This is a genomic window from Exiguobacterium sp. TNDT2 (assembly GCF_003331145.1).
Classification (GTDB): Bacteria; Bacillota; Bacilli; order Exiguobacteriales; family Exiguobacteriaceae; genus Exiguobacterium.
Genome location: NZ_QLVE01000022.1, coordinates 1 through 115,343 on the forward strand (window position 1 = coordinate 1; position 115,343 = coordinate 115,343).

General features: G+C 53.4%; 113 protein-coding genes, 1 tRNA gene, 1 other RNA gene and 1 riboswitch (1 of these 116 running past the window's edge). Of the genes, 90 read left to right on the forward strand and 25 right to left on the reverse strand.

The genetic code is table 11. The features are described 5' to 3' along the window. The 3 genes from DPV68_RS10405 to DPV68_RS10415 all read left to right on the forward strand — a co-directional run. The coding region (locus tag DPV68_RS10405; RefSeq protein WP_114166759.1) for a zinc-ribbon domain containing protein at window positions 1-1,987 on the forward strand (1,987 nt) is incomplete at its 5' end. A gap of 18 nt (window positions 1,988-2,005) precedes the next feature. Continuing rightward, window positions 2,006-2,701, forward strand: a complete 696-nt coding sequence (locus tag DPV68_RS10410) for a vWA domain-containing protein (RefSeq protein ID WP_114166760.1) — start codon at window positions 2,006-2,008, stop codon at window positions 2,699-2,701. Further along, entirely contained in the window at window positions 2,698-3,687 is a 990-nt protein-coding gene (locus tag DPV68_RS10415; protein WP_114166761.1) for a PP2C family serine/threonine-protein phosphatase, read from the forward strand. The genes DPV68_RS10410 and DPV68_RS10415 overlap by 4 nt, the downstream gene beginning before the upstream one ends. 402 nt (window positions 3,688-4,089) lie before the next feature. Here the strand turns inward: DPV68_RS10415 and DPV68_RS10420 are convergent, their stop codons facing one another. From DPV68_RS10420 to DPV68_RS10460, 9 genes are all read right to left on the reverse strand, one after another. After that, window positions 4,090-4,716, reverse strand: a complete 627-nt coding sequence (locus DPV68_RS10420) for a DUF998 domain-containing protein (protein WP_157964167.1) — start codon at window positions 4,714-4,716, stop codon at window positions 4,090-4,092. Then, on the reverse strand, window positions 4,677-5,174 hold the full coding sequence (locus DPV68_RS10425) for a DUF1572 family protein (protein ID WP_114166763.1): 498 nt from the start codon (window positions 5,172-5,174) through the stop codon (window positions 4,677-4,679). Before DPV68_RS10425 ends, DPV68_RS10420 begins: the two co-directional genes overlap by 40 nt. A gap of 75 nt (window positions 5,175-5,249) precedes the next feature. After that, window positions 5,250-5,912 carry a DUF2225 domain-containing protein gene (locus DPV68_RS10430; protein ID WP_114166764.1) on the reverse strand — a complete coding sequence of 221 codons (663 nt, stop codon included), beginning with the start codon at window positions 5,910-5,912 and terminating at the stop codon, window positions 5,250-5,252. An 8-nt stretch (window positions 5,913-5,920) separates the two neighbouring features. Beyond that, window positions 5,921-6,364 (reverse strand): YaaR family protein, encoded by a 444-nt coding sequence (locus DPV68_RS10435; RefSeq protein ID WP_114166765.1) that lies wholly within the window; start codon window positions 6,362-6,364, stop codon window positions 5,921-5,923. 20 nt (window positions 6,365-6,384) lie between these two features. Next, window positions 6,385-7,209 carry a flagellin N-terminal helical domain-containing protein gene (locus DPV68_RS10440; protein WP_114166766.1) on the reverse strand — a complete coding sequence of 275 codons (825 nt, stop codon included), beginning with the start codon at window positions 7,207-7,209 and terminating at the stop codon, window positions 6,385-6,387. Continuing rightward, window positions 7,193-7,573, reverse strand: coding sequence for a flagellar protein FliS (locus DPV68_RS10445; protein ID WP_114166767.1), 381 nt, complete (start codon window positions 7,571-7,573; stop codon window positions 7,193-7,195). Before DPV68_RS10445 ends, DPV68_RS10440 begins: the two co-directional genes overlap by 17 nt. Continuing rightward, window positions 7,570-7,860, reverse strand: coding sequence for an EscU/YscU/HrcU family type III secretion system export apparatus switch protein (locus DPV68_RS10450; protein ID WP_114166768.1), 291 nt, complete (start codon window positions 7,858-7,860; stop codon window positions 7,570-7,572). Before DPV68_RS10450 ends, DPV68_RS10445 begins: the two co-directional genes overlap by 4 nt. Before the next feature lie 9 nt (window positions 7,861-7,869). After that, window positions 7,870-9,582, reverse strand: a complete 1,713-nt coding sequence (locus DPV68_RS10455) for a hypothetical protein (protein WP_114166769.1) — start codon at window positions 9,580-9,582, stop codon at window positions 7,870-7,872. Between the two features lie 90 nt (window positions 9,583-9,672). Continuing rightward, window positions 9,673-10,179: a competence protein ComK gene (locus tag DPV68_RS10460; RefSeq protein WP_232819601.1), complete on the reverse strand. Its 507-nt coding sequence runs from the start codon at window positions 10,177-10,179 to the stop codon at window positions 9,673-9,675. 259 nt (window positions 10,180-10,438) lie between these two features. Between DPV68_RS10460 and cspD the strand changes: the two genes are divergently transcribed. The 11 genes from cspD to DPV68_RS10515 all read left to right on the forward strand — a co-directional run bounded on the left by cspD (window position 10,439) and on the right by DPV68_RS10515 (window position 22,704). Next, window positions 10,439-10,636, forward strand: a complete 198-nt coding sequence (cspD, locus tag DPV68_RS10465) for a cold-shock protein CspD (RefSeq protein ID WP_024370455.1) — start codon at window positions 10,439-10,441, stop codon at window positions 10,634-10,636. 313 nt (window positions 10,637-10,949) lie between these two features. Then, window positions 10,950-11,510: a ribosome hibernation-promoting factor, HPF/YfiA family gene (hpf, locus tag DPV68_RS10470; RefSeq protein WP_114166771.1), complete on the forward strand. Its 561-nt coding sequence runs from the start codon at window positions 10,950-10,952 to the stop codon at window positions 11,508-11,510. Between the two features lie 141 nt (window positions 11,511-11,651). After that, window positions 11,652-14,174: a preprotein translocase subunit SecA gene (gene secA, locus DPV68_RS10475; RefSeq protein ID WP_114166772.1), complete on the forward strand. Its 2,523-nt coding sequence runs from the start codon at window positions 11,652-11,654 to the stop codon at window positions 14,172-14,174. A 54-nt stretch (window positions 14,175-14,228) separates the two neighbouring features. Next, a complete protein-coding gene (prfB, locus tag DPV68_RS10480) occupies window positions 14,229-15,329 on the forward strand; it encodes a peptide chain release factor 2 (protein WP_114166773.1) in 1,101 nt (366 codons plus the stop codon). A 61-nt stretch (window positions 15,330-15,390) separates the two neighbouring features. Next, complete coding sequence (locus DPV68_RS10485; protein ID WP_114166774.1) at window positions 15,391-16,248, forward strand: YitT family protein; 858 nt, start codon at window positions 15,391-15,393, stop codon at window positions 16,246-16,248. A gap of 107 nt (window positions 16,249-16,355) precedes the next feature. Then, window positions 16,356-16,688, forward strand: a complete 333-nt coding sequence (gene cccB / locus DPV68_RS10490; protein ID WP_114166775.1) for a cytochrome c551 — start codon at window positions 16,356-16,358, stop codon at window positions 16,686-16,688. A gap of 383 nt (window positions 16,689-17,071) precedes the next feature. Continuing rightward, window positions 17,072-17,758, forward strand: a complete 687-nt coding sequence (gene ftsE, locus DPV68_RS10495; RefSeq protein WP_114166776.1) for a cell division ATP-binding protein FtsE — start codon at window positions 17,072-17,074, stop codon at window positions 17,756-17,758. Then, window positions 17,748-18,650 (forward strand): permease-like cell division protein FtsX, encoded by a 903-nt coding sequence (gene ftsX / locus DPV68_RS10500; protein ID WP_114166777.1) that lies wholly within the window; start codon window positions 17,748-17,750, stop codon window positions 18,648-18,650. The genes ftsE and ftsX overlap by 11 nt, the downstream gene beginning before the upstream one ends. A 31-nt stretch (window positions 18,651-18,681) precedes the next feature. Then, window positions 18,682-20,025 carry a murein hydrolase activator EnvC family protein gene (locus tag DPV68_RS10505; RefSeq protein WP_114166778.1) on the forward strand — a complete coding sequence of 448 codons (1,344 nt, stop codon included), beginning with the start codon at window positions 18,682-18,684 and terminating at the stop codon, window positions 20,023-20,025. A 98-nt stretch (window positions 20,026-20,123) separates the two neighbouring features. After that, window positions 20,124-21,527: a S41 family peptidase gene (locus DPV68_RS10510; protein WP_114166779.1), complete on the forward strand. Its 1,404-nt coding sequence runs from the start codon at window positions 20,124-20,126 to the stop codon at window positions 21,525-21,527. Window positions 21,528-21,567: 40 nt separating this feature from the next. Continuing rightward, a complete protein-coding gene (locus DPV68_RS10515) occupies window positions 21,568-22,704 on the forward strand; it encodes a PDZ domain-containing protein (protein ID WP_114166882.1) in 1,137 nt (378 codons plus the stop codon). Window positions 22,705-22,745: 41 nt separating this feature from the next. On the opposite strand, the gene glpK is transcribed toward DPV68_RS10515, so the two are convergent. The 3 genes from glpK to DPV68_RS10530 all read right to left on the reverse strand — a co-directional run bounded on the left by glpK (window position 22,746) and on the right by DPV68_RS10530 (window position 25,986). Continuing rightward, the gene (gene glpK / locus DPV68_RS10520) at window positions 22,746-24,263 is read right to left on the reverse strand and encodes a glycerol kinase GlpK (protein WP_114166780.1); all 1,518 of its coding nucleotides are present in this window, start codon (window positions 24,261-24,263) and stop codon (window positions 22,746-22,748) included. 30 nt (window positions 24,264-24,293) lie between these two features. Continuing rightward, the gene (locus DPV68_RS10525; RefSeq protein ID WP_114166781.1) at window positions 24,294-25,001 is read right to left on the reverse strand and encodes an MIP/aquaporin family protein; all 708 of its coding nucleotides are present in this window, start codon (window positions 24,999-25,001) and stop codon (window positions 24,294-24,296) included. 100 nt (window positions 25,002-25,101) lie between these two features. Continuing rightward, on the reverse strand, window positions 25,102-25,986 hold the full coding sequence (locus DPV68_RS10530; RefSeq protein WP_198662293.1) for a sulfite exporter TauE/SafE family protein: 885 nt from the start codon (window positions 25,984-25,986) through the stop codon (window positions 25,102-25,104). Between the two features lie 114 nt (window positions 25,987-26,100). On the opposite strand from DPV68_RS10530, the gene uvrB reads away from it, so the two are divergent. The 4 genes from uvrB to DPV68_RS10550 all read left to right on the forward strand — a co-directional run bounded on the left by uvrB (window position 26,101) and on the right by DPV68_RS10550 (window position 32,619). After that, on the forward strand, window positions 26,101-28,077 hold the full coding sequence (gene uvrB / locus DPV68_RS10535; RefSeq protein WP_304529351.1) for an excinuclease ABC subunit UvrB: 1,977 nt from the start codon (window positions 26,101-26,103) through the stop codon (window positions 28,075-28,077). Next, window positions 28,078-30,951, forward strand: a complete 2,874-nt coding sequence (gene uvrA / locus DPV68_RS10540; RefSeq protein WP_114166783.1) for an excinuclease ABC subunit UvrA — start codon at window positions 28,078-28,080, stop codon at window positions 30,949-30,951. It begins immediately after the preceding gene. A gap of 66 nt (window positions 30,952-31,017) precedes the next feature. Further along, window positions 31,018-32,196: a DUF4097 family beta strand repeat-containing protein gene (locus DPV68_RS10545; RefSeq protein ID WP_114166784.1), complete on the forward strand. Its 1,179-nt coding sequence runs from the start codon at window positions 31,018-31,020 to the stop codon at window positions 32,194-32,196. Between the two features lie 63 nt (window positions 32,197-32,259). After that, window positions 32,260-32,619, forward strand: coding sequence for a hypothetical protein (locus tag DPV68_RS10550; protein WP_114166785.1), 360 nt, complete (start codon window positions 32,260-32,262; stop codon window positions 32,617-32,619). A 49-nt stretch (window positions 32,620-32,668) separates the two neighbouring features. Here the strand turns inward: DPV68_RS10550 and DPV68_RS10555 are convergent, their stop codons facing one another. Further along, window positions 32,669-33,025, reverse strand: coding sequence for a hypothetical protein (locus tag DPV68_RS10555; protein ID WP_114166786.1), 357 nt, complete (start codon window positions 33,023-33,025; stop codon window positions 32,669-32,671). Between the two features lie 152 nt (window positions 33,026-33,177). On the opposite strand from DPV68_RS10555, the gene hprK reads away from it, so the two are divergent. From hprK to DPV68_RS10620, 13 genes are all read left to right on the forward strand, one after another. After that, window positions 33,178-34,116 carry an HPr(Ser) kinase/phosphatase gene (hprK, locus tag DPV68_RS10560; RefSeq protein WP_114166787.1) on the forward strand — a complete coding sequence of 313 codons (939 nt, stop codon included), beginning with the start codon at window positions 33,178-33,180 and terminating at the stop codon, window positions 34,114-34,116. Beyond that, window positions 34,116-34,934, forward strand: coding sequence for a prolipoprotein diacylglyceryl transferase (gene lgt / locus DPV68_RS10565; protein WP_114166788.1), 819 nt, complete (start codon window positions 34,116-34,118; stop codon window positions 34,932-34,934). The genes hprK and lgt overlap by 1 nt, the downstream gene beginning before the upstream one ends. Further along, window positions 34,934-35,584, forward strand: coding sequence for a pyrophosphatase PpaX (gene ppaX, locus DPV68_RS10570; protein ID WP_114166789.1), 651 nt, complete (start codon window positions 34,934-34,936; stop codon window positions 35,582-35,584). Before lgt ends, ppaX begins: the two co-directional genes overlap by 1 nt. Next, entirely contained in the window at window positions 35,577-36,059 is a 483-nt protein-coding gene (locus tag DPV68_RS10575) for an acyltransferase (protein ID WP_114166790.1), read from the forward strand. The genes ppaX and DPV68_RS10575 overlap by 8 nt, the downstream gene beginning before the upstream one ends. 297 nt (window positions 36,060-36,356) lie before the next feature. Beyond that, window positions 36,357-37,829, forward strand: coding sequence for a tetratricopeptide repeat protein (locus DPV68_RS10580; RefSeq protein ID WP_232819602.1), 1,473 nt, complete (start codon window positions 36,357-36,359; stop codon window positions 37,827-37,829). A 68-nt stretch (window positions 37,830-37,897) separates the two neighbouring features. Continuing rightward, the gene (gene trxB, locus DPV68_RS10585) at window positions 37,898-38,851 is read left to right on the forward strand and encodes a thioredoxin-disulfide reductase (RefSeq protein WP_114166791.1); all 954 of its coding nucleotides are present in this window, start codon (window positions 37,898-37,900) and stop codon (window positions 38,849-38,851) included. Window positions 38,852-38,975: 124 nt separating this feature from the next. After that, window positions 38,976-39,848 carry an RNase adapter RapZ gene (gene rapZ / locus DPV68_RS10590; protein WP_114166792.1) on the forward strand — a complete coding sequence of 291 codons (873 nt, stop codon included), beginning with the start codon at window positions 38,976-38,978 and terminating at the stop codon, window positions 39,846-39,848. Between the two features lies 1 nt (window position 39,849). After that, window positions 39,850-40,845 (forward strand): gluconeogenesis factor YvcK family protein, encoded by a 996-nt coding sequence (locus DPV68_RS10595; protein WP_114166793.1) that lies wholly within the window; start codon window positions 39,850-39,852, stop codon window positions 40,843-40,845. A gap of 31 nt (window positions 40,846-40,876) precedes the next feature. Further along, window positions 40,877-41,830 (forward strand): DNA-binding protein WhiA, encoded by a 954-nt coding sequence (gene whiA / locus DPV68_RS10600; RefSeq protein ID WP_114166794.1) that lies wholly within the window; start codon window positions 40,877-40,879, stop codon window positions 41,828-41,830. A gap of 86 nt (window positions 41,831-41,916) precedes the next feature. Then, the gene (locus tag DPV68_RS10605) at window positions 41,917-42,153 is read left to right on the forward strand and encodes a hypothetical protein (RefSeq protein WP_021065439.1); all 237 of its coding nucleotides are present in this window, start codon (window positions 41,917-41,919) and stop codon (window positions 42,151-42,153) included. A gap of 95 nt (window positions 42,154-42,248) precedes the next feature. Continuing rightward, window positions 42,249-42,764: a DUF2179 domain-containing protein gene (locus DPV68_RS10610; protein WP_114166795.1), complete on the forward strand. Its 516-nt coding sequence runs from the start codon at window positions 42,249-42,251 to the stop codon at window positions 42,762-42,764. 62 nt (window positions 42,765-42,826) lie between these two features. Next, window positions 42,827-43,267 carry a hypothetical protein gene (locus DPV68_RS10615; RefSeq protein ID WP_114166796.1) on the forward strand — a complete coding sequence of 147 codons (441 nt, stop codon included), beginning with the start codon at window positions 42,827-42,829 and terminating at the stop codon, window positions 43,265-43,267. A gap of 57 nt (window positions 43,268-43,324) precedes the next feature. Then, complete coding sequence (locus DPV68_RS10620; protein ID WP_114166797.1) at window positions 43,325-44,020, forward strand: MerR family transcriptional regulator; 696 nt, start codon at window positions 43,325-43,327, stop codon at window positions 44,018-44,020. A 40-nt stretch (window positions 44,021-44,060) separates the two neighbouring features. Here DPV68_RS10620 and clpP read toward each other — a convergent pair whose 3' ends face one another. Then, window positions 44,061-44,636, reverse strand: a complete 576-nt coding sequence (gene clpP / locus DPV68_RS10625; protein WP_024370422.1) for an ATP-dependent Clp endopeptidase proteolytic subunit ClpP — start codon at window positions 44,634-44,636, stop codon at window positions 44,061-44,063. 151 nt (window positions 44,637-44,787) lie between these two features. Beyond that, window positions 44,788-44,860 (reverse strand) — tRNA-Arg (locus DPV68_RS10630). Between the two features lie 122 nt (window positions 44,861-44,982). Between DPV68_RS10630 and DPV68_RS10635 the strand changes: the two genes are divergently transcribed. The 25 genes from DPV68_RS10635 to DPV68_RS10750 all read left to right on the forward strand — a co-directional run bounded on the left by DPV68_RS10635 (window position 44,983) and on the right by DPV68_RS10750 (window position 70,492). Next, the gene (locus DPV68_RS10635) at window positions 44,983-46,128 is read left to right on the forward strand and encodes an RNA polymerase factor sigma-54 (RefSeq protein WP_114166798.1); all 1,146 of its coding nucleotides are present in this window, start codon (window positions 44,983-44,985) and stop codon (window positions 46,126-46,128) included. A gap of 1 nt (window position 46,129) precedes the next feature. Beyond that, window positions 46,130-46,387 carry a glutaredoxin family protein gene (locus DPV68_RS10640; protein ID WP_114166799.1) on the forward strand — a complete coding sequence of 86 codons (258 nt, stop codon included), beginning with the start codon at window positions 46,130-46,132 and terminating at the stop codon, window positions 46,385-46,387. A gap of 109 nt (window positions 46,388-46,496) precedes the next feature. Beyond that, the gene (locus tag DPV68_RS10645) at window positions 46,497-47,525 is read left to right on the forward strand and encodes a sugar-binding transcriptional regulator (protein ID WP_114166800.1); all 1,029 of its coding nucleotides are present in this window, start codon (window positions 46,497-46,499) and stop codon (window positions 47,523-47,525) included. Between the two features lie 59 nt (window positions 47,526-47,584). Beyond that, the gene (gap, locus tag DPV68_RS10650) at window positions 47,585-48,592 is read left to right on the forward strand and encodes a type I glyceraldehyde-3-phosphate dehydrogenase (protein WP_114166801.1); all 1,008 of its coding nucleotides are present in this window, start codon (window positions 47,585-47,587) and stop codon (window positions 48,590-48,592) included. Window positions 48,593-48,690: 98 nt separating this feature from the next. After that, window positions 48,691-49,875 carry a phosphoglycerate kinase gene (locus DPV68_RS10655; RefSeq protein WP_114166802.1) on the forward strand — a complete coding sequence of 395 codons (1,185 nt, stop codon included), beginning with the start codon at window positions 48,691-48,693 and terminating at the stop codon, window positions 49,873-49,875. 18 nt (window positions 49,876-49,893) lie between these two features. After that, a complete protein-coding gene (tpiA, locus tag DPV68_RS10660; RefSeq protein ID WP_114166803.1) occupies window positions 49,894-50,646 on the forward strand; it encodes a triose-phosphate isomerase in 753 nt (250 codons plus the stop codon). Beyond that, window positions 50,647-52,185: a 2,3-bisphosphoglycerate-independent phosphoglycerate mutase gene (gene gpmI, locus DPV68_RS10665; protein WP_114166804.1), complete on the forward strand. Its 1,539-nt coding sequence runs from the start codon at window positions 50,647-50,649 to the stop codon at window positions 52,183-52,185. Between the two features lie 37 nt (window positions 52,186-52,222). Next, window positions 52,223-53,515, forward strand: coding sequence for a phosphopyruvate hydratase (eno, locus tag DPV68_RS10670; protein ID WP_114166805.1), 1,293 nt, complete (start codon window positions 52,223-52,225; stop codon window positions 53,513-53,515). A 382-nt stretch (window positions 53,516-53,897) separates the two neighbouring features. After that, window positions 53,898-54,695, forward strand: coding sequence for a phosphotransferase (locus DPV68_RS10675; RefSeq protein ID WP_114166806.1), 798 nt, complete (start codon window positions 53,898-53,900; stop codon window positions 54,693-54,695). 253 nt (window positions 54,696-54,948) lie between these two features. Further along, on the forward strand, window positions 54,949-55,830 hold the full coding sequence (galU, locus tag DPV68_RS10680) for a UTP--glucose-1-phosphate uridylyltransferase GalU (RefSeq protein ID WP_114166807.1): 882 nt from the start codon (window positions 54,949-54,951) through the stop codon (window positions 55,828-55,830). Window positions 55,831-55,851: 21 nt separating this feature from the next. After that, the gene (locus tag DPV68_RS10685; RefSeq protein ID WP_232819610.1) at window positions 55,852-57,060 is read left to right on the forward strand and encodes a glycosyltransferase family 4 protein; all 1,209 of its coding nucleotides are present in this window, start codon (window positions 55,852-55,854) and stop codon (window positions 57,058-57,060) included. 11 nt (window positions 57,061-57,071) lie between these two features. Then, window positions 57,072-58,397 (forward strand): glycosyltransferase, encoded by a 1,326-nt coding sequence (locus DPV68_RS10690; protein ID WP_114166885.1) that lies wholly within the window; start codon window positions 57,072-57,074, stop codon window positions 58,395-58,397. Between the two features lie 55 nt (window positions 58,398-58,452). After that, window positions 58,453-59,340 (forward strand): YitT family protein, encoded by an 888-nt coding sequence (locus tag DPV68_RS10695; protein WP_114166809.1) that lies wholly within the window; start codon window positions 58,453-58,455, stop codon window positions 59,338-59,340. A 73-nt stretch (window positions 59,341-59,413) separates the two neighbouring features. Beyond that, complete coding sequence (gene secG, locus DPV68_RS10700) at window positions 59,414-59,638, forward strand: preprotein translocase subunit SecG (RefSeq protein ID WP_012726902.1); 225 nt, start codon at window positions 59,414-59,416, stop codon at window positions 59,636-59,638. A 102-nt stretch (window positions 59,639-59,740) separates the two neighbouring features. Then, the gene (locus DPV68_RS10705; RefSeq protein ID WP_114166810.1) at window positions 59,741-60,481 is read left to right on the forward strand and encodes an alpha/beta hydrolase; all 741 of its coding nucleotides are present in this window, start codon (window positions 59,741-59,743) and stop codon (window positions 60,479-60,481) included. 16 nt (window positions 60,482-60,497) lie between these two features. After that, on the forward strand, window positions 60,498-62,900 hold the full coding sequence (rnr, locus tag DPV68_RS10710; protein WP_114166811.1) for a ribonuclease R: 2,403 nt from the start codon (window positions 60,498-60,500) through the stop codon (window positions 62,898-62,900). A gap of 49 nt (window positions 62,901-62,949) precedes the next feature. Further along, entirely contained in the window at window positions 62,950-63,420 is a 471-nt protein-coding gene (gene smpB / locus DPV68_RS10715) for an SsrA-binding protein SmpB (protein WP_029595066.1), read from the forward strand. Between the two features lie 49 nt (window positions 63,421-63,469). Further along, window positions 63,470-63,825, forward strand: a transfer-messenger RNA (tmRNA) gene (ssrA, locus tag DPV68_RS10720). 127 nt (window positions 63,826-63,952) lie between these two features. Then, complete coding sequence (locus DPV68_RS10725) at window positions 63,953-64,108, forward strand: alcohol dehydrogenase (RefSeq protein ID WP_114166812.1); 156 nt, start codon at window positions 63,953-63,955, stop codon at window positions 64,106-64,108. Between the two features lie 186 nt (window positions 64,109-64,294). After that, window positions 64,295-64,903: a hypothetical protein gene (locus tag DPV68_RS10730; RefSeq protein WP_114166813.1), complete on the forward strand. Its 609-nt coding sequence runs from the start codon at window positions 64,295-64,297 to the stop codon at window positions 64,901-64,903. A gap of 71 nt (window positions 64,904-64,974) precedes the next feature. Beyond that, a complete protein-coding gene (locus DPV68_RS10735) occupies window positions 64,975-65,934 on the forward strand; it encodes an HNH endonuclease (RefSeq protein ID WP_114166814.1) in 960 nt (319 codons plus the stop codon). A gap of 432 nt (window positions 65,935-66,366) precedes the next feature. After that, window positions 66,367-66,537, forward strand: coding sequence for a hypothetical protein (locus tag DPV68_RS14855; protein ID WP_157964168.1), 171 nt, complete (start codon window positions 66,367-66,369; stop codon window positions 66,535-66,537). Next, complete coding sequence (locus DPV68_RS10740) at window positions 66,524-67,102, forward strand: Fic/DOC family protein (RefSeq protein WP_114166815.1); 579 nt, start codon at window positions 66,524-66,526, stop codon at window positions 67,100-67,102. Before DPV68_RS14855 ends, DPV68_RS10740 begins: the two co-directional genes overlap by 14 nt. A 288-nt stretch (window positions 67,103-67,390) precedes the next feature. Next, the gene (locus tag DPV68_RS10745) at window positions 67,391-68,803 is read left to right on the forward strand and encodes an NAD-dependent epimerase/dehydratase family protein (protein WP_114166816.1); all 1,413 of its coding nucleotides are present in this window, start codon (window positions 67,391-67,393) and stop codon (window positions 68,801-68,803) included. 144 nt (window positions 68,804-68,947) lie between these two features. After that, window positions 68,948-70,492, forward strand: coding sequence for a SulP family inorganic anion transporter (locus DPV68_RS10750; protein WP_232819603.1), 1,545 nt, complete (start codon window positions 68,948-68,950; stop codon window positions 70,490-70,492). Here DPV68_RS10750 and DPV68_RS10755 read toward each other — a convergent pair. Continuing rightward, entirely contained in the window at window positions 70,489-70,818 is a 330-nt protein-coding gene (locus DPV68_RS10755) for a YolD-like family protein (protein WP_114166818.1), read from the reverse strand. The genes DPV68_RS10750 and DPV68_RS10755 overlap by 4 nt on opposite strands. Continuing rightward, window positions 70,815-72,110 carry a Y-family DNA polymerase gene (locus DPV68_RS10760; protein ID WP_114166819.1) on the reverse strand — a complete coding sequence of 432 codons (1,296 nt, stop codon included), beginning with the start codon at window positions 72,108-72,110 and terminating at the stop codon, window positions 70,815-70,817. The genes DPV68_RS10755 and DPV68_RS10760 overlap by 4 nt, the downstream gene beginning before the upstream one ends. A 254-nt stretch (window positions 72,111-72,364) precedes the next feature. Here DPV68_RS10760 and secA2 point away from each other — a divergent pair, with 254 nt between their 5' ends. From secA2 to DPV68_RS10785, 5 genes are all read left to right on the forward strand, one after another. Beyond that, window positions 72,365-74,728 carry an accessory Sec system translocase SecA2 gene (gene secA2, locus DPV68_RS10765; RefSeq protein ID WP_114166820.1) on the forward strand — a complete coding sequence of 788 codons (2,364 nt, stop codon included), beginning with the start codon at window positions 72,365-72,367 and terminating at the stop codon, window positions 74,726-74,728. A gap of 2 nt (window positions 74,729-74,730) precedes the next feature. Then, window positions 74,731-75,540, forward strand: a complete 810-nt coding sequence (locus tag DPV68_RS10770) for an SLAP domain-containing protein (protein WP_114166821.1) — start codon at window positions 74,731-74,733, stop codon at window positions 75,538-75,540. 202 nt (window positions 75,541-75,742) lie between these two features. Next, on the forward strand, window positions 75,743-77,185 hold the full coding sequence (locus DPV68_RS10775) for a carbon starvation CstA family protein (protein ID WP_114166822.1): 1,443 nt from the start codon (window positions 75,743-75,745) through the stop codon (window positions 77,183-77,185). A 95-nt stretch (window positions 77,186-77,280) separates the two neighbouring features. Beyond that, window positions 77,281-77,952 (forward strand): PAQR family membrane homeostasis protein TrhA, encoded by a 672-nt coding sequence (trhA, locus tag DPV68_RS10780; protein WP_114166823.1) that lies wholly within the window; start codon window positions 77,281-77,283, stop codon window positions 77,950-77,952. Window positions 77,953-78,108: 156 nt separating this feature from the next. Beyond that, window positions 78,109-79,026 (forward strand): proline dehydrogenase family protein, encoded by a 918-nt coding sequence (locus DPV68_RS10785; RefSeq protein WP_114166824.1) that lies wholly within the window; start codon window positions 78,109-78,111, stop codon window positions 79,024-79,026. A gap of 277 nt (window positions 79,027-79,303) precedes the next feature. On the opposite strand, the gene DPV68_RS10790 is transcribed toward DPV68_RS10785, so the two are convergent. After that, window positions 79,304-80,206, reverse strand: coding sequence for an SDR family oxidoreductase (locus DPV68_RS10790; protein ID WP_114166825.1), 903 nt, complete (start codon window positions 80,204-80,206; stop codon window positions 79,304-79,306). A gap of 214 nt (window positions 80,207-80,420) precedes the next feature. On the opposite strand from DPV68_RS10790, the gene DPV68_RS10795 reads away from it, so the two are divergent. From DPV68_RS10795 to gcvH, 6 genes are all read left to right on the forward strand, one after another. Further along, window positions 80,421-82,832 (forward strand): 3-hydroxyacyl-CoA dehydrogenase/enoyl-CoA hydratase family protein, encoded by a 2,412-nt coding sequence (locus tag DPV68_RS10795; RefSeq protein WP_114166826.1) that lies wholly within the window; start codon window positions 80,421-80,423, stop codon window positions 82,830-82,832. Window positions 82,833-82,851: 19 nt separating this feature from the next. Further along, a complete protein-coding gene (locus DPV68_RS10800; protein ID WP_114166827.1) occupies window positions 82,852-84,024 on the forward strand; it encodes an acetyl-CoA C-acetyltransferase in 1,173 nt (390 codons plus the stop codon). Between the two features lie 13 nt (window positions 84,025-84,037). Then, window positions 84,038-85,822: an acyl-CoA dehydrogenase family protein gene (locus tag DPV68_RS10805; protein ID WP_114166828.1), complete on the forward strand. Its 1,785-nt coding sequence runs from the start codon at window positions 84,038-84,040 to the stop codon at window positions 85,820-85,822. A gap of 88 nt (window positions 85,823-85,910) precedes the next feature. Beyond that, on the forward strand, window positions 85,911-86,639 hold the full coding sequence (locus DPV68_RS10810; protein WP_232819604.1) for a hypothetical protein: 729 nt from the start codon (window positions 85,911-85,913) through the stop codon (window positions 86,637-86,639). Window positions 86,640-86,684: 45 nt separating this feature from the next. After that, on the forward strand, window positions 86,685-87,047 hold the full coding sequence (locus tag DPV68_RS10815; RefSeq protein ID WP_114166829.1) for an arsenate reductase family protein: 363 nt from the start codon (window positions 86,685-86,687) through the stop codon (window positions 87,045-87,047). A 39-nt stretch (window positions 87,048-87,086) separates the two neighbouring features. Continuing rightward, window positions 87,087-87,470: a glycine cleavage system protein GcvH gene (gene gcvH / locus DPV68_RS10820; RefSeq protein WP_021065488.1), complete on the forward strand. Its 384-nt coding sequence runs from the start codon at window positions 87,087-87,089 to the stop codon at window positions 87,468-87,470. Window positions 87,471-87,581: 111 nt separating this feature from the next. Here the strand turns inward: gcvH and DPV68_RS10825 are convergent, their stop codons facing one another. Both DPV68_RS10825 and DPV68_RS10830 read right to left on the reverse strand, forming a co-directional pair. Next, window positions 87,582-88,448, reverse strand: a complete 867-nt coding sequence (locus DPV68_RS10825) for a hypothetical protein (protein WP_114166830.1) — start codon at window positions 88,446-88,448, stop codon at window positions 87,582-87,584. 64 nt (window positions 88,449-88,512) lie between these two features. Beyond that, window positions 88,513-89,565: a PTS sugar transporter subunit IIC gene (locus DPV68_RS10830; protein ID WP_114166831.1), complete on the reverse strand. Its 1,053-nt coding sequence runs from the start codon at window positions 89,563-89,565 to the stop codon at window positions 88,513-88,515. A gap of 190 nt (window positions 89,566-89,755) precedes the next feature. On the opposite strand from DPV68_RS10830, the gene DPV68_RS10835 reads away from it, so the two are divergent. The 11 genes from DPV68_RS10835 to DPV68_RS10885 all read left to right on the forward strand — a co-directional run bounded on the left by DPV68_RS10835 (window position 89,756) and on the right by DPV68_RS10885 (window position 100,856). Next, window positions 89,756-90,010: a thioredoxin family protein gene (locus DPV68_RS10835; RefSeq protein ID WP_232819605.1), complete on the forward strand. Its 255-nt coding sequence runs from the start codon at window positions 89,756-89,758 to the stop codon at window positions 90,008-90,010. A gap of 453 nt (window positions 90,011-90,463) precedes the next feature. Further along, window positions 90,464-90,569, forward strand: a riboswitch (SAM riboswitch). A 77-nt stretch (window positions 90,570-90,646) separates the two neighbouring features. Beyond that, entirely contained in the window at window positions 90,647-91,675 is a 1,029-nt protein-coding gene (locus tag DPV68_RS10840; RefSeq protein WP_114166833.1) for a methionine ABC transporter ATP-binding protein, read from the forward strand. After that, window positions 91,665-92,327, forward strand: a complete 663-nt coding sequence (locus DPV68_RS10845) for a methionine ABC transporter permease (protein WP_114166834.1) — start codon at window positions 91,665-91,667, stop codon at window positions 92,325-92,327. Before DPV68_RS10840 ends, DPV68_RS10845 begins: the two co-directional genes overlap by 11 nt. 29 nt (window positions 92,328-92,356) lie before the next feature. Next, window positions 92,357-93,190, forward strand: a complete 834-nt coding sequence (locus tag DPV68_RS10850) for a MetQ/NlpA family ABC transporter substrate-binding protein (protein ID WP_114166835.1) — start codon at window positions 92,357-92,359, stop codon at window positions 93,188-93,190. Window positions 93,191-93,291: 101 nt separating this feature from the next. Beyond that, window positions 93,292-94,506: an MDR family MFS transporter gene (locus tag DPV68_RS10855; RefSeq protein ID WP_114166836.1), complete on the forward strand. Its 1,215-nt coding sequence runs from the start codon at window positions 93,292-93,294 to the stop codon at window positions 94,504-94,506. 172 nt (window positions 94,507-94,678) lie between these two features. Beyond that, on the forward strand, window positions 94,679-95,440 hold the full coding sequence (gene sufC / locus DPV68_RS10860) for a Fe-S cluster assembly ATPase SufC (protein WP_114166887.1): 762 nt from the start codon (window positions 94,679-94,681) through the stop codon (window positions 95,438-95,440). A gap of 12 nt (window positions 95,441-95,452) precedes the next feature. Continuing rightward, window positions 95,453-96,721, forward strand: a complete 1,269-nt coding sequence (sufD, locus tag DPV68_RS10865; RefSeq protein WP_114166837.1) for a Fe-S cluster assembly protein SufD — start codon at window positions 95,453-95,455, stop codon at window positions 96,719-96,721. Window position 96,722: 1 nt separating this feature from the next. Continuing rightward, the gene (locus DPV68_RS10870; RefSeq protein ID WP_114166838.1) at window positions 96,723-97,943 is read left to right on the forward strand and encodes a cysteine desulfurase; all 1,221 of its coding nucleotides are present in this window, start codon (window positions 96,723-96,725) and stop codon (window positions 97,941-97,943) included. After that, window positions 97,933-98,367, forward strand: coding sequence for a Fe-S cluster assembly sulfur transfer protein SufU (gene sufU / locus DPV68_RS10875; protein WP_034778441.1), 435 nt, complete (start codon window positions 97,933-97,935; stop codon window positions 98,365-98,367). The genes DPV68_RS10870 and sufU overlap by 11 nt, the downstream gene beginning before the upstream one ends. A gap of 19 nt (window positions 98,368-98,386) precedes the next feature. After that, window positions 98,387-99,784, forward strand: coding sequence for a Fe-S cluster assembly protein SufB (gene sufB / locus DPV68_RS10880; RefSeq protein WP_114166839.1), 1,398 nt, complete (start codon window positions 98,387-98,389; stop codon window positions 99,782-99,784). 106 nt (window positions 99,785-99,890) lie between these two features. After that, window positions 99,891-100,856: an L-lactate dehydrogenase gene (locus DPV68_RS10885; RefSeq protein WP_114166840.1), complete on the forward strand. Its 966-nt coding sequence runs from the start codon at window positions 99,891-99,893 to the stop codon at window positions 100,854-100,856. Window positions 100,857-100,891: 35 nt separating this feature from the next. Here DPV68_RS10885 and DPV68_RS10890 read toward each other — a convergent pair whose 3' ends face one another. Beyond that, window positions 100,892-102,274 carry an alanine/glycine:cation symporter family protein gene (locus tag DPV68_RS10890; protein ID WP_114166841.1) on the reverse strand — a complete coding sequence of 461 codons (1,383 nt, stop codon included), beginning with the start codon at window positions 102,272-102,274 and terminating at the stop codon, window positions 100,892-100,894. A 92-nt stretch (window positions 102,275-102,366) separates the two neighbouring features. Between DPV68_RS10890 and DPV68_RS10895 the strand changes: the two genes are divergently transcribed. The 8 genes from DPV68_RS10895 to DPV68_RS10930 all read left to right on the forward strand — a co-directional run bounded on the left by DPV68_RS10895 (window position 102,367) and on the right by DPV68_RS10930 (window position 109,381). Beyond that, window positions 102,367-102,639 (forward strand): acylphosphatase, encoded by a 273-nt coding sequence (locus DPV68_RS10895; RefSeq protein WP_114166842.1) that lies wholly within the window; start codon window positions 102,367-102,369, stop codon window positions 102,637-102,639. Between the two features lie 241 nt (window positions 102,640-102,880). Continuing rightward, window positions 102,881-104,200 (forward strand): branched-chain amino acid transport system II carrier protein, encoded by a 1,320-nt coding sequence (gene brnQ / locus DPV68_RS10900; RefSeq protein ID WP_114166843.1) that lies wholly within the window; start codon window positions 102,881-102,883, stop codon window positions 104,198-104,200. A 114-nt stretch (window positions 104,201-104,314) separates the two neighbouring features. Beyond that, entirely contained in the window at window positions 104,315-105,496 is a 1,182-nt protein-coding gene (locus DPV68_RS10905; RefSeq protein WP_114166844.1) for an MFS transporter, read from the forward strand. Window positions 105,497-105,513: 17 nt separating this feature from the next. After that, window positions 105,514-106,359 carry a DUF72 domain-containing protein gene (locus DPV68_RS10910; RefSeq protein ID WP_114166845.1) on the forward strand — a complete coding sequence of 282 codons (846 nt, stop codon included), beginning with the start codon at window positions 105,514-105,516 and terminating at the stop codon, window positions 106,357-106,359. 14 nt (window positions 106,360-106,373) lie between these two features. Further along, complete coding sequence (locus DPV68_RS10915) at window positions 106,374-107,714, forward strand: bifunctional metallophosphatase/5'-nucleotidase (RefSeq protein ID WP_232819606.1); 1,341 nt, start codon at window positions 106,374-106,376, stop codon at window positions 107,712-107,714. Between the two features lie 48 nt (window positions 107,715-107,762). Further along, on the forward strand, window positions 107,763-108,143 hold the full coding sequence (locus DPV68_RS10920) for a YutD family protein (protein ID WP_021065508.1): 381 nt from the start codon (window positions 107,763-107,765) through the stop codon (window positions 108,141-108,143). Window positions 108,144-108,299: 156 nt separating this feature from the next. Next, window positions 108,300-108,602 carry a hypothetical protein gene (locus DPV68_RS10925; RefSeq protein ID WP_114166846.1) on the forward strand — a complete coding sequence of 101 codons (303 nt, stop codon included), beginning with the start codon at window positions 108,300-108,302 and terminating at the stop codon, window positions 108,600-108,602. A 104-nt stretch (window positions 108,603-108,706) separates the two neighbouring features. Continuing rightward, window positions 108,707-109,381 carry a DUF975 family protein gene (locus tag DPV68_RS10930; RefSeq protein WP_114166847.1) on the forward strand — a complete coding sequence of 225 codons (675 nt, stop codon included), beginning with the start codon at window positions 108,707-108,709 and terminating at the stop codon, window positions 109,379-109,381. 36 nt (window positions 109,382-109,417) lie between these two features. Here DPV68_RS10930 and glpX read toward each other — a convergent pair whose 3' ends face one another. Then, window positions 109,418-110,398, reverse strand: coding sequence for a class II fructose-bisphosphatase (gene glpX / locus DPV68_RS10935; protein WP_114166848.1), 981 nt, complete (start codon window positions 110,396-110,398; stop codon window positions 109,418-109,420). A 158-nt stretch (window positions 110,399-110,556) separates the two neighbouring features. On the opposite strand from glpX, the gene DPV68_RS10940 reads away from it, so the two are divergent. After that, the gene (locus tag DPV68_RS10940) at window positions 110,557-111,000 is read left to right on the forward strand and encodes a DUF86 domain-containing protein (protein WP_114166849.1); all 444 of its coding nucleotides are present in this window, start codon (window positions 110,557-110,559) and stop codon (window positions 110,998-111,000) included. Window positions 111,001-111,004: 4 nt separating this feature from the next. Further along, complete coding sequence (locus DPV68_RS10945; protein ID WP_114166850.1) at window positions 111,005-111,775, forward strand: TIGR01457 family HAD-type hydrolase; 771 nt, start codon at window positions 111,005-111,007, stop codon at window positions 111,773-111,775. 32 nt (window positions 111,776-111,807) lie between these two features. Here the strand turns inward: DPV68_RS10945 and DPV68_RS10950 are convergent, their stop codons facing one another. Then, window positions 111,808-112,065: a NifU family protein gene (locus tag DPV68_RS10950; RefSeq protein WP_232819607.1), complete on the reverse strand. Its 258-nt coding sequence runs from the start codon at window positions 112,063-112,065 to the stop codon at window positions 111,808-111,810. Window positions 112,066-112,161: 96 nt separating this feature from the next. Here DPV68_RS10950 and DPV68_RS10955 point away from each other — a divergent pair, with 96 nt between their 5' ends. Then, window positions 112,162-112,455: a DUF1462 family protein gene (locus DPV68_RS10955; RefSeq protein ID WP_114166851.1), complete on the forward strand. Its 294-nt coding sequence runs from the start codon at window positions 112,162-112,164 to the stop codon at window positions 112,453-112,455. 39 nt (window positions 112,456-112,494) lie between these two features. Here DPV68_RS10955 and DPV68_RS10960 read toward each other — a convergent pair whose 3' ends face one another. Continuing rightward, window positions 112,495-113,925 carry a S8 family serine peptidase gene (locus DPV68_RS10960; protein WP_114166852.1) on the reverse strand — a complete coding sequence of 477 codons (1,431 nt, stop codon included), beginning with the start codon at window positions 113,923-113,925 and terminating at the stop codon, window positions 112,495-112,497. A 237-nt stretch (window positions 113,926-114,162) separates the two neighbouring features. Continuing rightward, on the reverse strand, window positions 114,163-115,218 hold the full coding sequence (locus DPV68_RS10965; RefSeq protein ID WP_114166853.1) for an NAD(P)/FAD-dependent oxidoreductase: 1,056 nt from the start codon (window positions 115,216-115,218) through the stop codon (window positions 114,163-114,165). Window positions 115,219-115,315: 97 nt separating this feature from the next. On the opposite strand from DPV68_RS10965, the gene DPV68_RS10970 reads away from it, so the two are divergent. Beyond that, on the forward strand, window positions 115,316-115,343 hold the beginning of the coding sequence (locus DPV68_RS10970; protein WP_021065517.1) for a YuzB family protein. Its footprint extends 209 nt past the window's final position; the window shows 28 of its 237 coding nt (coding positions 1-28); it begins with the start codon at window positions 115,316-115,318; the stop codon falls past the right edge of the window.

The window sequence follows — 115,343 nt, forward strand, 5'->3', positions numbered from 1 at the left end:
ATATAAAATATTTATAGATACGTGTAGTATCTTAGAAGATGGAAATTCACTGTTTTGGGAAAAAATGAGTCCTTATTTAAAAGATGCTAAAAGTCGAGTATTTATTGCACAACGAGTCATCGATGAGTTAGACAAACACGTAAATCAAAAAAAAGACCCTAGCTTAGCTGCTAAAGCGTCCGAAGCAAAGAAACTATTGGCGGTTTTACAACAAGCTGATTTAATCGATATACGTGGCGAAGCATCTGACGGATTTGCTGATAATGTTTTTCTAGTCGTGTTCACAAAATTCCGACTTCACCACAATTTGCTCCTAATTACGCAAGACCGCAAACTGACAGCGGATATTGAGGCACTCAATCAGTCTCAGTCCGTGAAGTCCTCAAAACGGATTGAAGTTCGAAAAATTGCTGTGGATGGATCACTTGTTCCGATTAGTGCCTTTCGATCAGAAGGTTCAAAGTCAAAACCAACAAGTGCATTGTCTGAAAAAACGGATGTGAATGCGTTTAAACTTTCCAGCCAAGTGACATCAATTCCTAAAACCCCACTGAAGTTGACACATAATCCGTTGTTTGAAGATACTTTTCAAGATGAGACGGGGAAACAGGTTTGGTTGAAAGAACAAATTGCTTCGGGTGGCGAAGGTATCATCTACCGTACGAACAGCGACTTGGTTGCAAAAATTTATAAGCCAGATCAACTCAACCAATGGCGATTTGAAAAAATTAAATTGATGTTGACACGCCAAATTGACGAGCCAGGTATAAGTTACCCACGACATTTACTATTCAATGCTTTAGGAGAGTTTGTCGGATATTTGATGCCTGAAGCGAGAGGAAAAGAGTTACAGCGTAGCTTGTTTATCAAACCTCTCTTGTATAAAAATTTTCCTAATTGGAAAAAAAATGATACTGTTCGTCTTTGTTTGACTATCTTAGAGAAAATTAACTATTTGCATAATCGAAACATCATACTTGGGGATATTAATCCAGCCAATATTTTGATTGTTTCACCAACTGAAGTATATTTTGTTGATACGGATAGTTATCAAATCGAAGGATTTCCTTGTCCAGTTGGAACGATTAATTTCACTGCACCTGAAATCCAACGTAAATCATTTGATTCATTTTTACGGACATTTGATCAAGAACGATTCGCCGTTGCAACATTATTATTTATGATTATGTTGCCAGGGAAGTCACCTTATGCTCAACAGGGTGGAGAAAACCCTATCGATAATATCATCAATATGGACTTTTCCTATCCGTTCGGCGACCGGTCGAATAAAAAAACCCCGGAAGGACCATGGCGATACATTTGGAGTCATTTGCCGTATGCGCTTAAAAAACTTTTCTATGAAACGTTCCGAAAAGGAGAATCGCTCGGTCCAGGCAATCGTTTGGCACTTAGCGCCTGGTACGATCAATTTTCTGAGTATGAGCGATTACTCGTCAGCGGAATACTGACGTCACAAGATGAAATGGCCATGGAATTGTTCCCAACACGGCTAAAGAAAATTGCCAAGCTTACATATAAGCCGTGTCGCCTTTGTCATGAAGAAAACGTAGAAGGTCAACTTGTCTCTGGAATATGTCGTGCTTGTTTGCCCAAAGGAGAATACTATAACTGTGATTCATGTGACGAGATGATTCTCTACACAAATGAGCAAAGATTAGTGAAGCAGCAAAAACGCTTCTCCATCTGCAGAAATTGTCACGATAAACGAAACGAAGTTTGGACGCACGTTGTATGTGGCGATTGTGGTGCCCGTTTTGGAATTACAAATAGTGAACATGATTACTTTGCCGCTAAAGGGCTGCATGTTCCTAAACGTTGTGAAAGTTGTCGGAGAGAGAGAAGAACTAATGGAAGATCGGTTCCGAAACCTCCACCAGTAACACCAGTGAGCAAGTCTTCCGAACAGAATGATTCATCCGCAATGGGTTCAATATTAAAAATATTAGCGAACTTTTTGTCTCGCTAGTACAAAGGAGAAGTTATCATGAATGAAAACCAATTAATGATTTTACGTCAGGAAGATTTAGTTAATAACCCAACCGCTCGGGTACCAGTATGTCTGTGTCTCGATGTAAGTGGTTCGATGGATGGCGCACCAATCCGTGAATTAAATGAAGGGATTCGCCACTTTTATGAAGCTATTCAAGCAGATGAAACAGCTCTATTTGCTGCTGAAATTAGCGTTGTTACGTTTGGAGGATACAATGAAGCTGTATGCATCGAAGACTTTGCCAATATTGATCGACAAAGTGTCCCCGTCGTTCGCGCGGGAGGGTTAACGCCGTTAGGAGAAGGCGTTGAACTTGCATTAAACTTGCTTGAACGCCGCAAACAAGAATATAAAGATAAAGGTGTCGATTATTATCAACCATGGCTCGTCCTTATGACGGATGGTGCTCCTAACGGTGATGCCGACGTTTTGCGTGATGCAATTCAGCAGACCATTAGTCTTGTCAAAGAAGAAAAACTAACGGTTTTCCCAATTGGTATTGGACCCGAAGCCGACATGTCTATGCTTGGAAAATTTTCTCCAACTCGACAACCACTTCGCCTTCAAGGTCTAAATTTCAAAGAATTTTTCGCGTGGTTGAGTAGTAGTGTGTCTCGTACATCGATGTCGACTCCCGGCGAAAAAGTGAAACTTGATGTTGATGGTATGCAGGGGTGGGCGGAACTTTGACAACATGGAAGGTTGCTTCTGCAGCAACGATTGGACGTTCTCATATGCGCTTGGGAATCCCCTGTCAAGATGCTGTATTCTCTATCATGGATGACTCTTGCTGTGTCTCCGTCTTATCGGATGGTGCTGGCTCGGCTTCTCAGTCCGAAGCAGGTGCTCATCTTGTCAGCGAGCGTCTTGCAAGATTCTTTCATCGTTCTTTTGACCGCTTATATCAGCTCGATAGTCAATTGTTTAAACAAGAAGTGGCAGCCCTAATCTCGGCCTGGATTGATGAAGAAGCGGAAAGTCTCAACTGTCAACGTAAAGAGCTAGCTGCTACAGCTCTCGTGGCAGCCATATCGAACGGTCGTTTTTTATTGCTCCATGTTGGTGATGGTGTTATTGGCTACTCAAAAGAAGGTATTACACAAGTTGCGTCGATGCCAAAAAATGGCGAATTTGCAAATGAAACCGTATTTGTGACATCTTCTAATCTTGAAACTCATATGACTATTTTTAAGGGAACGACAGAGTTAATTGATGGGTTTATTTTAATGTCTGATGGTACTGCCGAAAGTCTCTATGCAAAACGACAAAAACAACTTGCCCCGGGCGTTAGCCGGCTTCTCGCTCAAAATGTACTTTACACTTCATCGTTCATGAATGATTTGCTTAAACAGAATCTCAATCATGTCATACGTCAACAAACACACGATGACTGCTCTCTAGTGGTCATGAGTCGACCATCTAATGCATATCGCACCTACAGACAGTTATCTTTACGAGAGAAATGTGATGTTCTAGGTGTTTCGTATCTCCACCGTCGTTTGACGACGAAGCGACTCGAACGAACGTCCTATTTGCTAAGTTTTTTAGATACGCCGATGACTATCAAACAGTTGGCGATTCAAATGAGTACGAAACCCCGATTTGTCGAACGGCAACTTGGACAACTTGAAAGACGTGGGTTGGTTAGTCAAAATGCTGGAAGATATCAGGCGTAAGAAAAAATCAACATAGTATGGTTTACTATGCGTCCTCAATCCTTCCCAACAATCCCGGATTAACGTCCGAATGCGGTCTGTTTAGACCTCTTGTATCTCGATGGTCTTGTTGAGCGTTCCGCTCATCCATTCGTGTTTGGTCGCCTCATCGTAGCTCAGCTAGGCTGTCATGACGGCGAACTTATAGAGAGGGATAAGGTGTCCTGAAGTTCGCTCTCTGGCGAACATATAGTTAAGAAGGAAGGGAACGTCATCCTCTTTATCAAAGCACTGCCGGAAGAACTGACCGAAGTGAAACTCATCGGTAATGATCCGTGCTATGCGAACTATGAACAACTCGCTGAAGGCCGCTAAGAATATACCGTTAACGTGGAAAAATGATGAAAACGGCTCTTCTCCTCATCAACGCGGAAAAGAGTCGTTTTTCCTTGCCTGTAAGTCTTTAGGCGGTCTCATATAGAAGAATAACCACCAAAACGCGCTGAAAAACATGAATCGCTGCAACAGGCCCATGAAGTCCGGCGCCAGCCACATCCCGAGCGATACAACGATGGCGATCCCGGCAAGTGAAAAGCCAACGAGGCGCTGTCTACCACGGGTCATGAAACCGTGCCCTACCGCGAGGAACGTGAACATGAAGCCGGTCGTACTCGCGAAAACAGAATGTAACTGGTCATGGAACACGTCGACCGGGATACCGCCGAGGAGCGGTGCATGACGAAAGACACCCGTCAAAAGGAGACTGATCCCGAAACACACCCCGATGACTTGATGGTACAAAGATTGTGTCTTAGCCAAGACGATGCTAGCCGCGAGACCAAGGGCGATAAATGTTACGTTCATGACCCAGGCGTGAGGTGAACATTGGGCGCCCAGATGGCTCGTCGTATTCTCGACGATCGAATACCCTTCAAAGCTGAAAAAGGGCAAGACGAGCGAGACGAAGACGAACACGAGAAACGTCAAGCGAGCCATCGCGAGCACGGGATTCATCGCTGATGCGGCAACGGGATCGTCAATACGTTCCAATTGTCTCCGGCAAACAGCTTCGCGAGATAGACGATTTGCCCGACGTGATAGCTGTAGTGCGACACTTGTTTCTCAATCGCCCAGATGACGCTCTTCTCTTCGCCGCGGATGAAGACGGTCTTGCCGATGTCTTCTGGTGTGAGGCTCGCCAAGACGTCGTCTAACAACTGCCAGCGTTCGTCCCACGTCGCCATCAGTTCGGCTCGTGAAAACTGCTGGTCTTCGAACTCGGCATCGCGGTTCCGGTCCGGCTTCTCGCCGTCCGTCGTCAAGAAGTCGGTCCAACGTGACAACATATTGTTCGAGATGTGCTGCACGATGACGGCGAGCGAGAGCGTGTCTTTTGCGAGCACGCGGTGCAAATCGTCGTCGCTCACTTGGTGTAAAGCGTCCTCGGCGAGCTGTTTTTGTTCTTGAAAGATGTGGCGGACTTCCGTCACATAACGTTGTTCAAACATGTTGGTTCCTCCTTATGTAAGTATCTCTATCCCATACCCGAAATTAAGAAAAGACGAACAGGAGTCCCTGTCCGTCTAGGCGTGTTCGGCCCGAAAGTCTTCCCAATGCGACCGGGCCTGGGTGCGGATTCGCTCTGACACCTCTTTACTGCCGAGCAAGATTCCATACCAGCGCCGGGCTTCTTCGTAAAATCCGAGCGCGGCCGACAAGTCGGCGATGCGCAGCATCAATTGGTCGTACGGCAGGCCGGTCCGGACTTGGTCCGTATACCCTTCCTGCACCTCGTTATACTTGTCGAGCGTCCGCTTCATCCATTCCCGCTCGGCCGCCGCATTCCCCGTCAGACGATACATCCAGACGAGCCGCATCCCGAGCATGGCGACGACGGACGGCTTCTGTCCACTCAGTTGAGTCATGACGGCGAACTTATACAGCTGGATGGCGTGCTCCGGCGTCCGGTCGCCTTGAAGCGTCTCCGGGTTGACCCGCGACAGATAGTTCGTCTCGAGCGCCTCGCGGTTGTTCTTCCGGACCTTATCGAACGAGTCGTGGAAGACGAGATGACAGTGACTGCAGACGACCGGTTCGTACAAGTACGGGTTCTCGCCATCATACGTCGTATAACCGTCCTTCGCGACGTCCTGCGGCCGAATGTGGCGCGACAAGATGCGCGGCGTCTCGCTCTGCTTTAGACAATACGGACATTTCACTTTTTTCGAAAAGATATGTTCTGCCATGGTTCACCTCACACGTATACGTTGACGAGCAGGCCGCGAATCTCGCCGACCTGGTCGAGGAGGGACAAGCGTGACGCTTCCCCTGAGATGACCTGGTCCGTCAACGCGAGCAGTTTCTGGTCGACCTGCTCGACAATCTTATAGATTTTGGCACGGCCGCGGCGGTTGAACCCGCGTTTGTCCTCGAGGCGGAGCGCCGCGTCGACGGCGTCTTTCATAAAGTCTTTAATGAGCTGCTTATATTCGGCGAGCGACTCGACCGTCTGGCTCTCGGCGAGAAGCTCGCCTTTCTCGTGGATGGCCGCGATTTGGCGTTGGAAGCGCTCGTGCTCGCGGTCTTCACGTTTTTGACCGATGACGTTCTGGAACGAGACGCCGGGCTCGGCCTCGGGGCGTTTCGCCTTACCTGTGCCGTGAAGCGACTGCGTCTCCATGATGCGACGAATGTCCATCTAATCCGTCCTTCCTTAGCTTAGTTCAGTAATTGTAACACGCCTTGCGGCAATGCGTTCGATTGGGCGATCATCGCCATGCCGGACTGGTTCAAAATGTTTAGGCGGGCGAAGTCCATCATCTCACGGGCCATGTCGGCGTCGCGGATGCGTGACTCGGAGGCGGTCAAGTTTTCGGTCCCGATTGAGACGACGCCGATGTTCGCCTCGAGCCGGTTTTGGATGGCACCGAGTTTCGAGCGTTCGAGGGAGACGTCGTTGATCGCCTTATCGAACTTGGCGATTGCGTCGCTCGCACCTGCTTGTGTCGTGATGTCGAGCCCGTCGATTCCGAGGGCGCCCGCGCGCATATCGGCGACGTTCAACAGGACGCCCTCACCGCTGCCGGCACCGAGTTGGAAGAACAGCGTCTCGTACCTTTCAATATATTCGCCGTTCATGATTTTCTTCGAGTTGAACTCGGTCGTCTCGGCGATGCGGGTCACTTCTTCTGTCAACGCATTGATTTCTTCTTGGACGGCTTTAGTGTCGTCTTCACTGAGCGTGCCGTTCGCGGCTTGGACCGACAGCTCGCGCATGCGCTGAAGGAGGGAATGCGTCTCGTTCATGCCGCCTTCGAGTGTCTGCGTGAGCGAGATGCCGTCGAGCGTGTTGCGCTCGGCCATCGACAGCGAGTCGAGACGGATGCGCATCTTCTCGGAGATGGCGAGGCCGGCCGCGTCGTCAGACGCCTTGTTGATGCGGACACCGCTCGAGAGGCGGTCCATCGTCTTTTTCATCGTTGCCTGGTTGAGCGACAGGGACGTGTAGGCTTTGAGCGCTTGGACGTTATTCGTAATTTTCATAGCGGTTTCCTCCAATCGATACGGGTTGCAGCCGGGCGTTCTCAATCGCCTCGCCCCACGTCTTGTCGAGCTCGGACGCGAGGCCGTGGAGCTCTTCGATTTTATCCATGTCTTGTTCGATCAGCGCCTCGAGGCTCGATTTCGCCATGTAGAGGTAAAGCTCGTCGAGTTGCGCCGAGATGATGCCGCCGCCGTCGTGGAGCCCTTGATGGAGCTTCGCGAGCAGCTCGCGTGCTTGGCGCAAGTGGCGGTTCCGCTCGGCGATGGTCGCCGTGCCGGCTTGTTCATAGTGATAGACGAGCGCGTGGAGCATCGCCTGGGTCAGCTCTTGCGGGCTCATCTCGTATAGTCGGTTCGGGTTCATGATGGTTCTCCTTTGATGGTGTCAAGTTCTTCAATCAGCAATAGCACTTCGGCCATCACGTCATACAGCTCTGGCGGAATCGCGTCCCCGAGGTCGAGGTCGAGCAGGTGGCCAAGGAGCGAATGGTCATGCTCGATGGCGACGCCGCGTGATCTCGCCTCGTTCAAAATCTTATCGGCGACGGCGCCCGTCCCGCGGGCGACGATGACCGGGGCCCGGTCGGTCGTCTCGTCATAGCGGACGACGGCGGCCGTCTTTCGTTTCGTCAAATCCATACGTTGATACATAAGCGCCTCCTAAATGCGGAAATCATAGCCGGTCGTCTCGAGTGTCGGACGCTCGGTCTCCGGTTTGTCCGTCTTCGTGAGTGGACGGAACTGGGTCGTCACGCTGCGATAGCCGATCGCCTCGAGCGTCGTCTCAATGTTCGAGAGGAGTGGGCGCGCGATTCGTTCGACGGTCGGGTCATCATGTTCGAGCGTGAGCCGGAGATTCCGGTCGATCGCTTCGAGCTTGACGCCGATCTCGCCGAGGCGTGGCGTCTCGAGCCGGATGTAGAGCACGCTGTTCTCCCAGTCGACGACGTCCCCAGCCTCGCGGTTTTGGATGTGGACGTGGATGCCGGTGTCGATCTCTTGGACTTTCGCCGGCAAGGCGAGGATGAGCTGATGGAGCTGTCCGCCGTCGAGCCGGTTCAACGTCTGTTGGACGTGGAAGAACGAGGCGAGACGGGCCGCTTCTGGTGAGGCCGCGTCCGAGCGGAGCGACAAAGCCGATGCTTGAACGGTTTGCGCCGTCTGGGCTTGCGCGTGTTGCTGCGCGGCGGTCTGGACGCGCTGGGCCGTCTCTTGGATGACGCGGCCGGATAAGTTCGGCTCGACCTTGAACGGCGTGACGTGAGGCAGTTCGCCGGCCCGGGTCGCTTGATGCGGGATGTATTCGAGCCGGACGTGGTTCGGCACGTACCGGAACTCGTTCAAGTTGGCGCGCACTTCCTTGATGAGCGCGGCGCTCTCGGCGGGTTTCGTCGACAGCAGGCCGAGGGCGACGTTGAGCTTCGCCGTCATCGCGACGAGCGCCTTCTCTTGTCTGGCGTCGGTATGTAACAAGGCGTCCGTCTTTTGGATGAGCTGCGTCAGCCGGGTCGACACCGTCTCGAGCGCGGGACGCGCCTGATGCGGGTTCGTCTCGACGAGGGCGGCGACTTGGCCGAGCTGTTTCGTCACCGTCACTTGTTCGCCTCTAAACGAGTTCGTCACGGTCGCGAGATGCGTCGTCACTTCTTTGACGAGCACCGGGCGTCCGAGGACGGGCGGCAACGCCTCGCGCGGCTCGATTCGCATCGGGCGCGGATTCGGCAACTCGTTGATGAGCCGGTCGACCGTCTCCGGTGTCGGTGTCATACGCTCGCTGACCGGACGTGACAGGTTGACGTGCTCGATGAACCGTTCTTTTTGCGGATACGGGGCGTCGGGCGCCGGACGGGTCACCAGTTGTCTCGCTTCATCTAATGACGCGACGGCAATCTCTCGGGCGACGTCACGCGGGATAGTCGGAGCCTCGATCGTCTTCAGCCAAAGGACGGCGTCGCGCATGTCGCCTTTGAAGACGGTCTCGAGCAGACGGACCGTGTCCTCGTTCATCGGCAGCCGTCCTGATTGGAGCAGGCGGCTGACGGCGCTCCGCACTTCGGGCGGGAGTGACGCAAGGAGCGCCTGAATTTTCGCATCGGGTTTCACCGGTTGGCCGCTCGAAGTGTCCGGGGTGTCCGGCTCGGGCTTGGCGACGATCGTCGCGATGAGCTGTCCGTCTTGTTCGGCGAGCGTCAATTGGAACGGGTTCGTCTTCGGCAGCCCGTTCTCGAACGTGACCTCGACGTGTTCGCCGTTGATTTTGACGATGCCGGTGTCGGGGCCGGTCTGTTTGACGAGCTCGGCCTTGTAGACGCGGTTCGTCTGGATGCCGGCGGTGACCGCGATGGCCGCGGTCATGGGGGCTTGGATTTGCATAGTTGTCACCTCGACCCTTATATCGACCTCTTTTTCAAAAAGTGAAGTGAATTCGACAGAAAAAAACCTCCCGTCAAGGCGACGGAAGGATCAAGATTCGAGCAGGGCGCTCTGGTTCAATTGCTGGAACCGGGCGACGAGTTCGCCTGTAGCTTTCAATTGGTTTCTCAGGACGTACGCAGTGGCGTTCGATTGAATGGTCTGTCCGGTTTGGGTGACAACCAAGCCGTGCGGCACATCGTCGAGTATCGCGATGTCACGGACGTGGGACCAGGCGTACCACTCGCAGTCGTCGCGCTTCGGCGATTTCGTCGGGAAGAAGACGAGCCCCGTCATCGGGTCGATGACGACCGGTACTTTGCCCTTGACGCCGGCGACCCGCTTGGCGATAAAGATTCGTTCTTCGATCGAGCTGTTATACTGACGGCAAGAGAGTTGTAACAATTGATACGGCCTCAAAGGGGTCGAGATCTCGGTTCCGTCTTCGAGTATGATCCGCGACTGCTTCATGACATCGAAGCAAGGCAAAATCGCCACGGTTCGCTTTGTGATGCGATATTTTTCCTCAGAATAGTAGGGGCGCATACGCTGCACCATCCTCCTCATATTAAATTTTCAGGATCGAGCGAGACACAATAGCACAAACCTAAATCATCTCTTCCATGATATATCACAAAAAATGTAAATTCAACAAAGGGATATGCAAAGTAGGGAAATATAATTCCAATGTAAGCCAAAAAAGAATTCGTTTACAAAAAATTGAGAAAGTGTTTGTCACGCCTTCAAGAAGGTGGTAAGATAACCGATAGAGGGAAAGCCTCTGTATTCTTCAATGGTGAAAGGAATGGATTTACACATGGTAGGTAAAGTAAAATGGTTTAACTCAGAAAAAGGTTTTGGCTTCATCGAAGTAGAAGGCGGCAAAGACGTTTTCGTACACTTCTCTGCAATCCAAACTGACGGCTACAAATCACTTGACGAAGGTCAAGAAGTTGAGTTTGAAATCGTTGATGGCGAGCGTGGCCCACAAGCGGCTAACGTTGTAAAATTATAATTTCAAACCGTGAGTCGGCTCCTGATGGGGTCGGCTTTTTTGTTTTTCTCCCATAACGTATTCGAAAGCAAAATCGCGTTTAAGAACGGGCAGAACGGGTAGTTTGTTTTTATACCGCCGATTCGCACTGGAGACGGGATGTTCGGAACAAATTTGTCATTATTTTCTGATGATAACGTTTTCAAACGATTCGGATTCGGGGTATACTATACATGAGCCACCTGGTTCCACTTTCTTTATAGGAATGAAGCAGGAGATTCGGTCCAGTTCGACGAATCATTGGGTCAAGCGGTTATTTTAAGGAGGAGTTCAGATGATTTATAACATTCGCGGCGAAAACATTGAAGTCACACCAGCCATCCAAGACTATGTCGAGAAGAAGCTGGAAAAATTGACTCGGTATTTCACAACTCCTACGGATGCACAGACGGCCTACGTCAACTTGAAAGTGTACAACGAGAAACAAAAAGTGGAAGTGACGATCCCGATGCCGAACTTGTTGCTCCGTGCCGAGGAGACCAACCTCGATATGTATGCGGCAATCGACCTCGTCGTCGACAAATTGGAACGTCAAATCCGGAAACACAAAACGAAACTCAACCGTAAAGGGCGCGCCAAAGAAGGCGGGATCGGCGAGTACTTCAAGTCACTCGAAGGCCCCGAGGACGTGGTCGTCTACGACGAGGACGAGGCAGAACTCGAACTCGTGCGGACGAAGCGTTTCACGCTCAAACCGATGGACACGGAAGAAGCGATTCTTCAGATGGACATGCTCGGTCATAGCTTCTTCGTCTTCTCGGACGCAGAGACGGGCAACACGAACGTCGTCTACCGTCGAAAAGATGGCAAATACGGCTTGATCGAACCAGAATAACTCAACCTTGACATCACACGGCCCTCCGACGCGGAGGGCCGTTTCGTTTTGCCTTTCCTTGAAAGCAGGGGTCACTTCGGTTAAACTGTACATTAGGGAAAAAACATGCATTTTTCAATGAATGCAGAGGAGATAAAACGTATGGCGAACTTTTTGAAAGATCTATTTGCTCCACAGAAACGAGTATTGAAAAAAGCAGAAAAAGCGGCCGACCTCGTCGAGTCGTTCGCCGAACCGGTCAAGGCGTTGTCTGACGAAGCACTCCAGGCGAAGTCGATCGAGTTTCGTGAGCGCCTAGCCAAAGGTGAGACGCTTGACGATATCTTGCCGGAAGCGTTCGCGGTCTGCCGTGAGGCATCTGAACGCGTCCTCGGCATGCGCCACTATCGCGTCCAGCTCATCGGGGGCTATGTGCTCCATAACGGCGACATCGCCGAGATGAAGACCGGGGAAGGGAAGACGCTCGTCGCGACCCTCCCGGTGTATTTGAACGCGCTCACAGGCCGCGGTGTCCACGTCGTGACGGTCAACGAATACTTGGCCCGTCGTGACAAAGAACTCATGGAACCGCTCTACTTCGCGCTCGGCCTCTCGGTCGGCCTCAACGTGTCGAACATGGACCGTGTCGAGAAGCAGGCGGCGTACAACTGCGACATCACCTACTCGACGAACAACGAGCTCGGGTTCGACTATCTGCGTGACAACATGGTCCTTTATAAGGAAGACCGCGTCCAACGCGAGCTCTACTTCACAATCGTCGATGAAGTCGACTCGATCCTCGTCGATGAGGCGCGGACCCCGCTCATCATCTCAGGTTCGGCCCAGAAATCGACGGAGCTCTACACGCGGGCCGACGCCTTCGTGCGGACGCTCAAGATCGAGGACGATTACACGGTCGACGTGAAGACGAAATCGGTCCTACTCACGGACAAAGGGGTCGACCTTGCCGAGAAGTTCTTCGGCATCGATAACTTGTTCGCGATCGAGCACGTCTCGGTCAACCACCACGTCGGGCTCGCCCTTCGCGCCAACGCCGTCATGCACCACGACGTCGACTATATGGTCCGCGACGGCCAAGTCATGATCATCGACCAGTTCACGGGCCGGGTCATGGACGGGCGCCGCTACTCGGAAGGGTTGCACCAGGCGATCGAGGCGAAAGAAGGCGTCGAGATTCAACGCGAATCGATGACGCTCGCGACGATCACGTACCAGAACTACTTCCGCATGTATGAGAAGCTCGCCGGGATGACCGGGACGGCGAAGACGGAAGAAGAAGAGTTCCGGAACATCTACAACATGCAGGTCGTGACGATCCCGACGAACAAACCGATCCTGCGGGAAGACCGTTCCGACCTCATCTTCAAATCGATGGAAGGCAAGTTCAAAGCCGTCGTCGACGAGATCATGGCCGCCCACGCGACGGGACAACCGGTCCTCGTCGGGACGGTCGCCGTCGAGACGTCGGAGTATTTGAGCAAGCTCCTGTCGAAGAAGAAAATCAAACATGAAGTGTTGAACGCGAAGAACCACGCCCGTGAGGCCGAGATCGTCGAGAACGCCGGACAAAAAGGCTCGGTCACGATCGCGACGAACATGGCCGGACGCGGAACCGACATCAAGCTCGGCGAAGGCGTCATCGAGCTCGGCGGATTGTACATCGTCGGCACCGAGCGCCACGAGTCGCGCCGGATCGACAACCAGCTCCGCGGACGGGCCGGACGACAAGGGGACCCGGGTAAATCCCAGTTCTACTTGTCACTCGAAGACGAGCTCATGCGTCGCTTCGGGACGGACAGCCTCCAGAGCATGATGGAGCGTCTCGGCATGGACGACACGCAACCGATCGAGAGCCGCATGGTCTCAAAAGCGGTCGAGTCGGCCCAAAAACGTGTCGAAGGCAACAACTACGACGCGCGCAAACAGCTCCTCGGCTACGATAACGTCATGGCCGACCAACGGAAGGTTATGTACAAGGACCGGGCGAGCATCCTCGAGAACGAATCGGTCACGGACATCGTCCGTTCGATGATTCAAGAGACGGTCGAGACGGGCGTCTCGCAATACACGCCGCTCGAGCTCGTGCCGGAAGAATGGAACATCGAGGAACTCGCGCACTGGGCCAACCAGACGCTCGCCCTCGAACAGCCGGTCGAAGGCAAGGACTTCTTCGGCAAAGAGCGCGAAGAGATCATCGAGCTCCTCGCTGAACGCACGAACGCGCAGTACGAGGCGAAACGTCAACTTGCGCCGCCGGAACGATTCAACGAGTTCGAGAAAATCATCGTGCTCCGTGCCGTCGACTCGCACTGGATGGCGCACATCGACCATATGGACCAGCTCCGTCAAGGGATTCACTTGCGCGCTTACGGGCAGAACGACCCGCTCCGTGAGTATCAGGCGGAAGGGATCAACATGTTCGACGCGATGAACGCGGCCATCTCTGAAGAAGTGACCGGCTTCGTGCTCCGTGCCGAAGTCGGCGACAACCTCCGACGCGAGAAAGTCGTCGAGGAAGAAGTGGCGGTGTCCGGCAAGGACGATGCGCCGGTGAAGAAAAAACCGGTCCGTCGCTCGGAAGATCAACGGCTCGGGCGCAACGACCCGTGCTGGTGCGGTTCAGGCAAGAAGTTCAAGAACTGCCACGGCAAACAACAGGCTTAATTTTGAAAGAGGCGGGCCCGCTCGCCTCTTTCCTACGGAAAGGTGACCTACACTATGGAAATTTCAGATATTCGCAACGAACTCGAGGCGATGGCGAAACGCCTCGAGAATTATCGCCAATCGCTCAACCTGACAGAGAAGCAGGCCCGCATCGCCGAGCTCGAGAACGAGATGACGTACCCGGACTTCTGGGACAGCCAAGAGAAGGCGCAAAAAGTCATCGACGAGTCGAACGCGCTCAAAGCGATGGTCGACAAATACCAAGAGCTCGCCGATGGGCATGAAGACGGCGAAGTCACGCTCGAACTGATCAAGGAAGAGCCGGACGCCGAGATGCAAGCCGACTTGGCCGAGATGGTCACGGCGCTCAAGGCCGACTTCGACGCATTCGAGCTCGAGATCCTCTTGAACGGGCCGTATGACGCCAACAACGCCATCCTCGAGCTTCATCCGGGGGCGGGCGGTACCGAGTCGCAAGACTGGGCGTCGATGCTTCTCCGGATGTATCAACGTTTCGCGGACAAGCAGGGCTGGAAAGTCGAGACGGTCGACTATCTTCCGGGTGAAGAGGCCGGTGTCAAATCGGTCACGCTCCGCATCGTCGGACATAACGCCTACGGGTATTTGAAAGCGGAGAAAGGGATTCACCGGTTGGTCCGCATCTCGCCGTTCGACTCGTCGGGCCGCCGCCATACGTCGTTCGTCTCGTGCGACGTCATGCCGGAGTTCGACGACGACATCGAAGTCGACATCAAGACCGAGGACCTCCGCATCGACACGTACCGCGCGTCGGGCGCCGGCGGTCAGCACATCAACACGACCGACTCGGCCGTCCGGATCACGCACGTGCCGACGGGCGTCGTCGTCTCGTGTCAGACGGAACGTTCGCAAATCAAGAACCGCGAGTCGGCGATGAAGATGCTCAAGGCGAAACTGTATCAGCGCGAACTCGACGAGCAGCAACGCAAACTCGATGAGATTCGCGGCGAGAAGACGGACATCGGCTGGGGCAGTCAGATCCGTTCGTACGTCTTCCACCCGTACGCGATGGTTAAAGACCACCGCACGAGCTATGAGGTCGGGAACACGGGCGGCGTCATGGATGGGGACATCATGGGCTTCGTCGATGCTTACCTCCGCAAGACAAATATGTGATGCACGTGGCTCAGGGACTTTTGTCTTTGGGCCACGTTGTATGTAGAGGAGAAAACCTTTAATGAAGCAAATCGTCAAAGACTACATCTATTTACTGACCGGGTCCGTCTTCGTCGCCTCGGCGTTCAGCTTATTTTTATTGCCGAACAACCTCGCCTCGGGCGGCGTCAGCGGCATCTCAATCATCACGTACGAGCTGTTCGACATCTCGCCGGGGGCGTTCCAGCTCGTCTCGAACGTGTTGCTGCTCCTCGTCGGCTGGATGATTCTCGGGCTCGGCTTCGGCGTCAAGTCGCTCGTCGGGTCGATCTTCTTGCCGGGCGTGATCTTGTTCTATGAGGCGATTGACGCGGGAGCGGCCGTCAACGACACGCTGCTCGCGGCGATCTTCGGCGGGGCCGGCGTCGGCATCGGGCTCGGCCTCATCTTCCGAGGACGGGCCTCGACTGGCGGGATGGACCTATTGGCCCAAATCCTACATAAGTTCACCCATATCCCGCTCTATCTCTGTATCGCCATCCTCGACGGGGCGGTCGTCCTCGTCGCCGCCGTCACGTTCTCGTTCACGACGGGGCTATACGCGCTCATCGCCCTCTTCATCACAATCAAGATGATCGACTTCGTCCAGCTCGGCTTCACACAGGACAAGATGGCGTACGTCATCTCGGAGAAGCGGGACGTCATCACGCGCGCCGTCTTCGACGAGCTCGACCGCGGCGCGACGGAGATTCAAGCGATCGGGGCGTACTCGCGTCTCGAGCGCCCGATGCTCCTCGTCGTCGTCCGTCAGAACGAAGTGAGCCGTCTGAAAGAGATCATCCGCCGCATCGACCCCGATGCGTTCCTCATCTTCAGCGAGGCGCACGAGGTGATGGGGCAAGGGTTCACGTCGGACAAACGCTATATCAACGTCCCATGAGTTGTGGAATCTTTGTGTATTTTTCGTGAGATAGGTTAGAAAGCGGTTCATAACGGCTATAATGGTAAAAGTAGGTTATTTCTACAACTTAGGAGGGGAACCCTATTATGAAGAAATGGATGATGGCAATCGGACTCGGCGCCATGCTCACGCTCGGTGCGTGCGGCGGTGGCGATGAAGAAGAGACGACAAGCAATGGGGATGGCGCGACCACGGCGTCGGTCGACGCAGAGGCGGTGTACGCTCAAAACTGTGCGGCTTGCCACGGGGCGAACTTAGAAGGTATGAGCGGTCCGAAACTTTCGGACGTCGGTGCCCGTCTATCGGCGAGTGACATCGAAGAAATCATTCGTAACGGGAAAGGCGCCATGCCTGCGAACGTGATCGAGGACGACGAAGAGATCACGGCTGTCGCCGCTTGGCTCGCTGAGAAAAAATAAGCATGGAGAACCGCGAGACGACTCGTGATTCGACTAAGGGCACTCGCGACGCGGGTGCTTTTTTGAATGCCGGTTTCATCATCCATGGCGAAGGCGTGAAGTCCATCTTCACATCAACAATTTCCCACTAAACTCAATCCAACTGAAACAATCCTGTAATGGTTATTTAAAAGTTCGATTGTTATAATTGTAGGCGCTTGAACTACCGACTGATGATCTTTTTGGACAGGGGTGACCGGAGTAGGGTCCCTTGACAGGTCGTATCGTTATCGTGTAGAACAGAGGCTAGACGAAAATATTCAGTTAACGAAGCAATTCTGCGAATCCAGTTGAAGATCGTCATAGATGCATGAAAAATATATAAAAAGGGTAGGGAATACGTTATGATTTCGATGCAAAAAGTCAGCAAAGTGTATCCGAACGGCGTCGTCGCAGTCGATGACCTCGATTTAAGGATTGAAGACGGCGAATTTCTATACGTCGTCGGACCATCCGGTGCCGGGAAATCGACGTTCATGAAAATGATTTATCGGGAGGAGAGACCGTCGAGCGGACAGCTCATGATCGACGGGATTGACGTCGGCAAACTGAAAAACCGCCACGTCCCGAAATTGCGCCGTCAACTCGGCGTCATCTTCCAGGACTACAAGTTGTTGCCGTCACTCACGGTATATGAGAATGTCGCGTTCGCCCTCGAGGTCGTCCAAGCCGACACGGGCACGATGCGCAAACAGGTCATGGACGTGTTGAACCTCGTCGGCCTGAAGCACAAGGCGCGCAACTATCCCGATGAACTGTCGGGTGGGGAGCAACAACGTGTGTCGATCGCCCGTGCCATCGTCAATAAGCCGAAGCTCATCATCGCCGACGAGCCGACCGGTAACTTAGACCCGGACACGGCGTGGGGCATCATGGAAGTGTTTGAAGAGATTCACCGTCGCGGGGCGACGATCGTCATGGCGACGCATAACCGTGATATCGTCGATAAGATTCGCCATCGCGTCATCGCGATCGAGAACGGGAAAGTCGTCCGCGATGAAGAGAAAGGAGCTTATGGCTATGATATTTAAAAGTGGGATCCGTCATCTGCGCGAAGGGTTCAAGGGAACACTTCGCAACGGATGGATGACGTTCGCGGCTGTCAGTGCCGTCACCATCACCTTGTTGCTCGTCGGCGTGTTCGCCCTCGTCATGTTCAACGTCAATGAGATCTCAGAGAACGTCGAGAACGACGTCGAGATCCAAGTGTTCGTCACCCGGACCGCGGAGGAAGCGAACGTCGAACAGCTCGGTGCTAACTTAGAACAGATTCCGGGCGTCGCTTCGGTCACGTTCAGCTCGAAAGAAGAAGAACTTGAAAACTTCCGGAACCAGCTTGGGGAAGACGCCAACGCCTACGGGACGGTCGAGAAGGACAACCCGCTCCATGACCGCTATATCGTCAAGGCGTCAGACCCGCTCAACACGGAAACGGTCGCGGACGCGGTCCAGTCACTCGAAAACGTCGATAAGGTCACGTATGGACAGGACTATATCGACAAGATGTTCGCCTTCTTCAACGGGATTCGCATCGGTGGACTCGTGTTGATCGTCGGGCTTACGCTCATGGCGATGTTCCTCATCTCGAACACGATCAAGATGACGATTTTCTCGCGCCGTCGTGAGATTGAAATCATGCGTCTCGTCGGGGCGAAAAACAGCTTCATCCGTTGGCCGTTCTTCATCGAAGGACTTCTCCTCGGTGTCCTCGGCGCGCTCATCCCGATCGCCGTCATCTACTTCGGATACGACGTCGCATATAGTGCTTTACAACCATCGCTAGATCAACTGAATAGTGATATATTTAAATTGATTGATCCATCGGTACTGACGACACAAGTGTCGCTCGTCCTCTTGGCGCTCGGTGCCTTCATCGGGATCTGGGGCTCGACAACATCGCTCGGTCGGTTCTTGAAAGTCTAAATCAACTTTAAATATGAGGAGGAGTTGGCGGATGAAACGTTCGCTTGCGCTTGGATTGAGTTTGACACTACTTGCCTCGCCGGTCATGGCGACGGAGAAGGACACGCTGAAAGCACGACAAGATCGTCTTTCTGACCAATTAGAGAGATCCAAAAAAGCGCAAGACGAGACGGACGCCGAGCTCGACATCACCGAGGCGGAACGTGACGCGGTCGCGACAGAGATTCGCGCCGTCGATGAACGTCTCGAGGGTTTAAGTGAACAGATCGCCGTCCAGCAAGAAGAGGCGGACGCGGCGCGCACCGAGCTCGAGGCGACCCGTGGTCAACTCGCTGCCCAAGGGCAGACCCTCGAAAGCCAGAAGGCGCTCCTCAGTGAGCGTCTTCGTGTGCTTCAAGTACACGAGGACCGGTCCTATCTCCAAGTCGTCTTTGAGTCCCGATCGTTCGGTGACTTCGTGACGCGGCTCATGACCGCGCAGACGATCGCGGAGCAGGACCGGGACCTCATACATAGCTATATGAACGAAGTCGAGCGGCTTGAAACGCTCGAGACACGGCAACGCACCCAGTTGTCGTTCGTGAAACAAAAAGAACGTGAGCTCGTCGTGACGAAGCAGGCGCTTGACGCAGCCGCGGAACAGAAGCGGGACTTGCTGTCGGAGCTGAACGAGCAAGTCGAGCTGCTCGAACTCGAGAAGATGAGCCGCGCCGAAGAGCAGGCGCTCATGAACGAACAGAACCGCATCATCGCCGGACAGCTCGAAGCAATCGCCACGGCGGAACGCGAAGCCGCGGAAGCAGCGGCCCGTGCTGAAGCAGAAGCACGGGCGAGAGCAGAAGCCGAGGCGAAAGCACAGGCCGACGCCAAAGCCGCAGCGGAAGCGGAGGGACAAGTGGATGAGAAGCCGGCGGTCTCCCCACCGTCTGCGGAAGCCCTGACGGACGTGGCAGGACCGATGACCTCGTTCGTCCGTCCAGTGTCCGGTTACGTGTCGAGTCCGTTCGGACCGCGTCAAAACCCGCTCACGGGCGTGGCGGAGTCGCATCGCGGCATCGATCTCGTCAATGCGACCGGGACGCCGATCGTCGCGGCGGCACCAGGGATCGTCATCAAGGCGGCGCCGGCGACCGGCTATGGCAATGTCGTCTTCGTGTCCCACATCGTCGGCGGGGAAGTGTGGACGACCGTCTACGGCCACCTCGACGCCATCACCGTCACGTCAGGCCAAACGGTCGCTGCCGGTCAGACCGTCGGTACGCTGGGCAACACAGGCTGGTCGACGGGTCCGCATCTCCACTTCGAGTTACATCGCGGACAATGGGCGCCCGGACAACCGAATGCGGTCGACCCGGGTCCATATATCGGTTACTGATACGACGGACGTGTTCCAAATTTGTGGAACGCGTCCGTTTTTCTAAACTTTTTGCTATACTGAATGAAAGACTGACAAAGAGAAATGAGGGACTACCCGTGAAAAATACAACCGCAGGATTACTTGCCGGCGCCACGTTCGTCGCAGGGGCCGGTGCAGGGCTCGCGACGATGGCGTTCACCGATACGGCGCTGCCGATTCAACCGAAAGCCGAAGGCTGGGACAAGGTCGACCAAGTCCGGCAATTGATCGAGACGCATTCGCTCAAAGATATCTCGGAAGAGGACTTGTTGACGGGAGCGCTCGACGGGATGACGGGAGCGCTTGACGACCCGTATTCGGATTTTCTGGACGCCGAAGAGACGTCACAGTTCACCGACTCGATCGAGTCGAGTTTTGAAGGAATCGGCGCGACTTTGGAGAAGAAAGGAGAAGACATCCTAATCGTCGCTCCAATCAAAGGAGCACCGGCCGAAGAGGCAGGACTCCGTGCGGGAGACATCATCACGGCGGTCGACGGCGAGTCGATTGAAGGGATGGCCGTCGAAGAGGCCGTCCAGCTCATCCGGGGCGAGAAAGGGACCGTCGTCACGCTCACGATCCGCCGCGGCGGGCAAGAGGCCGACTACGAGATCACTCGGGATACGATTCCGATTGAGACGGTCTACTCGGAAGTGAAAGAACAGGACGGGAAGAAAATCGGGTATATCGAGGTGACCCAGTTCTCCGAGCCGACGGCCGACGAATTTTTAGAGCAGCTCGAGGCGCTCGAGTCGGAAGAAATCGATAGTCTGATTATCGACGTACGAGGTAATCCGGGTGGATTGCTCCCTGCCGTCATCGAGATGACCGAAGGGTTCGTCCCGTCGAACAAGCCGGTCGTCCAAATCGAGAACGCGGACGGGGACCGCGAGTCGCAGAGCGGCCGTGCCCGGGAAGCGAAACCGTACGATTTGTTCGTCTTGACGGACGAAGGGTCGGCGTCGGCGTCTGAAATTTTGGCCGGGGCCCTAAAAGAAGGTGCCGAGGCCACAATTATCGGCAACAAGACGTTCGGTAAAGGCGTCGTCCAGACGGCGTTCGATTTAGAGGACGGCAGCAATTTGAAGCTGACGACGAGCAAATGGCTCACGCCGGACGGCAACTGGATCAATGAGAAAGGGATTGAGCCAGATATCGAGGTCGACCAACCGGCTTACTTCGGCGTGACCCGTATCCTGGCCGATACCGATATGCTCGAGGTCGGGGATTATGGTGAAACGGTCTCGAACTTGCATACCGTGTTGACGGGCATCGGCTATGAGCCGGGCGGGCAACCGGGTTATTACGGTGACACGATGGCCCGTGCCGTCAGTGCCTTCCAAGCCGACAACAACTTGCCGGAAGACGGCGTCGTCAATGAGGCGACGGCGTCGGCGCTCGAGTCTCGCTTGCTCGAAGTGATTCAGGACGAGGCGAACGACGCCCAGTTGAACCGGGCGCTCGAAGAAGCTGCAAAATAAGGATTAGGGAAAGGATTGGACACGCGTGGACGTTCTACGAATGAGTTTTACAGCTTTGTTGACTTTGATCGGTAGTCCGCTGCTCTGGGCGACGCTCGTCGCCCTCGTTTACATATCCATGACGCGCATCAAACGGGAGCGGGGCATGTTCCGCTCCCGTCGGCGCTCGCCGAGATCAGACTGGCGTCATTTTATATGGCCGAGCCTGCTGCTCGCCATCATCGGTTCGGTGGCGCTGATCTTGCTCGAGACGACCGTCAACTGGGAGTGGGTCGTGACGTTCAGCGTGCTCTACGCGCTCATCGTCTTGACGATGCACCCGCGTTTCAGCAGTCCGGCGTTCCCGTTTCTGATCATGCTGACGGCCGTCGCGCTTCGTGACGTCGTCGAGTTTGGTGCTGTCTCGGGATGGGTCGACCGGGTGGCCGAGGTCGACTGGCCGGTGTATGCGCTCGTGTTCGGTGTCGTCACATTGGGGGAAGCGATCCTCTTACGGTGGAACGGGCCGGTCGAGACGTCGCCGACACTCATCTTGTCCAAGCGGGGCCAGTTCATCGGAGGACACGTCGTCAAACGGCTTTGGTTCTTCCCGCTCGTCGTCTTCTTGCCTCCGTCATTCGGTCTTGATATGCCGGTGCCGGTCATCTTGCCGATTCCGATCGGGGTGAGCCTGTTGTCGACGGGAGCGCTCCCGGGGACGCTGCTCGGTCGCTTGAGCCTGTATCGTGGCCTGCTCGCGCTCATCGCCATCGGTTTGTTCGGGGCTTCCTACGCCATCGACGTCCCGTACGCGGCCTACATCTTGCTCGGTCTGTTCGTGTTGTATGAGTTGGCGCTACAACTCATCAAGCGAGAGAATCGAGGGACGACGCCGGTGTTCATCAACGGCAACCGAGGAGCGGTCATCATCGACACGCTACCGGGCTCACCGGGTGAGACGATGCAGCTCATCCCGGGCGAATCGATCTACAAAGTGAACGGAACCGTCATCACGGGCGGGAGCAGCTTCTATGAGGCGCTCCAGTTGCATAAACCGTACATCAAGCTCGAGGTGCTCAACTTGAACGGGGACATCCGTTTCGTGCAACGGGCGATGTATGAGACCGACCCGCACGAGCTCGGCATCTTGTTCGTCGCCGAACCGGCGAGCCCACGTCTGCGGTTACGGAAACTATAAAAGGGAGCATCCTTGGCGGATGCTCCCTTTCGCGTGTGCACTTATACTTCAAGTTGTGATGGTTTGAAGCCCATTGTCGCTTCGACTGCGTGTTGCCAGCCTTTATACAGATTTTCGCGGTGTGCTTCGTCCATCTTCGGTTCGAACTGATGGTCGAGTTTCCACTGTTGTTTGATCTCTGCTTGGTCTTTCCAGAACCCGACGGCGAGACCGGCGAGATAGGCGGCACCGAGAGCCGTCGTCTCGCTCACTTCAGGCCGTTCGACCGGGACGTCTAAGATGTCCGCTTGGAACTGCATGAGGAAGTTGTTGTTGACCGCACCGCCGTCGACGCGGAGCGTCTTCAACTCGATGCCAGAATCTTGTTCCATTGCCGTCAAGACGTCGCGTGTCTGATAGGCGAGTGACTCGAGCGTCGCCCGGACGAAATGTTCTTTCTCCGTCCCGCGCGTGAGGCCGAAGATGGCACCACGGACGTCTGAGTTCCAATACGGGGCACCAAGTCCGACGAAGGCTGGGACGACGTACACGCCGTCCGTCGTCTCGACGCGGTTGGCGTACTGTTCCGTGTCTTTCGCCGACTTAAGCATACGGAGCCCGTCACGGAGCCATTGGATGGCCGAACCGGCGACGAAAATCGAACCTTCGAGTGCATATTCGACTTTACCGTCATAACCCCACGCGATTGTCGTGAGTAGACCATGGTCCGACTTGACGGCTTCCTCGCCCGTATTCATGAGCATGAAGCAACCTGTCCCGTACGTGTTCTTGCCTTCCCCAGACTCAAAGCAGGCTTGGCCGAACAGGGCCGCCTGTTGGTCACCGGCCGCGCCGGCGATTGGGACTTCGAAGCCGAAGAAGTGATAGGGGATCGTATTGGCGTATACTTCACTCGACGGTTTGACTTCTGGGAGCATCGATTTCGGCACCGTCAAGATGTCGAGGAGCTCATCGTCCCATTTCTGCTCATAGATGTTATACATGAGCGTCCGTGACGCGTTTGAGTAATCGGTGACGTGCGCGTGGCCGCCTGACAATTTCCAGATGAGCCATGTGTCGATCGTCCCGAACAAAAGGTCACCGGCTTCCGCTTTCTCGCGGGCGCCTTCGACGTTGTCGAGAATCCATTTGACTTTCGTGCCTGAGAAGTAGGCGTCAATCAAGAGGCCAGTCTTGTCGCGGAACAACTCGTTATGCCCGGCCTCTTTCAATTCCTCACAGATACCGGCCGTTTGACGTGATTGCCAGACGATGGCGTTATAAACCGGACGTCCCGTTGACTTCTCCCAGACGACGGCCGTTTCCCGTTGGTTCGTGATCCCGATGGCCGCGATCTCTTTCGGGTCAATGTCAGCCGAACCGAACGCCTCGGCCATGACGGCGAGGACAGAACCCCAAATCTCGTTGGCGTTATGCTCGACCCAGCCTGGTTTCGGGAAGTACTGCTTGAACTCACGCTGGGCGGTCGTGACGATTTTTCCGTCGTGGTCGAAGATGATGGCCCGAGAGCTTGTCGTTCCTTGGTCGAGTGCTAAGATGTAGCGTTTTTCTTTCTCCATATGAGAGAGCCTCCTTAGAAAGTAGAAAAATTATGGTACGAGAATGCCGTAAACGAGTGCGGCGATGACCGCCCCGATAATCGGACCGACGACCGGGATCCATGAATAGCCCCAGTCCGACGTGCCTTTACCTTTGATTGGAAGGATCGCATGCGCAATCCGTGGCCCGAGGTCACGCGCCGGGTTGATGGCATATCCCGTCGTACCACCGAGCGAGAGACCGATCGAGACAACGAGGAAACCGACGATGAGAGGATTCAAACCGTCCGTGAACGTGTTGGCCCCGAATGATAAAATCCCGAAGACGAGGACGAACGTACCGATGATTTCGCCGATCACGTTGAACGGTGTGCTGCGTATCCCAGGAGCAGTCGAGAATGTCGCCAATTTTGCGCCCGGGTCATCGGTCACGTCATAGTGCGGCTTGTAATGGACATAGACGAGGACGGCCCCGATGAACGCCCCGATGAATTGTGCCAAAATATACGCTGGCACATCTTCCCATGGGAACGTGCCTGCCGTCGCGAGCCCGACCGTGACGGCAGGGTTCAAGTGCGCCCCTCCATAAATCCCGGCCGCGTACACTCCAATCATAACGGCGAAGCCCCAACCAAACGTGATGACGACCCAGCCTGCGTTCTCCGCTTTCGAATGACGGAGGACGACACCTGCTACGACACCGTTACCGAGCAAGATGAGTAGCATTGTACCAATAATTTCGCTGACGAATGCTGACATGTGATCTTCCCTTCCTTCCATATTAAATTTGGCTTACCACTTCATTATATGCCCAATATGTAAGCGTTTTAAAACGGTTATGCAAAAAAAACCACTTTTCTCAGAAAAAGTGGTTTTGATTGGTAATACGACGTCTGAAATCGAGCGAGATTCCAACGAGAAAGACGAAGAGGATTGTCAAGCTCGCATAAGCCAACAAAGGAAAACTGGCAGCGCCAAGGTCAAGGAGAATCGAAGCGATGACGGCTAGATAAAGCCAGGCGAGGCGTCGTGAGATTTCTCGGTCTTTATAGCGGTCCGTCAAGGAGGCGCCGATCGGTGCACCGATGAAGGCGCCGATGACCAACGCGAGCGGCGTTATGTAATCGAGCGAGAGTGACGGTAAATAGCCGACGAGCCCACCGAGCGAGATGAACAGGACGGAAGCGAGGCTCGTCCCGACCCCGCGATGCGTCGAGAAGCCGAGCCAGCTGACGAGGAGCGGGACGATGATGAACCCGCCGCCGATGCCGAGGAGGGCGGACAACAGTCCGGCCATCGCTCCGATCATCATCCCCGCGAGAACGGTCGATTTTTTCGGCTTCTTCGGTTTCGATGTTTTCTTTAATAGCGTAACGGCAAAATAAGATAGGATAGCCAGGTAAAATAAGTTCAGTAACCAATCATACGTCCCCGAGATCGAGAGGACGAGGCGGCTCGACAGCTGTGCCGTGACGGCGCCGGTCAGTCCGACCGTGATGCCGGTCGACCAAGACACGTTGCCGAGCGACGTATGTTTCTTCGCGCCGGACAGGCTCGTCCCGACGACGAACAAGAGCGACGTGGCGACGGCCTCTGCTGCCGAATAACCACTAAAGAGCAGCACCGGGACGATGATGACCCCGCCGCCGATGCCGAAGAATCCGGACAAGGCACCGACGATGGCACCGAGCGGGATGAAGAGAAGTGACCACATGACGACCAACTCGTTTCTACTTAGATTCACTCTCCATGATAACGAAAAGCGGAACGATTTGGGAAGCGTGTCAGAAGCGAATATTTGTTCGTGTATGTGCTATAATCAAGTCAATATGCAAGGAACAGAAAGCGAGGAATATATATGGATAAGATTAGCGTTCCGTTCGACTTACAATCAGAATATAAGCCGGCCGGCGACCAACCGGAGGCGATTCGACAGCTCGTCGAGGGCGTCAATCGCGGCGACCGGTACCAGACGTTGCTCGGGGCGACCGGCACCGGGAAGACGTTCACCGTATCGAACGTCATCCAAGAAGTGAAGAAGCCGACGCTCGTCTTGGCCCACAACAAGACGCTCGCCGGACAGCTCTATTCGGAGTTCAAGGAATTCTTCCCGAACAACGCCGTCGAATATTTCGTCAGCTATTACGACTACTATCAGCCAGAGGCGTACGTCCCATCGACGGACACGTTCATCGAGAAAGACGCCTCGATCAACGACGAGATCGACAAGCTTCGTCACTCGGCGACATCGGCCTTGTTCGAGCGCGATGACGTCATCATCGTCGCCTCCGTGTCGTGCATCTACGGTCTCGGTAACCCGGAAGAATATAACAGCCTCGTCTTGAGTCTCCGGGTCGGTAAAGAGTTGGGCCGTGATCAGATGCTCCGCAAGTTGATCGACATCCAATATGAGCGGAACGATATCGACTTCCAACGTGGTCGGTTCCGTGTCCGCGGGGACGTCGTCGAGATCTTCCCGGCGTCACGCGACGAGCAGTGTTTGCGTGTCGAGTTCTTCGGAGACGAGATCGACCGGATTCGCGAGATGGACCCGCTCACCGGCGAAATCATCGCCGATCGCGAGCATGTCTCCATCTTCCCGGCATCCCACTTCGTCACCCGCGATGAGAAGCTGCAAAAAGCGATCGTCAACATCGAGGCTGAGCTCGAAGAACAGCTCGAGAAGTTCCGCGAGGAAGGCAAGCTGCTCGAGGCGCAGCGTCTCGAACAACGAACGAACTATGACCTCGAGATGATGCGTGAGATGGGCTACTGTTCAGGCATCGAGAACTATTCGCGCCATTTGAACTTGACCGAGGCAGGGGCGACCCCGTATACGCTCATCGATTACTTCCCGAAAGACTTTCTGCTCGTCGCCGACGAATCGCACGTGACGCTCCCGCAAGTACGTGGGATGTATAACGGTGACCAGGCCCGAAAACAAGTGCTCGTCGACCACGGCTTCCGCCTCCCGTCGGCGAAGGACAACCGGCCGCTCAAGTTTGAAGAGTTCGAGAAGAAGTTGTCACAGGCCATCTTCATATCGGCGACACCAGGCCCGTATGAACTTGAACATACGCCACATATGATCGAACAGATCATCCGGCCGACCGGTCTACTTGATCCGACGATCGAGATTCATCCGATTAAAGGACAGATCGATTACTTGATGGACCAAATCCGCGAGCGCATCAAACAGGACGAACGCGTCCTCGTGACGACGCTCACGAAGAAGATGGCCGAGGACTTATCGGACTATCTGCGTGAAGCGGGCATCAAGGTCAACTATATGCATTCGGAAATCAAAACGCTCGAGCGAATCGAGATTATCCGTGACCTCCGTCTCGGAAAATACGACGTCCTCGTCGGGATCAACTTGCTGCGGGAAGGACTAGACATTCCGGAAGTGAGTCTCGTCACGATTCTCGACGCCGATAAGGAAGGGTTCCTCCGTTCAGACCGTTCACTCATCCAGACGATTGGACGAGCGGCCCGGAACTCGAACGGCCACGTCATCTTGTTCGCCGATAAGATGACCGACTCGATGACACGGGCGATTGAAGAGACCGACCGCCGTCGCTCGATTCAACAGGCCTACAATGAAGAACACGGCATCACGCCGCAGACGATTCGCAAAGAAGTGCGCGGCGTCATCCGCGCGACGGTCGATGCCGAGGAAGACGTGCTCGAGTCGCTCAGCACGATGAAACCGGCCGAGCGTGAGGCGGCCATCGCCAAGCTAGAAGAAGAAATGAAACAAGCGGCCCGTGACCTCCAGTTCGAACGGGCGGCCGAATTGCGTGACTTAATCTTGGAGTTGAAGGTAGGGAATTAAATGGCTGAAAAGAAAAATGCGATCGTCATCAAAGGGGCGCGCGTCAACAACTTGAAAAATATCGATATCGATATCCCGCGTGACCAGCTCGTCGTCTTGACGGGCTTGTCGGGTTCCGGGAAATCGTCACTCGCGTTCGACACCATCTATGCCGAAGGGCAACGCCGTTATGTCGAGAGCTTATCCGCCTACGCCCGCCAGTTCCTCGGACAGATGGACAAGCCGGACGTCGATACGATCGAGGGCCTCAGCCCGGCCATCTCGATCGACCAGAAGACGACGAGCCGCAACCCGCGCTCGACTGTCGGGACGGTGACGGAAATCTATGATTACTTACGCCTGTTGTTCGCCCGCATCGGGAAACCGGTCTGTCCGCGTCACGGCATCGAAATCTCAAGCCAGACGATTTCCCAGATGGTCGACCAAGTGATGGAATTGCCGGAGAAGACGCGCCTGCAGATTTTGGCCCCCATCGTCTCAGGTCGTAAAGGGACGCACGTCAAAGTGTTCGACTCACTCAAGAAGGAAGGGTTCGTCCGCGTCCGTGTCAACGGGGAGACGATCGAATTGACGGACGAGATCGAACTCGATAAGAACAAGAAACATTTCATCGAAGTCGTCGTCGACCGCCTCGTCGTCCGTCCTGACGTCGAAGGGCGTCTCGCCGACTCGCTCGAGACGGCGCTTCGCCTCGCTGACGGCCGGGCCATCATCGATAAGATGGACGGGACCGAACTTTTGTTCAGCGAGCATCACGCTTGTCCGATTTGTGGCTTCTCCATTGGCGAGCTCGAGCCGCGCATGTTCTCGTTCAACTCGCCGTTCGGCGCGTGTCCAACGTGCGACGGGCTCGGCACGAAGCTCGACGTCGACCCGGAACTCGTCATCCCGGACCCGTCGAAGACGCTCAAAGAAGGCGCCGTCGTCGCCTGGCAGCCGACGAGTTCACAGTATTACCCGCAACTGCTCGCCTCGATGTGCAACCATTTCGACATCGATATGGACGTGCCGTTTGAACGTCTATCGAAGCGTGATCAAGACCTCGTCTTGCACGGGACGGACGAAGAGTCGTTCTTGTTCCGCTATGAGAACGATTTCGGCCAAGTCCGGACGAACACGATCTTCTTCGAAGGGGTGCTGCGTAACATCGAGCGCCGTTACAAAGAGACGACGTCCGATTACATCCGCGAACAGATGGAGTCGTACATGGCGACGCACGCTTGTCCGACATGCAGCGGCTACCGGTTGAAAGAAGAGACGCTCGCGGTCAAAATCACGGGCCATCATATCGGCCAAGTGACGAACTTGTCGGTCGTCAACGCCATCAAGCTGTTCGATTCGATCATGACGGAGCTGAGCGAGAAAGACATCGCCATTGCCCGTCTCATCTTGCAGGAGATCTGCGAACGGCTCAGCTTCCTCAACAACGTCGGGCTCGACTATTTGACGTTGTCGCGAGCGGCGGGGACGCTCTCCGGAGGAGAAGCGCAACGGATTCGCCTGGCGACCCAAATCGGCTCGCGGCTCACAGGCGTCCTGTACGTTCTCGACGAACCGTCAATCGGGCTCCATCAGCGGGATAACGACCGGTTGATCGCGACGCTCAAACAGATGCGCGACATCGGCAACACGCTCATCGTCGTCGAGCACGACGAGGACACGATGATGGAAGCCGACTACTTGATTGACATCGGACCGGGCGCCGGGGAGCACGGGGGGCAAGTCATCGCCGCCGGCACACCGAAACAACTCATGAAAAACAAGGACTCACTGACGGGCCAATACTTGTCCGGCAAGAAATTCATTCCGCTCCCGGCCGAGCGCAAAGTGCCGGATGAGCGTTTCTTGAAGATTTTCAAGGCCGAGGAGAACAACTTGAAAGGAGTCGACGTCTCAATCCCGCTCGGTATGTTCATCGCCGTCACCGGCGTCTCCGGCTCAGGGAAATCGACGCTCATCAACGAGATCCTCTACAAATCGCTCGCCCACCACATCAACCGGGCCAAGGCGAAGCCAGGGAAGCACAAGAAGATTGAAGGGCTCGATCAAATCGACAAAGTCATCGACATCGACCAGTCGCCGATCGGGCGGACGCCACGCTCGAACCCGGCGACCTACACCGGTGCATTTGATGATATCCGTGACGTGTTCGCCTCGACGAACGAAGCGAAGATGCGCGGCTATAAGAAAGGCCGTTTCAGTTTCAACGTCAAGGGCGGACGCTGCGAGGCGTGTCGCGGGGACGGGATCATCAAAATCGAGATGCACTTCTTGCCGGACGTCTACGTCCCGTGTGAGGTGTGTCACGGGAAACGCTATAACCGCGAGACGCTCGAAGTGAAATATAAAGGCAAGACGATCGCCGACGTGCTCGATATGACAATCGAAGAAGGCCTCGACTTCTTTGACAAGATTCCAAAAATCAAACGGAAGATTCAGACGATCTTTGACGTCGGTCTCGGCTATATGAAGATCGGCCAACCGGCGACAGAACTGTCGGGCGGGGAAGCGCAGCGCGTCAAGCTCGCTTCCGAGCTCCATAAACGTTCGACCGGAAAGACGATCTACATCTTGGACGAGCCGACGACCGGTCTTCACGTCGACGACATCGCCCGCCTGTTGAAAGTGCTCCAACGCCTCGTCGAGAACGGGGACACGGTGCTCGTCATCGAGCATAATCTCGACGTCATCAAGTCGGCCGATTACTTGATCGACCTTGGACCGGAAGGCGGGGACGGCGGCGGGACGATCGTCGCGACCGGGACACCGGAAGAAGTCGCCGAGGTGGCGGTATCCTATACTGGGAAGTATTTGAAGCCGGTGTTAGAACGGGATGCGGCCCGGGCCAAACCAAAAGCAGGAAAACGGAAGTAAGGTATAGAAATGATGAGAAACGGGAACATGATTGACGTGTAACCAAATCGAAGGGGGAAACGAACAGTGAAACAAGAAATGCGTGAACTGATTCTCCAGCAAGTGAAAGACGGGAAGTTGACGATTGAAGAAGGGATGACTCAGCTCGAACGGCTCGAACGTTTAGAACCGGAACAGGTCCGAGCGCTCGAAGAACGTCAAGAGACGGAGAAAGTCGATGCCTACTCGGTCGAGTCGCTCACGACGAAACTGACATCGGCCGTCGAAGGACTCGTGTCAAAACTTCGCGACAGTGACTTCTCGTTTAGTTCGAACTATGGACCCGAAGTGACGTATTCAAAATCGTTCCCGTTCACCGGGAAAGACATCTCGCTTGACTTGTTCAACGCATCGGCGACAATCGTCTCGTCGGATCACGAGGAGTGTGAACTGATCGTCACCGGCCGTCCGCTCCGTCAACAAGATGCGGACAAGGCGCTCGAACAGCTTCAGTCGGCGGTCAAGCATTCGGTCATCGGTGACCGTCTCGTCGTGTCGCTTCGTGACAAACTCGTCCGGGCCCATGTCGAACTGTATGTCCCGCATCACCATTTCGATCACCTGCATGTCCAGACGCTCAATGGAGAGGTGCGTGCCGACAGTGTTGACGTCGAGAACGTCCGCATCCAGACGGCGAACGGCCGGGTCGTGCTCCATAACGTGCACGCCTCGGAGCTGCTCCTCAACACGGGGAATGGGACGGTCGAAGTCGAAGGAGTCGAGTCTGAACTCGTCCACGTCCGGACCGGCAACGGCGCCGTCATCGTGAACGGAAAATATGACAAGGCATCGCTCAAGACCGGCAACGGGAACATCCGCGCCGAACTCGCGACGGCACGTCCGGCCAAGTTCGAGCTCATGTCACTCGCCGGAAACATTCGTCTCGTCTTGCCGCATGGGGTCGAGGTCGAAGGAGAGCTCGAGACGAACTTCGGTGGTCTCCACTGTAACTTAGACGAGCTCGAGATCATCCGCGACCGGAAAGACGTCGCCCAGCGCCGGCTCGAATTCTTGTCGGGCCGTGGTCAGACACCACGCATCGAAGTCGAGGCCGGGACACGTACCGGCACGATCGACCTCGAACACGGTTCGCTCCATACCCCGTCGACGTTCCTTGAAGAGGACAAGCACGAAACGACGGAACCGATCGATCCGGTCGACCCGGTCAATCCGGGTGACTTGAACAACCCGTTCCATCAGCAATGACCGACAACCCGAAGGCCTCTCGCCTTCGGGTTTCTTTTAACTTGAGAGATGAGGAGGGACGGGATGAAGCGATTTGTGTCAGCGTACGGATGGATGATGATTGCGGTGCTGGTGCTTGGCGGATGTGCCGACGAACAGCGCATCGTCAATGAGAACGAGCCGGCTGGCGACGAAGCGATTGCTGTCGCCTGGGCGTATGTGACCGCGCGGAACTGGCAGGAGCCCGCAATCGATGCGGGAGCAAGTGCCGAGGTACATCGTGTCACGGTCGATGATGGTTATGAACTGTTGGACGATGCGTATGCCGGGACCGAGGCGCTCGCCGTCTCGTTCGAAGTGGACCCGAACAGTAGCGTCGACGTACCGACGATCTTGGTCGCACCGGAGTCGAACACCGTGGTCGGCTATGTACCGGGCGAATGAGACATCCATGACAAAACCCGAAGGCGATTGCCTTCGGGCTTTGTCGTGATCACAGATTCATCTCGTACTCCATCTGTTCCCAATCCATCATTTGACCGTCATACAACGTGAATGAACCGATGATGAACAGGATGAATAGGACCGGTCCGGCGATGAGCAAGAAGATCCCAAGGTAACGCATCTTTTTCGACCGGTTCCAATAGAAGATGATGGCGACGATCATCGACAAGAGCGACCCGGACAAGAACAGACCGACGATGTTCAAGATGAACAACAGCAAGACCGTCTCGTTCTTTGTCGCCGCATATTCGCGCCACATGTCAAACAGTGATTTGACCAAGTAGACGAGCGCCGCGATCCCGACGATAAAAATAAAGACAATGGCAATCCAAAACAGTGAATCCATGCGATTTCACCTCCCTATTTCTCTATACCCGTTCTACAGAATCACCACAGATTCGTTTCATTTCTTTTTTTCGACACGTTTCGGCTCACTTTCGTTGACGCTTCTGAAGAAGAGCTATGATACAATAATGAGCGTGAAAGGGGCAGATACTCATGCAAAATATCGTACGCACGGCTCAACTCGTTGAGCGCTTCAAACTTCAAGTCATCGCCGGGGAAGAGGGACTCCACCGTCCCGTCGCCACACCGGACCTCAGTCGACCGGGACTCGTCCTTGCCGGCTACTATACCCACTATGCGAAAAATCGGCTGCAAGTGCTCGGGAAGACCGAGCTCACGTTCTATGCGAGCTTATCAGAAGAGAGCCGCCGCGAGCGGGCGAAGATTTTATGTACGGAATTGACACCGGGCATCCTCATCACACGTGGCTTCGATATCCCGAAAGAGATTGAAGAAGAGGCCGAAGCGGCGAACGTTCCGCTCATGCGCACGAACGCGATGACGACGTCGATCGAGTCACAGATCACAAACTTCCTTGAGATGGAACTCGCACCGATGACCGCGATGCACGGCGTGCTCGTCGACATCTACGGCGTCGGCGTGCTCATCAAAGGACAGAGCGGTGTCGGGAAATCTGAGACCGCACTCGAACTCGTCAAACGGGGCCATCGCCTCGTCGCCGATGACTCGGTCGAGATTCGTCAGACCGGGGACCAGTTGCTCGTCGGTTCGGCACCGAAATTGATTCGTCACTTGCTCGAGATTCGCGGGATCGGCATCATCGACGTCATGACGTTGTTCGGCGCCGGCGCTGTGCGCTCGCACAAGAAGATCAGCTTGATCATCAACCTTGAGAACTGGGACGCGGGCAAAGTGTATGACCGCGTCGGGCTCGACCACAACACGATGAAAATCATCGACAGCGAAGTGCCGCTGCTCACGATCCCGGTCCGCCCGGGACGCAACTTGGCCGTCATCGTCGAAGTCGCGGCGATGAACTATCGCCTGCAGAACATGGGCATCAACACGGCCGAAGAGTTCGCGGAACGGCTCGCGAACGCCATCCATGACAACGAAGGGGACGTGGAATAATGGTAGAGCCAACGTTTGACCGCGTCGCGTTTGAAATCGGGTCACTCCCGATCTATTGGTACGGCATGATCATCGCCTTCGGAGCGATGCTCGGGCTCGTTCTCGCCTTGTTCGAGGCGAAACGACTCAATTATGATTCGGAGCGGGTCGTCGATGTCATCATCTGGTCGATTCCGATCAGCATCGTCTTCGCCCGGATTTATTACGTCACGTTCCAATGGGACTACTACAGTGAGAACCTTGGACAGATCATCGACATCCGCCAAGGCGGGATTGCAATCCATGGTGCCATCTTTGGAGCGCTGCTCGTCGTCATCATCTATTGCATGCGCAAGTCGATGTCGTTCTGGAAGATCACCGATATCCTCGCTCCGTCGCTCCTGCTCGGGCAAGCGGTCGGACGTTGGGGGAACTTTATGAACCAAGAGGCGCACGGTGCCGAGACGACGAGCCGTTTCTTGAAAGAGACGCTCTTCCTCCCGGATTGGATCGTCAATCAGATGTATATCGACGGCGCGTATTACTTGCCGACGTTCTTGTTCGAGAGCGTCTGGAACATCCTCGGCGTCATCCTGCTTGTCGTTTGGCGTATGGTCGGTAACCCGCCGCGCGGCTACATCTTCTTATCGTACCTCGTCTGGTATTCGATTGGACGCTTCTATATCGAAGGGCTCCGTACAGATAGCCTCATGGCTGGTGACCTTCGGACGGCCCAGCTCGTCTCGATTGCGATGATCGTATTCGGTGTCGTCATGATGATCGTCCGCCGCAAAGCGAAACGATACGACGACCCTTCAGAGAAAGGACTGTTTGATTGATGGATACACTTCTATTTGATTTGGATGGTACGTTGCTGGATACAAACCCGCTCATCATCGCGAGTTTCCGTCATACACTTGGCTACTACTTCCCGGACGAGACCTACACAGATGAGGATCTCTTCCCGTTCATTGGACCGACACTCGAGAAGTCGTTCAAGGCGCTTAATGAACCGGAGTGGAAAGAGATGCAAGCATTTTATCGCAGTTTCAACATCGCGATGCATGACCAACTCGTCGCCGAGTATCCAGGTGTGATCGAAGGCTTGCGTCGCCTTCACGCCAAAGGGTATAAGATGGGCGTCGTCACATCGAAAGGCCGTCCGGTCGTCGAGCAAGGCTTACGTTTGTTCAACATTGACCACTTATTCGACGTCGTCATCACGGCCGATGATGTCGTACATGAGAAACCGCACGCCGAACCGATCGAACGGGCGCTTCGTGCGCTCGGCTCGACGGCGGACCGCGCCGTCATGGTCGGTGATAACGACACGGACATCTTCAGCGGCAAGAACGCCGGGACGAAGACGGTCGCTGTCGGCTGGGCGCTCAAAGGTCGTGCGTTCTTAGAGGCGCTCGAACCAGATGTCATCATCGACTCGATGGAACACTTTGAGGCGTGGCTCGATGAGGTTACCGTCCATGCGTAAGACGGAACGCTTTCGTCTAGACGGGCCAAACCCGCTTTGGCAGATGTACCGGACGATTCGCTTCCTGCGTGTCTTCAAAAATACGACGGTCGTCTTGATCGGGCGGTATTTCCCGTCCGTCAAGGCGAAGCGGTGGTTGTATCGAAACTTCCTCGGTATGAAAATCGGGGACTATAGTGCGCTCGCACTCATGGTGACGCCAGACGTCATGTTCCCGGAGCGGATTTCGATCGGCCGTAACACGGTCATCGGGTTCAACTCGACGATCCTCTGTCACGAGTATCTCGTCGACGAGTATCGGATTGGCGACGTCTACATCGGGGACGAGGTGTTAATCGGGGCAAACGTGACGATTCTTCCGGGTGTCACGATTGGCGACCGCGCCGTCATCGGTGCCGGTTCTGTCGTACATCGGGATGTCCTGCCCGGAGAGCGCGTCGTCGGGGCGAAGCTCCATAGGGTTGACACGAAATAGACACAATTTAGCGCAAAATCATTTTAAGGTCAAGATATATGAAAGTTTATAAAATTACTAGGGCGGTATCACTTTTTTTTAAAAGGGATATCGCTTTTTTGTGTCTATGGGCGTTAACGTGAACCATCCATATTTTTGTCAAAAAGTATTTGAGGGACCTGGTAAAATATATTCATTATAGAAGGAATGTAGTCCCGATTTTTTTTAAGTTTTTCAGTTGCCCTCCTTGTTTGAGTGCGGTATTCTTAACCCTGCAACTAAAAAATAGATTTAGAGATGATGTGGAGGATTTAGAATATGGAAGCGAACTATGAAGCAGTAATGACGCTACCCGAACCAGAATCTCCGCTCGCCGCGGAGCTCCACTACTATAGAGGTCGTCGTGCGTTACGGGAAGGTCGCCTAGATGAAGCGACTTTTTTCATGGCTGAAGCCACTGCCGCTGCAGCCCATCGTGTCGACTATCATAAACAGTACGCCGAACTGTTATTTGAAGTAGGGGAGATCTATCACGCCAATGACGTGTGGAAACGGGTGCTAGAACTTGATGAGACGTCAACCGAAGCCTTATATCACCTTGCGAGCAACTGCGCTTATATCTCTTTATATGAAGAAGCGGCGATGTATGCGAAACGGTACCTCGACGTCGAGGCACACGGACGCTACGCGGACTCGGTCCAATCGCTATTAGAATTGATCGAACTCGAGCAAGAGCTCGAGGATGAAGATGAAGACGAGTTGATCACGTGGCACACCGAGGCCCAACAACATATCGACAAAGGCCGCTTGTTCGCCGCCAAGTCGACACTCGAACGGTTGATCGACCGCTATCCGCGCTTTTGGCCGGCATTCAATAACTTGGCCGTCGTCAATTTCTATCTCGGCAACGATGAAGCGGCGTTCGATACGCTCGAGTACGTCCTCGATGAAAATCCAGGCAACTTGCATGCGATTTTGAATACGATCTTATTGTTGCATGAGGCCGGGCAATCGGAAGCGGCGCTCCAACTTTCGGTCCCGCTGACACGGGTCCGTCCGCTCCAGTTCGACTTACGCTATAAACTCGCCACGACGCTCGCGCTCGTCGGTCAATATGACCGCGCGTACGAAGAACTCCGTCTTTTGAAAGACCGTGGTTTCCGTGGAGATTCACTGTTCGGGCATTGGCTCAGCGTGTCCGCTTACAAGACCGGGCGTCTTGAAGAAGCGGCCACCTATTTGAACAGTGACGAGTTGAAACAATTTGAAGAAGCGAGCCCGTATGACATTCGCGACAACCTCGAGTTCCGTTCGGCGCTCGTTCAAGGGCTACGTCAAGAAGAAGACGCGGCCCGAATCGAAATCATCCGCATCATCTCGAAACTCGCCGACGATGAGGCGTTCGAGGCACTCGCGTTGACGAGTGGGATCACCGATAATGAGACGGTGCTCGCTTTCGCCGAGAAGTGCCGAGCCGAGATTTGCGGGGCTCCCTTCACGGGTGACGCCCGAATCGCTCGGGCGTATGACGCGCTCATCCTCGCCGAGACGGAAGTGACGGAAGCGGAACAGATGAGCCTCGACGGCGACTTCTATGAACGGTTCTCTCGTCTTCTCCTCGCCGGAGCATCGTTTGAGGACATCACGGCATCGGCCGCGGCCCTCGTCTGGATGTTTTATGCGAAACGGGACGCCCTCGTTCTCGACGACTGTGCCGATGCGTTCGGCATCGACGTCGCGACGCTCACGGAGACGATTCGTTCGTTCAAACGAACACTCGAACAAGCATAAAGATAGACGATACCTCCCTAGGTTTCTTATACTGAAGTCAATCAATTTCATGCAGAGGTGGAATCATTATGACAGAAGAAAAAATCTATGACGTCATTATCATCGGGGCCGGCCCAGCCGGAATGACGGCGGCACTTTACGCGTCGCGTGCCAACTTATCGACATTGATGATTGAACGCGGCATCCCGGGTGGACAGATGGCGAACACGGAAGATATCGAAAACTATCCGGGCTATGACAGCATCCTCGGTCCAGACCTGTCCCAAAAGATGTTCGACCACTCGAAAGCATTCGGTGCGGAATACGCGTACGGCGACGTCCAGAGCATTTCGGACAAAACAGAATATAAAATCGTCCACGCCCACAACCGTGACTATAAAGCACGGGCGATCATTCTCGCTTCAGGAGCACAGTACAAGAAAATCGGTGTCCCGGGCGAAGAAGAGCTCGGCGGCCGCGGTGTCTCGTACTGTGCGGTCTGTGACGGTGCGTTCTTCAAAGGGAAGAACTTGTTCGTCATCGGCGGCGGCGACTCGGCCGTCGAGGAAGGCGTGTTCTTGACGCGCTTCGCAGACAAAGTCACAATCGTCCATCGTCGCGACGAGCTGCGCGCGCAGAAGATTCTTCAGAAACGGGCGTTCGACAACCCGAAAGTCGACTTCATCTGGAACCACACGCTCAAAGAGATCGTGGAAGCGGACGGGAAAGTCGGCGGGGCACGTCTCGTCAGCACGGTCGACGGGACTGAGTCGGACCATGACATCGACGGGGTGTTCATCTATATCGGCATGAACCCGATCACTGGTTTCGTCAAAGACCTTGGCATCACGAACGAGCAAGGCTATATCGTCACGAACGAGGCGATGGAGACGAAGATTCCAGGGATCTTCGCAGCCGGCGACGTGCGCGACAAGACGCTCCGTCAAGTCGTCACCGCGACGAACGACGGATCGATCGCCGCTCAAAACGCGCAACACTTCATCGAGGGTCTCCTCGAGGGATTACAAGAGCAAAACGCGTGACCAAGGCAGAAGGGATTGCGGGCGACCGCAATCCCTTCTCTTTTTTTCAAGCGTTCGCTATACTAAGGAGAGAAGAGAGCTGAACACACGGCTCGGTTGTCAAATTTAAGGGGGCGTCAGCGACATGGAAGATTTTAAAGGATTAGAAGAGTTGATCATCATCAGCGGGATGAGCGGGGCCGGGAAATCGGTCGCGATGAACAGTTTTGAGGACCTCGGCTATTTTTGCGTCGATAACTTGCCGCCGGTCTTGCTGCCGCAATTGATTGATGTCATCAGTTCGGTCCGGCCGAAGATCGCCGTCGCCATCGACACACGGACGCGCGACTTCATTGACAGCCTGTTCATCGTCATCGACGACTTGGAACAGAAGAATGTGCACCCGCACTTACTGTATCTCGACACGCGGGACGAAGTGCTCGTGCGCCGTTATAAAGAGACGCGCCGGTCGCACCCGCTCGCCCCGGAAGACGCGCCGCTCGTCGGGATCGGGATGGAACGTTCGTTGCTCGAAGCGTTCCGGGACCGGGCCCACACCCTTTACGACACGAGCGATTTGAAGCCGCAGATGCTCAAAGACCGCATCTTGCTTCAGTTCAATGAAGAACGCATCCCGTTCACCGTCAACTTCATGTCGTTCGGATTCAAGCACGGCGTGCCGCTCGACATCGACTTGTTGTTCGACGTCCGCTTCATCACGAACCCGTTCTATATCCCGGAACTACGTCCGCTCACCGGGCAGACGGAAGAAGTCCAGACGTACGTCATGTCGCACCCCGAGGCGCGGGCGTTCTATAAGAAGCTGATTGACATGCTCGAATTTCTCTTGCCGCAGTATAAGCGCGAAGGGAAGACGCAAGTCGTTGTCGCCTTCGGCTGTACGGGCGGGAAGCACCGCTCGATCACATTCGCTGAGAAAGTGTCGGCCCACTTCGCCGAGCGCTATAACGTCAAGACCGTCCATCGCGACCTCGCGCATGCGACGAAGGAGAAATAAGATGAGACGCGACAGAAAAGTGGTGGCCATCGGTGGCGGTACGGGTCTCTCGACGCTCGTGCGGGGCTTGAAGCATTATCCGCTCGACATCACGGCCATCGTCACGGTCGGGGACGACGGGGGCAGCTCGGGGCGCCTCCGTGACGAGTTCCACATGTTGCCGCCGGGTGATATCCGGAACGTCATCCTCGCCTTGTCCGAGGTCGAGCCGCTCATGGACAAGATTTTGCAATACCGGTTCGACAGCGGCTATGGCCTTGAGGGCCACTCGCTCGGCAACCTCATGCTGACGGCGGCGACGCACATCTGTGAGGGCTCGTTCGTCAAGGCGGTCGATGTCTTGTCACAGCTGTTGAATGCGCAAGGCAAGGTGCTCCCGGTGACGGAGACGCTCATGACGCTCGCGGCCGAGTTCGAGGACGGGACGATCGTCAAAGGCGAATCGAAGATCCCGCTCGTCGAGAAACCGATCAAGCGCCTGTTCTTGCTCGAAGAAGGCATCAAGCCGGCGGCTGGTGTCGTCGAGGCGATCGAGGACGCCGATTTGATCGTGCTCGGTCCTGGGAGCCTATATACGAGCATCATCCCGAACTTGTTGATCGCGGAAGTGCGCGACGCCATCGTCCGGTCTAAAAAGCCGGTCGTCTACATCTGTAACGTCATGACGCAGCCGGGTGAGACGAAAGGGTATGACGCGATGAAACATTTAAAAATGGTCGAGGCGTACCTCGGCAAGTCGACGGTTGACACGATCGTCGTCAACAACGAGCCGATTGAGGACATCTATTTAGAGCGTTATCTGAAAGACGGCTCGGAAGAAGTCCGCTTCGACCGGAAGAAGCTCCGGAATTACGGCACGAACGTACTCGCGGGTGATATCGTCGACTATAACCGTGACTATATCCGCCACGACTCGGACGCCATCGCAGGACTCGTCATGCAACGTGTCCTGCGCATCAAGAAACCACGCTCATTCCAAGAGCTTGAGCTGAAATAAGTTGTGATTGAACAGAAAGGAGGGGACTGGCATGAGCTTTGCCTCTGACGTCAAAAAAGAATTGACGCAACTCGTCGTGACCGATGCCGAGGCGAAAGCGGAACTGTCCGCGCTCGTCCGAATGAACGGGGTCATCTCGCTCGCCTTAGGGCGAGGGATGACGCTCGACGTCTCGACGGAGAATGCCGCCATCGCACGCCGAATCTATTCCCTCATGAAACGGCTGTACGACCACCATCTCGATTTGTTCGTACGGAAGAAAATGCGGTTGAAGAAGAACAACGTCTACATCGTCCGGGTTGCCCAGCGTGCCGAGACGATGCTTCGGGACCTCGAGATTCTCGGGGAGAACTATGAGATGATTCGGACGCTCAACTCGGCAATGACACGGGACGAGAACCTCGCCCGGGCCTATTTACGTGGGTCGTTCCTCGCCGGCGGGTCGATCAACCATCCGAAGACGTCATCGTACCACCTCGAAGTGTACAGCCTGTATGAGAACCATAACCAGGCGCTCCGTGACCTCGCCAACCGCTTCGGCTTGAACGCAAAGACGCTCGAGCGGAAGAAAGGGCACATCCTCTACATCAAAGAGAGCGAGAAGATCTCGGATTTCCTGAAACTCATCGGGGCGACGCGCGGCATGCTCGACTTCGAGGACGCTCGCATCATCAAAGACATGCGTAACTCCGTCAACCGGCTCGTCAACTGTGAGACGGCCAACTTGAACAAGACGGTCGGGGCGGCACTGCGTCAAGTCGAGAACATCAAGTTCCTCGAGCGCACGGTCGGGCTTGAGATTTTGCCGGTCAAGCTCCGCGAAATCGCCGAACTCCGGGTCACCCATCAAGATGTCTCGCTCCAAGAACTCGGCGAGATGCTCGAGACGGGACCCATCTCGAAGTCGGGAATCAACCACCGGCTTCGTAAAATCGATCAAATCGCGGAGAAGGTACGCAACGGCGAAGAAGTCCGCTCATCGTGACGCCGGTTGCACCAAAACCATTCTTCCTATATAATTATCAATTGTGTATAGGAATTTGAAATGTAAATTAAAGGAGTTTCGTAATAATGTCGAATGCAAAGAAAAGAATCTCGCTCACGATCGATGCTGATTTAGACCAGGTCATCACGGAGCGCGCGAAACAAATCGGAATCCCGAAAAGTGCCCTCGTCACATTCGCGACAAGTCTCTTCCTCAACCAATTACGGGCCGAAGAAGTATTGTCAGGTGATACGAACGCCATCTATCAGGTCATCCGTAAAGATTATGAACTGCTCACGAGCGTTGATAACTTAGACAAGTAATCGAGAAAGGCTGGCCGCGGTCAGCCTTTTTTGGTTGCATCCGGTCTTGAAATTTGGAATAGTAGTTATATTGAATTCGAATGGAGGTCGATCCTATGGGGCAAATCTTGCTCATCCTAGTATTACAACTCGTCTACGTGCCGGTGCTGACGCTTCGGACCATCATGCTCGTCAAAGGGAAAACGATGATCGCGGGATTATTTGGGACGCTCGAGACGCTCATTTACATCTTTGCGCTCGGCATCGTGTTCCAAGATTTGACGACGCTTGGCATGATCGTCTATGCGGTCGGATTTGGGCTCGGGATTCTCGTCGGCGGTTATGTCGAACGCAAACTCGCCATCGGCTACAATATGATCCAAGTGCACACGCAAGAATTCCCAGCCGAGCTCATCCAGAAGATGCGTGACAACGGCTATGGCGTGACGCATTATCAAGGACAAGGGCGTGACGGCGTCCGCTATCGTCTCGATGTCTTGGCAGCGCGGACACGGATGAAAGATTTGCGTCAATTGGTCGAGGAATATGAACCGAAGGCGTTCCTCGTCGCATTTGATCCGATCGACTTCAAAGGCGGCTACATGATGAAAGGGCTCCGCCGCCCGAAATGAACGAGACGACTCACGGAAGTGGGTCGTTTTTTCGTGGAACGGGGAATACAAGAACAAAGGAGATGAGCGAATTGAGACGGAAAGGCTTATGGATCATCGTGGCTGGGTTGATGCTCGTCGGCGGCGTGCTGTTCGCCACTTCGCTTTGGAAGTCGGAGACCACGATCAAACCGCCGCTCCCGACGGTACGGGTCGGCGCGGTGACCGCGGAAGTGAGACAGTCGACGTACTGTTGGTCGGACGGGGGCGAGGCGGTTTGTGAAGACCATGCTCTGCCGACCGCGGACGATTTGCAACTCGTCCCGGTCGAGCCGGGCGCCGAGATTGATGTCGAGTTTCATGCCGAGCCAGCGAACGCCTCGTTCCATCAAATCATCGATGGGGAACTCGTGCGGGCTGATCTCGTCGTCCCCGACGAACCCGGTGTCTATTTGTTCGAGACGGGCGGGGAGTGGCCGCGTGGGGACAGCCGTTACGTGTTCGGGGTCGAGGTCAAGGAATAAAAGAGTTGACCTGCCCGCTACGGACGGCTTTACGATATAGGTGAAGGGGGGACGCCAATGATTCAAATCGGAAAAGTGGTCCATCTGACGGGGTTGTCCATGAAAGCAATCAAGTGGTATGAAGCGAAAGGACTCGTCCGACCGACTCGTTTAGACAATCAGTACCGATTATACGGGATGGAAGAGATAAGACGCCTGAACGAAATCAAGTTACTGCGGCAAATGGGCATCTCGCTCGAACAAATTCAAACGGTAGAAAGTGTGAGCGAGTTGCTCGACAGCAGACTTGATGAGGTGCAACGCGAAATCGAGGTGTTGCGACAAGTCGAGCAACAAATCAAATGGATGCAAACAGGGGGAGATTCAATGAAAGTACGTTATGAGATGTGGGACCGACCGAAAATTGTGAACGGCTATGTATCCGAACTCACCACAATCCCGTTCGTTTGGGAAAAACTGCAACCGGAGCTGACGACAGACGAATCATATGGCGTCTGTTTAGCGAAAGAAGAAGCCTATTTAGCTGGGATGACCGAACCGGTGAAGGGAAGGGATTCTCGCCAAGTCGAACTGTCGGCAGGACGTTATCTTGTCGCCACGGTCGAAGGGGGAATCCCGGCCATCCCCACGACGTATAACCAAATTCTGGCGTTGCCAGATGTGACGTTGCGGGATGCGCTCGATTTTGAACGCTACATTCACGGGCAAGACGGGGCCGACGATTTGATTGAGATTTGGTTACCCGTGCAATAAAAGAAGCGCCTTTCCCGAATTTGGGAAAGGCGCTTTTGGATTAGCGCGTCATGACTTTGTCGATGAGACCGTAGTCTTTCGCTTGGTCGGCTGACATGAAGTAGTCGCGCTCCGTGTCGCGCTCGATGACTTCAAGCGGCTGGCCAGTGTTGTCGGCCATGATTTGGTTCAATTTCTCACGCATCTTGATGATGCGTTCGGCATGGATTTTGATGTCCGATGCTTGACCTTGCGTACCGCCGAGCGGTTGGTGAATCATAATCTCAGCGTTCGGAAGCGCGAAGCGTTTGCCTTTTTCACCGGCTTGGAGCAAGAAGGCACCCATCGATGCGGCCATTCCGATACAAATCGTCGACACGTTCGGCTTGATGAAGTTCATCGTGTCATAAATCGCCATTCCGGAAGTGATCGAACCACCCGGGCTGTTGATGTAAAGCGAGATGTCCTTATCTGGATCCTCGGCTGCAAGGAAGAGAAGCTGGGCGACGATCGAGTTGGCGACGTTGTCGTCGATCGCACTTCCGAGCAAGATGATGCGGTCCTTGAGCAAGCGTGAGTAAATATCGTACGCGCGTTCCCCGCGACCTGTTTGTTCGATAACTGTTGGAATTAACATTGAATCTGCCTCCTTTATGTAGGTTGTAAACATATCATACCGCTATAGTCAATGTTGGTCAAACGATAGTCATCGTTTTTGACCTATTCCACGGTTTGACGATTCTAAAACGACAAAAGAGGCCAGGCATTTGCCTGACCTCTTTCTTTGATACACCCGGAGAGATTCGAACTCCCGACACCTGGCACCGGAAACCAGTGCTCTATCCCCTGAGCTACGGGTGCATGTTCTCTGACACGATTTATTATACATTTGTTTTTTTAAAAAAGCAATCCTGTTCGTCTCACTTTTTTTGAGCGCGATTTCCCACTGTTCGCTACAATAGGAAGCGAGAGGAGTGGGACCGATGCAACGGCAAGAACAGCAACAACTTCAAAAGCAACAGCTGACCCAGGACATGGTGCGGCGCATGCCGATTCTCGAGGCGGACCGGACGGCGATCGCGTTTCAGCTCGGCCGCTTGTCAAAGCGTAACCCATGCATCGCCACGGGGAGCGGTGCGGTCGAATGGGTGGCCGATTCGGCGAGCGGATTCGAGGACCGATTGTTCATGCAGATTGACGAAGGGAGCGGGACCGATGCCCAAAAACAACTTCAACGGCAACTCGTGCTCGCACTCGATCATCGCGGTTTACTACCGGAGAGCGATCTTGCACTCGCCGGCCGGCTCGGAGTTGATGTCGCGGACGTCGAGGCGGCGCGCCAGTCGCTCTTGTTTTTAGAGCCGACCGGAATCGGGGCGAAGAACGAACGCGATTGCCAATATCGGCACGCGATCGAACATGATGACCCGCTCGTCCTAGACGTGTTCGAGGCGCTCGACGCGAACGCTCATGACATCCCGAATCGACTCGGTATCTCAGTGGACGAGTTCGACCGGGTGACGCGCGTCGTGGCGACGCTCCCGAAAACACCGATATTATATGAAGGAACGGAGCACATCGCCCCGGAACTCGAAGTCGTCCGGCGTGACGGTGCGCTCGTGACGACATGGTTCAGCCCGACACTCGATGTGGTGCGCATCAAGGACGACCGCGAGGCGAGGTGGTGGCACGAGACGCTCGAGATGCGGAACGCGACGCTGCGTTCGGTATGGGCCGTCATCTCGGAACGCCAACGCGATTGGTTGGACGGCAAGCTCGTCTTACATCCGCTGACGCGAAAAGAAGTCGCCGAACAAATCGGCAAGCACGAATCGACCGTCGGCCGGGCCATCCAAGGGAAGTATGCGGCGACCGAGGGAGGGATTATGGCGTGGCGGCATTTTTTCGTCCGGTCGACGGTGCACGGGCAGTCACCGTTCATGGTGAAGAAAGCGCTCGCCGAACTGATTCAACACGAGGCGTCGCCTTTAAGTGACGCTGCGCTCACCCGTGAGCTGGCCCGGCTCGGTTATACGGTGACGAGACGGACGGTGGCGAACTATCGGGAGGCGCTCGGTTTTGGAAACTCGCGGGAGCGGGAAAGACAATTGTGGAAAGGGGGGGACTGACATGGTCCTGACGTTATACCGCCGCGCCAACTGTTCGCTCTGCGAGGAGGCGCTTATCATGCTCGAATGGCTCATGGAAGACTATCCGTTCGAGCTCGAACAGATCGACATCACTGGAAATGAGGAACTCGAGGCGAAGTACTTGTTTGAGATCCCCGTTGTCTTACACGAGGGGAGCGTCATTAGTCAAGGGCGATACGATGACAGTAAAGTTGAAGATTTTGTTAAGTATACGCTTACATCTAAAAAAAACGTTTGAAGGGGTTGCAAGACGGAAAAGTCATTGATAAGATGAAGTCGTAGCGGTGGGACGTAAATACAAAAGTGGGACAAAAAACGTCCACGCTTTAAGTCGAGGGGGAATGCGTATGATCCAGCAACTGATTCAAGTTCAGAAGCAAATCGTTCCCGACATGCTCGATACGCTCCGACATCGTTACGATATCTTACATTATGTCCGGTTGATGCAGCCGATTGGCCGCCGGACACTCGCCGTAAGCCTCGGGCTGACGGAACGAATCCTAAGACGAGAAGTCGACTTTTTGAAAGACCAAGGTCTATTGATGGTCGCGACTCAAGGAATTTCCCTTACGGAATCGGGCCGAAACGTTCTCCGGGACTTGCACGAGGTGATGGGAGAAATCCTAGGCATCTCAGAAGTCGCACGAGAACTCGAGCGCAAATTAGGCGTTCGCCAAGTCGTCATCGTACCGGGTGATTCCGACGAGACGTTCTGGGTCCAGCGAGATATCGGTCGGGCCGCCGTCACGCAACTGAAAGCGCGACTGGCACCGGACGACAATATCATCGCGGTCACAGGCGGGACGACGATGGCATCGGTTGCGGCCATGATGTCGCCCGATAAAAAAGAACGGCCGATGCATTTCGTGCCGGCACGCGGCGGACTCGGAGAGACGCTTGAGTTACAGGCGAACACTGTCTGTTCTCGGATGGCCGACCGGGCCCATGCCGACTATCATTTACTCCACATCCCGGACGAGGTTTCGCAAGAGACGTTCGAGCGGATGGTGGAAGAACCTAGCATAAAAAATGTCCTGGAAATGATTAGAGCGGCGCGAATAGTGGTACATGGAATTGGTGAGGCGGAAACGATGGCGAAACGCCGTCACGCGTCACCGGAGCATTTGCGGATGATCGAACGGCACGATGCCGTCGCCGAGGCGTTCGGCTATTACTTCAACGCTGAAGGTGAAATCGTGCACCGGGTCAAGACGGTCGGGATCCAATTGGAGGAGCTCGACGACATGGACACCGTCATCGCTGTCGCCGGAGGGAAATCAAAGGCACAGGCAATCGCCGCATATGCGAAACACACGCCGAACATCATCCTCGTCACAGACGAAGGTGCGGCGACAGAATTATTAACTCGTTATTAAAGAGTTGACCCCCGTTGGCTCTTCAATAAATAGCTTCTACCCTAAGGAGGAAATTAACTATGGCAGTAAAAGTTGGTATTAACGGATTTGGACGTATTGGTCGTTTGGCATTCCGCGAGATCATCAAAAACGAAGGAATCGAAGTTGTTGCAATCAACGACTTGACTGACACGAAGATGCTTGCTCACCTTCTCAAGTACGATACGACACAAGGTCGTTTCGACGGAGACGTTGAAGTACATGACGATCACTTCCTCGTAAACGGTGAAAAAGTCGTTACTCTTGCTAACCGCAACCCAGAAGAACTCCCATGGGGCGAGCTCGGTGTTGACATCGTTCTCGAATGTACTGGATTCTTCACAGCAAAAGAAAAAGCGGAGCTTCACTTGAAAGCTGGCGCGAAAAAAGTTGTGATCTCGGCTCCGGCTACAGGTGACATGAAAACTGTCGTTTATAACACAAACCACGACATCCTTGATGGTTCTGAAACAGTCATCTCTGGTGCTTCTTGTACGACAAACTGCTTGGCGCCAATGGCGAAAGTTCTCCAAGACCAGTTCGGAATCGTTGAAGGTCTCATGACGACGATCCACGCTTACACAGGCGACCAAAACACGCTCGACGCTCCACACCCGAAAGGCGACTTCCGTCGTGCACGTGCGGCAGCAGCGAACATCGTACCGAACACAACTGGTGCGGCTAAAGCGATCGGTCTCGTTATCCCAGAACTTCAAGGTAAACTTGACGGTGCGGCACAACGTGTACCAGTTGCTACAGGTTCACTCACAGAACTCGTAACAGTTCTTGAGAAGAATGTATCTGTTGACGAAATCAACGCAGCAATGAAAGCAGCAGCGAACGAGTCTTACGGTTACACGGAAGACGAAATCGTATCTTCTGACATCGTCGGAATCACGTACGGTTCACTCTTCGATGCGACGCAAACGAAAGTAATGACAGTTGGCGACAAGCAACTTGTTAAGACAGTGGCTTGGTATGACAACGAAATGTCTTACACTGCACAATTGGTTCGCACACTCAAGCACTTCGCTGAAATCGCGAAGTAAGTTCGTGAACTAAATAGAATCAAATAGGAGCGGAAACAAGAGATTGTTCTCCGCTCTATTTATGAAATTGACACGCACGACATATGGAGGCGAAGGTTATGAACAAACAGTCTATTCGTGACATCGGTGTAAAAGGAAAACGCGTCTTTTGCCGCGTCGACTTCAACGTTCCACTCAAAGATGGCGTCATTCAAGATGAAACGCGGATTCAAGCGGCACTCCCAACGATCAAGCATTTGATTGACGGCGGCGCGAAAGTCATTCTTGCGAGCCACCTCGGTCGTCCAAAAGGCGAGAAGAATCTCGATTACTCGCTCGCGCCGGTCGCTAAACGTCTCGCTGAACTTCTCGGCAAAGATGTACCGCTTGTCGAAGAAGCATATGGACCTGTCGCAGAAGAAGCCGTTTCAAAACTTGGCGAAGGTGACGTCGTCGTTCTCGAAAACGTCCGTTTCTACCCTGGTGAAACGAAAAACGATCCAGAACTCGCACAAGGGTTCGCGGCACTCGCTGATATTTTCGTCAATGATGCGTTCGGCGCGGCTCACCGTGCCCACGCTTCAACGGAAGGCATCGCGCATCACGTTGACCAAGCAGTTGCTGGTTTCTTGATGGAGAAAGAACTTGAAGTCCTCGGGAAGGCACTCTCGAACCCGGACCGTCCGTTCACGGCGATTATCGGCGGGTCGAAAGTTGCGGACAAGATTGGGGTCATCGACCACCTTCTTGACATCGTTGACACACTCATCATCGGTGGCGGTCTCTCGTACACGTTCTCGAAGGCGCTCGGGCACGAAGTCGGTACGTCACTCCTTGAAGAAGACAAGCTCGACCTCGCTCGTCAGTTCATGAAAAAAGCAGAAGACAAAGGCGTGAAGTTCTTGATGCCGGTCGACTGTGTCATTGCGAAAGAATTCGGCGAAGAGACATACGTCGGACCAGTCGATATCGACTCGATTCCGGCGGATCACATGGGTCTTGATATCGGACCGAAGACAGTCGAAATTTACGCGGAAGCGATTCGCGAATCGAAACTTGTCGTTTGGAACGGACCGATGGGCGTATTCGAACTTGATAAGTACGCCAACGGAACGAAAGGTGTCGCTCAAGCACTCGCAGACAGCGACGCTTACTCAATCATCGGCGGTGGTGACTCAGCAGCGGCAGCAGCCAAGTTCGGCCTTGCTGACCAAATGAGCCACATTTCGACTGGTGGCGGCGCTTCACTCGAATTCATGGAAGGCAAGAAACTTCCAGGCGTCGAGGCGCTCAACGACAAGTAAAACAGAGGAGGGTTATCGATGCGTAAACCGATTATTGCAGGTAACTGGAAAATGAACAAAACACTCTCGGAAGCCGTCGCTTTCGTAGAGGAAGTTAAAAACAATATCCCGTCAACAGACAAAGTTGACGCGGCGATCGGTGCACCAGCAGTGTTCTTGGCCCCAATGGTAGAAGCGGCTAAAGGATCGGACTTGAAGCTCAGTGCACAAAACATGTACGACAAAGATAGCGGGGCATATACAGGCGAAATCAGCCCAGCTATGATTGCTGACCTCGGCGTGACATACGTCATCCTCGGTCACTCGGAGCGTCGCGAATACTTCGGCGAATCCGATGCCTTCATCAACAGCAAAACGAAAAAAGCGTTCGAACACGGTCTTACGCCAATCGTTTGCGTCGGTGAGACATTGGAAGAGCGTGAAGGCGGCAAGTTCGAAGACGTCATCAAGACGCAAGTCGAAGGTGGCCTCGCGGACCTCTCGGCTGACCAAGTCAAACAACTCGTCATCGCATACGAGCCAGTTTGGGCAATCGGCACTGGTAAATCAGCGGACGAAGCAGACGCGCAAAGCTCATGCAAATATGTTCGTGACGTCGTAAAAGGTCTTTACGGTGAAGACGTGGCGGCTGCGGTTCGTATCCAATACGGCGGTTCTGTAAAACCTGAGAACATCAAGGAGTATATGGCGCAAGACGACATCGACGGCGCGCTCGTCGGCGGTGCTTCACTTGAAGCTGCTTCGTTCCTCAAGTTGTTGGAGGCGATTTAAATGGCAAGACCAGTCGCCCTCATTATTTTAGATGGTTTTGGCATGCGGGACGAGACGTTCGGTAATGCGGTCGCCGCGGCGAACAAACCGAATTTCGACCGCTATTGGGAGCAGTATCCACATACGCTCCTCAACGCGAAAGGCGAGTACGTCGGCCTTCCGGAAGGTCAGATGGGGAACTCGGAAGTCGGTCACTTGAACATCGGTGCCGGCCGGGTCGTCTATCAGTCACTTTCACGCGTCAACAACGCCATCAAAGACCGTTCACTCTTCGATCGCCAAGCGATGAATCACTTGGCAGGTCATGTGAGAAAGTATGATTCGAGTCTCCACATCATGGGCCTCGTCTCAGACGGTGGGATTCACTCGCACATCAACCACATGTACGCCATCGTCGAGTTCGCGAAACTCCAGGGGATTGAAAAAGTCTACATTCACGCTTTCACGGACGGCCGTGACTGTGATCCGAAATCAGGCGCTGGCTTCCTCGAACAGACGGAAGCGAAGCTCGCTGAACTTGGACTCGGTCAAGTCGCTAGCGTGTCTGGACGTTACTATGCCATGGACCGCGACAACCGCTGGGAACGCGTCGAGAAAGTATACGACGTGCTCGTCAACGGAAAAGGCGATGTCGGTACGAATGCGGTTGACGTTCTTAAACAGTCATATGCAGACGGCTTGACAGATGAATTCGTCTTACCGACGGTCATCGAGAAAGATGGACAACCGATTGCGACGATCAAAGATAACGACGCGATCATGTTCTTCAACTTCCGTCCGGACCGGGCGATCGAGCTCGCAAAAGTGTTCAAAGAGAAGACCGGCTTCAAAGGCTTCGAACTTTCGAGCACACATCCAGAGAACATCTTGCTCGTCTCGATGACGAAATTCTCGGATGAAATCGACACGGACATCGTCTTCCCACCGGAAGATTTGAAAAACACGCTCGGTGAGACGCTCGCCGCGCAAGGGTACCGACAGCTCCGCGCCGCGGAAACGGAGAAGTACCCGCACGTCACGTTCTTCTTGAACGGCCAACAAGAAACACCGTTCGAAGGTGAAGATCGTTTCCTCGTACCGTCACCGAAAGTGGCGACGTACGACTTGAAACCGGAAATGAGCGCATATGAGCTCACGGAAGGACTTCTTCAACGCATCGAATCGGACATGTATGACGCGTACATCATCAACTACGCGAACCCGGACATGGTCGGCCATTCCGGTATGCTCGAACCGACGAAAAAAGCGGTCGAAGTCGTCGACGAATGCCTCGGTAAAGTAGTGGACGCACTCATTGCCAAAGGTGGCGCGGCGATTATCACGGCGGACCACGGGAACGCTGACCTTGTCACGAACCCGGACGGTTCACCGATGACAGCTCACACGACGGAGCCTGTACCATGTATCGTCACGAAAGAAGGGGTAGAACTGAAGCCCGTTCTCGAAGGTGCCTTGTGCGACCTCGCCCCGACACTCCTTCACCTTCTCGGTGGAGAGCAACCGGCCGAAATGACCGGTACATCGATCGTCACGAAGTAACTCAAAAAATTTGCTAAAAAAAAAGGAGCGAATCAATATGTCAATGATTACAGAAATTTACGCACGCGAGATTTTGGATTCACGCGGTAACCCATCAGTAGAAGTAGAAGTTTTCACAGAAGACGGCGGTTTCGGCCGTGCCCTCGTCCCATCAGGCGCATCGACTGGTGAGCACGAAGCAGTCGAACTTCGCGATGGCGACAAGTCACGTTACCTTGGTAAAGGCGTACTCAAAGCCGTTGCCAACGTAAACGACACAATCGCACCTGAACTCATCGGCTACGATGTTTTCGACCAAAATGCAATCGACGCTAAAATGATCGAACTTGATGGCACACCAAACAAAGCGAAGCTCGGCGCAAACGCAATCCTTGGTGTCTCAATGGCAGCAGCTCACGCAGCAGCTGATGAGCTCGGTCTTCCACTTTACACGTATCTCGGTGGATTCAACGCGAAGACACTTCCAACACCAATGATGAACATCATCAACGGTGGCTCGCACGCGGACAACAACGTTGACTTCCAAGAGTTCATGATCATGCCTGTTGGTGCGCCAACGTTCCGTGAAGCGCTCCGTATGGGTGCTGAAGTATTCCACGCCCTCAAATCAGTTCTTTCTGGTATGGGTCTTAACACAGCAGTCGGTGACGAAGGTGGTTTCGCACCAAACCTTAAGTCAAACGAAGAAGCGATCACTGTTATCCTTGAAGCGATCGAAAAAGCTGGTTACAAACCAGGTGAAGACGTCTACCTCGCAATGGACGTTGCGTCTTCTGAGTTCTATGACAAGTCGACTGGCAAGTACGAACTCGCTGGCGAAGGCAAATCACTTACAACTGCAGAACTCGTAGACTTCTACGCAGAACTCGTTGACAAGTACCCAATCCTCTCAATCGAAGATGGTTGCGATGAAAACGACTGGGATGGCCACAAATTGCTTACTGAGAAAATCGGTAACAAAGTTCAACTCGTTGGGGATGACCTCTTCGTAACGAACACAGCGAAATTGGCTGAAGGCATCGAAAAAGGTATCGCGAACTCGATCCTCATCAAAGTTAACCAAATCGGTACGCTCACAGAAACATTTGACGCGATCGAAATGGCTAAAAAAGCTGGTTACACAGCAGTTGTCTCACACCGTTCTGGTGAAACAGAAGACGCAACAATCGCGGACATCGCGGTTGCAACAAACGCTGGTCAAATCAAAACAGGTTCGCTCTCGCGTACAGACCGTATCGCGAAGTACAACCAACTTCTCCGCATCGAAGACATGCTCGGCGATGTAGCGAAATACGACGGTATCAAGTCGTTCTACAACCTCAAAAAATAATTGATTGTTTCAGGTCCGCCTCGTGCGGGCCTGTTTTTTTGTTGGTGGATCAGACGTTCATCAGACGGTGGGACGCTTTCCTGGGGTGATGCGGATGCCTCCGCAGCGCATGCGCGCTTTACGGGGTCATCCTTGCATCACTCTCCCCAAGGAGTCGCCCATCGTCTGATTCAGTCGCGCGCCAATCTATCGTCTTGCAGGATTCGACAATGGGTGTATGTATATTCCGAGATTCGCCTGTCCGCGCGGCAGCGATGCTTTCTGCAGGGAATCTACAGTGCCGCTTGGACGGGGCGCGAACGCTCCGTGTCGAGGCTCATGGTCATCGGTACCCCTTGTTGCGGTATACTGAACGTGACGGATAAAGAGTAGGGGGGATTAGATGGACCGATCAAATGAGCAAGAGGAAAGATTGAGCGGCGGGAACGTGTCGACCGTCTATAAAAAAGGGAACCATGTTTATCGTACGTTGAAAGACGGCAGTGCGAACGTCCATTGGTTGTTGAAACATTTGGAGGCGAATGGGGTAGTAGGTGTTCCGCGATTTGTCGGGATGGATGATCAGGGCCGGGAGATTTTGACGTATCTCGAAGGGGAGACGGCCGATTATCCGTTGAAAGCGTACATGTGGTCAGATGAGGCGATTCAAGACGCCGCTCGATTGATGCGCCAGCTACACGACGCGACCTTGGATGTCGAGTGGCCGTCGGACTGGCAACCGCTCGACCATACGCCAGTACCGCTTGAAGTGATTTGCCACAACGACTTCGCTGTCTACAATACGATTTTCCATGACGGGAAAGTGGCAGGGGTCATCGACTTTGATTTGGCGGCGCCCGGACCACGAGCCTGGGATATCGTGTATGCGCTTTATACGTTCGTCCCGCTCAGCCGGCGTCATCAAGCCGAGTCGGGTGAAGTCGTTCACTATGAGGCGGAGCGCGATGATGGGACGTACAAACGACGAGTCGCGCTCTTCTTGAAAGCATACGGATGGGAAGGGTCGACAGCAGAGTTGCTGACGATGTTGCTGTTACGAATCGAGGCGCTCTGTCGATTGATGCAACGGAGAGCGGCAGGAGGGGATGCAGCGTTCCAACACATGATCGATGAAGGGCATTATGACCATTATCAAGAAGAGTACCGGTTCATCGAGGTGCATGGACGGAAGTGGTTCTAAGAAAGGTTTGAGACGGACGCTTGTCGGATGCTCATTCCGGGAATAGACTAGTGTAGGTGAAAGGAGGCGTTCGTCATGATGGTCAGCGGTTTTCTCCTTCTTCTCATTGCGCCCGGTGTCGGTGGTTACTTCCTGTACAAGTATATGGAAGACCGGAAATGGTCGTGACGTGCGTCACGGCCGTTTTTTTGAGTGCGTGAACGCTTGAAAATTGGGTATAATCAGATACAGACTACAAAAAGGAGAGACGTCCATGACACGCGTACGGAAAGCCATCATCCCGGCCGCCGGGCTCGGCACCCGCTTCTTGCCGGCAACAAAGGCGATGCCAAAAGAGATGCTCCCAATCGTCAACAAACCGACGATCCAATTCATCGTGGAAGAAGCCGTCGCTTCCGGCATCGAGGACATCATCATCGTGACCGGGAAGAACAAGCGCGCCATCGAGGACCATTTCGACCGGGCCATCGAGCTCGAACAGAACCTCGAGTCAAAAGGCAAGACGGAGCTCCTCGAGTCGGTCCGCCACTCGTCGAACCTCGCCAACATCCACTACATACGGCAACAGGAGCCGAAAGGACTCGGCCACGCGATTTGGTGTGCCCGCAAGTTCATCGGTGACGAACCGTTCGCCGTCCTGCTCGGGGACGATATCATCGAGGCGGACGTGCCGGCGACGAAGCAGTTGATTGACCAGTACGAGCAGCATGAACGCTCGATGATCGGGGTGCAACGCGTCCCGTATGAAATGACGAATCGATATGGTATAATTGACCCGCTCGCTGTCGAAGGGAAACTGATTCCGGTCCGGACGTTCGTTGAGAAACCGGCCGTCGGAGCAGCCCCATCGAACCTCGCCATCCTCGGCCGCTACATTTTGACGCCGGACGTCTTCGAGGCGTTGTCGGCGCAAGAAATCGGGACGGGAGGCGAAATCCAACTGACGGACGCCATCGCCCGCTTGAATGAGGTGGAGACCGTCTTCGCCTATGAATTTGACGGGCGTCGCTATGACGTCGGGGAACCGATCGGCTTCATCGAAGCGACGATCGCCCATGCGCTCTGCGACCCGGATTTAAAAACCAACGTCCACACGCTCTTGAAGCGCTTCGTGGACGAACTCGAACAACAGTAAGGTGTGTTATTTTTGAAAACAATGTTAATGGTCTGTCAAAACTATTATCCGGAAATCGGCAGCGCCGGTAACCGGATGCAAAATATTACGCATCTCATGAAAGAACGCGGCTACGAGGTGGAGGTCATCACGGCCGCCCCGTCGTATCCGAACTTCAACTTGTATAAAGACGACCGCTTCTGGAACGATCAGGCGCTCAACAACCAGCCGTTCATCAAGCGGCTCATCACGAAGAAACGCAAACATACGTCGAACATGATGAGCCGGCTCGCTTTGTTTTTGGAACAGATGATTAAAGGCGTCGTTGCCGTGCAGGCGCTCGATTCGAAACCGGATGTCGTCTTTGCGACGACCCCGTCTTTTTTTATGGCGTTCGTCGGCGTATATGCGAAACGGAAGTATGGCGTCCCGTTCATCTTGGACGTCCGTGACCTCTGGCCGGAGTCGGTGAAAGGCGTCGGCGTGTTCAAACACGACTGGATGCTCGCCCCGGCGTTCTGGTTTGAGAAGCGGCTCTATAAAGCGGCCGATGAAATCATCATCAACTCGGAAGGGTTCCGCAGCTATTTGCGCCAGCGTGGCGTCGACAACGACATGATTCACTACATGCCGAACTCGATTCGCGAGAGCGAGCGCAACCTCGAGCGGACCGTCCCCGAGGACGATCGGATGGAGATTCTGTACGCCGGGAACATGGGCCTCGCGCAAGACGTGTCGCTCTTGCTTGAACTTGCGGAGCGGTTCCGCGACGAGCCGCGTGTCCACTTCAAATTGATCGGCTACGGGTACCGGAAAAACGAGTTGAAAGAGATGATTAAAGCCCGTGGCTTCAAGAACTTCCTTTTCCTTGAGGCGATGCCTCGGACGGAGGCGTTCCAAGCCATCAAGAACGCGGACGTCGCGTTCGTCAGCTTGATCGAGCAAGAAGTGTTCGATACGGTCATCCCGGGCAAACTGATCGATTACATGGCGGTCGGCAAACCGATCGTCGCGGCGGTGTCAGGCCATGCGGCGAATGTCATCGAAGCGGCAGAGGTCGGTTACGTGTCACGGAAGCGTGACATCAGTGAAATCGAGCTCATGCTCCGAAAACTGCTCGAACGCCCCGACTTGCGTGAGAAGTACGGCGTGAACGGGGTTCGTTATGTGAAAGACAATCTGTGCTGGGAAAACAATATACACGTCCTCGAAGACGTGATTGAAAAAGTAATGACGGAGGAAACACGATGAAGTCAGTATGTATGTTTGTATGGAACCACTTTACGAATGATGCGCGCGTCTTGCGCGAATGCTCGGCGCTCGCCGAGGCGGGCTATGAAGTCGATTTGATTGCGCTCCAAGACCCGAAAAACCCGTCGCTCCCGAAAGAAGAGATGCGTCCGGAAGGATTCCGCGTCATCCGCGTCAAACGTCAGCCGTCGATTCTCGTCAACGGGATGAAGGCGCTCAAATCGATTCGGACATGGGTGTCTGAGAAGAAGACACGTCAACTTGGGGCTGGACTCGTCGGCGCGGGATTATTCATCCTCGCACCACTGACGATGCTCGGACTCGGTGCGGCAGCAGGTGCGATTCTTCTCCCGCCGGTGCGTAAACAAATCGTCAACGCGAGCGCGATGCTCGAGATGGTGTTCGCTTCGACGAAGAAGTCGTATGACTTCTATCACGCCAACGATTTGAACACGCTCCCGCAGGCGTTGATTGCCGGGAAAGTCGTCAACAAAGGCAAAATCGTCTACGATTCGCACGAAGTGCAGACGGACCGGACCGGTTACGGCTACATCCAAAGTAACCTCGAAGGCTGGCTCTTGCCGTACGTCGACTCGATGATGGTCGAGAACCACACGCGCGCGGCGCACAACGAGGAACTCTACGGCTTCTATCCATACGTGCTCCACAACTATCCGTTCTATCGTCCGCTCGACTTCACGCTCCGTAAAGACTTGCATGCGCTCCTCGGGCTTCCGAAAGATGAGAAAATCCTCTTGTATCAAGGCGGCATCCAAGCCGGTCGCGGACTCGAGCAGCTCATCCTCGCGGTCAAGGACTTCAACGAAGGCACGCTCGTCATGATCGGGGACGGGAAACTGAAGCCGGTGATCAAACAGATGATCGAGGACGAAGGCGTCAGTGACCGTGTCAAGATGATTGACAAAGTACCGGTCGAGGCGTTACCGTACTATACGATGAACGCGTATCTCGGTTTCCAAGTGTTGAACAACGTCTGCTTCAACCACTACTCGGCGTCATCGAACAAGCTGTTCGAATATTTGATGGCCGAAGTACCGGTCGTCTCATGTGACTTCCCGGAAATCGAACGTGTCGTCGCCGGCAACGATGTCGGTGTCGTCGTCGATTCGCACGACCCACAATCAATCGCCGAAGGCGTCAACCGCCTGCTCGACGATCAACAACTTTACGCCCGTGTCAAAGCGAACACGAAGACGGCGCGTGAGCAATATAACTGGGATTTGGAAAAAGAGGCACTCTTGAACGTCTACACGAACGTCGTGGACCGCAAGTTGCCGATTATGAAAGACGGTGCGCCAAAGCCAGTTCAACAGTAAGACCTAGACTGCGGCTTTGTGCCGCGGTCTTTTTTATATGGAAGGGGGAAAAGTTATGAAACGTCAGCAACAACATCTATTGCGTCAACAAGTCTGGAAGAAGCTCCAATCGATTTCCTTGAAGGATATCGCCTGGATCGTCGCCGGCTCATTCATTCTCGCGTTCGGAGTGAACTACTTCACCGTGCCGAACGATTTCTCGGAAGGTGGCCTGCTCGGGGTCACGATCATCCTGTACTACTTGTTCGGCTGGGACCTCGGGGTCACGTCGATTATCGGGAACGGTCTGTTATTCATCGTCGGCTATAAGCTGCTCGACCGCCGGACGATGGTCTATTCGGTCGTCGCCGTCATCGCGACGTCGTTCTTCCTCAGCTTGACCCATGACTGGGGCAGCCCGGCCGAGGACAAACTGCTCGCGGCCGTGTACGCTGGGATCATGATTGGTGTCGGCATCGGCATGGTGCTCCGTGTCGGCGGGACGACCGGAGGCGGGGTCATCATCGCCCGCCTCATGGAGCGCTATTTGCATATGAGCGTCGCCGTGTCGATGTTCATCATCGATGCCATCGTCGTCGGGGCGTCAGGCTTCATCCTCGGGGAGCAGGTCGTGCTCTATACGTTAATCGCCATCATCATCGGCTCGTGGGTCATCGACCTCGTTGCCGAAGGGCTCAACATCCGCAAGGCCGTCACGATCATCAGTGACAAACAAGAAGAGCTCGCCGTCGTGTTGACGGAGACGCTCGGCCGCTCGGCGACGATTATCCATGGCCACGGCTACTATACGAAGCAGGATAAGAACATGTTGTATATGATCGTCGACAAGCGCCAAGTCGGTCCGCTCAAGAAAATCGTCGAAGTGACAGACCCGCGCGCCTTCGTCGTCATCCACCAAGTGAAAGAGGTCATCGGGGAAGGGTTCAGCTACCCGTCCCGATAATTTGAACGCTGGTGTTTTGACGCCAACTTCTATATAATAAAAAGCGTGTAAAAAGAAGGAGGAACTGACTACTATGCAAACGATCGCTACAATCAGCCTACTCGTCGTGGCTGTCTTATTGATTGTCGTCGTACTGCTCATGTCAGGTCGGTCGCAAGGTCTTGGGGCGATTGCAGGTGGCGCGGAGCAGTTGTTCGGCCGCCAGAAAGCGCGCGGCTTTGACGCTGTTTTGAACCGAACTGCAGCTGTACTAGGCACGTTGTTTTTCATTTTAGGATTACTAGTCGCATCATTATGATGAAAGGCTGATCGTTCTCGATTTTTACGTGAGGCGGTCGGCTTTTGTTTTTGTAAAAATATTTTTGGGAATAATGGAGTGTATGAGGAGATGACGTTAGCAATGAAGATTACAGCACCGAAACCGTTCTTCTTTGAAGGTGGGCCACGTGCCGTGTTGATGTTACATGGCTTTACCGGATCGAGCGCGGATGTCCGCATGCTCGGTCGTTTCCTGCAAAAAGAAGGTTATACGTGCATGGGTCCCCAGTATCGGGGCCATGCCGTCCCGCCGGAAGAATTGCTCCAGTACGGACCGGCGGACTGGTGGGAGGACGTCTTGAACGCCTACCAGTCGTTGAAAGAGAAAGGCTATGAAGAGATTGCCGTCTGTGGTCTCTCGCTCGGTGGCGTCATGTCGCTCCGTCTCGCTTCGGAGGAAAACGTCAAAGGCGTCATCCCGATGTGTGCCCCGACCGGAATCGATGCCGAGGACCGATTATATAAAGGAGTCAAAGCCTACGCCCGAGAATATAAATCTCGAGAGGACAAATCGCCTGAACAGATCGAACAGGAGATGGCGGACTTCAAACCGATGCCGACCCTCAAGGACCTCCGTGCCTTCGTCCGTGACACGACGACGAGACTTGAAGATATTTTCGTCCCGGCACTCGTCGTCCAAGGGGCGAAAGATCAAATGGTCGACCCTGAATCTGCACACGACATCTACGAGGCGATCAACGCGTTCCAAAAAGAACTGCTCATGTACGAGGAGTCGGGACACGTGATCACGCTCGATAAAGAAAAAGAGAAACTGCACCAGGACGTGCTCGATTTTCTCGAAACGTTAGACTGGTCAGTTTGAAAAAGGAGGTGTCACGTTGAATTTACGTGACCAACTACTAGAAATTATCCAAGCCAGTGATAAAGCACTGACAGTGGACCAGTTGACCGAGCGTCTCGCGCTCGAGTCGACGGATGCCTTTAAAGAGCTCATCCGCACCTTGAACACCCTCGAAGAAGAGGGCTTAATCGGCCGCACACGGACGAACCGTTACGGGACGCTCGCCGTGCTCGGCCAAGCAGCGGGAATCATCTCGATTCACCAACGCGGCTTCGGCTTCTTGTCGGTCGAAGGGGAGACGGAGGACGTGTTCCTTCCGCCCGACCAATTGAAAGACGTCTACCACGGCGACACGATCCTCGTCAAAAAACGTGAGGACAACCGCGGCAAGACCGAGGGCGTGCTCCTCAAAGTCTTGAAGCGCGGCTTGTCGGAGTTCGTCGGGACGTATACGCTTCCGAGCGGACGCCTCGACCAGTTCGCCTTCATCGAGCCGGACGACAAGCGCATCAACTTCTGGCCGGTCGTCAACCCGGACAAATCGCTCGGTGCCGTCGATGGCCATAAAGTCGTCGTCCGCATCACGAAATATCCGGACGGACGTTTCGCCGGAGCGTGTGACGTCGTCCGCATCATCGGACACAAGAACGACCCAGGCGTCGACATCTTGTCGATCGTCTATAAGCACGGCATCCCGACGGAGTTCCCGGAAGATGTCATCGACCAGGCGAACGCCGTCCCGGACGAGGCCGACGAGAAGGACTTCATGGGCCGCGTCGACCTTCGCAACGAGACGATCTTCACGATCGATGGCGAAGACGCGAAGGACTTGGACGATGCCGTCCACGTCAAGAAACTCGACAACGGCAACTATGAGCTCGGTGTCCATATCGCCGACGTGTCACATTACGTGACGGAAGGGTCACCGCTCGACGTCGAGGCATTCGAACGGGGGACGAGTGTGTATCTCGTCGACCGCGTCATCCCGATGTTGCCGCACCGTCTCTCGAACGGGATCTGTTCACTCAACCCGCACGTCAACCGGTTGACGCTCAGCTGCGTCATGGAGATCTCCCCGCAAAACGGGAAGGTCGTCCACCATGAGCTGTTCCCGAGTGTCATCAAGACGACAGAACGGATGACGTATACGAACGTCCGTGAGATCATCGAACGCGATGATGAAGCGACGCTCGAACGGTACGAGCCGTATATCCCGTTGTTCGACCTGATGGCCGAACTCGCGGAAGTGCTCCGTAAGCGCCGTAACTCGCGCGGTGCCATCAACTTCGATTTTGCTGAGGCGAAAGTCGTCGTCGACGAAGAAGGCAAACCGGCCGACATCGTCTTGCGTCCACGCTCGGTTGCCGAGAAGTTGATCGAAGAGTTCATGCTCGCGGCCAACGAGACGGTCGCCGAACACTTCCACAAGATGGACGTGCCGTTCATCTATCGTGTCCACGATAATCCGAAACCGGACAAGCTCGATTTCTTCTTCGACTTCGTCGCGAACTTCGGCGTGCACATCGAGCGGTTCAAAGGCCAGAAGGTCGAACCGAAGACGCTTCAGAAGATTTTGAAGGCGATCTCAGGTGAACCGGAAGAGCCGGTCATCAGCACGATCATGCTCCGTTCGATGCAACAGGCGAAGTACGATGACGTGTCGCTCGGCCACTTCGGCCTCGCGACCGACTTTTATACGCACTTCACATCACCGATTCGTCGATACCCGGACTTGATCGTTCACCGTCTCATGCGCACTTACGTCTTTAACGGCGACGTGTCGGAGAAGACGATTGCCAAGTATGAGGACCGTCTCGACTCGATCGCCGAACAAGCATCGAAACGTGAGCGTCGTTCGGTCGATGCCGAACGCGAGACGCAAGCCTTGAAGAAAGCCGAGTACATGGAATCACGTCTCGGTGAAGAGTTCGACGGCGTCGTCAGCGGCGTCACGAACTTCGGGATGTTCATCGAGCTCCCGAACACGATCGAAGGGCTCGTCCGTCTCCAGTCGATGGATGACTACTATCACTTCGACGAGTCGCAACTCATGCTCCTTGGCGAGCGGACGAAACGTCAGTTCCGTATCGGTGACGCGGTGCGCGTCAAGGTCGACGCCGTCAACTTGGACGAGCGCACGATCGACTTCACCGTCGTCGGCATGCCGAAACGGGAACAGTCCCGCCGTCGCCAACCGACGACGATTAAAGCGACGGAAGGCCGTCCGAAGAAGGACGACAAAAAAGGCCGCGGTCGTGACGACAAACGTCCGAAACGCGGCAAGCCTGGCAAAGCAGGGAAACCGGGTCAAGCCGGGAAACCGTCGAAACCAGGCGAGAAACCGAAGACGTCGCAAGGACGTTCGGCACTCGACTTGAAAAAGAAAGACGGTCAAAAACGAAAAGGCGACGCCAAACGCGGAGCGAAGAAGCGTCGTTGACGGGAGGGGGCGACCCCTCCTCCATATTGAAGTAAAGGACTGAATGTGTATGGCCAAGAAGAAAGATTCGAACGCGCTCGCGCAAAACCGAAAAGCGTCCTTCGATTATGCGATCGAAGATACGATTGAAGCCGGTATGGTGTTGACGGGGACCGAGATTAAATCGGTACGCCAGTCAAAAATCAATATCGCCGATGCGTATGTCCGCTTTGACGGTGGCGAGGCGACGCTTCATAACTGTCATATCAGCCCGTTCGAGCAAGGGAACCGGTTCAACCACGAGCCGCTCCGTGTCCGAAAGCTATTGTTGCATAAGAAGCAAATCAATCAGCTCATCGGCGCACAAGGGCGTGACGGGTATACGATCATTCCGCTTAAAGTGTATCTGAAGAATGGCTTCGCCAAATGTCTCCTCGGCATCGGGCGCGGGAAGAAGAAGTATGATAAGCGCGACGACTTGAAGAAGAAAGATGCGAAGCGTGACGTCGACCGGGCACTTCGGGACCGGCAAAAATACTGACAGCGAGACCTGATTGTGGTATAGTTGTTGTAGTACCAATTACCACCTCGGGGACGTTATGGATTCGACGGGGGTAGGTCGGTCGTATGTGGCGTGTCGAGGGGTCGGCCTCGTTAAAACGCAAACGCCTATAACTGGCAAAACTAACACACAACTCGCAGCAGCCTAAGTGCCCTGCGGATCCTGACATCCATCGCTTGTGTGGATGATTATCAGGGTCTCAAACTAAGCAAGCTACGCTTCAACCTCGCCGTCTGAGGGCGCGAAGAAGAGATGAACCAGACTGGATGCGACAACGCCTGTTTATCGGCAGTGTCACATTGAGATTCAATAGATAAACTACACACGTAGAAGCATGCGTTACGATGCCTTCGGACGCGGGTTCGACTCCCGCCGTCTCCATTTTTAAACAGTCTACACGGACTGTGATCAATGATATTTCATGAAGACCTTCTAATTTCATTGAGATTAGAAGGTCTTTTGATTTTTATGGAGCAACTCAATCACAATGAAATGAAAGCAGGTGAATCGAATGGGGAAATATCAATTGGATACGAAAAGTAAAGTGGCGGCTGCCAAGTATCAAGATGGTAAAAAACCAGCTGTGTCGAATAAAAAAGAAAAGCTTAATCAGCTTCGAGAAGCATATTTGCAGAAGCAAAATGAGAAGAAGCAATCTGGGAAATAATCAGGAATTATTATAGAGAAAGGATTATTGAGTGTTTGCTCAATAATCCTTTCTTTGTGAATGAACGATTCCATTATTTGGTTTTTGAACGGTGTCAAAGGATTGAATATTACTTTGTTGAATATAAACTATGAGCTATTTTAAAAATTGTCACGAGAATATATAACCATCATAGGAGGAATCATCATGTCAAAAAAATCTACGGGATTAATTATAAATGGAGTCAAGAAGTATGGCCCGGCAGTAGGAAAGTTTGCACTTGAACATAAAAAAGAAATTGTTGGAGCAATTGGTGCACTCGGTGTAAAGGAACGACTTAGTAAGCGTACGAATAAAGAATCAAATCCTAAAAAACCAAAAGGCAAAATCATGAATCCTCGAAAGAAGAGATATCAATATTATTTAACTGAGGTTGTGCCCGCATTAAACACTCAAAACCGAGAGGAACTGTTCCAGTATAAGATGGAAGTGGAACAATGCATTCAACAAATCAAATTTGAGCAGGCGCAGGACATCGTCATCAAAAAACAGATTCATGAGAGTCGGATAAAAGAGTGGGATGCAATTCTCTCTCCAATCGTGAGCCAGATGACCGTGAAAGATTATATGGAATATCTAAAGCTCTTTAACAACCCGGAATATCAAAGCGATTACTTCAAAGGCTTTGAAGGAGATGTTGAGAAATTTAAAAAGCTAAATACTGTCGAACAGTATGATACGTTAGTCCATTATATCCATGAAAAAACAAATATCGATATAGAACAAATCAAAAAAGAATTTTCGGCTCCTGTTTGATTCACCTTGATCCGTTCTTGTTCCTCATTCGTTATAATCGATGATGTAACGAATGAGTGGGGGTGAGGTCATTGGGGTGGGATTTAGAAGTCGCTGAAGCAAAAAGCGAGTACTTAACAGAAACGGATTTGTGGCGCTTTACACAACAGTTTTTAATGAACGCGACACATACGACGACGTACAAGCATATGCTTATGAAGGCGTTGCTCGAATGCACGACCGAACTGAGTGATTCTGGTGTACTAACGTTCGAGCAAATTTCGAAACACGTGACGAAGATGTACTGGAATTTGATTGTGACGAACGGATTGCGACAAGTGAATCAGATTGGAAAAATGAGCTCAGTCGAGAAAACGATGCTCACGTTTCAAGCGACACATGAAATTCCGTCCACTTGGAACTTTGACCGTCTGCCGATTCAGAAGCAAAAACAATTGATTCGAAACGTGAATCAGTTCTATAAGAAGTATGTGTACGGCTCGTTCTATGCCTCGTTCGAGGGGACCGTCTATTCATTCAATCGGCAAGAAGAATGGGTTAAGCTTGTGCCGAGTTACGTCATCTTTTTTGAGAAATATAAACGAGTCTTGATGAATGTCACGAATTATCAACTCGCCGTCTTTTTAGAAAAATACAATACACGCGAGGCGATGGAGCGAATTTTGAACAAACTCGAGTTCGTCTCGGCTCGTCAATCGCTCGACGAGTTCAAACAAATTTTGCTGAGGCATGGTCATTCCGTCTGTTTTTATTGCATGAAGCCGCTCAAACAGATCCATGTCGACCATTTTATCCCATGGTCTTATATGCAGAATGATGTCTTATGGAATTTTGTCCTCGCTTGTCCGACTTGTAATACGAGCAAGAACAATCGAATGGCGAAGGTTGATTATCTTTACGCGCTCGTGGAACGAAACCATGAGTTGCGAGTGGCGGAACAGATGAAGACCTACAAAGAGACGAAATTGATTCATCTGTACGAGTATGCGGTGCAAAATGGGTTTGAGGCCAACTGGGTACCGAAGACATAAAATAAATGAACCTCATTCAATGAACAACGGTTCAAGTTTTGCTAGAAATTTAGAAATAATTGGTGAAATTGAAGCATTATCGTTTATTGAAACAGTTAAAATTTTCGGATTAACAAACTCCTGTGGCCGAGGAAGGTCGACGGCACGATCCTCTAATGATCGTTGTAACATCTTATTTTGTAGTAATGGACGTGCACAGACTGTAGCGTCCGTCATACCCCAGATGTCAACGTAGGACTCAATCTCAAACAAGAGGCCGAATATATTTTAGCTACTTCCAACGTCAAGACAATGGAGCTTTCGGTCGTCAGATTGGATGACCCAAAATCCCCTCATCTCCAATCATAGCGAAGTTAGAAGTAGTTCAATGTACGAGTACTTCATTTCGGATTATAATGAAATTAAGAGAAGCATAAAAGGGGTTGTTTACTGATGAAACTAAGCTTACAATCAGAGCGCTATAAACGAGTTGAAAAAAATTTAAGCCTTGAAAACATAGCTGTCGATAAGCAAGTAGCGTTACGCGCCATTGAGATTGTGAATGCAAAAAAGCCTCTAACAAAATCGATGATTCAAGAGGCTATAAAGCTTGGAAAAGTATAATTTTGGCGAAGACGAATATTATTTGTTATCGCATAATATTGTGGGCGCTACAAATATGAAACAGTTAGAGATTGCTGAACAATTTACTTTTACCGTGCGAGCGTTACAATTTGAAACAGGCGAATATCAATTGTCGGCATTTGACTATAATCAATTTTTGGCCTTGCATAAGCATTTGTTTCAAGACATTTATGACTTTGCCGGTATGCTTCGAGATGTTCAACTTGCAAAGGGTAATACTCGTTTTTGTCAAATGCAATTCATTCAATCAGAACTCCAGTCTATATGTGATGAGTTAGTGAATGAACCTGTTTGGATAGATTTGAAAATGGCTGCGGAGCGATTAGCCTATTTCAAAAGTGAACTCAATATCATCCACTCTTTTAGAGAAGGGAATGGACGGACGATTCGATTATTTATTCATAACTTAGCTAGGCACAAAGGATACGAATGGGACTATATTAATATATCGCAAGAAGATTATATGAAGGCGATGATTCACTCGGTAACAAATATAGAACTGCTTTACCAGTTGTTCCTCGATAATCTTATGATAAAAAAATAAAGTGTGCAGATTTTTTTCTAGTGTCTATTATAAGTCCGTCATTTCGTTAGAATCCAGATTCTCTTTCGCTAAAATCGGATAAAGGAGATGCTCATCCTGATTGTTGTAAAGAATAAGTGGAGACAGGATGACAAGGTCCAGTCGATGGCGACCTCAATAAGAGCATCCATCCATTGATATTCTCTGACTAAAAAATTCAGCGTAAACAATTTGGGCCAGTTGAGTAGTTCATCTCTAGTCAAATACGGGTACATTACCTCTATGTGAAAACGAAGAGGAGTGACCACTATGCGGAAAACCATCGTCATCGCGGGCGCGAGCGGCTATATCGGCTCGAACGTGATGAAGCATTTAAAAGAAGAATATGACATCATCGCCTTGTCCCGCTCGACGAAGAATAAAGAAGACGAGGACCACATCACGTGGCGGTCGTGCGATTTGTTCTCGTATGAACAGACACGCGAGGCGTGCGAGGGGGCGGACTACGCCATGTTCCTCGTCCATTCGATGATTCCGGACGGCGGGTTGACGCAGGCGACGTTCGAAGACATGGACGCGCTCATCGCCGACAATTTCGCCCGAGCGACAAAAGCGAACGACATCGAACAAATCGTCTACTTGAGCGGGATCATTCCGCAAGAGTCGAAGACGTTGTCACGTCACTTGAAGAGCCGGCTCGAAGTCGAACGGATTCTCGGCGGTCAAGGTGTGCCAGTGACGACGATTCGGGCCGGGCTCATCATCGGTCCAGAAGGTTCATCGTTCCCGATTTTAGCGAAACTCGTCAAACGATTGCCGGTCATGATTCTCCCGAACTGGACGAAGACGGAGACGCATCCGATCGATTTGCGCGAAGCCGTCCAAGCGCTCATCTCGGTCGTCGGGGCTGAAACGCTCTATGACCACCATATCGACATCGGCGGACCGGAAGTGATGACGTATCGCAAAATGATTGAAGATACGGCTGACGTCATGGGCAAACGTCGTGTCATGATCGACTTCCCGTTCCCGACGATTAAGATGTCCCGCCTTTGGGTCATGGCTGTGACGGGTGAACCGAAAGACACCGTCTATCCGCTCGTCGAGAGCATGGGCCACGCCATGGTCGCGAAAGACACGACCGGCGTCAAACAAGGGGAGATTCCGTTCAAGGAAGCGGTCGAGCACGCGCTCGAGAAAGAAGAGAAACAGAAGTCGGACAGCGGCAAGAAGAAGAAAGTGCCGCAACAGTATACCGTCCGCTCGATTCAACGGTTCGGTCTGCCCGAGAACAAGTCGGCGCTTTGGATGGCCGATACGTATTTTGAATGGCTCGGCCGGCTCGCCTATCCGCTCATCCAGACGACGAAAGAGGACGATGACTGGGAAATCGCGCTTCTGCGACCATCACTCGTCGCGCTCCACCTGTCGCTCGAAGACGAGGCGACGGACGATATGGCCTCATTCGCGATTGACGGCGGCCTGTTCACGAAGTTGAGTGAGGATGATAAGACGGGCCGACTCGAGTTCAGACGGCTCCCCGAGTCGGACGAAGGGCTCGTCGCCATCCATGAGTTCGTGCCGGCGTTGCCGTGGTGGTTTTACACGAAGACACAGGCGAAAGCCCATCTCGTCGTCATGTGGCTGTTCGGCCGTCACGTCCGTCTGCTTGGAGAAGACGCGGACGAGGGCGACCAAGTCGTCGAGACGCCGACGAGTTAATCCAGACGCATCCATCGCGATGCGTCTTTGTTTTGTCGATTATGTTAACGTTTCGCCAGAGTCGTTTACAAAGGACGGGGACAGGCGTACACTGAACTCGTTTTCGACATAATGGAAAGAAGGAATGCAAGAATGGACAACCTCATGACATCACGCCAAGGGTGGCAAAAAGACATCTCGGCCGGGATCACGGTCGGGGTCGTCGCCGTGCCGCTCGCGATGGCGTTCGCGATCGCCTCAGGCGTCGGACCGGTGTACGGCCTGTATACGGCCATCATCGCCGGGATTATCGTCAGCCTGTTCGGGGGCTCGACGTTCCAAATCGCCGGACCGACCGGCGCCTTTATCCCGATTGTCTCGGGCGTCATGCTCGCACACGGCTACGAAGGGTTACTCGTGACGACGTTTCTCGCCGGGATTCTGTTATTCCTCATGAGCGTGCTCCGCGTCGGACGACTCATCCGCTTCATGCCGCGCGCCGTCACCATCGGGTTCACGGCCGGGATCGCCGTCGTCATCTTCGTCGACCAGCTCGACGAACTGTTCGGCATCTCGTTTCAGAAAGCGCCGCACTTCCACGAGAATTTACTGAAGCTCGTGACGTCGTTACATGAAGCGAGCTTATGGCCTGTCTTCATTGCCGCCATCGGTTTCTTGACACTCTGGCTCGTGCCGAAACTGCCCGTGAAATTGCCGCTTCTCTTGATGGCGATGCTCGTGCCGACGTTCGTCAGTCTCGTCGTCCCAGGAGAAGTCGCGACGATCGGCAGTGCCTATGGCGGCATCCCGAGCGGACTGCCTGAGTTCAACTGGCTCGCGATCGACCTCGATTTGATTGCGACGCTCATGCCATCGGCGTTCGCCATCGCCTTCCTCGGGGCGCTCGAGTCGCTATTGTCGGGTGCGGTCGCGGACGGCATGGCCGGTACGAAGATGAACCCGGACAAGGAACTGTTCGGGCAAGGGCTCGCCAACGTCGTCGTCCCGTTCTTCGGTGGGATCCCGGCGACCGGCGCCATCGCCCGGACGGCGACGAACATTCAAGCAGGCGCCGTCAGCCGCCGCTCCGGCGTCATCCACGGGTTGACGGTGCTACTCGCCGTGCTCGTGTTGGCACCGCTCGCGAGCTACGTCCCACTGGCCGCCCTCGCCCCAATCTTGATGCGCGTCGCTTGGAATATGTCGGAGCGGCACCACGTCTTCGAGATGCTCAAGCATCGGTCGGCTGAGTCGCTCGTCCTGCTGATTACGCTCGGGCTGACCGTGTTCGTCGACCTCGTCGTCGCCGTCGAGGTCGGGGTCATCTGTGCACTCGCCTTGTTCGCGAAACGGATGGCCGATACGATCGACGTCCGCGAACAGACGGAACGGTACGTGACGCGCGACGGTCAAGTCGTCTTCAGCGTCGAGGGACCGCTCTTCTTCGGGGCGATCGAGATGTTCGAGCACGTGTTGCATCATATCCATGACGAGCCTGACGTGTTCATCTTCAACTTCCACCGCTGTCCGGTCATCGACGTGACGGCCGTCGAAGAGATTCGCCGCGTCGTCCGAGAGTTGAAAGCGGCCGACCATCGTGTCGTCTTCGCGCACTTGTCGACACCGGTGCGCCAGACGCTCACGCATTACGGCGTGCTCGACCACGTCGACACGTTCGAAACGACGCAGGAAGCGATTGACGCGTCTTAACGGACGGACAGAATCTGACCGAACGGGATGCGGCGCACGTCCGTGTCGAATAGCTCGACTTCACGCTCGGCATAATAGATGGCGTGGACATAACCGCGCATGACGTGGGTCATGCCGTTGTCGAACAGTGTCAACTCGACGGCGTCACCTTCACGGATGGCACGCTCGATTTCGGTCTGCCACAAGTAGAGGAGCTGTTCATCCAAGTCAGGCAATTCAATCTTTTGGACGTGGGCGTAATATTTCTTCAGGAGCGCCACGTGCTCGGGCATGAGGAACGGGATCCATTTCAATTCACCGCGGTCTTTGTAGCGGGTCTGGCTCATGACGATTCACCTCCTTGTTTATGTCCGCCGATGAGTCGTTGCCGCGTGCGGAGCGGACTGTCTTTCAGTAAACTCGACGCCGGCCGGATCGTGCCGCGCCCGAAGCGGACGTTCAAGCGATCGACGAGGTCGAGGAAATCGAACCGGCGCGCCCGGGCCCACTCGTCTTCAAAAAACGATAGTTGGACATGATCGCTCCGCGGTTCGAGCTTGCCGAGGGCGACCGAGACGTAACGGACCGCTTCCGTCTCGTCCCACGCGTCGAGAAAGAGCGTCAACACCACCGGCAAGAACTCACGTTCGTCCGCTGTGAAGCGGGCGAGCTTTTTTTGTTTGCTGAAGCCGCGCCGATCGCTCGTACGAGTGTAGCGGACACCGAGATGGACGCTGCCGCCGACGAGCCCGGCCTGTCGCGTCCGCATCCCGACCTCGACGGCGATGGCCTGCAAGACGAGCCGGATGGCCGCGTACGTCGTGTAGTCCTTCATAAGCGTGATGCCGTGGCCGATCGTCCGGGGCCGTTGCCGCTTCGCCCCGAACAAAGAGCTCGGAGGGAGAATCGTCGGCGATTCGTCGATGCCCCAGGCGTGATGCCACAGCTCGGCACCGATGACGCCGAACTTCTCATGGAGCGTCTCGAGCGGGTAGCGGGCGAGGTCGCCAATCGTGTCGATGCCGAGCCGCCGGAGATGGACTTCCATCTTCGCGCCGACGCCCCACATCTTGCCGATCGGGGCCGGGTGGATCAATCGTTCGACGTCGTGCAGAAAACAGCTGGCGACACCCGTCTTCTTCCCATGCAAGTCGAGGACGAGTTTGGCGAGGACGTTGTTCGGTCCGATGCCAATCGTGACCGGGATGCCGGTGTAACGAAACACGGTCGAGCGGATAAGGCGGGCGACATGTTCATCGTTCCCGAACAACCGCTCCGTCCCGGTCAAGTCGACGAGCGTCTCGTCGACCGAGTAGACGCGAATCGCCTCCGGGGGTGCGAACTGGTGTAAGATGTGGGTGATTTGCACGGACACGTTCAAATAGTGGCTCATCCGGGCTTCGGCGTAAATGACATGCCGTCGTTCATGCCACGGCAAGCGGTCGATGTGAAACCGCCTCGCCCCGGTCTTGATACCGAGCTGTTTCATCGGTGGTGTCGCGGCGAGGACGAGAGCACCGTGGTCTTGCATGTTCGACAGCACGACGAGCTTCGTTTTGTATGGATTCAGTTTTCGAGCGGCACACTCGCAACTGGCATAAAATGAGACGCTGTCGATACAAAAAATTCGACGCCGCATAGTCTCAGCTCCTCTTATACGAACATATGTTCTGTTTTTCTTATCGTATCATGGTCTCATGCCGTCTCAAATCATAAAATGAAAATAAATTTGTAAAGACTTTTTGAAATTTACCCATTTTTTATAGGAAAATCATAAATCGAAAACCATCTTTTAGGAAGTTTTCGTAAAAAAGTCTCCGAAAGGAGTAAAATTTCGCTATAATAGACGGGTATGAATTTGCTAATGACTGTGAACTAAATGGAGGCTACAACGTGATTCAGTTTGTAAAACAATTGACGAACGACCAAAGCCGACGCTTAAAAGGCTACCAACGCCGCGTCGACCGAATCAATCAATTAGAGGCAACGATGCAGGCGCTCTCGGACGACGAGATGCGCACATATACAGAAACATTGAAGATGAGAATCGCAGACGGTGCTCAAATCGACGAAATCGCTGAAGAAGCGTTCGCTTTAGTGCGCGAGGCTTCGGTTCGTGTGTTAGGCATGCGGCATTATGATGTCCAGCTCATCGGCGGCTTCGCGCTCCTTGAAGGAAACATCTCAGAGATGCCGACCGGGGAAGGGAAGACGCTCGTCGCCGCGCTCCCGAGTTACGTGAAAGCACTTGAAGGCAAAGGCGTCCACGTCATCACTGTCAATGAATACTTGGCGACGCGTGATGCGAACCAAATCGGAAAGATTCATGGTTTTCTCGGCCTTACGGTCGGGTTGAATGTGCCAGAGATGGAGCAGAGCGACAAACACGCTGCCTATCAGGCCGACATTACATATGGCGTCGGGACCGAGTTCGGGTTTGACTATTTGCGCGATCACTTGGTCGGTTCGCCGGAAGAGCGCGTCCAGCGCCCGTTCCACTTCGCGATCATTGACGAAGTCGATAGCATCTTGATCGACGAGGCGAAGACACCGCTCATCATCGCGCAAAAGGACCGTTCGCACATTCGCTTGAAAGAGCTCGCACAACGTGTCGTCACGGAACTTGACGAATCTGACTACGAGGTGGACCTTGAATCGAAATCGACGGCGCTCACCGATTCAGGCATTTTAAAGATCGAGGACATGTTCGCCATCGATAATTTATTCAGCGCCGAGCATCAAGTACTCTATCACTATCTTGTGCAGGCGCTCCGGGCGAACGTTTTGTTTGAACTCGACGTCGACTATATCGTCAAAGAAGACAAGATCGAGTTAATCGACTTGTTCACAGGACGGATCATGGAAGGACGCAGTCTATCAGAAGGGCTCCATCAGGCGCTTGAAGCAAAAGAAGGCGTCACCATCACCGAAGAGAATAAGACGACGGCTGAAATTACGATTCAACACTATTTCCGAATGTACCCGCTCATCAGCGGTATGACCGGGACGGCCCAGACGTCACGTCAAGAGTTCTTGAAGACGTACAACATGGACGTCGTCCAAGTCCCGACGAACCGGCCACGTTTGCGCGAAGACCATCCGGATCGCATCTTCGCAACCGTTGATCAAAAATATGCGGCCGTGACGACAAAAGTCGTCGAACTGCATGAGACAGGACGACCGGTGTTGATTGGAACGACGTCAATCGCCCAGTCGGAGGCGATCAGTAAGCATTTGTCGAACAAGCAGATTCCGCATGAAGTGTTGAACGCGAAGACGGTCACACAAGAAGCAGATATTATCGCTGACGCCGGACGTTTCGGCAATGTGACCATTGCGACGAACATGGCGGGTCGTGGGACTGATATTATGCTCGATACGAAGTCGAAACAAGCAGGCGGCCTGTTCGTCATCGGGACGGAACGTCATGAGTCGCAACGAGTCGATCATCAGCTCCGCGGCCGCTCCGGGCGTCAAGGCGATCCCGGTGCGACACAGTTCTTCGTCTCGCTCGAAGACGAAATCGTCAAACGCTACGCTACGAAAAAACTTGAGCGCATCGAGAAGAAGTTGAAGCCGGACGAATTTGGCGAAGTGTCGTCGAAAGAAGCGGCTGACGTAATCGAGTATGCTCAGACGACAATCGAAGGGCTTGGTGTTTCGATTCGCGATTACTTGTTCAAGCTCGACGACGTCTTGAACGAACAACGTAACATCATTTATACAATTCGTGATCAGGCGGTCAATGCCGATGCAACGGCCATCGCCAACAACGTGCTCGGTATGATGCGTCTCGCTTTGACGAACAGTATCGATATGCACGTGTCCGATGAACTCGTTCCAGAAGAATGGCCGCTTGACGAGTTGAAACGTGACCTCATTTATTTGACGACGCGCGAACCAGTCTGGTCAGACGAAATCGCCGACTCGACGGAGTTGAAGGCAGAACTTCAACCGTGGATCGACGACATCGTCGAAACAGCTGAGGCCCGCCTAAAGGCCGAGGAAGTCGTCACATTTGTCAAAGAATCCTTACTGCGTGCTTTGGACGGCAAATGGACAGACCACTTGACGACGATGAGCGGCTTAAAAGAAGGAATCGGATTGCGCAGTTATGCGCAGGAAGATCCGAGCCGTCAGTTCGGGAAAGAAGGGTTCGACATTTTTGAACAGACGTACGTCAATATTGCCCGTGAAGTGACGACAGAAGTCGCGCAGCTCGACCGCTATTTCGTCATGCAATTGGAGGAGGAGTAAGTATGTTAGGATTTCGCAAACGTAAACAGATCGACACAGGGAAGTCCGAAGCAGGCCGTCAATTGACGCTCGTGATTGACAGCGACATGGGCATCCCAAAAGAAGACGAGTATATGTTCCGCTATCACGCGAAACGGCTTCCGGCCTTGCTTGACAATCAATTGTCAATCGAACTCCTCCACGCCGAGCAACTGTCGGAAGGATTGTCACTTGTCGCCTTGTTCCGGAACACGCTCCCGAGCTCGTTTGAAGTGAACGAATTGCCAGTGTTGCTCTTGAATCGAGACAATATTCCGGTTGGCCGAAAAGTGTTGAACCGGGTCGACCTTCCGAGCTTTGAACCATGGACGAGCAAGCCGGTTTATCTAGACTTCTTTGATGACGAACTATTTGGCGCGCTAAAGACGGAAGACTTATCATCTATGCGTCTCGTCTTCCAAATGAACCCGATTGACCCGCTACAGATGATTCTTGAAGACGAGCTCTCTTCGTTCAGTGAAACGGCATGGCACCAGTTGCGACGAACGAATGTCTCGACACCGCCAGTCGGAGAGAACGAGTTTAACTTAATGCTCGTGTCGGTCGAGACTGGAGAGACGGACGTGACAGCAACACTCCTTCTTCGGAACGGCTATGACCGTGAGCTGAATGTCGAACAACTCCCGATTGAACTCATGAGCGGGGACGAGACGGTTGCTCAGGCGATCATTCGACTGGGCGAACCGGTTCTAGGGAAGCACGCCTATCCGGCTTCAGTCGTCTTCGAAGATGTTACCGCAGTAGGTCCGTTCACAGTCCGAATCAAACAATAAACAGTATGCTCAACGCCCCGGCTTTCAATCAAAAGTCGGGGTTAATTTTATGTCAAAAAAGTGAACGAAACCTCTTACGAAAACTTGGGGATTCCTGTATAATCAACAACGTAAGCGTTTACATCACATATGTAAAATAACGGGATTTATTTTTCAGGGCCGGTGGGAACCGGCTACATACGTTCAAAAGGGGACAGCACACATGATTACGTTCTTTATCGCCCTCGCGATTCTATTCGTCGGGTACAAAGTGTATGGCAGCTACGTCGAGAAGACGTTCGGCATCAAGGAAGAGCGGACGACGCCTGCCTATGCGTCACAGGACGGCATCGATTACGTGCCGATGGGGAAAAAACGGAACTCGATGATTCAACTATTGAACATCGCCGGGGTCGGCCCAATCTTCGGACCGATCATGGGGGCGCTCTATGGACCGGTCGCATTCCTATGGATTGTCTTCGGCTCGATTTTTGCGGGAGCGGTGCACGACTATTTGACGGGCATGATCTCGCTACGGAACAACGGGGCACACTTGCCGCAGCTCGCCGAGAAATTCCTCGGCCGCTCGCTCCGCCACGTCGTCAACGGATTCGCACTTCTTCTTTTGCTTCTTGTCGGGACGGTGTTCGTCACGTCACCGAGTAACATGATTAACAACTTGTTCGACGGCAATGCGACGACGCTCACGATTGTCATCTTCGCCGTGTTCGCCTATTACATTTTGGCGACGCTGCTTCCGGTCGACAAAATCATCGGACGCATCTACCCGTTCTTCGGGGCGCTCCTCATGATTAGCGCCGTCGGAATCGCCGTCAGCCTGTTCGCGCAAGGCTACAAGATTCCAGAGATGACACTCACGAACATGCACCCGGACGGCTTACCGATTTGGCCGCTTCTCTTCTTCACAATCTCGTGTGGGGCGCTCTCAGGCTTCCACGCCACGCAGTCGCCAATCATCTCGCGGACGACGATGAAAGAGAGCAACGGCCGTGAAATCTTCTACGGCATGATGATTGTCGAGGCGGTCATCGCCATGATTTGGGCGGGAGCTGCCATGGCCATCTTTGAGCCAGGTGAACTGCTCGGATTGATTCAAACGGGTACACCGGCGCTCGTCGTCCAGGAAGTGGCGACGCTCATGCTCGGAAGCATCGGCGGCACGCTCGCCATTCTCGGCGTCATCGTCTTGCCGATCACGTCTGGCGACACGGCGTTCCGTAGCGCCCGGATGATTATCGCCGACTATATGAAAGTCGCGCAGAAGAAGTTCTCGTCACGCCTGTGGATCGCGCTCCCGCTCTTCGCGATCTCATACGTCCTCACGAACATGGACTTCCAGATGCTCTGGCAATACTTCAACTGGGCCAACCAGACGACGGCGGTCATCGCCTTGTTCGTCGGGGCGATGTACCTCTACATCAAAGGGCGCAACCACTATATCGCGCTCATCCCAGGGACGTTCATGTTGTATGCCGTCTGGTTCTACATTTTGACGGCACCGATCGGCTTCAAGATGGATGGGGTCATTCCGTACGTCATCGCCACAATTGGTACGATCACATTGCTCGTCTTGTTCCATATGCGCGCACGTGCGATGCGGGCACAAAATATGGAATGTGACGTCCCGGTGAAGGAAGTCGCATAATTCACAGACATGGGTCGCTTCGGCCCATGTTTTTATTTGCGTTGAAACCGGGAAATGACCATACTAGAAGGATAGATTTGAAAGGTGGGACCTGAATGGATCAAGAGAAGCTAAAAGACATGCTCCATGCCGACACGCTCGGGGAAGAGATTGCGAGCGCCGTCACCCACGGGCTTGGGGTCATCTTCAGCATCGTTGCATTCGTTCTGCTTGTCATGACAGCAACCGAGACGGGAAGCACAGGTAATGTCATCGCGGTGAGCGTGTTCGGGGCATCGATGGTTTTACTGTACCTGTTCTCGACACTCATGCATGCGATTCCACATCCACGGGCGAAACGCGTGCTCCAAGTGTTCGATCATGTGGGAATCTACTTACTCATTGCGGGAAGTTATACGCCGTTCGCGCTCGTGTCGCTCAAAGGGACGCTCGGTTGGACGTTGTTCGGCATCGTCTGGAGCGTCGCGATTCTCGGTATCATTTGGAAGCTGTTCTCGACCGGGAAGTACATGTGGGTGTCGAACGTGACGTATCTCGGCCTCGGCTGGATTTGTCTCATCGCCATCCGTCCTCTATATGAGTCGCTCGGTCATAACGGCTTCATGTTGCTCCTTGCCGGAGGGATCGCCTATTCGGTCGGGATTATCTTCTATGTCTGGCAGAAGTTGCCGTTCAATCATGCGATTTGGCATCTGTTCGTTCTAGCGGGAAGCGTGTTCGTTTTCCTCAGCATCTTGTTGTATGTGGCACCGAATACAAGCCTTTGAAACGGACGTCCTGGGGGCGTCTGTTTTTTTTGAATAGAGGGAAATGAAATCCTGAAACCGATTACAAAATTACAGACGAATTGACGTTTGTATGTCATAATAATTTCAGACATCGTCATAGAGATAGATGGGTGGAAACGTGAGGGGGAAAATCAGATGGAAAAAGTGTTGCGCGATGGATTCATTTACATGTCTCAAAACAAAACACTCAACAGTTTGGCTAAAAAATACGGACTTCGCTTCGGGGCTTCGCGCTTTGTAGCGGGGGAAGATTTTAAGACGTCTGTGCCGACAATCCGTGAGTTGAATGCGAAAGGATTATCGGTCACGGTCGACCACTTAGGGGAATTCATCACGACGGTCAAGGAAGCGAACGAGAATCGGGATGAAATCATTCGTGCCATCGAAATCATGGCCGAAGAGCAGCTCGATGCCTATATGTCGCTCAAGCTGACGTCGCTCGGATTCGATATCTCGGACGAGTTGATCGAAGACAACATGCGTCAAATCTTGACGACGGCGAAAGAAGTCGGTGTGTTCGTCGCCATCGACATGGAAGACGAGGCGCGCTGTGAAAGAACACTCGACTTGTTCAAGAAGTTGAAAACGGATTTTGAAGGTCTGGGGACGGTCATCCAATCATATTTGTACCGCTCGGAAGATGACATCAATCATCTTGCGCCGCTCAAGCCGAACCTTCGCATCGTCAAAGGGGCCTACAAGGAACCGGCGACGGTCGCTTTCCCGGAAAAAGAAGACGTCGACCACAACTACGTGAAGCTCGTCAAACTCCATCTGGCGAACGGGAACTACGCCTCGATTGCGACGCATGACGACCACATGATCGACGCGGTCATCGAACATGTGAAACTGAACAATATTCCATTCGACCAGTTCGAGTTCCAAATGCTGTACGGCATCCGGGTCGAGCGTCAACTCGAGCTCGTCCGTCAAGGTTACAAAGTCCGTGTCTACGTGCCATACGGCCGAGACTGGTACGGCTACTTCATGCGCCGCCTCGCAGAACGTCCGGCGAACGTCGCGTTCGTTTTAAAAGGGATGGTCAAGAAATGAGAATAGCACGAACGTCCGTCGCGGGCGTTCGTGCTTTTTGATGTGCTCTCTACTAGTTGATGCCATCACCCTTCTCAACTTTTCTTACAGGAAGTTTAACCTCGAACGGACTGTGCAGTCGTTCCATCTCGTCATTCAAATTGGGCACACCCAGATTTGACCACTTTCCAAAATCAACGTCCCCCTTCAACATTTGTAAGAATGCAATCTGACGAAGACCACACAGTGCCAATACATAAAAAGAAGCCTCAGCTAATCACTGAGACCTCAGAAAGTCTTATCCGTTTACAACCGTACCACCGTTGACGTGGATGACTTGTCCGCTGACGTATGTCGAGTCGTCACTTGCGAGATAGACGTAAGCCGGGGCGAGTTCCGCCGGTTGACCCGGACGTTTCATCTCGGCCGAGTCACCGAACGAGGCGACTTTGTCCGCCGGGAACGTCGCCGGGATGAGCGGCGTCCAAATCGGACCTGGCGCGACGCCGTTGACGCGAATCTTTTTCTCGGCTAGGTTACTCGCGAGCGCACGTGTGAACGATGTGATCGCACCTTTCGTCGACGAGTAGTCGATGAGTTGGTCGTTTCCTTGATACGCTGTGATGGACGTCGTATTGATGATGCTCGCGCCTTCATTCAAGTATGGAAGGGCGGCTTTCGTCAAATAGAACATGCTGAAGATGTTCGTGCGGAACGTCTGCTCGAGTTGCTCATCCGAGATGTCGAGGAGTGACTCTTGCGGATGTTGCTCGGCGGCGTTATTGACGAGGATATCCAAGTGACCGAACGTCTCGAGCGTCTGTTTGACGACGTCTTGGCAGAAGGCAGAGTCGCCGATGTCCCCTTGTAGCAACAGACACGCCTGACCGAGTTCTTCGATGCGCTCTTTCGTCGCCTCGGCGTCCTCGAGCTCGTTTTGATCTTTATAGACGATGACCGTGTTCGCACCTTCATGGGCGAAGAAGATGGCGACCGATTTCCCGATGCCGGAGTCACCGCCCGTGATGATGGCGACTTTGTCTTTCAATTTGTCGCTTCCTTTATATCCTTCGCGCTCGTAAATTGGGAACGGCTCCATCTTCGAATCGATTCCCGGTTGATGGGCTTGTTCTTGACCGTCTTTCTTGAACGATTCAAAATCCCGTCGGTTCCCCACTGTGTTTAAACGATTGTCACTCATGAATACATTCCCCTTTCTAAAATTGACTCTTTGTGTTTATACCACAGTGGCTAAAAAATAAATCATCTTCGGCGAAATTGGAACGAATTTGAAAAATGAACGCTTGCGAATGAATTGTCATTCATTTATGATAGAAGAGTAAACACGATGGTGATTGCGATTTTTTTTACGCTTGAAATGAATCACTATTCATTCTCATTGAGGGGGGAACAATATGACGAGTCACATCGAACAATCAGCCGACCTCCGTTTGACGAGCAACATTCGTTTTGCGGTCGTCATCGGTTCAGGAGTAATGGGGGCGGGGATTGCGGCTCACTTGGCGAACGCGGGGATTCGTTCGCTCATGCTCGACATCGTACCACGTGAATTGACAGCGAAAGAAGAAGCGAAAGGGCTCACGCTCGAGTCACCAGAAGTACGGAACCGCATCGCGTATGAGAACCGGCAGAAGCTATTGAAACAAAACCCGGCACCGCTCGCGACAGCAGATCACTTGAACTTCATCGACGTGGGGAACTTAGAAGATGATCTCGAGCGCTTGAAGGAAGCGGACTGGGTCATCGAAGTCGTCGTCGAACGGCTCGACGTGAAACAGCAACTGTTCGAAAACATCGCACCTTACATCCGTGAAGACGCGATTCTCAGCTCGAATACGTCCGGTATCTCAATCGAGGCGATGGCGAGCGTGTTGCCGGAAGGCTTGAAAACACGTTTCCTCGGGACACACTTCTTCAACCCACCGCGCTATTTGAAGCTGCTCGAACTCATCCCGACGGAAAAAACGGCGCGCCCGGTCATCGATTTCATGGCTCGCTTCGCTGAGGACCGTCTCGGGAAAGGCGTCGTCGAGGCGAAAGACACGCCGAACTTCATCGGCAACCGCATCGGCACGTACGGTCTCCTTGTCACATTTGAAGAGATGCTCAAGCAGAACGCCTCGATCGGCGAGATGGACTCAATCACCGGACCGCTCATCGGCCGGCCAAAATCGGCGACATTCCGCACCCTCGACGTCGTCGGCATCGACACGTTCGTCCACGTCGCCGGAAACGTCTATGAGACACTCGACGCCGGTGACGAGAAGGACACGTTCGACGTCCCTGCTGAAATGAAGACGCTCGTCGAGAAGGGTTGGATCGGTCAAAAGGCCGGACAAGGCTTCTATAAGAAAGACGGAAAAGTCATCCAAGAACTGAATCTCGAGACGTTCGAATATGAACAATTGAAAGCGATTACAGGTCCGGAACTCGAACAAATCAAGTCGCTCCCGGGCTCGAAAGCGAAGTTGGAAGGTGCCATCTTGAACAAGGGACGTATCGGACAACTGCTCTGGCCGGTCACGGCGAAGACGCTCGTCTACTCGGCTCGCCTCACAGGCGAGATCAGCGATTCGATCGTCGCCATCGATGACGCGATGAAGTGGGGCTTCGGCTGGAAGTTCGGACCGTTCGAGACGTGGGACGCACTCGGCGTCGAGAAGTCAGTCGTTCGCATGAAAGCGGAAGGATATGACGTCCCGGCGTGGATCGATGAGATGCTCGCTGCCGGACACACAACCTTCTACAAGGGAGACCAGTATTACGACCAAGCGTCACAGACGTATGTTGAGAAGACCGTCAACCCGAAAGAAGTGAAACTCGCGCCTCTCGCCAAGTCGAACGGAATCGTGCTCGAGAACGGTGGGGCCCGCCTCATCGATATCGGCGACGACGTCGTCGCCCTCGAGTTCACGTCACCGAACAATGCGATCGGTGTCGATATCATGCAGATGATCGAACAGTCGATCGACCTCGTCGAGACCGACTTCAAAGGACTCGTCCTTGCCAACGACGGCAAGAACTTCTGTGTCGGTGCCAACCTCGCGATGATGCTCATGGAAGCAGAAGACGAGAACTGGTACGAGCTCGACTGGATCATCAACAAGTTCCAACAAGTCGTCCAAAAGATTCGCTACGCGGGTCGCCCGGTCGTCGTCGCGCCTTACGGCATGACGCTCGGCGGTGGGACGGAGATCAGCTTGCCGGCTGCACGCATGCAGACTGCGCTCGAGACGTATATGGGTCTCGTCGAAGTCGGTGTCGGCCTCATCCCAGGTGGGGGCGGGAACGTCAACACGTACCGTCGCCTCCTCGAGCAGACGCCGAAGTCGATGCAAAACATGGAGAAAGCGGCGCAACAGACGTTCGAGAACATCGCCATGGCGAAAGTATCGAAGTCGGCCTACGACGCGAAAACGCTCGGCTATCACCGTCCGGTCGACGGTATCTCGATGAACCGAGATCACTTGACGTTCGACGCGAAACAGACGGTGCTCGGTCTCGCTGACGGCTATACGGCACCGGTTCGTGAGAAGTTGCCGGTCGTCGGTCAAACGGGGAAAGCGACGCTCGAACTCGCGGCGTACGAGATGTTCTACGGTGGCTATATCTCTGAACACGATTTGAAGATCGCGAAAAAACTTGCCCACGTCATCAGTGGCGGCGATTTGGCATACGGCACGATGGTGGACGAGCAGTACTTCCTCGACATCGAGCGCGAGGCGTTCCTAAGCCTCATCGGGGAACCGAAATCGCAGCAACGGATGCAACATATGCTCGTCAAAGGCAAGCCACTTCGGAACTGACAAAAGGGGGACTTAACAGATGAGAGAAGCAGTCATCGTGGCCGGCGCACGAACGCCGGTCGGAAAAGCAAAACGCGGTTCGTTCCGAAACGTTCGCTCGGACGAACTCGCGGGTCACGCGATCAAAGCGACGCTCGAGCGGTCGGGCTATACGGGACCGATCGACGACGTCATCATGGGATGTGCCATGCCGGAAGCGGAGCAAGGGATGAATATCGCCCGCTATGCGGCCGTACGAGGCGGCTTGTCCCACGAAGTACCGGCTATCACGATCAACCGGTACTGCTCGTCCGGTCTTCAAGCGATCGCCGACGCGGCAGCGAAAATCATGATCGGCCAAGCGACGGCGGTCATCGCCGGCGGTATGGAATCGATGAGTCTCGTCCCAATGGGCGGACACGTCATCCGTCCGAACCCGACGATCATGGAGACAGCGCCGGAATACTATATGAGCATGGGCCATACGGCAGAACGTGTCGCGGCCGAATATAACATCTCGCGCGAGGACCAGGACCTGTTCGCCATCGACAGCCACCAGAAAGCAGCGGCAGCGATTGCCGGTGGCAAGTTCGAAGAAGAGATTGTCCCGATCACGGTCGTCGAGCACGTGCTCGGCGAAGACGGGAAAGTCGCGGAACGTGAACTCGTCGTCAAACACGATGAAGGCGTCCGGGCCGACTCGACGCTCGAAGCGCTCGGTAAACTGCGCCCGGCATTCAAAATCAAGGGATCGGTGACGGCGGGGAACGCGTCACAAGTGTCAGACGGTGCAGCGGCCGTGCTCGTCATGGAGCGCGAAGAGGCGGAACGTCAAGGCTTGAAACCGATGGCGAAATTCCTATCGTTCGCGGTCGGCGGTGTCCGTCCGGAAGTGATGGGAATCGGACCGGTCGTCGCCATCCCGAAAGCGCTCGAGATGGCCGGCGTGAAGCTCGAAGAAGTCGGATTGTTCGAATTGAACGAGGCGTTCGCGAGCCAATCGCTCGGCGTCATCCGTGAACTCGGCATCGACCCGTCGAAAGTGAACGTCAACGGCGGCGCGATCGCCCTCGGGCATCCACTCGGGTGCACGGGCGCGAAACTCACGGTCTCGATCTTGCATGAGATGAAACGACGCAATGAAAAGTATGGGGTTGTGACGATGTGCATCGGTGGCGGCATGGGCGCTGCTGGCGTCTTCGAATTACTATAAGGGGGAATTGACTATGGAACGTACAGAACATGAATTGATTAAAGGCGGTAGTTTCGTCATCGACGCACTCGACGCGGATCGTTTGTTCACACCGGAAGACTTCTCGGACGAGCACAAAATGATTGGAGACACGACGGCGAGCTTCGTCGACGACCGTGTCATGCCTGTCCTTGGACGCATCGAGAAACACGAGTTCGATCTCTCGGTCGAACTGTTGAAAGAAGCGGGCGAGCTCGGTCTCCTCGGCGCGGACGTGCCAGAAGAGTACGGCGGCTATCAGCTCGATAAAATCTCATCATCGATCATCACGGAGCGGTTCGCCAAGGCGCGTTCATTCGCCCTCAGCTACGGCGCCCACGTCGGAATCGGGACACTCCCAATCGTCTTCTTCGGAACGGAAGAGCAAAAGCATAAGTATTTGCCGAAGCTCGCGACCGGCGAATGGATTGCGGCGTACGCCCTCACAGAGCCAGGCTCAGGGTCGGACGCACTCGGTGCGAAAGCGACGGCCGTCTTGAACGAGGCCGGCACGCACTACGTGTTGAACGGGGAGAAGCAATGGATTACGAACGCCGGTTTCGCGAACGTGTTCGTCGTCTACGCGAAAATCGACGGTGACAAGTTCAGTGCCTTCATCGTCGAGCGTGACTTCAACGGTGTCTCGACAGGGGCCGAAGAACAGAAGATGGGGATCAAAGGCTCATCGACACGGACGCTCATCTTAGAAGACGTCGAAGTCCCGGTCGACAACCTCCTTGGAGAAATCGGCAAAGGCCACGTCATCGCCTTCAACATCTTGAACGTCGGTCGCTACAAACTCGCCGTCGGTGCGGTCGGTTCGTCGAAACGTGCGTTCGATCTCTCGGTCCAATACGCGAACGAGCGCAAACAGTTCAAGACACCGATCAGCCAGTTCCCGCTCATCCAAGAGAAACTCGCGACGATGGCTGCGAACATTTATGCGATGGAGAGCTCGGTCTACCGGACAGGCGGTCTGTTCCAAGACAGCCTTGACGCCCTTGGCGACGACAACATGCGTGACGGTTCGAAAGTCGCCCAAGCGATCGCCGAATACGCGATTGAATGTTCACTCAACAAAGTGTTCGCCTCGGAGACGTTCGACTACGTCGTCGATGAAGCGGTCCAAATCCACGGCGGCTACGGCTTCATGACCGAATATGAAGTCGAGAACTTGTACCGTGACTCACGCATCAACCGGATCTTCGAAGGGACGAACGAGATCAACCGCTTGATCGTACCGGGCACGCTCCTCAAAAAAGCGATGAAAGGCGATTTGCCGCTCCTCGCCGAAGCGCAGAAGCTCCAAAAAGAGCTCATGAGCTATATGCCGCAAGAGCTCGACGGCACGCCGCTCGCACGCGAGAAGATGCTTCTATCGAACATGAAGAAGATCAACTTGATGATCGCCGGAACGGCCGTCCAGAAGTATCAGCAAGACCTCCAGAACGAGCAAGAGATCCTCGCGAAGATTGCCGACATCATCAGCGCCATCTATGCGCTTGAAGCGGCCATCGCGCGGACAGAGAAAGCCATCGCCCGTACCGGCGCTGAGAAGAATGGACAGAAAGTCCGCTATACCGAAATCTTCGCCGAGCAAGTGTTCAAGCAAGTCGAACTTATGGCGAAAGAAGTCTTATATGCGGCCGCATCGGGTGACGAGCAGCGCATGCTCTTGTCGGCGATGAAGAAGTTCAGCCGCTATCAGCCGATCAACGTCATCGGGACGAAGCGCGAAGTCGCAGCGAGCCTGATCAAAGCGAACAAGTTTATCGTGTAAGCAAGCGAGAGAAAGGGTGGACCGGACGCGGTCGGCCCTTTCTTTTTGCCCTGCTGAACCCGTACAATGGAGAAAGGAGGGGATATTGTTGAAACGAGATGACTTGTTAGAACGGATGGATGCGATCGGCCGCTCGGTCGCCAAGCATGAGGGAACGCTCATGCTCCTCGCGCTCGGTTCGATCGGGCTCGAGACGGAACGGCTCGACGACTATTCGGACCTCGACTTCTTTTTAATCGTCGAGGATGGATATAAGGCACGCTTCATCGACAACTTGGACTGGCTCGCCGTCGAGCCCTTGCCATACCAGTTTCAAAATACGAAAGACGGGCATAAAGTCATGTACGAGGACGGCATTTACGCCGAGTTTGCCGTGTTCGAGATCGTGGAGATGCCAGGCATTGCCTATACGCCCGGTCGCGTCATCTGGCAGCGTGACGAGGCGCTCGATACGTTCGCGACGCCAAAGGTTCTGACACGTCCTTCAGACGCCGCCCACCGCTACGAGGAGGCGCTGACGAACCTATACGTCGGACTGCTCCGAGAACGGCGCGGCGAACGGCTCGCCGGCTTCGAACTGATTCAGGTTTCGGCCGTCAACAACGTGTTACTCGCATACGGGGAGACGAGCGACCCGTTCAATCCGACGCGACGGGTCGAAGTGACGCATCCGGAGCTCGTCGCACGTCTTGAGGAGTGGCTCCCCGGATACGGAAAATCGGTCGAGGCGGCGGCAGCCATCCTCGGCCACATCGAGGCGCACCATCCGGTCAATCCCACGCTCAAGCGAGAGATTGTGCGCTTGCTTGAAGCGTGAAGGGGTGAAGCGGAATATGCTACAGTGACAGAAGAGGTGATGAACATGGTGACACTATATGGCTATCCGCCATGCAGTACGTGTAAAAAAGCAGAGAAGTGGTTGAAAGAAAACGGCGTCGACTATACATATGTCCATATCGTCGAGGCGACACCGTCGAAAGATGAATTGGGTGAACTGTGGAAACAGTCGGGCCTGCCGCTCAAAAAGTTCTTCAATACGAGCGGGCAAGTGTATCGGAACGAAGGCATCAAAGATCAACTGCCAACTCTATCAGAAGACGAACAACTCGAGCTTCTCACGAGCAATGGTATGCTTTTAAAGCGTCCAATCGTGACAGATGGTCAAACAGCAACTGTCGGATTTTCAGAAAAGTCGTTTACAGACGTTTGGGGCGAAGTGCTATAATACTCGTGTGAGTCTAATTCAGTTGAGGGGGAAGTTAAGATGAGCAAAGTACCTGCCAATCTACGTTATTCAAAAGAGCACGAATGGGTCGAAGTGAACGGAAGCGTCGCCCGCATCGGCATCACGGATTTCGCACAAAGCGAGCTAGGGGATATCGTCTTTGTCGAACTTCCTGAAGTCGGCGGCACGATTTTGCTCGATGAGCCGTTCGGTTCGGTCGAGTCGGTCAAAACCGTGTCCGAGTTGTACGCTCCCATCTCTGGGAAAATCACAGCGGTGAACGAATCACTCGCCGATTCACCAGAACTCGTCAACGAAGCACCGTTCGAAGGCGCTTGGATGATTGAAGTCGAGTTGAACGACGCGTCGGACGTCGACAAGCTCATGTCAGCCGAAGAATACGAAGCGATGATTCAAGGCTAATATAAATAGCCCAGGATATAACTGCTTGATTTAGGTGAAAAGAGAGACTATCTGGCGAGAACTATTAGCGCCAGATGGTCTCTCTTTTCTATTATCCTTATTACCATAGAATTACTTCATAAATGGGAGTGACTCTACGATACCTTTAATTCCGGTGACGACTGTCATGAGGTTTGCAGAAACACTTAGACCATTTAAAGAATTTAGATACGAACGTATAATTCCTTTTCTGGGTTCACTTTTGGTAACTTCATCTCGAAGACCATCTATCACATGTTCCGCATCCTCTTTCTTTTCTTGCTCATCTTCTTTGAAATATTGATCTAAGTTGTTTTTCAAATCAGATAATAATCTGTTTAATTCTTCAGCTTTAGCTTGTCCAAGAGAATTCGTTAATTCCATGACAAATTCATTATTGTTTCCTAATGCAGTTTGAACTTGATTACCATCTCCGGTAATCGTAATTTGTTGATGTTGTTGACGTTCGTTACTCATGTAGTCCTTCAACCTTTCCGCTGCATTTGAAGCGTCCATTAAAGTTCCAAATAAATCTTTGCCTTCAGCATAAAGCCTTTCAATTTTTTGGAAATTTGGATTGCCATACTGTTCTCCAGACCAGTGTTCGAGTGCACTATGATAAATAGGTTTGTATTTCCTATTCTCTTCAATTGAAATTTTCCCAATGTTCTTTAATAGGTCTACTTCTCTTTTGGAAATTTTATCTGTAGAAATACTTTTGAGAATAATGTGGAAATCGCTAATGAAGGTAGCTAACTTTCTTTTTGTAGTTTGAAATAATGCATTCAAGTCAAATGGGATAGTCTCATAATACTTCTCTTCATCCAATCTTGTGATTATTTCATTAAAAAATGACAAGGTTTCTTCTGAATACACAATCCATCTCTTGATGTCTTCTAAAATGTCTTCCAAGGTTTGATCTTCATACGAAGTCGCTCCGGCAAAAGCTCCTTGAGCCAAAAGAATACCTCCCTTTTTTATATTAATTTTACACGACTAGAACTAAAAGTTTTAACTATTTTGCTTAGTCGAAATCGAGGCGGTAGTGATCAGGCTGGATGAGCGACGTCCGGTTGAACAACCGATAGAACAGAATCCCGAGTGCGATTGGGATGAGCCCGAATAAGACGACGACGAGCATGACGTTCCAGAGCGCGAATCCTCCCGGCATCAAATGCAAGGCGTTGACCGGACCGATTAGACCCGAGACGCCGAATCCGGCACTGATCGGTGTGCCTTCAATCCGAAGGATACCTGCGAGCGCTCCAAGGATGGCCGCATTGGCGAGTACCGGCAACATCATAATCGGACGACGGACGAAGTTCGCCATTTGAATCTTTGGTGAGCCGAGGAAGTGGGCAATCGACGTTCCGGTCGCGTTCATCTGCCAGCCAGCGATGGCGAGACCAAAGCCGGCGGCGACGACCCCTAAGTTGGCGGCCCCGGCAGCGACACCAGACAGGCTGATCGCTGTGGCGATGCCGACCGTCGAGATTGGCGAGACGATGATGAGCGAGAACGCCATCGCGATCAACATGCCCATCACAATCGGCTGTAGTTCCGTCATTGTCATAATGATTGTCCCGACGTATGTTGTGATTTGTGAGATGTAAGTGAGCAGGAACGCTCCGATCCCTCCGGCGACGACGATGACCGTCATCGGTAAGACGAGTACCGTGTATGTCTTCAAGCGTGGCGACAACTGCATGACGAGGAACGTCGCAAGAGCGGCCGTCACACCGGCCGTGATGACGTCACCGATTCCAGCCATGAGGAACGCCCCTTCTTCGATGCGGATGGCGCCGCTCCCGACTTGGGTCGCGATGCCGATCGTGCCGGCCTCGAGTGCCGAGCGTCCGAACTGCATGGCGACGGCGACACCGATGATGACTGGTAAGAGACGCATCGCGATTGTCGTCGCATCTAAGATGAACTGCAGTGACGGAATATAAGGTAAGATGGCTTTCGTTAATTCACCGAGCAAGGCGCTCGGGATGAGGGCGATGAGGATGGCAAGACTGAGGCCGTTCAAGACGTTCATCAAAAACTGTTTTCCGGTAAGCTTCTCTTCCGTCATTGGGGATTCACCTGTCCTTTTCTACTGGTATGCTGTTATGTACAAAAGCAATAAAGTTAATGAACATACTATGCCTCTTTCTAGCGAGCGTCAATACAAAATGTTGAAATATTCAGAATTTTCCATTTGAGCACAACTTTTGAACCGACCGGTCCGGATTCATATACTTAGAGGAGAGGTGAGAACAATGATGACAGACGGATTCTTATATATATACGCCCCGATGTGCGGTACATGCGCTGTGGCCGAGCGGATGCTCTCGGTCGTCGAGGCCGTCGACCCGGAACTCCAGATTGAAAAACGAGATGCCAACTTTATCCCGAACGAACTTGAGGCGTATCAGGTCATGAGCGTCCCGGCGCTGTTGAAGCTGGAGAATGGCCAAGTTCGCGATCGGTTGTACGCGTTTCAAAACGTCCAGCACGTCCTATCTTTCGTCAAATGAGATAGGATGATTAGAATAATCTGAAAATTTTAAATAATCAGTTGACACAGAAAGTTCACGAATGATATATTCATTACAACATCTTACTTGAACACAACATAGGACGAGATTTTCCCGTCATCAAGACGTTTTCGAACAACCGCTGCATGAGCTTACGCGATTTCAGGTGGACCTTCCCTTCGATTGTCCCCCAAAAAAATCAAGCGTCGGGGCACCGGTCGCGTAATTGCATGGTCCGTTCGAAGACCGAGTGATGGTCGGGTCAAAATCCCCCATATAAGGATGAATGCTCTGATCGGGCAAAAGAGGTTCATCTATGGGTTGTCCTTCAGTGACTCAAGGTGCTACGTTCTGTGCCATCCTCGGATGGCACCTTTTTTTATTTTTTTGCATAAAATAGTTTGACATGAAAATAATATGTCGCTATGATAAGGCTAATCGAATACGCAACCACTCTTATCAAGAGAGGCTGAGGGACTGGCCCTATGACGCCCAGCAACCGCGGAGCAATCCGAAATGGTGCTAATTCCAGCAAGGTGTACACCTTGGAAGATGAGAGCAATCGTTGTCCGTACGATAAAGTACGCACGTTTGCTCAAACGTGCGTACTTTTTTTGTTGTCAGGAGGGAAATGGATTGATTCAACTACGCAATGTGGCCAAATGGTTCGACACGAAAAACGGTCGGGTCCAGGCGGTCGATGATGTGTCGCTTACCATCGAAAGCGGCGAAATTTTTGGAATAATCGGATATTCAGGGGCGGGGAAGTCGACGCTCATCCGCTTGCTTAACCGACTCGAGGCACCGTCAAGCGGTGAAATCGTGGTCGCCGGCAGCGAGCTGACGAAACTTACGCCGAAGGAACTACGCGGGGTGCGTAAAAACGTCTCGATGGTGTTCCAACACTTCAACTTATTATGGTCGCGCACGGTCGCTGAGAATATTAGCTTCCCACTCGAGCTAATCGGGGTACCGGCGAGCGAACGCAAACGGCGCGTCCAAGAACTCGTCGAACTCGTCGGCCTTGCCGGACGGGAAGACAGCTATCCGTCACAACTATCGGGCGGCCAAAAGCAGCGAGTCGGGATAGCCCGTGCGCTCGCTACGAATCCAGAAGTGCTCCTCTGCGATGAAGCGACGAGCGCACTCGACCCGAAGACGACCGATTCGATTCTCGAACTGCTCGTCAGCATCAATAAAAAGCTCGGATTGACGATCGTCCTCATCACACATGAGATGCACGTCATCCAAAAGATCTGCCACCGCGTCGCCGTCATGGAGGCCGGAAAGGTCGTCGAGACCGGACAAGTCGCCGAGGTGTTCCAACATCCGGAACAGCCGATCACGAAAGAGTTCGTCAAACAGATCGGCGCGGTCGAAGACATGTTGCTCACGTTCGAACACTTGAAAGCGCGTTATCCGAGCGGTCAAATCGTCAAGCTCAAATTCTTGAATGAGACGGCTGAGCAACCGATTCTGTCAGAAGTGTTGAAGCAGCATGACATCGGTTTCAACATCATCGGCGGCACCGTGACACAGTCACAAGTCGGCGCCCTCGGGACATTATTCATCCAATTGATCGGAGAGCCGGCTGAAGTCGAGCGGGCCATCGCCTCAATCCGGTCGCAGGCAGTGGAAGTGGAGGTAGAAAGCAATGTTTCCTAACGTAGATTGGCAAGTCATGTTTGAAGAGACGTGGGAGACGCTCTATATGACGCTCGTCGCCGGAGCCGCGACGTTCGTCATCGGTCTCGCGCTCGGGATGCTCCTATATGTCACAAACGAGCCGCTCATGATGAAGAACCGCCCGATTTACACGGTCATCAGTGCAATCGTCAACGTGTTCCGGTCGATCCCGTTCATCATTTTGATCATCTTGCTCATCCCGTTCACGTTACTCGTCGTCGGGACGATGCTCGGGTCGACGGCGGCACTGCCGGCGCTCATCATCGGCGCAGCCCCGTTCTATGCGCGGATGGTCGAGCTCGCGCTTCGCGAAGTCGACCGCGGTGTCATCGAGGCGGCCGAGTCGATGGGTGCGACAAAATGGCAGATCGTCTATAAAGTGTTGTTCCCAGAAGCGTTGCCGGCCATCGTGTCAGGCATCACGGTCACGATCGTCGCGATCGTCGGTTACACGGCGATGGCAGGGGTCGTCGGGGGCGGGGGACTCGGAAACTTGGCGTTCCTCGAAGGGTTCCAGCGTTCACAAAATGACGTCACGTTCGTCGCGACCGTCTTAATTTTAATCATCGTCTTCGTCATCCAGTTCATCGGCGATCGACTCGTATCAAAAATCGATAAGCGTTCCGCTTAATCATAAAAAAAATTTGGAGGGGTTTTATAATGAAATCTTGGAAAACAGTACTCGGTTTAACGGCAGCTTCAGCACTCACGATTCTCGCGGCTTGCGGCGGCGGGGATTCAGAATCAGGTTCAGGCGATGACAAGACGCTCGTCGTCGGCGCGTCAAACGTCCCGCACGCTGAAATTTTAGAGCACATTCAAGACGAATACGAAGAGAAGGGCTATACGCTCGAAATCAAGAAGTTCCAAGACTACGTCTTACCGAACAAGACGCTCGCGGACGGCGAACTCGACGCGAACTACTTCCAACACGAGCCGTATCTCGAGTCGCAAATGGCTGAAAACAAAGATTACAAATTCGCATCAGCCGGCGGCGTCCATATCGAGCCGATCGGTGTCTACTCACAAGACTACAAGTCACTCGATGAGCTCCCAGAAGGCGCTGAAATCATCATGAGCTCGTCGGTCGCTGATCACGGACGAATCCTCACGATGCTCCAATCAGAAGGTTTGCTCACACTCGCGGAAGGCAAAACAGTAGACGCGACAGTTTCGGACATCGTCGACAACCCGAAAAACTTGGAGTTCAAGACGGACGTCGAAGCAGCACTTCTCCCGCAAGCGTTCAACAACGGTGAAGGGGACGCGGTCCTCATCAACACGAACTACGCGATCGATGCCGGCCTCAACCCGCTCGAAGACGCGATCGCCCTCGAAGGCGAAGATTCACCTTACGTCAACTTGCTCGTCACACGTGAAGGCGACGAAAACGACGAGCGCGTCAAGGCACTCCTTGAAGTCCTCACGTCAGAAGAGACGCAACAGTGGATCTTGGATGAGTACAAAGGTGCAGTCGTACCGGTCAAACAATAATCTCGTCAAGGCTCGGGCTATCCCGAGCCTTTTTTATTTGGAGTAGTTTTGGTTCACCAATAGAAGTACACTACATATATGTAGGAAAAGGGGGGATCCGGATGAACATACGACACATTCATCCGCTGACGCTGGGTGTCTTGTTTGGTACGTTTTTTGCCCGGCTGTCGACATTTTTTGTTATGCCGTTTTTTGCGATTTATCTCGCGACGCTCGGCTTCTCGGCGAGCGTCATCGGGACGGTGTTCGCCATCTCGGCGCTATCGGGGTTGTTCATGAGTTTTTTTGGGGGCACGCTGTCCGACCGCTATGGGCGCAAACAGTTGATGCTAATCGGTATCGCTTTGAACGCCTTGACGTTCACCGGGTTCGCGCTCGTGACGGAGTTATTTTGGTTTTACATCTTCTCGGTACTTATGGGCGTGTCACGGTCGTTCCTCGAACCGGCTTCCCGCGCGCTCATCAGCGACACGACGCAACCGGACCAGCGCGTCATCGTCTATAACGTCCGCTATTTTTTAATCAACATCGCGGCGGCGATCGGTCCATTGCTCGCGGTCGTGTTGTCGCTCACCGGGGCGAAGAGCGCCTTCTTCGTCGTGACGGGCGTTTACGTGCTATACGGACTCGTCATCTCGACGCTGTTCCGGAAGTATCCGTTCGAAGAAGGCGACGGCGTCAAAGTCCGACCGCGCTTGACGGAGACGTTCCGTGTGTTACAACAAGATAAGACGTTCCGCTTCGTCATCATCGGGATGATCTTCGCCATCATCGGCTATAGTCAGTTCAATGCGACATTGCCGCAGTTCATCGCGTTCCATGACGGCTTCAGCGATGGCTCGCGTTTATTCGCCTATCTGTTGACGGTCAATGCAATCACCGTCCTTGTCGTCCAATATCCGATTATGCGATTCGGGATGCGGGTGTCACCAATCAAGTCGCTCTTCTTCGGTGTCGCCACGCTGTCGTCGGGACTCCTCTTGATTGGCTTCGCGACCGAGACGTGGATTTTATTCGTCGCGATGGTCATTTTCACGGTTGGTGAGGTGCTCATGTTCACGATGACGGACGTGTTGACGGACGAATTGGCACCGTCCCATCTGCGCGGGACGTATTTCGGGGCGATGGGGTTGACGGCGCTCGGTCAGACGATCGGTCCCATCATCGGTGGACTCTTGCTCGATGGGTTTAACAATGCAGCGTTGCCAGTGTTTGGAAGCTTGGCCGTTTTGACGGCGTGTGGATCTTTCTTTTTCGCCGGCGCCTTGAAAGAACGGAAAGCAAGTTTAGCGTTAACCGAGGAAAAAGTTGGATAAAGTCTTGATTTCCCGATATTCTCATTCTCAACATTTATGTTTTATTGAGAATGAATAATAAGGTGAGTCGCTTGAAATAAAAAATTGCCTAGATTAAGATTAGAATATATCTAATCTACGCCAAAAATGGCGAGAAAACGGAAGGGGTATCCGAATGTCTAACGTACCACACATGAAAATTGATGACCTCCGCGTCTCAATCGAAGGAAAAGAGATCGTCAAAGGTCTTAATCTTGAAATTAAAGGTGGCGAAATTCACGCCATCATGGGTCCTAACGGGACGGGTAAATCTACACTCGCATCGGCACTTATGGGTCATCCATTGTATGAAGTCACAGGCGGAAGCGTTGATTTGAACGGCGAAGACGTACTCGACATGGAAGTCGACGAGCGCGCGCAAGCCGGAATGTTCCTCGCGATGCAGTATCCTGCTGAAATCAGTGGTGTCACGAATGCCGATTTCTTGCGTTCAGCAATTAACTCGCGCCGCGAAGAAGGCCAAGAAATCTCACTCATGAAGTTCATCCGTGAACTTGATGCGAAGATGGACGTCCTCGAAATCCCTTCAGAAATGGCACACCGCTATTTGAACGAAGGTTTCTCAGGCGGTGAGAAAAAACGTAACGAGATTCTTCAAATGATGATGATCAAACCGAACATCGCCATCCTCGATGAGATTGACTCAGGTCTTGACATCGATGCGCTCAAAGTCGTCGCCAAAGGCGTCAACGAAATGCGCTCAGAAGAGTTCGGCTGCTTGATTATCACGCACTATCAGCGTCTCCTCAACTATATCGAGCCAGACTTTGTTCACATCATGATGGACGGAAAAATCGTCATGTCAGGTGGCAAAGAGCTTGCACAACGACTCGAAGCAGAAGGTTACGATTGGGTGAAGCAAGATCTTGGAATGACAGTAGACACAGAAGCGTAAGGAGGCTGTACGATGACCGTACAATTTGAATTGGATGCACAAGCAGTAGCGGCACGTGCAGAGGCGCTCGGTGGACCGGCATTTATGGTAAACCGTCGTAAAGTTGCAGCAGAACTTGCGCCGACTCTCGCCTTGCCAAAAGTTGAAAAGATCAAGATTGATAAATGGGACTTCGTCTCTGGAGACGTCGAGCTCACGAAGCACGACGGCTTGACGCCTGAAATCGAAGCACTTCTTGGAGACCACCGGACAAACGTGCTCGTTGAACGCAACGGTCATGTTGTTTACAACGAACTTGCGACGCCAGAAGGTGTCCTCTTCATGGGCATCAACGAAGCGATGGAACAACATCCAGAGCTCGTCGAGAAGTACTTCATGACGGAAGGTGTCCGTGTGGACGAAGAACGTTTGTCTGCGTTGAATGCTGCCCTCATGAACGGCGGTGCATTCTTATACGTACCGAAGAACGTTCAATTGAAAGACCCGCTCCAAGCCATCTTCACGATGGAACAAGCGAACGGTGCGCTCTATCATCACACGATCATCGTTGCGGACGAAGGTAGTGAATTGACGTACGTCGAGAGCTTCCTCTCGAACACGAACGAGCCGCACACGGTCAACGCCGTGACAGAAGTGTTCGCAGCCGCGAACGCGAAAGTCGTCTTCGGTGGCGTCGACCAGCTCGCCGAGTCGGCCCTCTCGTTCATGAACCGCCGCGGTGTCGTCTATGAGAATGCACGCCTCGAATGGGCGCTCGGTCACATGAATGACGGCAACTCGGTCGTCGAGACGAAAACGCACCTCGTCGGAGACAACACGTTCTCAGACACGAAAGCCGTCACGATTGGCCGTGGCGCACAGAAACAGAACTTCAACATCCGGACGGACCATTTCGGGAAGTCTTCAGAAGGGTTCATCTTGATTCACGGTGTCCAAAAAGATTCGGCCACGGCCATCTTCAGCGGGACATCGATGATTCACCATGGCGCTTCGAAATCGAACGGCGTTCAAACGGAACGTGTGCTCATGTTGTCTGAAAAGGCACGTGGCGACGCAAACCCGATTCTCCTCATCGATGAGGACGACGTCATGGCAGGTCACGCCGCTTCGGTCGGACGCGTCGACGACGTGCAGCTCTACTACTTGATGAGCCGCGGTTTGTCACGTAAAGAAGCCGAGCGTTTGATCATTCACGGATTCTTGAACCCGGTCGTCGAGCAACTCGCGATCGAGTCGGTCAAAGACCGTCTCCGTGAAGTCATCGAAGGGAAAGTACGTTAAGATGATCGATGCCTCGATTCGTAAACAGTTCCCGATTTTAGATCAGGAAATCAACGGTCATCCGCTCGTCTATCTCGACAGCGCGGCAAGCTCCCAAAAACCGCTTGCTGTCATCGAGGCGATCGAGGATTACTATCGCCGCATCCACTCGAACGTGCACCGGGGCGTCCATACGCTCGGGACGCACGCGACGGATGCGTATGAAGGGGCGCGGGAGCGCGTCCGTTCATTCATCAACGCCGCCGTCCCAGAAGAAATCATCTTCACACGCGGGACGACGACGGCGATTAACCTCGTCGCGTCAAGCTACGGGGATGCCAACGTCGGAGCGGGGGACGAGATCGTCCTCACGCCGATGGAGCATCACGCCAACTTGATTCCGTGGCAACAGCTCGCCAAACGTAAAGGGGCCACGCTCCGTTACGTCGAATTGACGCCGGACGGTCGAGTCACGCTCGACGCGGTCCGTGCCGTCTTGTCAGACCGGACGAAAATCGTCGCCATGAGCCACGTCTCGAACGTGCTCGGCACGATCAACCCGATCGCCGATGTGGCGAAGCTCGCCCATGAAAAAGGCGCGGTCATGGTCGTCGATGCGGCGCAAAGCGCACCGCACCGTAAACTTGACGTGCAAGCACTCGACTGCGACTTCCTCGCCTTCTCAGGCCATAAGATGCTCGGTCCGACCGGGATTGGGGTCTTATACGGGAAGAAACAGTTGCTTAAAAACATGGAGCCGGTCGAATTCGGTGGCGAGATGATCGATTACGTCGACTTGTATGAGTCGACATGGAAAGACATCCCGTACCGGTTCGAAGCAGGGACGCCGATTATCGCCGGCGCCGTCGGTTTGGCAGCGGCCATCGACTTTTTAGAAGACCTCGGTCTCGAGAACGTCGAAGCCCACGAACGGGCGCTTGCGACGTACGCCATCGAACAGATGCGTACGATCGAAGGTATCCAAATCTTCGGGCCAGAGGAACGGGTCGGACTCGTCACGTTCAACTTAGGTGACGTGCACGCCCACGACTTGGCGACCGTCTTGGACATGCAAGGCATCGCGGTCCGGGCCGGCCACCATTGTGCTCAGCCGCTCATGCGTCTCCTGAAGCAATCATCGACAGCCCGAGCGAGCTTCTACTTGTACAACACGAAAGAAGAAGTCGACCGCTTCATCGAAGGGCTACGTCAAACGAAGGAGTATTTCAATTATGAGTTTTAACAATCTCGATATGTTGTACCGACAGGTCATCATGGATCATTATAAAAACCCAAGAAACCGTGGCGTCATCGAAGATGGCGTGACGATTGACTTGAACAACCCGACATGCGGGGATTCACTCCGACTCCAACTCCAAGTCGAGGATGGAATCGTGAAAGATGCCAAGTTTGAAGGGGAAGGCTGTTCGATCAGTCTCGCCTCGGCATCGATGATGACTCAAATCGTGAAGGGCAAGTCTGTTGACGAGGCACTCCAATTGGCCAACATCTTCTCGGAGATGGTCCAAGGGAAAGACTACGATACAGACACGTTCGACCTAGGCGACATCGAAGCGTTGTCTGGCGTCTCAAAGTTTCCGGCTCGCATCAAGTGCGCCACGCTCGCGTGGAAAGCGCTTGAAAAGGGAGTCGACGAGGAAGCGTAAGTAGAAGGAGGAGACCGATATGGCGAAAAACATGCCTGACATTGGCGATTATAAATATGGCTTCCATGACCGAGACATCTCGATTTTCCGTTCAGGCCGCGGCTTGACGAACGAAATCGTAGAGACGATCTCGCGCATGAAAGAAGAACCGGCATGGATGCTCGAGTTCCGCTTGAAATCACTTGAACAGTTCCGCAAAATGCCGATGCCGACATGGGGCGGCGATCTCACGGCACTCGATTTCGATGAGATCACGTACTATGTCAAGCCGTCTGAAAAGACAGAGCACTCGTGGGACGAGGTTCCTGAAGAAATCAAACGTACGTTTGATAAGCTCGGAATCCCGGAAGCGGAGCAAAAATACTTGGCAGGCGTTTCGGCTCAGTACGAGTCAGAAGTTGTCTATCACAGCATGCAAGAAGATTTCGAAGCGAAAGGTGTCATTTTCAAAGACACGGATACGGCGCTTAAAGAAGATGAAGAAATCTTCCGTGAGTACTTCGGAAAATTGATTCCGCCGACAGACAACAAGTTCGCCGCACTCAACTCAGCTGTCTGGTCAGGTGGCTCGTTCATCTACGTACCAAAAGGCGTGAAGCTCGAGCAACCGCTCCAAGCTTACTTCCGTATCAACTCAGAGAACATGGGTCAGTTCGAGCGGACGCTCATCATCGTCGACGAGGGCGCATCTGTCCATTACGTCGAAGGATGTACAGCACCGGTCTACACGACGAACTCACTTCACTCAGCGGTCGTTGAGATTTTCGTCAATAAAGACGCATACTGCCGTTATACGACGATCCAAAACTGGGCGAACAACGTCTATAACTTGGTCACGAAGCGTGCCGTCTGTGAAGCGGGTGGATCGATGGAGTGGATCGATGGTAACATCGGTTCGAAACTCACGATGAAATACCCGGCCGTCATCTTAAAAGGTGAAGGCTCGCGCGGTATGACGCTCTCGATCGCTCTCGGCGGTAAAGGGCAACACCAAGACGCCGGCGCGAAAATGATTCACCTCGCACCGAACACGTCATCGTCAATCGTCTCGAAGTCGATTTCGAAACAAGGCGGAAAAGTCTCGTATCGCGGTATCGTCCACTTCGGCCGTAAAGCGAAAGGCGCACGTTCGAACATCGAATGTGACACGCTCATCATGGACAATGAGTCGACGTCGGACACGATCCCGTACAACGAGATCTTGAACGACCAAGTCTCACTCGAGCACGAAGCGAAAGTCTCTAAAGTGTCAGAAGAGCAACTCTTCTACCTCATGAGCCGTGGAATCTCGGAAGAAGAAGCGACGGAGATGATCGTCATGGGCTTCATCGAGCCGTTCACGAAAGAATTGCCAATGGAATATGCCGTCGAAATGAACCGTCTCATCAAGTTCGAGATGGAAGGTTCGATTGGATAATCGTTAAACAGCGAACTCACCGCAAGGGAGTTCGCTTTTTTTGTCGTGAAACGAGGGCGAGTCGGGTATGCTAAAAGAGAGACTGCTTTTAGGGAGGAATGATTGAATGGAAACCATTGATCCAAAAGACATTACCCGCATCGCCGTCGTCGGCGCCGGATGGGTCGGTATCAGTTTCGCCTATCAACTGTCGATGGCGGCGCTCTGTGAGGAGCTCGTCTTGATCGACTCGAACCATGCAAAAGCCGAAGGGGAGGCGATGGATCTCAACCACGGCATCTCGTTCGCCCCGAGCCCGGTCCGGATTTGGGCAGGGGACTACTCGGATTGCCGCGACGCCGATATTGTCGTCATCACGGCTGGTGCTGCTCAAAAGCTCGGTCAGACCCAAATGGACCTGGCCGAACAAAACGCGGTCGTCGTCCGTGACGTCACAAAACAAGTCATGGCGAGCGGATTCGATGGCATCATCGTCGTCGCAACAAACCCGGTCAACGTCATGGCGCACGTCGCCTTTGAGGCGTCAGGCTTGCCGAAGCACCGCGTCATCGGTTCAGGGACGGTGCTTGATACGGCCCGTCTTCGTTATAAGGTCGGCGAGTACTTCGACTTGTCATCACGGAACTGCCACGTCTACTATATGGGCGAGCATGGCGCCGGGGGCTTCGTCGCCTGGGACAATGCCCGCATTTACGGGAAGTCGATGAAGCAGTTACTTGAGGAGAATGAATCGTATCGCCAAGAAGATTTAGACGCCATCTATCAAGGGGTCCGCGATGCGGCGAATCAAATCATCGAATATAAGAGCGCAGCGTACTACGCGATTGGTCTCGGGCTCCTCCGAATCGTCCGCGCCATCGTCCGCAACGAGAACTCAGTCGTGACGATCGGTGCCCATCTCGATGGAGAATACGGGGCCTCTGGGCTCCATATCGGCGTACCGGCCTTGATCGATCGGACCGGTATCCGCCAAATCGTCGAAATCGAACTGACGGACGAGGAACAACAACAGTTCGACGCCTCGGTCGGACGGATTCGTCAAGCGATCGATAAGATTGAATCGAGTTCATAAAAAAGGCCCGGCTGCGATTGCAGCCGGGTTTGTCGTTACGACGCCTTCTTCTCGGCGACGTCTTTCTTATAATATTTCTCGGACGTGAAGAACTCGGTCGTCAAGCGCTTCACTTCACCGCTCAACATCAAGACGGCGATCATGTTCGGGATGAGAATCATCGCGAGCATGAAGTCGAGGAAGTTCCAAATCATTTGGGCGCCGCCGATCGCACCGATGACGATCGAGGCGATATAGACGACTTTCATCAACTTCCCTGCAGTCAAACCGAACAAGTACTCAGCTTGGCGCGATCCGTAAAAGATGATGACGATAATCGTCGACAAGACGAAGAAGATGAGCGAGATCGTGACGAGCAGGCTACCCGTGTATCCGAAGTACTGTTGGAAGGCGATCGTCGTCAGAGCGGCCGGATCGTTCATCGCGCCATCCTGCGTCCATACACCAGAAGACAAGACGACGAACGCCGTCGTGCTGCAGATGATGAGCGTATCGATGACGATGCCGATGACGGCCCAGAAGCCTTGACGGACCGGATGATCCGTCTGAGCGGCCGCATGGGCGATCGGAGCCGTCCCGAGTCCCGCCTCGTTCGAATAGAGACCACGGGCGAAGCCCCAACGAATCGTCTCGGCAATCGCGGCACCGGCGAAACCACCAAGGGCAGCCATCGGTTGGAACGCGTACGAGAAGATGAGCCCGAGTACTTCCGGGATTTGCGAGAAGTTCATCAAGACGATGATGAACCCGGCACCGACATAGACGAGCGCCATCGCCGGGACGATGACTTCTGTTACTTTGGCGATTCGCTTCACTCCGCCGAAGACGACGAGGGCGACGAGTCCGGCGACGATAATCCCGGTCACGAGCGTGTTGCCGTTAAATGTCTCACGGACGGCCGAACTGACGGCGTTCCCTTGTACCATGATGCTCGGGATGAGTTCAATCATGAGAGCGAAAGCGAACCAGGAAGCGAGCCATTTCAACTTCAAGCCTTTGGCCATATAGTAGACGGGCCCGCCGACGAATTCCCCGGCCTCGTTTTTCTCGCGGTAACGGACAGCGAGGACGCTCTCTGAGAACTTGATGGCCATCCCGACGACGGCGATGACCCACATCCAGAAGATGGCCCCAGGTCCCCCAAACATGATCGCGGCCGGTACCCCGATGATGTTGGCGGCACCAATCGTCGACGACAAGGCCGACGTCAGCGCTTGGCGGGGACTGATATCGCCTTCGCCTTTTGGTTTTTTAAAGACACTGCCTAACGTTTGCTGCAATATGTATAGCGGGTATCGAAATTGAAAGAATCCTAACCGAATCGTCAAATAAATTCCAGACAAGACGAGTAATGAGATAATTGGTACTCCCCATAGCCAATTAGAAAACGACGTCACCATATTTACAAGTTGTTCCACATCACCACTCCTATCCATTATTTTACTTATATATTGTTGCCTAACGAGACAAAGACTAAACCCATTCTTTCAAATTAGAGGAGGAGACTTATATGAAACAAGCACAGCATCTCATCGTATCAGGCCGGGTCCAAGGGGTCGGTTTTCGCTATTTCGCTCAAGCGACTGCACTCGAATACGGCATCACAGGTTGGGTCCGGAATTTGAATGATGGGACGGTTGAACTTCAAATCGAAGGAGACGCGGAGAGACTCGAATTATATAAACGCGCCCTCTATGACGGGAATCGCTTTGTCGGGGTCGAACGGATTGAAGCGGAAGACGCGACGGTCGAATCATTCCGGAAGTTTGATATCCGTTATTGACCATTTTTCTCATTTACAGCTAGTCACTGAGTGCAACAAACCGATAATTTGTAAATTAAGGGAACGGTTCCATACAATAAATCCACATTTCAAAAAAATAAACATCATTTTTGTGGATAGGGTGGTCAAAAAAATGAAAGTGTGTATAATGAAATAGACCAAGCGCTATATTGTCAGAAAATTTAGTCATTTAATTCGTCAAGTAACACGCAAGGTATTACATGTATGTGGAGGTAGTTGTATGAAAAAATCGACATTATTCCCGTTAGCGTTCACGATTTTCGCATTATTCTTCGGGGCCGGGAACCTGTTGTTCCCACCGATGCTAGGTGCGATGGCAGGACAGAACCTCGTCCCAGCTCTAGTCGGCTTCGTCATTACCGGCGTCGGGCTACCATTACTCGCACTTTTCGCGGTCGCGCGGGTCGGAGGTGGATCTGACCAAATCGCTCGGTATATTCCGAAGCGGCTTGCGCTCGTCTTGACGGGATTAATGTACGTGGCGATCGGTCCGTTCTTCGGGATTCCTCGGACGGCAGCAGTTACGTATGAGATGGGAGTCGTACCGTTCCTCGGTGCACCATCTATGCTCACGCTCGCAATCAGCTCAACTGTCTTCTTCGGTTTGACATTCTTCTTGACGTTACGCGCTCAGAAATTGATTGAAGTCATCGGTCGTATCATCACGCCAATTCTCTTGCTCTTGCTCGCGGCAATCGGAATCACGAATCTCGTGGCTCCACTCGGGAAGCCGATCGCACCAGCAGAAGGATATGAAACGTGGCTGGGTGCGCTCGGAGAAGGCTTCAAACAAGGCTACTTGACGATGGACGTCTTCGGTGCCCTCGTCTTCGGTGCCATCGTGCTCGTCACGCTCAAAGCGAACGGTATGACGGACCAAAAAGAAGCATCTTCACTCCTTCGGACGTCTGGAATGCTCGCCGTCACGTGTTTGATGCTCGTCTATATCTCGCTCGGGTCGATTGGAGCGAACATGACTGGGCAAACGGGAACGACAGATGGTGCAAGCTTGCTTCAAGCGTTCGCTGGTACGTCATTCGGACAAGTCGGAATGCTCACCCTCGGGGCTGCTGTCTTCCTCGCTTGTTTGACGACAGCAGTCGGACTCATCACCGAGTTCTCACGTTTCATCAGCAATACGTTCGAGTCACTCAAGTATCATCAAGTCGTCATCGCGACGACGTTGTTCGGCTACCTCATCTCGCTCGTCGGTCTCGGCATGTTGATCGAGATTGCGGTACCGCTTCTCACGCTGTTGTATCCGGTCATGATCGCACTCGTGCTCGTGTCGATCACAGAACGGATCCAGCGCAACCCGCACGTCGCTATGAAGGCGACAGTGTACACGGCCCTCGTGTTTTCTTTTTTCGAGACGACACACGGTTTGGCGCCGTCTGCTGCAACTGAATGGATCACGAACTTGCCGATGGCTGAGATTGATCTCGCCTGGGCGGTTCCAACGTTGATCGTATATGTGATCACGCTTTTCTTACCGAAACAACGTTCTAATCAATCACTCGCTCAATCACACATCTCATAAGCAAGTGAATAGACGCCCATCCTTTGGTCAAGGATGGGTGTTTTGCTGTCTTATCGTTTGCTCATTCCATTCGTCAACAAGTAAAATGAAGAGACGAAAAGGAAGTGACATACATTGACAACGAAACAAAAGAAACAATTGGCGATTCTCATGTTGAACATGTTCATCGCCGTAGCGGGATTTGGGATCATCATCCCAATCATCCCTGATTATTTGAAGATGATCGGCGAAGGTGGAACCGCTGCCGGTCTTATGATCTCGGTCTTCGCGGGGGCCCAGTTGCTCATGTCACCGATTGCCGGGAAATGGGCGGACGTATACGGGCGCCGTCCGATGATTATCTTGGGTCTGATCGGATTTACCATTTCAATGAGCGTCTTTTACTTATCTGACAATCTGACTGTCTTGTTGATTTCACGGGCCATCGGCGGCGTCGGGGCCGCATTATTGATTCCAGCCATTTTTGCTTACGTGGCGGATATCACGACGCTCAAACAACGGGCGAAAGGGAATAGTTATATTTCCGCGGCAATGTCGCTCGGAATCGTCATCGGACCAGGAGTCGGCGGCTTCTTCGCTGAATTCGGTTTGAAGGCACCTCTCCTCTTGTCGGCGATCGTCTCGCTCGTCGCCGTCATCTCGTCGATCCTTTTATTGAAGGAACCAGATCGGGAACCTTACGTTCAAACGAACGAGCGCGAATCGCTGCCGCGCCAGCTCGTGTCGTCGACACGGAAACCGTATTTCTTCGTGCTCGTCATCAACTTGGTCATGGCGTTCGGTTTGATGGCGTACGAATCCGTACTCGGGTTGTTCGTCAATGAGACTTTCAGTGCGACGCCGCAACAGATTGCGGTCATGATTACCGGGACAGGCATCGTCAGCGTCATCGTCCAACTGTTCGCCGTCGACCGTCTCGTTTCATTGCTTGGTGAGATCAAAGTCGTGCTCATCTTCATCATGCTCGCCGCGCTCGGCTTCTTGTTCTCGCTCTTTGCCGGCTCTTACGCGATTTTCTTCGCCGTCACGTTGATTATCTTCTTGTCGACCTCGATTTTACGGCCGGTGTTGAATACGCTCGTGTCGAAGATGGCCGATAAGGAACAAGGATTTGCGATGGGGATGAACAACGCCTATATGAGTATCGGGAATATCATTGGTCCGACGCTCGCCGGGATCGCGTTTGATATCGATATGCGTTATCCGTTCGTGATGGGGCTCGTCCTCTTGCTTGTGACGTTCGCCGGAACGTTGAATTGGTCGAAGCGTAAAGCAGTGGCCACGTTCGAACAATAAATTGAGGAGGGGATATGATGATTTATGTCGGTGTGACAGGATGGGGCGACCATAATTTACTGTATACGACCCCGGAAGAACGTAAACATAAACTATCGACCTATGCAGGACATTTCCCGACCGTGGAAATCGATTCCTCGTTTTATGCGATTCAACCCGTGAAGAATTATGAGAAGTGGAATCAAGAGACGCCGGAAACGTTCCAGTTCGTCGTCAAAGTTTCCAGGGAAATGAGCGGACATGACCGCGAACCGAAACTACCGCTCGCCGAACTGTTCGAACGGTATCGGACGTCAGTCGAACCGTTGAAGCAGGCCGGAAAGCTACGGGCGGTGCTCGTCCAGCTCCCACCGTGGTTCGACGTCTCGAAGCCACATCTCGATTACTTGCGGACGATTCGCGACGAGTTGAAGGATTATGACATCGCGATCGAGTTCCGCAATCCGACTTGGTTCTCTGAGGCGTTCCGGGAGCGGACGCTCGCTTTCTTGACGGAACTTCGCTTCATCAACACGATTTGTGATGAGCCGCAGACGAAAGAGAGCAGCATCCCGTTCGTGCCAGTCGTGACCAATCCGGATGTGGCCGTCGTGCGCTTACATGGGCGCAACACGGCTGGCTGGCTTAGAAAACCAGGAATGACGAGCCAAGAGTGGCGTCATGTGCGTTGTCTGTATCGTTATAGTGAAGATGAGCTACAAGAGCTCGCGGCGACCCTCCGCCAAGTTGACGTAGCAGCGAAGTCGGTGTACGTCTACTTCAACAACAACTCGGCTGGAGATGCGGTGCCGAACGCCAAGCGGCTGATTGAGATTCTCGGAGCCGAATATGAGCTCGCCCCGAGCCAAATCAGTCTGTTCTAGGAAGGGGGATCGTCTTGAGAACGATCACGATGTATCATTATAATGACTTACATTCGAAATTTCACAACTGGCCGCGTCTCGTCTCATTTTTAAATGAGCACCGGACAGAACAGACGCTCGTTTTCGATCTCGGCGACCACGCCGACCGGACCCATACAGCGACGGAAGTGACGCGCGGACAAGTGAACGTCCGTCTGCTCAACCGCATCCAACCGACGGCGGTCACGATTGGGAACAACGAAGGCATCACGTTCCCGCATGACTGGCTCGCTCACCTGTATGATGAGGCGGCGTTTCCTGTGTTGCTCGCGAACGTCTATCATGCGGACGGTACGAGGCCTGACTGGGCGACAGAGACGCTCATCGTCGAACGTGACGGACTCCGCATCGGACTATTCGGCGTGACGGCACCGTATGAAGAACTTTATCCCGAGCTCGGTTGGGCGATTGAAGCGCCGCATGCGGCAACGAAACGTGCGCTCGAGACGCTCCGAGACTGTGACGTCGTCATCGCGCTCAGTCACCTCGGTTTTTACGCTGATGAGCGGCTCGCCGAGGCGTTCCCGGAAATTGATGTCATCCTCGGGGCCCATACCCATCATGTCCTCGATGACGGTGTCGTCACGAACGGCGTCTTGATCGCCCAAGCCGGAAAATATGGGCAATACGTCGGTGAAGTCCAACTCACCCTCGACGGGAACCACATCGTCGACAAGCGGGCTTGCTTGCATGATTTAACGGAACGGGACACGGATGAGGCGACGGTTTTGACTTTACAGGAAGAATATAGCCAAGCCGAGCGGTTGCTCGATGTGACGATTGCCGACACCCCGGGTTATCCGAGTGACTGGTTCGGCCCGTCCGCCATCGGGGAGCTGTTGGCAGGCGGACTGGCAGATTGGTGTGACGCGGAAGTGAGCGTGATTCCGGCCGGTGTCTTGTTAGAAGGGTTGCAGCCTGGTCACGTCACGCTCAATATGCTGCACCGCATCTGTCCGCACCCAATCAACCCTTGTCTCTTGACGCTTGACGGAGCGACGCTCATCCGCTTTTTAAACGATGTTCAAGAAGAAGCGTTCACAACGATGCATGTCCGCGGCCTCGGGTTTCGCGGAACGGTGCTCGGTGCCCCTGTCGTTCATGGTCTCGAATTGAGGTACGGTCGCTATTATGTCCACGGACAGGAAGTCGAGCTCGACGAAACGTATCGTGTCGCCACGGTCGACATGTTTACGTTCGGTCCGCTCCTTCCGTATTTGGCCGATCAGACGAAACGTTACTTCATGCCAGAACTGCTCCGTGACGTATTACGGGAAACGATTACGACGCGTCACAATGCCATTCGAAAAGGATAGGGACGGGACCGCTCGTCATGCTATGATAAGAAAGTGGAGGTGTGAAACATGATTAGAGTGAATCGCCACGGCTATACCGTCATCGAAGAAAAACGGGACGGTTTTGACGAGGAAGCGTTCATCGCACGCTATAGCGACGTGCTCGATAAGTATGATTATATCGTCGGCGACTGGGGCCACGGACAACTTCGGTTGAAAGGGTTTTATGAGACAAAGTCCAAGTTCGCGACATATGACAACCGAATCGACCACGTGATGGATTACGTGTATGAATACTGTAACTTTGGGTGTCCGTTCTTCGTGCTCAAAAAAGAGACGGAAATCGATGAGGCGGAAGACGGTCCGGTCTTCGGTGGCACGAAGCAACCGCTCAAACTGAAACGAAAATTCAATAAGTCGGAAGAAGCGGAGCCTTCGACCGGAACATGACGCGCTGATGACATCAGCGCCTTTTTTATTACATTTATTTTCCAAATGTTTCTTTTAGGTGAAAAGACGATGTGACAGGTTTAGGGATAGGAAAATTGTGATAACTTATAAATAAGGTATATGTTTCTGTTCGGGTTTTGGAAATGAGGTGGAAGGATGCAACACGTACAAATAGCGACCGTCGGTGATCGCGATGATATTCATAACCGGATTCACAATCTCGGTCTGGGTTTACTTGCGATGTTGTTCTTCGGGTTCGGGAGCATCATGACGTTCTACTTTACGGCCGCAGTCCTTATCTATGAGGTTGTCCACGTTTTGCTGATCCGCCGCTTTGAATATCGCCAGGCGTTTCTGAGAACCCGCTTATTTAAATTTGTTTCGTTAGCGGCAGTGGCCACAGGTGTGTTCTTATTTATCATATCAATGTCACAGTTTTTCATGGGCAATGTGATGTAGTCGAGGGAAAGGGAAAATCTTTTCCCTTTTTTCGTGTTTTTTGAAACTTTTCTTAAAGCGATGACGTACACTTAGGAAAGAACTCAGAAAAAGGATGATGAAAAATGACTACGCAGTTAAAGCAACATGCACAAAACATGTTAACCGGAAAGCGTTGGCTGATGGCGGGGCTATTAATTTTATTCGTCGTCTTGAACGGGATTCCGCAATCGTTCGCGCCACAAATCGATGCCGATTCGATGGAGCCGTTGACGTCAACTGAGATGACGTTATCCTTCCTGTCGTTTGTGATGACGTTATTGATCGCGCCGCTCGCGGTCGGCTGGTCATGGCTCGTCCTCTCCGTGTCACGCGGTGAGCAACCAGGCGTTTCGAAATTATTTGAGCCGTTTAAAACAGGCTACGTCAAGCACGTGCTCGCTCCTTTCTTCATGGGACTCTTCATCTTCTTATGGTCGCTTCTGTTGATTATCCCAGGAATCATTAAAGCGTTCTCGTATTCGCTCACGTATTACATTCTACGTGATGAACCGGAATTGTCGGCGCTCGAGGCAATCACGGAGTCACGTCGCCTAATGGATGGGCATAAGATGGACGCCTTCAAACTCGTCCTCTCGTTCATCGGTTGGTTCTTCGTTGGTGTGCTCACACTCGGGATCGGCTTCTTATACGTTTACCCGTACTTTACGACGACGTACGCGACGTTCTACGACTCGATTCGTCAAGCGAAACGGCCGCAGACGAACCATGCCGGAACGGATTTTGAACAAGGATTCTAAACGAAAACCTCCGCTCAATCGAGAGCGGAGGTCTTATTATGCGTTGACTTCTTGTTTTTGGAGGTATGGCTTGAGCGATAACGTGTGCTCGGCGACGACTTTACGAATCGTCTTCGTCTTCGAGCGCATGACGAGTGACGTCGTCTCGACGATATCGTCCGTCAAGAATTTGACGCCGTCGAGCAGCTCACCTGACGTCACGCCTGTCGCCGCGAAGATGCAATCATCGCTCTTGACAAGGTCGTCAAGCGTGAGCAATTGGAGCGGGTCCTCCATGCCCATCGAGATGACGCGAGCCGTCTCTTCTTCGTTCATCGGGTGAAGGCGGGCCTGCATGTCGCCTCCGAGCGCTTTGACGGCCGCTGCCGTGATGACGCCTTCCGGGGCGCCCCCTGTGCTGATAAAGATGTCGATCGGATTCGATTTGACGGCCGCCGCGATTCCTGCTGAAACGTCCCCATCTTCGAACAGCTTGACGCGAGCCCCCATGTTCATCGCCGCTTGACGCAAGTGCTCATGGCGATCACGGTCCTGCATGATGACCGTCACTTCTTCGATGCGCTTGCCGTTATAGAGGGCCGCTTTCTCGATGATTGATTCGAGCGGTTCGTCGAGTGAGACTTTCCCTTTCAAATTCGGTCCGACGACGAGTTTATCCATATACATATCTGGTGCGTGGAGGAGGGCGCCCTTATCGGCGACCGCGATGACGACCATGGCGTCCCCGAGTCCTTTGGCGACGATCGATGTCCCTTCGAGCGGGTCAACGGCGATATCGACTTCTGGTCCGAACGTCGTCCCTAGGCGTTCCCCGATATATAGCATCGGCGCCTCATCGAGTTCACCTTCACCAATGACGACGGTGGCGTCCATATTGACCGTCCCAAGCACTTCACGCATCGCTGACGTGGCTGCGTCGTCTGCTTCGTTCTTTTGACCACGACCGATCCATTTTGACGAAGCAAGTGCGGCTGCCTCGGTTGCTCGTACAATCTCTAACGCTAATTCTCGTTCCATAGTGTTGTACCCTCCACATGATATCTATTTAATGTGACATACTAATAGTTGTGTTAATCCGTGGATTAGTGTATCACAATTACATAAATGATGTAAATAGGAGAGATTCTTTTCTCGAACGAGAAAAAGGATTACTATAGGAGGCAGGGGGGATTGCGATGTATTTTGTAAACAGAGAAAAGATTAACGAGACGTTGACCCATATGGAGACGATGCTCAGTCGACTCGACCAATTAGAAGGGGACGCTTTCACGGTTGAACTGGCAAAACAACGTTTGGCCGTTCACTTGATGGAGGGCGTGATCGATGTCGGCAACTCGATGATTGACGGGTTCATCATGCGTGACCCGGGCAGCTATGAGGATATTGTCGACATCTTGCTCGATGAGCGTGTGCTCGACGCGGAGACGGCGGAAGCGACGAAAGCGCTCGTCGGATTACGGGCGCACTATGTCAGGGAGTTCGTCACGGCAGACTCGGCCCGGTTCGATGCCTGGGTCGACCGTGATAAATCAACGTTCGAGGCATTCCCGGAGCAGGTCCGACGCTATCTCGAGGTGGAGCTCGGTCCTGTATCAGCATTTTTACCAGAAAGCGAGTGATTGGATGAATCCGATTAAAGGATACTTATTTGATTTAGATGGCACGATGTATGCGGGGACGGCCCCGATTCAAGCAGCGGTCGATTTCGTGAATCGACTCGAGGCGACGGGCTTCCCGTACTTGTTCGTCACGAACAACGCGTCGATGACGCCAGAACAAGTGGCGGATAAACTCGTGTCGATGGGGGTCCATGTGACGTCTGAGCACGTATTGACGAGTGCGATGGCGACGGCCCGTTATATCGAGAAGATGACGCCAGGGGCGACGATTTACATGATCGGTGAAGATGGCCTGCGTCTGGCGCTCGAAGAACGCGGTTTCCATGTGACGGAAGAAGCGAAGGCGGATTACGTCGTCGTCGGGCTCGACCGACACATCACATACGAAAAGCTAGCGAAAGGCGCTCTCGCAATCCGTTCCGGCGCTCGTTTCATCTCGACGAACGGCGATATCGCCATTCCGACTGAACGCGGCTTTTTACCAGGGAACGGGGCGCTCACGTCCGTCTTGACGGTAACGACGGAAAAAGATCCGTTCTTTATCGGCAAACCTGAACCGGTCATGGTCGACATCGCCCTTGAGATGATTGGCCTTACGAAAGAAGAAGTCGTCATGGTCGGGGACAACTACCATACCGATATCTTGTTCGGGATCAACGGAGGTATTCGGACGCTTCACGTTAACTCGGGCGTGCACGGTCCGGCGTTCATCCAGGAACAAGAAAAACTCCCGACCTATATGGTCGAGAGCTTGGACGAATGGACGCATGCATGAAAAAAAGGGATGACTCACGTCTCCCTTTTTATTTAGAATACTTGTTCGACTTCAACGATGCCAGGTACTTCTTCGATGAGCGCGCGCTCAATCCCGGCTTTCAATGTGATGGTTGAAGATGGGCAGCTGCCACACGCACCCATCAAACGAAGTTTGACGATGCCTTCTTCTACATCTACGAGTTCGACGTCACCGCCGTCGCGAAGCAAGAACGGGCGTAATTTATCGAGTACTTCTTGGACTTGATCAAACATTTCCATGGTATCTACCCCTTTCTGGTTCCCTTTCATTCTAGCAAGTTTGAGATTGTTTCTCAATCATTAACGCTGAGCGTTTTGTGACGATGTCACTTCTTGAATTTTATATAATAGGAGAGAACAGGGGGAATGGACATGAAAATCACGGTATATGGGGCCGAGGTACAGTGTGCGAGCTGTGTCGGGGCACCGAGCTCGATCGAGACATATGAATGGTTGCAAAGTGCGCTCGCCCGGAAGTATCCGGATCAGGCGTTCGAATTCGAGTACATCGATTTCGAGACGGCGGATGACGACATCTCGGAAGCGATCAAGCAAGATGAGTGGTTTTATCCGCTTGTCCTCTTGAATGGGGAAGTCGTGGACGAAGGAATCGTCCAGTTACGAAAAGTCTACTCGGCGATCGAGCAGACGACAGCATAAAAAAGAGTCGAGCGACGATTGTCGTTCGACTCTTGTGCGTTATAGAAGACGGAACGATGACGTCGCTGAACCAGCCGTGTAGCCAGAGAGCGTCGCATCAGATTTTACTTGATACGTCCCACGTTGTGACGAAGAGCTTGTCGAGAGCGTGAACGTGATGGCGCCCGTTGAACTTGTCTTGCCTGTTCCTGTGAGCGTCGCGCCGTTTGGCTGTGTGACCGTCACACGGACGTCGGCGTTCGCGACCGCTTGGCCGTTCGAATTCCGGACTGTTGAAGAGATCGAGACGACTTCACCAGCGTAGTAAGTTGATTTCGATGTCGATACTGTCGTCGTGAGCGCTTGGACCGGTTGCGTCGTGCCGCCAGACGTCGGTGCTTGGACGAGTCCGTTCCCGAACCAGGTGTCACGGCCGGCCGTTCCGAGGTCGATTGAATCTTGTGATAGTTTCGTGCGGAGTTGCGAGCTCGACAACGTCGGGAACGCTTGCTTCATGAGGGCGAGGTTACCGGCGACGTAAGGTGTCGCCATCGATGTCCCGCTCATTTGACCGTATCCGCCATTATAGAGTGTCGAGTTGATGCTCACACCCGGTGCCGCGACTTCGACCGTGCTGCCTGTCGCCGAGAACGAGGCACGATTGTTATTGATATCTGTCGCTGCGACAGCGATGGCCGAGCTGTAACGGGCCGGGTAGTTGACGAGGTCGCCTGTACCGTCAGCGCGTCCGTTGTTACCGGCCGCCGCGACGACGAGGATGCCAGCATTATTAGCACGGTCGACGACTTGTTGGAGGGTCGTCGATGGGCTTGTCGTCCCGAGGCTCAAGTTGATGACGTCCATATCGTTCGTGATCGACCAGTCAATCCCGGCGATGATACTCGACAGGCTACCGCTACCGTTTGCTTCGAGTGCCTTGACGGCATAGATGCTCGCTTCATGGGCGATCCCGACTGTTCCGATACTGTTGTTGCGGGCGCCAATGATCCCGGCGACGTGCGTCCCGTGACCGTTGTCATCCGCGTACGAGCTCGTGACTGTACTGAACGAGGCACCGCCAGCAATCGTCAAATCAGGGTGCGGCGAGATCCCGGTATCGACGACCGATACTTTCACGCCTTTCCCGGTGTAGCCACCCTGCCAAGCCGATGGGGCCTTCAACTTCGGGATGCCCCAGTCTTGCGTTTGGTTCTCGATTTGTACCGTTTGATCGACTTCGACGTGGGCGACATGCGGGTTGTTCTTCAAGCCATTCAAGGCGGCCTTCGGCACTTCAAGTGCTGCGGCCGGAATGTGTTTATACTGTTGACGAACTTCCATACCTTCGATTGAGAGCGGGATGTTTTTCGCTGATTCTTTGAAGACGACGATGACGCGTTCTTTTCCTTTGTTTGGAGCGGCTTCCGCGGCTTCCGGGACGGTTGACAGGACGAGCAATGAGGCGAGGACGGTGCTACAGATTTTTTTCAACTTGTTTCCTCCTTCGGGTTATGTAGGCGAGGTGACACGAAGTCGTTCGGCCGTGATCCTAGAGTAACAAGTTTTCCCATCGGGTAGAATATGTCAATCGAATCAATAATCTGAATATTTAGATAAGGGTACAGGGGATTCAGATACAAGACTTTTGACTCAACAGCATGGCGCTTCAATAGAGAATCAGTCGAGGTGCACAAAAAAAGATCGACCGAGATGGCCGACCCGTACATGTTATTTAATAACTTTATGTTTCCAGAGAATTCCGGACTTGAGCAACCGTGCGACTTTACCAGTGAGCGACTGTTTACCCATGAAGACGCCGAAACCGGCTTTCTTCCCGAGCGAACCGAGCGTGCCGCGTAGTTTGATATCTGGTAGGTCCGGATAATTGACGCCCTTCCATTTACAAAGCAACACTTGGACGATCTGTTCGGCCTGCGCTTCCGCGAGTTGACCGGAAGGTGCATACGGCAGGCTGGCGTTGTCTCCGACGACGAAAATATCGGGTTGTTCCGGGACGTAATGGTGCGGCGTCAATTTGACACGGCCACCTCCGTCGAGCTCCCAACCTTGATTGCGGACGACGGCGACCGGTTGAATCCCGGCCGTCCATACCGTCAAGTCGGAAGCGAAGTGCTGTTCATGGTTCCACAATCCATCGGCGTCGACGCGGACGATGTTCGAATTGTTGATGACTTCGACGCCATGCTCTTCGAACCAAGATTGGACGTACATCGAGACACGGTTGGATAGGAACGATAAGACGGATGGGCCGCGGTCGAACAAACGGACCGTCAAGTCGGGACGGCTCTCGCGCAGTTCACTGGCGAGCTCGACACCGGATAGACCGGCACCGACGATTGAGACGACCGATCCTGGAGATAGGCCGTTGATCGCTTGTTGAGTCTTTCGTGACTCTTCTAACGTTTGGATGCTGTACGTGAACTCGGCGGCACCGGGCACGTTGTGATATTTGTCTTCGCAACCGAGACCGATGACGAGGTCGTCATACGGCACTTTTTCTCCGCTTGCGAGCAGGACCATCTTATCTCCCGTATCGATATCGATGACTTGGCCGTATATGTAGTCGACCTCTTCTGGAAAATCGATGCGGATGTCACGATCCGACACGGTCCCCGCCGCAAGTGCATAATACTCTGTTTTCAACCCATGGTAAGGTAGACGGTCGATGAGTGTGATCGATACGTCCTTCAGCTGATGGCCGAGGACGCGTTCGATTACACGCATACCCCCGTAACCGCCTCCCAAGACGACTAATTTGCGCATAAAAATCCCCCTTTGTTACACTTCAACTGTATCATGTTATAATACGCCGTAGAAGAACCATTTTCCTGCTTTGAAGGAAAGGGAAAGGGTGAATGATATGATGAATCCGATCATTGAGTTCTGTG

What these genes read in the sequence shown, in the direction of transcription:
- ppaX (WP_114166789.1), top strand. Translation starts at nt 34,934, where the DNA reads ATGGATACACTTCTATTTGATTTGGATGGTACGTTGCTGGATACAAAC.
- DPV68_RS10455 (WP_114166769.1), bottom strand. Translation starts at nt 9,582, where the DNA reads ATGCAAATCCAAGCCCCCATGACCGCGGCCATCGCGGTCACCGCCGGC.
- DPV68_RS10440 (WP_114166766.1), bottom strand. Translation starts at nt 7,209, where the DNA reads ATGAAAATTACGAATAACGTCCAAGCGCTCAAAGCCTACACGTCCCTG.
- DPV68_RS10615 (WP_114166796.1), top strand. Translation starts at nt 42,827, where the DNA reads ATGAGCGAATTGAGACGGAAAGGCTTATGGATCATCGTGGCTGGGTTG.
- DPV68_RS10730 (WP_114166813.1), top strand. Translation starts at nt 64,295, where the DNA reads ATGTCAAAAAAATCTACGGGATTAATTATAAATGGAGTCAAGAAGTAT.
- DPV68_RS10850 (WP_114166835.1), top strand. Translation starts at nt 92,357, where the DNA reads ATGAAATCTTGGAAAACAGTACTCGGTTTAACGGCAGCTTCAGCACTC.
- rapZ (WP_114166792.1), top strand. Translation starts at nt 38,976, where the DNA reads ATGGAAGATTTTAAAGGATTAGAAGAGTTGATCATCATCAGCGGGATG.
- DPV68_RS10940 (WP_114166849.1), top strand. Translation starts at nt 110,557, where the DNA reads ATGTATTTTGTAAACAGAGAAAAGATTAACGAGACGTTGACCCATATG.
- sufD (WP_114166837.1), top strand. Translation starts at nt 95,453, where the DNA reads ATGACCGTACAATTTGAATTGGATGCACAAGCAGTAGCGGCACGTGCA.
- DPV68_RS10695 (WP_114166809.1), top strand. Translation starts at nt 58,453, where the DNA reads ATGAAACGTCAGCAACAACATCTATTGCGTCAACAAGTCTGGAAGAAG.
- cccB (WP_114166775.1), top strand. Translation starts at nt 16,356, where the DNA reads ATGAAGAAATGGATGATGGCAATCGGACTCGGCGCCATGCTCACGCTC.
- gpmI (WP_114166804.1), top strand. Translation starts at nt 50,647, where the DNA reads ATGGCAAGACCAGTCGCCCTCATTATTTTAGATGGTTTTGGCATGCGG.
- DPV68_RS10450 (WP_114166768.1), bottom strand. Translation starts at nt 7,860, where the DNA reads ATGTATCAACGTATGGATTTGACGAAACGAAAGACGGCCGCCGTCGTC.
- sufC (WP_114166887.1), top strand. Translation starts at nt 94,679, where the DNA reads ATGAAAATTGATGACCTCCGCGTCTCAATCGAAGGAAAAGAGATCGTC.
- trhA (WP_114166823.1), top strand. Translation starts at nt 77,281, where the DNA reads ATGGATCAAGAGAAGCTAAAAGACATGCTCCATGCCGACACGCTCGGG.
- DPV68_RS10645 (WP_114166800.1), top strand. Translation starts at nt 46,497, where the DNA reads ATGATCCAGCAACTGATTCAAGTTCAGAAGCAAATCGTTCCCGACATG.
- DPV68_RS10895 (WP_114166842.1), top strand. Translation starts at nt 102,367, where the DNA reads ATGAAACAAGCACAGCATCTCATCGTATCAGGCCGGGTCCAAGGGGTC.
- galU (WP_114166807.1), top strand. Translation starts at nt 54,949, where the DNA reads ATGACACGCGTACGGAAAGCCATCATCCCGGCCGCCGGGCTCGGCACC.
- DPV68_RS10525 (WP_114166781.1), bottom strand. Translation starts at nt 25,001, where the DNA reads ATGTCAGCATTCGTCAGCGAAATTATTGGTACAATGCTACTCATCTTG.
- DPV68_RS10445 (WP_114166767.1), bottom strand. Translation starts at nt 7,573, where the DNA reads ATGAACCCGAACCGACTATACGAGATGAGCCCGCAAGAGCTGACCCAG.
- DPV68_RS10485 (WP_114166774.1), top strand. Translation starts at nt 15,391, where the DNA reads ATGAAGCAAATCGTCAAAGACTACATCTATTTACTGACCGGGTCCGTC.
- DPV68_RS14855 (WP_157964168.1), top strand. Translation starts at nt 66,367, where the DNA reads ATGAAACTAAGCTTACAATCAGAGCGCTATAAACGAGTTGAAAAAAAT.
- DPV68_RS10785 (WP_114166824.1), top strand. Translation starts at nt 78,109, where the DNA reads ATGGAAAAAGTGTTGCGCGATGGATTCATTTACATGTCTCAAAACAAA.
- DPV68_RS10795 (WP_114166826.1), top strand. Translation starts at nt 80,421, where the DNA reads ATGACGAGTCACATCGAACAATCAGCCGACCTCCGTTTGACGAGCAAC.
- uvrB (WP_304529351.1), top strand. Translation starts at nt 26,101, where the DNA reads ATGGATAAGATTAGCGTTCCGTTCGACTTACAATCAGAATATAAGCCG.
- sufB (WP_114166839.1), top strand. Translation starts at nt 98,387, where the DNA reads ATGGCGAAAAACATGCCTGACATTGGCGATTATAAATATGGCTTCCAT.
- DPV68_RS10815 (WP_114166829.1), top strand. Translation starts at nt 86,685, where the DNA reads ATGGTGACACTATATGGCTATCCGCCATGCAGTACGTGTAAAAAAGCA.
- DPV68_RS10805 (WP_114166828.1), top strand. Translation starts at nt 84,038, where the DNA reads ATGGAACGTACAGAACATGAATTGATTAAAGGCGGTAGTTTCGTCATC.
- cspD (WP_024370455.1), top strand. Translation starts at nt 10,439, where the DNA reads ATGGTAGGTAAAGTAAAATGGTTTAACTCAGAAAAAGGTTTTGGCTTC.
- DPV68_RS10945 (WP_114166850.1), top strand. Translation starts at nt 111,005, where the DNA reads ATGAATCCGATTAAAGGATACTTATTTGATTTAGATGGCACGATGTAT.
- sufU (WP_034778441.1), top strand. Translation starts at nt 97,933, where the DNA reads ATGAGTTTTAACAATCTCGATATGTTGTACCGACAGGTCATCATGGAT.
- whiA (WP_114166794.1), top strand. Translation starts at nt 40,877, where the DNA reads ATGAGCTTTGCCTCTGACGTCAAAAAAGAATTGACGCAACTCGTCGTG.
- secA (WP_114166772.1), top strand. Translation starts at nt 11,652, where the DNA reads ATGGCGAACTTTTTGAAAGATCTATTTGCTCCACAGAAACGAGTATTG.
- DPV68_RS10925 (WP_114166846.1), top strand. Translation starts at nt 108,300, where the DNA reads ATGCAACACGTACAAATAGCGACCGTCGGTGATCGCGATGATATTCAT.
- DPV68_RS10790 (WP_114166825.1), bottom strand. Translation starts at nt 80,206, where the DNA reads ATGAGTGACAATCGTTTAAACACAGTGGGGAACCGACGGGATTTTGAA.
- DPV68_RS10745 (WP_114166816.1), top strand. Translation starts at nt 67,391, where the DNA reads ATGCGGAAAACCATCGTCATCGCGGGCGCGAGCGGCTATATCGGCTCG.
- DPV68_RS10800 (WP_114166827.1), top strand. Translation starts at nt 82,852, where the DNA reads ATGAGAGAAGCAGTCATCGTGGCCGGCGCACGAACGCCGGTCGGAAAA.
- DPV68_RS10755 (WP_114166818.1), bottom strand. Translation starts at nt 70,818, where the DNA reads ATGAGCCAGACCCGCTACAAAGACCGCGGTGAATTGAAATGGATCCCG.
- DPV68_RS10605 (WP_021065439.1), top strand. Translation starts at nt 41,917, where the DNA reads ATGTCGAATGCAAAGAAAAGAATCTCGCTCACGATCGATGCTGATTTA.
- DPV68_RS10830 (WP_114166831.1), bottom strand. Translation starts at nt 89,565, where the DNA reads ATGACGGAAGAGAAGCTTACCGGAAAACAGTTTTTGATGAACGTCTTG.
- tpiA (WP_114166803.1), top strand. Translation starts at nt 49,894, where the DNA reads ATGCGTAAACCGATTATTGCAGGTAACTGGAAAATGAACAAAACACTC.
- DPV68_RS10950 (WP_232819607.1), bottom strand. Translation starts at nt 112,065, where the DNA reads ATGAAAGGGAACCAGAAAGGGGTAGATACCATGGAAATGTTTGATCAA.
- lgt (WP_114166788.1), top strand. Translation starts at nt 34,116, where the DNA reads ATGGTAGAGCCAACGTTTGACCGCGTCGCGTTTGAAATCGGGTCACTC.
- DPV68_RS10635 (WP_114166798.1), top strand. Translation starts at nt 44,983, where the DNA reads ATGCAACGGCAAGAACAGCAACAACTTCAAAAGCAACAGCTGACCCAG.
- trxB (WP_114166791.1), top strand. Translation starts at nt 37,898, where the DNA reads ATGACAGAAGAAAAAATCTATGACGTCATTATCATCGGGGCCGGCCCA.
- DPV68_RS10690 (WP_114166885.1), top strand. Translation starts at nt 57,072, where the DNA reads ATGTTTGTATGGAACCACTTTACGAATGATGCGCGCGTCTTGCGCGAA.
- ftsE (WP_114166776.1), top strand. Translation starts at nt 17,072, where the DNA reads ATGATTTCGATGCAAAAAGTCAGCAAAGTGTATCCGAACGGCGTCGTC.
- DPV68_RS10610 (WP_114166795.1), top strand. Translation starts at nt 42,249, where the DNA reads ATGGGGCAAATCTTGCTCATCCTAGTATTACAACTCGTCTACGTGCCG.
- hpf (WP_114166771.1), top strand. Translation starts at nt 10,950, where the DNA reads ATGATTTATAACATTCGCGGCGAAAACATTGAAGTCACACCAGCCATC.
- DPV68_RS10575 (WP_114166790.1), top strand. Translation starts at nt 35,577, where the DNA reads ATGCGTAAGACGGAACGCTTTCGTCTAGACGGGCCAAACCCGCTTTGG.
- prfB (WP_114166773.1), top strand. Translation starts at nt 14,229, where the DNA reads ATGGAAATTTCAGATATTCGCAACGAACTCGAGGCGATGGCGAAACGC.
- uvrA (WP_114166783.1), top strand. Translation starts at nt 28,078, where the DNA reads ATGGCTGAAAAGAAAAATGCGATCGTCATCAAAGGGGCGCGCGTCAAC.
- DPV68_RS10705 (WP_114166810.1), top strand. Translation starts at nt 59,741, where the DNA reads ATGAAGATTACAGCACCGAAACCGTTCTTCTTTGAAGGTGGGCCACGT.
- DPV68_RS10425 (WP_114166763.1), bottom strand. Translation starts at nt 5,174, where the DNA reads ATGTTTGAACAACGTTATGTGACGGAAGTCCGCCACATCTTTCAAGAA.
- DPV68_RS10885 (WP_114166840.1), top strand. Translation starts at nt 99,891, where the DNA reads ATGGAAACCATTGATCCAAAAGACATTACCCGCATCGCCGTCGTCGGC.
- DPV68_RS10750 (WP_232819603.1), top strand. Translation starts at nt 68,948, where the DNA reads ATGACATCACGCCAAGGGTGGCAAAAAGACATCTCGGCCGGGATCACG.
- DPV68_RS10835 (WP_232819605.1), top strand. Translation starts at nt 89,756, where the DNA reads ATGACAGACGGATTCTTATATATATACGCCCCGATGTGCGGTACATGC.
- DPV68_RS10910 (WP_114166845.1), top strand. Translation starts at nt 105,514, where the DNA reads ATGATTTATGTCGGTGTGACAGGATGGGGCGACCATAATTTACTGTAT.
- DPV68_RS10965 (WP_114166853.1), bottom strand. Translation starts at nt 115,218, where the DNA reads ATGCGCAAATTAGTCGTCTTGGGAGGCGGTTACGGGGGTATGCGTGTA.
- DPV68_RS10430 (WP_114166764.1), bottom strand. Translation starts at nt 5,912, where the DNA reads ATGGCAGAACATATCTTTTCGAAAAAAGTGAAATGTCCGTATTGTCTA.
- DPV68_RS10760 (WP_114166819.1), bottom strand. Translation starts at nt 72,110, where the DNA reads ATGCGGCGTCGAATTTTTTGTATCGACAGCGTCTCATTTTATGCCAGT.
- brnQ (WP_114166843.1), top strand. Translation starts at nt 102,881, where the DNA reads ATGAAAAAATCGACATTATTCCCGTTAGCGTTCACGATTTTCGCATTA.
- gcvH (WP_021065488.1), top strand. Translation starts at nt 87,087, where the DNA reads ATGAGCAAAGTACCTGCCAATCTACGTTATTCAAAAGAGCACGAATGG.
- gap (WP_114166801.1), top strand. Translation starts at nt 47,585, where the DNA reads ATGGCAGTAAAAGTTGGTATTAACGGATTTGGACGTATTGGTCGTTTG.
- DPV68_RS10655 (WP_114166802.1), top strand. Translation starts at nt 48,691, where the DNA reads ATGAACAAACAGTCTATTCGTGACATCGGTGTAAAAGGAAAACGCGTC.
- DPV68_RS10620 (WP_114166797.1), top strand. Translation starts at nt 43,325, where the DNA reads ATGATTCAAATCGGAAAAGTGGTCCATCTGACGGGGTTGTCCATGAAA.
- secG (WP_012726902.1), top strand. Translation starts at nt 59,414, where the DNA reads ATGCAAACGATCGCTACAATCAGCCTACTCGTCGTGGCTGTCTTATTG.
- hprK (WP_114166787.1), top strand. Translation starts at nt 33,178, where the DNA reads ATGCAAAATATCGTACGCACGGCTCAACTCGTTGAGCGCTTCAAACTT.
- DPV68_RS10410 (WP_114166760.1), top strand. Translation starts at nt 2,006, where the DNA reads ATGAATGAAAACCAATTAATGATTTTACGTCAGGAAGATTTAGTTAAT.
- DPV68_RS10595 (WP_114166793.1), top strand. Translation starts at nt 39,850, where the DNA reads ATGAGACGCGACAGAAAAGTGGTGGCCATCGGTGGCGGTACGGGTCTC.
- DPV68_RS10770 (WP_114166821.1), top strand. Translation starts at nt 74,731, where the DNA reads ATGTTAGGATTTCGCAAACGTAAACAGATCGACACAGGGAAGTCCGAA.
- DPV68_RS10675 (WP_114166806.1), top strand. Translation starts at nt 53,898, where the DNA reads ATGGACCGATCAAATGAGCAAGAGGAAAGATTGAGCGGCGGGAACGTG.
- DPV68_RS10640 (WP_114166799.1), top strand. Translation starts at nt 46,130, where the DNA reads ATGGTCCTGACGTTATACCGCCGCGCCAACTGTTCGCTCTGCGAGGAG.
- eno (WP_114166805.1), top strand. Translation starts at nt 52,223, where the DNA reads ATGTCAATGATTACAGAAATTTACGCACGCGAGATTTTGGATTCACGC.
- DPV68_RS10855 (WP_114166836.1), top strand. Translation starts at nt 93,292, where the DNA reads ATGAACATACGACACATTCATCCGCTGACGCTGGGTGTCTTGTTTGGT.
- DPV68_RS10725 (WP_114166812.1), top strand. Translation starts at nt 63,953, where the DNA reads ATGGGGAAATATCAATTGGATACGAAAAGTAAAGTGGCGGCTGCCAAG.
- glpX (WP_114166848.1), bottom strand. Translation starts at nt 110,398, where the DNA reads ATGGAACGAGAATTAGCGTTAGAGATTGTACGAGCAACCGAGGCAGCC.
- DPV68_RS10555 (WP_114166786.1), bottom strand. Translation starts at nt 33,025, where the DNA reads ATGGATTCACTGTTTTGGATTGCCATTGTCTTTATTTTTATCGTCGGG.
- DPV68_RS10685 (WP_232819610.1), top strand. Translation starts at nt 55,852, where the DNA reads ATGTTAATGGTCTGTCAAAACTATTATCCGGAAATCGGCAGCGCCGGT.
- DPV68_RS10955 (WP_114166851.1), top strand. Translation starts at nt 112,162, where the DNA reads ATGGACATGAAAATCACGGTATATGGGGCCGAGGTACAGTGTGCGAGC.
- DPV68_RS10435 (WP_114166765.1), bottom strand. Translation starts at nt 6,364, where the DNA reads ATGGACATTCGTCGCATCATGGAGACGCAGTCGCTTCACGGCACAGGT.
- DPV68_RS10870 (WP_114166838.1), top strand. Translation starts at nt 96,723, where the DNA reads ATGATCGATGCCTCGATTCGTAAACAGTTCCCGATTTTAGATCAGGAA.
- DPV68_RS10775 (WP_114166822.1), top strand. Translation starts at nt 75,743, where the DNA reads ATGATTACGTTCTTTATCGCCCTCGCGATTCTATTCGTCGGGTACAAA.
- DPV68_RS10580 (WP_232819602.1), top strand. Translation starts at nt 36,357, where the DNA reads ATGGAAGCGAACTATGAAGCAGTAATGACGCTACCCGAACCAGAATCT.
- clpP (WP_024370422.1), bottom strand. Translation starts at nt 44,636, where the DNA reads ATGTTAATTCCAACAGTTATCGAACAAACAGGTCGCGGGGAACGCGCG.
- ftsX (WP_114166777.1), top strand. Translation starts at nt 17,748, where the DNA reads ATGATATTTAAAAGTGGGATCCGTCATCTGCGCGAAGGGTTCAAGGGA.
- smpB (WP_029595066.1), top strand. Translation starts at nt 62,950, where the DNA reads ATGGCCAAGAAGAAAGATTCGAACGCGCTCGCGCAAAACCGAAAAGCG.
- DPV68_RS10845 (WP_114166834.1), top strand. Translation starts at nt 91,665, where the DNA reads ATGTTTCCTAACGTAGATTGGCAAGTCATGTTTGAAGAGACGTGGGAG.
- DPV68_RS10550 (WP_114166785.1), top strand. Translation starts at nt 32,260, where the DNA reads ATGAAGCGATTTGTGTCAGCGTACGGATGGATGATGATTGCGGTGCTG.
- glpK (WP_114166780.1), bottom strand. Translation starts at nt 24,263, where the DNA reads ATGGAGAAAGAAAAACGCTACATCTTAGCACTCGACCAAGGAACGACA.
- DPV68_RS10930 (WP_114166847.1), top strand. Translation starts at nt 108,707, where the DNA reads ATGACTACGCAGTTAAAGCAACATGCACAAAACATGTTAACCGGAAAG.
- DPV68_RS10460 (WP_232819601.1), bottom strand. Translation starts at nt 10,179, where the DNA reads ATGGTGCAGCGTATGCGCCCCTACTATTCTGAGGAAAAATATCGCATC.
- DPV68_RS10920 (WP_021065508.1), top strand. Translation starts at nt 107,763, where the DNA reads ATGATTAGAGTGAATCGCCACGGCTATACCGTCATCGAAGAAAAACGG.
- DPV68_RS10515 (WP_114166882.1), top strand. Translation starts at nt 21,568, where the DNA reads ATGAGTTTTACAGCTTTGTTGACTTTGATCGGTAGTCCGCTGCTCTGG.
- DPV68_RS10505 (WP_114166778.1), top strand. Translation starts at nt 18,682, where the DNA reads ATGAAACGTTCGCTTGCGCTTGGATTGAGTTTGACACTACTTGCCTCG.